Source organism: Streptomyces sp. NBC_00425, from assembly GCF_036030735.1.
Classification (GTDB): domain Bacteria; phylum Actinomycetota; class Actinomycetes; order Streptomycetales; family Streptomycetaceae; genus Streptomyces.
In genome coordinates this window covers 974,595-1,086,512 of the sequence record NZ_CP107928.1, presented here as the reverse complement: position 1 = coordinate 1,086,512, position 111,918 = coordinate 974,595, and the positions used below count along the sequence as shown (strand labels likewise).

The 111,918-nt window shown below is 72.0% G+C and carries 104 protein-coding genes and 3 pseudogenes (2 of these 107 running past the window's edge); 46 read left to right on the top strand and 61 right to left on the bottom strand.

Annotated elements, in window-relative coordinates:
* From OHS82_RS04780 to OHS82_RS04765, 4 genes are all read right to left on the bottom strand, one after another.
* Positions 1-634: the 5' portion of a carbohydrate ABC transporter permease gene (locus OHS82_RS04780; protein ID WP_057576845.1), read on the bottom strand. The gene continues 221 nt to the left of window position 1, outside the view; the window shows 634 of its 855 coding nt (coding positions 1-634); the start codon lies at positions 632-634; its stop codon lies off the left edge, out of view.
* Positions 631-1,584, bottom strand: a complete 954-nt coding sequence (locus OHS82_RS04775; protein ID WP_057576847.1) for a carbohydrate ABC transporter permease — start codon at positions 1,582-1,584, stop codon at positions 631-633. Before OHS82_RS04775 ends, OHS82_RS04780 begins: the two co-directional genes overlap by 4 nt.
* Before the next feature lie 75 nt (positions 1,585-1,659).
* On the bottom strand, positions 1,660-2,973 hold the full coding sequence (locus OHS82_RS04770; RefSeq protein ID WP_328433347.1) for an ABC transporter substrate-binding protein: 1,314 nt from the start codon (positions 2,971-2,973) through the stop codon (positions 1,660-1,662).
* Between the two features lie 115 nt (positions 2,974-3,088).
* Complete coding sequence (locus OHS82_RS04765; protein WP_328433346.1) at positions 3,089-4,159, bottom strand: LacI family DNA-binding transcriptional regulator; 1,071 nt, start codon at positions 4,157-4,159, stop codon at positions 3,089-3,091.
* Between the two features lie 171 nt (positions 4,160-4,330).
* Here OHS82_RS04765 and OHS82_RS04760 point away from each other — a divergent pair, with 171 nt between their 5' ends.
* Complete coding sequence (locus OHS82_RS04760; protein ID WP_328433345.1) at positions 4,331-6,469, top strand: glycoside hydrolase family 36 protein; 2,139 nt, start codon at positions 4,331-4,333, stop codon at positions 6,467-6,469.
* Positions 6,470-6,601: 132 nt separating this feature from the next.
* On the opposite strand, the gene OHS82_RS04755 is transcribed toward OHS82_RS04760, so the two are convergent.
* Positions 6,602-6,964, bottom strand: a complete 363-nt coding sequence (locus OHS82_RS04755; RefSeq protein WP_057576851.1) for a hypothetical protein — start codon at positions 6,962-6,964, stop codon at positions 6,602-6,604.
* 156 nt (positions 6,965-7,120) lie between these two features.
* Between OHS82_RS04755 and OHS82_RS04750 the strand changes: the two genes are divergently transcribed.
* Positions 7,121-7,510, top strand: a complete 390-nt coding sequence (locus OHS82_RS04750) for a hypothetical protein (protein ID WP_057576852.1) — start codon at positions 7,121-7,123, stop codon at positions 7,508-7,510.
* Between the two features lie 2 nt (positions 7,511-7,512).
* Here the strand turns inward: OHS82_RS04750 and meaB are convergent, their stop codons facing one another.
* Genes meaB through OHS82_RS04735 form a run of 3 tightly spaced genes read right to left on the bottom strand, consistent with a single transcriptional unit; the run spans position 7,513 to position 12,514 of the window.
* Positions 7,513-8,523, bottom strand: a complete 1,011-nt coding sequence (meaB, locus tag OHS82_RS04745) for a methylmalonyl Co-A mutase-associated GTPase MeaB (protein ID WP_057576853.1) — start codon at positions 8,521-8,523, stop codon at positions 7,513-7,515.
* Between the two features lie 5 nt (positions 8,524-8,528).
* Positions 8,529-10,703: a methylmalonyl-CoA mutase gene (scpA, locus tag OHS82_RS04740; protein WP_057576855.1), complete on the bottom strand. Its 2,175-nt coding sequence runs from the start codon at positions 10,701-10,703 to the stop codon at positions 8,529-8,531.
* Entirely contained in the window at positions 10,703-12,514 is a 1,812-nt protein-coding gene (locus tag OHS82_RS04735; protein ID WP_057576858.1) for a methylmalonyl-CoA mutase family protein, read from the bottom strand. The genes scpA and OHS82_RS04735 overlap by 1 nt, the downstream gene beginning before the upstream one ends.
* 586 nt (positions 12,515-13,100) lie before the next feature.
* On the opposite strand from OHS82_RS04735, the gene OHS82_RS04730 reads away from it, so the two are divergent.
* The 7 genes from OHS82_RS04730 to OHS82_RS04700 all read left to right on the top strand — a co-directional run bounded on the left by OHS82_RS04730 (position 13,101) and on the right by OHS82_RS04700 (position 22,530).
* Entirely contained in the window at positions 13,101-13,856 is a 756-nt protein-coding gene (locus OHS82_RS04730; protein ID WP_242433035.1) for a hypothetical protein, read from the top strand.
* Between the two features lie 332 nt (positions 13,857-14,188).
* Complete coding sequence (locus tag OHS82_RS04725; RefSeq protein ID WP_057576862.1) at positions 14,189-15,364, top strand: carboxylate-amine ligase; 1,176 nt, start codon at positions 14,189-14,191, stop codon at positions 15,362-15,364.
* Positions 15,365-15,676: 312 nt separating this feature from the next.
* On the top strand, positions 15,677-17,461 hold the full coding sequence (locus OHS82_RS04720; RefSeq protein ID WP_328433344.1) for an N-acetylglutaminylglutamine amidotransferase: 1,785 nt from the start codon (positions 15,677-15,679) through the stop codon (positions 17,459-17,461).
* Positions 17,434-19,782, top strand: coding sequence for a S9 family peptidase (locus OHS82_RS04715; protein ID WP_328433343.1), 2,349 nt, complete (start codon positions 17,434-17,436; stop codon positions 19,780-19,782). Before OHS82_RS04720 ends, OHS82_RS04715 begins: the two co-directional genes overlap by 28 nt.
* A gap of 266 nt (positions 19,783-20,048) precedes the next feature.
* Complete coding sequence (locus OHS82_RS04710; protein WP_057576867.1) at positions 20,049-20,852, top strand: alpha/beta fold hydrolase; 804 nt, start codon at positions 20,049-20,051, stop codon at positions 20,850-20,852.
* Complete coding sequence (locus OHS82_RS04705) at positions 20,852-22,147, top strand: PP2C family protein-serine/threonine phosphatase (protein WP_057576868.1); 1,296 nt, start codon at positions 20,852-20,854, stop codon at positions 22,145-22,147. Before OHS82_RS04710 ends, OHS82_RS04705 begins: the two co-directional genes overlap by 1 nt.
* Positions 22,144-22,530, top strand: coding sequence for an STAS domain-containing protein (locus tag OHS82_RS04700; protein ID WP_057576869.1), 387 nt, complete (start codon positions 22,144-22,146; stop codon positions 22,528-22,530). The genes OHS82_RS04705 and OHS82_RS04700 overlap by 4 nt, the downstream gene beginning before the upstream one ends.
* 81 nt (positions 22,531-22,611) lie before the next feature.
* On the opposite strand, the gene OHS82_RS04695 is transcribed toward OHS82_RS04700, so the two are convergent.
* Positions 22,612-23,352, bottom strand: coding sequence for a MerR family transcriptional regulator (locus OHS82_RS04695; protein ID WP_057576871.1), 741 nt, complete (start codon positions 23,350-23,352; stop codon positions 22,612-22,614).
* 69 nt (positions 23,353-23,421) lie between these two features.
* Here OHS82_RS04695 and OHS82_RS04690 point away from each other — a divergent pair, with 69 nt between their 5' ends.
* Complete coding sequence (locus tag OHS82_RS04690; RefSeq protein ID WP_057576873.1) at positions 23,422-24,624, top strand: erythromycin esterase family protein; 1,203 nt, start codon at positions 23,422-23,424, stop codon at positions 24,622-24,624.
* A gap of 187 nt (positions 24,625-24,811) precedes the next feature.
* Here the strand turns inward: OHS82_RS04690 and OHS82_RS04685 are convergent, their stop codons facing one another.
* The 7 genes from OHS82_RS04685 to OHS82_RS04655 all read right to left on the bottom strand — a co-directional run bounded on the left by OHS82_RS04685 (position 24,812) and on the right by OHS82_RS04655 (position 30,711).
* On the bottom strand, positions 24,812-25,513 hold the full coding sequence (locus OHS82_RS04685) for a GAF and ANTAR domain-containing protein (RefSeq protein ID WP_057576877.1): 702 nt from the start codon (positions 25,511-25,513) through the stop codon (positions 24,812-24,814).
* Positions 25,514-25,673: 160 nt separating this feature from the next.
* Positions 25,674-26,552, bottom strand: coding sequence for a short-chain dehydrogenase/reductase (locus OHS82_RS04680; RefSeq protein WP_328433342.1), 879 nt, complete (start codon positions 26,550-26,552; stop codon positions 25,674-25,676).
* Positions 26,553-26,639: 87 nt separating this feature from the next.
* On the bottom strand, positions 26,640-27,143 hold the full coding sequence (locus OHS82_RS04675) for a hypothetical protein (protein WP_057577013.1): 504 nt from the start codon (positions 27,141-27,143) through the stop codon (positions 26,640-26,642).
* Positions 27,144-27,266: 123 nt separating this feature from the next.
* Positions 27,267-28,898, bottom strand: coding sequence for a phytoene desaturase family protein (locus OHS82_RS04670; protein WP_057576879.1), 1,632 nt, complete (start codon positions 28,896-28,898; stop codon positions 27,267-27,269).
* Positions 28,891-29,394 carry an SRPBCC family protein gene (locus tag OHS82_RS04665; RefSeq protein WP_057576884.1) on the bottom strand — a complete coding sequence of 168 codons (504 nt, stop codon included), beginning with the start codon at positions 29,392-29,394 and terminating at the stop codon, positions 28,891-28,893. The genes OHS82_RS04670 and OHS82_RS04665 overlap by 8 nt, the downstream gene beginning before the upstream one ends.
* A gap of 185 nt (positions 29,395-29,579) precedes the next feature.
* Positions 29,580-30,344: a rhomboid family intramembrane serine protease gene (locus OHS82_RS04660; RefSeq protein ID WP_057576886.1), complete on the bottom strand. Its 765-nt coding sequence runs from the start codon at positions 30,342-30,344 to the stop codon at positions 29,580-29,582.
* 196 nt (positions 30,345-30,540) lie between these two features.
* Entirely contained in the window at positions 30,541-30,711 is a 171-nt protein-coding gene (locus OHS82_RS04655) for a hypothetical protein (RefSeq protein WP_328433341.1), read from the bottom strand.
* A gap of 4 nt (positions 30,712-30,715) precedes the next feature.
* Here OHS82_RS04655 and OHS82_RS04650 point away from each other — a divergent pair, with 4 nt between their 5' ends.
* Both OHS82_RS04650 and OHS82_RS04645 read left to right on the top strand, forming a co-directional pair.
* Positions 30,716-30,946 (top strand): hypothetical protein, encoded by a 231-nt coding sequence (locus tag OHS82_RS04650; RefSeq protein ID WP_057576890.1) that lies wholly within the window; start codon positions 30,716-30,718, stop codon positions 30,944-30,946.
* Positions 30,947-30,955: 9 nt separating this feature from the next.
* A complete protein-coding gene (locus tag OHS82_RS04645; protein ID WP_242433038.1) occupies positions 30,956-31,438 on the top strand; it encodes an IS5 family transposase in 483 nt (160 codons plus the stop codon).
* Between the two features lie 118 nt (positions 31,439-31,556).
* Here the strand turns inward: OHS82_RS04645 and OHS82_RS04640 are convergent, their stop codons facing one another.
* Together OHS82_RS04640 and OHS82_RS04635 are read right to left on the bottom strand one after the other, a co-directional pair.
* Positions 31,557-32,453: an NADP-dependent oxidoreductase gene (locus tag OHS82_RS04640; protein WP_328433340.1), complete on the bottom strand. Its 897-nt coding sequence runs from the start codon at positions 32,451-32,453 to the stop codon at positions 31,557-31,559.
* A gap of 55 nt (positions 32,454-32,508) precedes the next feature.
* Positions 32,509-33,387 carry an NmrA/HSCARG family protein gene (locus OHS82_RS04635; RefSeq protein ID WP_057576894.1) on the bottom strand — a complete coding sequence of 293 codons (879 nt, stop codon included), beginning with the start codon at positions 33,385-33,387 and terminating at the stop codon, positions 32,509-32,511.
* A gap of 207 nt (positions 33,388-33,594) precedes the next feature.
* Between OHS82_RS04635 and OHS82_RS04630 the strand changes: the two genes are divergently transcribed.
* The 3 genes from OHS82_RS04630 to OHS82_RS04620 all read left to right on the top strand — a co-directional run bounded on the left by OHS82_RS04630 (position 33,595) and on the right by OHS82_RS04620 (position 35,294).
* Positions 33,595-34,380 carry an AraC family transcriptional regulator gene (locus tag OHS82_RS04630; RefSeq protein ID WP_057576895.1) on the top strand — a complete coding sequence of 262 codons (786 nt, stop codon included), beginning with the start codon at positions 33,595-33,597 and terminating at the stop codon, positions 34,378-34,380.
* Between the two features lie 76 nt (positions 34,381-34,456).
* Positions 34,457-34,789, top strand: a complete 333-nt coding sequence (locus OHS82_RS04625; protein ID WP_057576897.1) for a hypothetical protein — start codon at positions 34,457-34,459, stop codon at positions 34,787-34,789.
* Positions 34,790-34,868: 79 nt separating this feature from the next.
* Entirely contained in the window at positions 34,869-35,294 is a 426-nt protein-coding gene (locus OHS82_RS04620; protein ID WP_057576899.1) for a DUF6003 family protein, read from the top strand.
* Between the two features lie 36 nt (positions 35,295-35,330).
* Here OHS82_RS04620 and OHS82_RS04615 read toward each other — a convergent pair whose 3' ends face one another.
* Both OHS82_RS04615 and OHS82_RS04610 read right to left on the bottom strand, forming a co-directional pair.
* Positions 35,331-35,756 carry a DUF6233 domain-containing protein gene (locus tag OHS82_RS04615; RefSeq protein WP_057577014.1) on the bottom strand — a complete coding sequence of 142 codons (426 nt, stop codon included), beginning with the start codon at positions 35,754-35,756 and terminating at the stop codon, positions 35,331-35,333.
* An 8-nt stretch (positions 35,757-35,764) separates the two neighbouring features.
* Positions 35,765-35,998 (bottom strand): hypothetical protein, encoded by a 234-nt coding sequence (locus OHS82_RS04610; RefSeq protein ID WP_328433339.1) that lies wholly within the window; start codon positions 35,996-35,998, stop codon positions 35,765-35,767.
* A 205-nt stretch (positions 35,999-36,203) separates the two neighbouring features.
* Between OHS82_RS04610 and OHS82_RS04605 the strand changes: the two genes are divergently transcribed.
* Together OHS82_RS04605 and OHS82_RS04600 are read left to right on the top strand one after the other, a co-directional pair.
* Entirely contained in the window at positions 36,204-36,725 is a 522-nt protein-coding gene (locus OHS82_RS04605) for an AAA family ATPase (RefSeq protein WP_057576900.1), read from the top strand.
* 59 nt (positions 36,726-36,784) lie between these two features.
* On the top strand, positions 36,785-37,465 hold the full coding sequence (locus OHS82_RS04600; RefSeq protein ID WP_328433338.1) for a maltokinase N-terminal cap-like domain-containing protein: 681 nt from the start codon (positions 36,785-36,787) through the stop codon (positions 37,463-37,465).
* A gap of 126 nt (positions 37,466-37,591) precedes the next feature.
* Here the strand turns inward: OHS82_RS04600 and ppk2 are convergent, their stop codons facing one another.
* The 5 genes from ppk2 to OHS82_RS04575 form a co-directional block, all read right to left on the bottom strand.
* Complete coding sequence (ppk2, locus tag OHS82_RS04595; protein ID WP_328436020.1) at positions 37,592-38,410, bottom strand: polyphosphate kinase 2; 819 nt, start codon at positions 38,408-38,410, stop codon at positions 37,592-37,594.
* 157 nt (positions 38,411-38,567) lie between these two features.
* Complete coding sequence (locus tag OHS82_RS04590) at positions 38,568-39,551, bottom strand: aldo/keto reductase (protein ID WP_057576904.1); 984 nt, start codon at positions 39,549-39,551, stop codon at positions 38,568-38,570.
* 168 nt (positions 39,552-39,719) lie between these two features.
* Complete coding sequence (locus OHS82_RS04585) at positions 39,720-39,893, bottom strand: hypothetical protein (RefSeq protein ID WP_199863717.1); 174 nt, start codon at positions 39,891-39,893, stop codon at positions 39,720-39,722.
* 45 nt (positions 39,894-39,938) lie between these two features.
* Positions 39,939-40,295, bottom strand: a complete 357-nt coding sequence (locus tag OHS82_RS04580) for a PRC-barrel domain-containing protein (RefSeq protein ID WP_057576906.1) — start codon at positions 40,293-40,295, stop codon at positions 39,939-39,941.
* 135 nt (positions 40,296-40,430) lie between these two features.
* Positions 40,431-42,416: a SpoIIE family protein phosphatase gene (locus OHS82_RS04575; protein ID WP_057576908.1), complete on the bottom strand. Its 1,986-nt coding sequence runs from the start codon at positions 42,414-42,416 to the stop codon at positions 40,431-40,433.
* A gap of 235 nt (positions 42,417-42,651) precedes the next feature.
* Between OHS82_RS04575 and OHS82_RS04570 the strand changes: the two genes are divergently transcribed.
* The 4 genes from OHS82_RS04570 (at position 42,652) to OHS82_RS04555 (ending at position 46,194) form a co-directional block, all read left to right on the top strand.
* Positions 42,652-43,392, top strand: coding sequence for a hypothetical protein (locus tag OHS82_RS04570; RefSeq protein WP_328433337.1), 741 nt, complete (start codon positions 42,652-42,654; stop codon positions 43,390-43,392).
* A 77-nt stretch (positions 43,393-43,469) separates the two neighbouring features.
* The gene (locus OHS82_RS04565; RefSeq protein ID WP_057576913.1) at positions 43,470-44,576 is read left to right on the top strand and encodes a hypothetical protein; all 1,107 of its coding nucleotides are present in this window, start codon (positions 43,470-43,472) and stop codon (positions 44,574-44,576) included.
* A gap of 102 nt (positions 44,577-44,678) precedes the next feature.
* Positions 44,679-45,179 (top strand): GNAT family N-acetyltransferase, encoded by a 501-nt coding sequence (locus tag OHS82_RS04560; RefSeq protein ID WP_057576915.1) that lies wholly within the window; start codon positions 44,679-44,681, stop codon positions 45,177-45,179.
* Positions 45,180-45,279: 100 nt separating this feature from the next.
* On the top strand, positions 45,280-46,194 hold the full coding sequence (locus tag OHS82_RS04555; protein ID WP_328433336.1) for an amidohydrolase family protein: 915 nt from the start codon (positions 45,280-45,282) through the stop codon (positions 46,192-46,194).
* A 57-nt stretch (positions 46,195-46,251) separates the two neighbouring features.
* Here the strand turns inward: OHS82_RS04555 and OHS82_RS04550 are convergent, their stop codons facing one another.
* The 3 genes from OHS82_RS04550 to mmsA form a co-directional block, all read right to left on the bottom strand.
* Complete coding sequence (locus OHS82_RS04550) at positions 46,252-47,361, bottom strand: substrate-binding domain-containing protein (protein ID WP_057576917.1); 1,110 nt, start codon at positions 47,359-47,361, stop codon at positions 46,252-46,254.
* A gap of 153 nt (positions 47,362-47,514) precedes the next feature.
* The gene (gene mmsB / locus OHS82_RS04545) at positions 47,515-48,855 is read right to left on the bottom strand and encodes a multiple monosaccharide ABC transporter permease (protein WP_328433335.1); all 1,341 of its coding nucleotides are present in this window, start codon (positions 48,853-48,855) and stop codon (positions 47,515-47,517) included.
* Complete coding sequence (gene mmsA / locus OHS82_RS04540; RefSeq protein WP_057576919.1) at positions 48,852-50,402, bottom strand: multiple monosaccharide ABC transporter ATP-binding protein; 1,551 nt, start codon at positions 50,400-50,402, stop codon at positions 48,852-48,854. Before mmsA ends, mmsB begins: the two co-directional genes overlap by 4 nt.
* A gap of 211 nt (positions 50,403-50,613) precedes the next feature.
* On the opposite strand from mmsA, the gene OHS82_RS04535 reads away from it, so the two are divergent.
* The 3 genes from OHS82_RS04535 to OHS82_RS04525 all read left to right on the top strand — a co-directional run bounded on the left by OHS82_RS04535 (position 50,614) and on the right by OHS82_RS04525 (position 56,700).
* On the top strand, positions 50,614-51,879 hold the full coding sequence (locus tag OHS82_RS04535; protein WP_057576922.1) for an ROK family transcriptional regulator: 1,266 nt from the start codon (positions 50,614-50,616) through the stop codon (positions 51,877-51,879).
* Positions 51,880-51,970: 91 nt separating this feature from the next.
* Positions 51,971-53,755, top strand: coding sequence for an RNA ligase family protein (locus OHS82_RS04530; protein WP_328433334.1), 1,785 nt, complete (start codon positions 51,971-51,973; stop codon positions 53,753-53,755).
* Positions 53,755-56,700, top strand: coding sequence for a poly(A) polymerase (locus OHS82_RS04525; protein ID WP_328433333.1), 2,946 nt, complete (start codon positions 53,755-53,757; stop codon positions 56,698-56,700). Before OHS82_RS04530 ends, OHS82_RS04525 begins: the two co-directional genes overlap by 1 nt.
* A gap of 72 nt (positions 56,701-56,772) precedes the next feature.
* On the opposite strand, the gene OHS82_RS04520 is transcribed toward OHS82_RS04525, so the two are convergent.
* Entirely contained in the window at positions 56,773-57,960 is a 1,188-nt protein-coding gene (locus OHS82_RS04520) for a cytochrome P450 (RefSeq protein WP_328433332.1), read from the bottom strand.
* Positions 57,961-58,159: 199 nt separating this feature from the next.
* Here OHS82_RS04520 and OHS82_RS04515 point away from each other — a divergent pair, with 199 nt between their 5' ends.
* Positions 58,160-58,495: a YnfA family protein gene (locus OHS82_RS04515; RefSeq protein ID WP_057576931.1), complete on the top strand. Its 336-nt coding sequence runs from the start codon at positions 58,160-58,162 to the stop codon at positions 58,493-58,495.
* 69 nt (positions 58,496-58,564) lie between these two features.
* Here the strand turns inward: OHS82_RS04515 and OHS82_RS04510 are convergent, their stop codons facing one another.
* The 4 genes from OHS82_RS04510 to OHS82_RS04495 form a co-directional block, all read right to left on the bottom strand.
* A complete protein-coding gene (locus OHS82_RS04510; RefSeq protein WP_057576933.1) occupies positions 58,565-59,587 on the bottom strand; it encodes a LacI family DNA-binding transcriptional regulator in 1,023 nt (340 codons plus the stop codon).
* Positions 59,588-59,661: 74 nt separating this feature from the next.
* A complete protein-coding gene (locus OHS82_RS04505) occupies positions 59,662-60,498 on the bottom strand; it encodes an ATP-binding cassette domain-containing protein (protein ID WP_057576935.1) in 837 nt (278 codons plus the stop codon).
* The gene (locus OHS82_RS04500; protein ID WP_057576937.1) at positions 60,495-61,490 is read right to left on the bottom strand and encodes an ABC transporter permease; all 996 of its coding nucleotides are present in this window, start codon (positions 61,488-61,490) and stop codon (positions 60,495-60,497) included. Before OHS82_RS04500 ends, OHS82_RS04505 begins: the two co-directional genes overlap by 4 nt.
* Positions 61,491-61,643: 153 nt before the next feature.
* The gene (locus OHS82_RS04495; RefSeq protein WP_057576938.1) at positions 61,644-62,660 is read right to left on the bottom strand and encodes a sugar ABC transporter substrate-binding protein; all 1,017 of its coding nucleotides are present in this window, start codon (positions 62,658-62,660) and stop codon (positions 61,644-61,646) included.
* 323 nt (positions 62,661-62,983) lie between these two features.
* Between OHS82_RS04495 and OHS82_RS04490 the strand changes: the two genes are divergently transcribed.
* The 3 genes from OHS82_RS04490 to OHS82_RS04480 all read left to right on the top strand — a co-directional run bounded on the left by OHS82_RS04490 (position 62,984) and on the right by OHS82_RS04480 (position 65,395).
* The gene (locus OHS82_RS04490) at positions 62,984-63,946 is read left to right on the top strand and encodes a carbohydrate kinase family protein (RefSeq protein WP_328433331.1); all 963 of its coding nucleotides are present in this window, start codon (positions 62,984-62,986) and stop codon (positions 63,944-63,946) included.
* A 352-nt stretch (positions 63,947-64,298) separates the two neighbouring features.
* A complete protein-coding gene (locus tag OHS82_RS04485) occupies positions 64,299-64,607 on the top strand; it encodes a putative quinol monooxygenase (RefSeq protein WP_328433330.1) in 309 nt (102 codons plus the stop codon).
* 98 nt (positions 64,608-64,705) lie between these two features.
* The gene (locus tag OHS82_RS04480) at positions 64,706-65,395 is read left to right on the top strand and encodes a hypothetical protein (RefSeq protein ID WP_328433329.1); all 690 of its coding nucleotides are present in this window, start codon (positions 64,706-64,708) and stop codon (positions 65,393-65,395) included.
* Here the strand turns inward: OHS82_RS04480 and OHS82_RS04475 are convergent.
* A complete protein-coding gene (locus OHS82_RS04475; protein ID WP_057576944.1) occupies positions 65,374-66,060 on the bottom strand; it encodes a hypothetical protein in 687 nt (228 codons plus the stop codon). The two genes, OHS82_RS04480 and OHS82_RS04475, sit on opposite strands and share 22 nt — an antisense overlap.
* 133 nt (positions 66,061-66,193) lie before the next feature.
* Here OHS82_RS04475 and OHS82_RS04470 point away from each other — a divergent pair, with 133 nt between their 5' ends.
* The gene (locus OHS82_RS04470; protein ID WP_057576946.1) at positions 66,194-66,628 is read left to right on the top strand and encodes an Hsp20/alpha crystallin family protein; all 435 of its coding nucleotides are present in this window, start codon (positions 66,194-66,196) and stop codon (positions 66,626-66,628) included.
* A 194-nt stretch (positions 66,629-66,822) separates the two neighbouring features.
* Positions 66,823-67,218: a DUF2267 domain-containing protein gene (locus OHS82_RS04465; RefSeq protein WP_266716876.1), complete on the top strand. Its 396-nt coding sequence runs from the start codon at positions 66,823-66,825 to the stop codon at positions 67,216-67,218.
* Between the two features lie 51 nt (positions 67,219-67,269).
* Here the strand turns inward: OHS82_RS04465 and OHS82_RS04460 are convergent, their stop codons facing one another.
* The 4 genes and pseudogenes from OHS82_RS04460 to OHS82_RS04445 all read right to left on the bottom strand — a co-directional run bounded on the left by OHS82_RS04460 (position 67,270) and on the right by OHS82_RS04445 (position 69,687).
* Positions 67,270-67,923, bottom strand: coding sequence for a DUF305 domain-containing protein (locus tag OHS82_RS04460; protein ID WP_328433328.1), 654 nt, complete (start codon positions 67,921-67,923; stop codon positions 67,270-67,272).
* 89 nt (positions 67,924-68,012) lie between these two features.
* On the bottom strand, positions 68,013-68,411 hold the full coding sequence (locus OHS82_RS04455) for a DUF6153 family protein (protein ID WP_057577018.1): 399 nt from the start codon (positions 68,409-68,411) through the stop codon (positions 68,013-68,015).
* A 115-nt stretch (positions 68,412-68,526) separates the two neighbouring features.
* A pseudogene (locus OHS82_RS04450) lies at positions 68,527-69,037 on the bottom strand (spore photoproduct lyase family protein); the annotation flags it as partial.
* Entirely contained in the window at positions 69,037-69,687 is a 651-nt protein-coding gene (locus tag OHS82_RS04445) for a hypothetical protein (RefSeq protein ID WP_328433327.1), read from the bottom strand. The pseudogene OHS82_RS04450 and the gene OHS82_RS04445, both read right to left, overlap by 1 nt.
* Positions 69,688-69,891: 204 nt before the next feature.
* On the opposite strand from OHS82_RS04445, the gene OHS82_RS04440 reads away from it, so the two are divergent.
* Positions 69,892-71,115 (top strand): phospholipase D-like domain-containing protein, encoded by a 1,224-nt coding sequence (locus tag OHS82_RS04440; RefSeq protein WP_328433326.1) that lies wholly within the window; start codon positions 69,892-69,894, stop codon positions 71,113-71,115.
* Between the two features lie 208 nt (positions 71,116-71,323).
* Positions 71,324-72,169 carry an RNA polymerase sigma factor SigF gene (locus tag OHS82_RS04435; RefSeq protein ID WP_328433325.1) on the top strand — a complete coding sequence of 282 codons (846 nt, stop codon included), beginning with the start codon at positions 71,324-71,326 and terminating at the stop codon, positions 72,167-72,169.
* Between the two features lie 52 nt (positions 72,170-72,221).
* Here the strand turns inward: OHS82_RS04435 and OHS82_RS04430 are convergent, their stop codons facing one another.
* The 4 genes from OHS82_RS04430 to OHS82_RS04415 all read right to left on the bottom strand — a co-directional run bounded on the left by OHS82_RS04430 (position 72,222) and on the right by OHS82_RS04415 (position 74,990).
* On the bottom strand, positions 72,222-72,671 hold the full coding sequence (locus OHS82_RS04430) for an ATP-binding protein (protein WP_057576955.1): 450 nt from the start codon (positions 72,669-72,671) through the stop codon (positions 72,222-72,224).
* 162 nt (positions 72,672-72,833) lie between these two features.
* Positions 72,834-73,256 carry an ATP-binding protein gene (locus tag OHS82_RS04425; protein WP_057576957.1) on the bottom strand — a complete coding sequence of 141 codons (423 nt, stop codon included), beginning with the start codon at positions 73,254-73,256 and terminating at the stop codon, positions 72,834-72,836.
* A 132-nt stretch (positions 73,257-73,388) separates the two neighbouring features.
* Positions 73,389-74,312 (bottom strand): GNAT family N-acetyltransferase, encoded by a 924-nt coding sequence (locus OHS82_RS04420; RefSeq protein WP_328433324.1) that lies wholly within the window; start codon positions 74,310-74,312, stop codon positions 73,389-73,391.
* 21 nt (positions 74,313-74,333) lie between these two features.
* The gene (locus OHS82_RS04415) at positions 74,334-74,990 is read right to left on the bottom strand and encodes a TetR/AcrR family transcriptional regulator (RefSeq protein ID WP_057576962.1); all 657 of its coding nucleotides are present in this window, start codon (positions 74,988-74,990) and stop codon (positions 74,334-74,336) included.
* Between the two features lie 69 nt (positions 74,991-75,059).
* Here OHS82_RS04415 and OHS82_RS04410 point away from each other — a divergent pair, with 69 nt between their 5' ends.
* The gene (locus tag OHS82_RS04410) at positions 75,060-75,824 is read left to right on the top strand and encodes an SDR family oxidoreductase (RefSeq protein ID WP_057576964.1); all 765 of its coding nucleotides are present in this window, start codon (positions 75,060-75,062) and stop codon (positions 75,822-75,824) included.
* 74 nt (positions 75,825-75,898) lie between these two features.
* Here the strand turns inward: OHS82_RS04410 and OHS82_RS04405 are convergent, their stop codons facing one another.
* Entirely contained in the window at positions 75,899-77,638 is a 1,740-nt protein-coding gene (locus OHS82_RS04405; RefSeq protein WP_328433323.1) for a SpoIIE family protein phosphatase, read from the bottom strand.
* Between the two features lie 218 nt (positions 77,639-77,856).
* Between OHS82_RS04405 and OHS82_RS04400 the strand changes: the two are divergent.
* Positions 77,857-78,009: pseudogene (locus OHS82_RS04400) on the top strand (helix-turn-helix domain-containing protein); the annotation flags it as partial.
* 90 nt (positions 78,010-78,099) lie between these two features.
* Here the strand turns inward: OHS82_RS04400 and OHS82_RS04395 are convergent.
* A complete protein-coding gene (locus tag OHS82_RS04395; RefSeq protein WP_328433322.1) occupies positions 78,100-79,446 on the bottom strand; it encodes a jacalin-like lectin in 1,347 nt (448 codons plus the stop codon).
* Between the two features lie 368 nt (positions 79,447-79,814).
* On the opposite strand from OHS82_RS04395, the gene OHS82_RS04390 reads away from it, so the two are divergent.
* From OHS82_RS04390 to OHS82_RS04375, 4 genes are all read left to right on the top strand, one after another.
* Positions 79,815-80,441, top strand: coding sequence for a DsbA family protein (locus OHS82_RS04390; protein ID WP_328433321.1), 627 nt, complete (start codon positions 79,815-79,817; stop codon positions 80,439-80,441).
* Between the two features lie 57 nt (positions 80,442-80,498).
* Positions 80,499-81,305: an MBL fold metallo-hydrolase gene (locus tag OHS82_RS04385; RefSeq protein ID WP_328433320.1), complete on the top strand. Its 807-nt coding sequence runs from the start codon at positions 80,499-80,501 to the stop codon at positions 81,303-81,305.
* A gap of 1 nt (position 81,306) precedes the next feature.
* Positions 81,307-81,717 carry a nuclear transport factor 2 family protein gene (locus tag OHS82_RS04380; RefSeq protein WP_057576972.1) on the top strand — a complete coding sequence of 137 codons (411 nt, stop codon included), beginning with the start codon at positions 81,307-81,309 and terminating at the stop codon, positions 81,715-81,717.
* A 194-nt stretch (positions 81,718-81,911) separates the two neighbouring features.
* Positions 81,912-82,574 carry an alpha/beta hydrolase gene (locus OHS82_RS04375; protein WP_328433319.1) on the top strand — a complete coding sequence of 221 codons (663 nt, stop codon included), beginning with the start codon at positions 81,912-81,914 and terminating at the stop codon, positions 82,572-82,574.
* Positions 82,575-82,719: 145 nt separating this feature from the next.
* Here OHS82_RS04375 and OHS82_RS04370 read toward each other — a convergent pair whose 3' ends face one another.
* The gene (locus tag OHS82_RS04370; protein WP_328433318.1) at positions 82,720-84,474 is read right to left on the bottom strand and encodes a cellulase family glycosylhydrolase; all 1,755 of its coding nucleotides are present in this window, start codon (positions 84,472-84,474) and stop codon (positions 82,720-82,722) included.
* Between the two features lie 432 nt (positions 84,475-84,906).
* Complete coding sequence (locus OHS82_RS04365) at positions 84,907-86,544, bottom strand: protein kinase domain-containing protein (protein ID WP_328433317.1); 1,638 nt, start codon at positions 86,542-86,544, stop codon at positions 84,907-84,909.
* Positions 86,545-86,976: 432 nt separating this feature from the next.
* On the opposite strand from OHS82_RS04365, the gene OHS82_RS04360 reads away from it, so the two are divergent.
* The 3 genes from OHS82_RS04360 (at position 86,977) to OHS82_RS04350 (ending at position 89,090) form a co-directional block, all read left to right on the top strand.
* Positions 86,977-87,486, top strand: a complete 510-nt coding sequence (locus tag OHS82_RS04360; RefSeq protein ID WP_057576978.1) for a hypothetical protein — start codon at positions 86,977-86,979, stop codon at positions 87,484-87,486.
* 297 nt (positions 87,487-87,783) lie between these two features.
* Entirely contained in the window at positions 87,784-88,326 is a 543-nt protein-coding gene (locus OHS82_RS04355) for a DUF6882 domain-containing protein (RefSeq protein WP_107105151.1), read from the top strand.
* 119 nt (positions 88,327-88,445) lie between these two features.
* Positions 88,446-89,090 (top strand): hypothetical protein, encoded by a 645-nt coding sequence (locus OHS82_RS04350; protein ID WP_328433316.1) that lies wholly within the window; start codon positions 88,446-88,448, stop codon positions 89,088-89,090.
* A 187-nt stretch (positions 89,091-89,277) separates the two neighbouring features.
* Here the strand turns inward: OHS82_RS04350 and OHS82_RS04345 are convergent, their stop codons facing one another.
* The 4 genes from OHS82_RS04345 to OHS82_RS04330 all read right to left on the bottom strand — a co-directional run bounded on the left by OHS82_RS04345 (position 89,278) and on the right by OHS82_RS04330 (position 92,343).
* Positions 89,278-89,934: a DUF3105 domain-containing protein gene (locus OHS82_RS04345; protein WP_328433315.1), complete on the bottom strand. Its 657-nt coding sequence runs from the start codon at positions 89,932-89,934 to the stop codon at positions 89,278-89,280.
* A gap of 87 nt (positions 89,935-90,021) precedes the next feature.
* Positions 90,022-90,492: a hypothetical protein gene (locus OHS82_RS04340; RefSeq protein WP_328433314.1), complete on the bottom strand. Its 471-nt coding sequence runs from the start codon at positions 90,490-90,492 to the stop codon at positions 90,022-90,024.
* Positions 90,493-90,700: 208 nt separating this feature from the next.
* Entirely contained in the window at positions 90,701-91,543 is an 843-nt protein-coding gene (locus OHS82_RS04335) for a DUF1775 domain-containing protein (protein ID WP_328433313.1), read from the bottom strand.
* Positions 91,540-92,343 carry a hypothetical protein gene (locus tag OHS82_RS04330; RefSeq protein ID WP_328433312.1) on the bottom strand — a complete coding sequence of 268 codons (804 nt, stop codon included), beginning with the start codon at positions 92,341-92,343 and terminating at the stop codon, positions 91,540-91,542. Before OHS82_RS04330 ends, OHS82_RS04335 begins: the two co-directional genes overlap by 4 nt.
* Positions 92,344-92,856: 513 nt before the next feature.
* On the opposite strand from OHS82_RS04330, the gene OHS82_RS04325 reads away from it, so the two are divergent.
* Positions 92,857-93,624 carry an NPP1 family protein gene (locus OHS82_RS04325; protein ID WP_057577027.1) on the top strand — a complete coding sequence of 256 codons (768 nt, stop codon included), beginning with the start codon at positions 92,857-92,859 and terminating at the stop codon, positions 93,622-93,624.
* A gap of 156 nt (positions 93,625-93,780) precedes the next feature.
* On the opposite strand, the gene OHS82_RS04320 is transcribed toward OHS82_RS04325, so the two are convergent.
* Both OHS82_RS04320 and OHS82_RS04315 read right to left on the bottom strand, forming a co-directional pair.
* A complete protein-coding gene (locus OHS82_RS04320; protein ID WP_079041099.1) occupies positions 93,781-94,695 on the bottom strand; it encodes a phosphatase domain-containing protein in 915 nt (304 codons plus the stop codon).
* Positions 94,696-94,697: 2 nt separating this feature from the next.
* On the bottom strand, positions 94,698-95,906 hold the full coding sequence (locus OHS82_RS04315; RefSeq protein WP_328433311.1) for a T4 RnlA family RNA ligase: 1,209 nt from the start codon (positions 95,904-95,906) through the stop codon (positions 94,698-94,700).
* 299 nt (positions 95,907-96,205) lie between these two features.
* Here OHS82_RS04315 and OHS82_RS04310 point away from each other — a divergent pair, with 299 nt between their 5' ends.
* The gene (locus OHS82_RS04310) at positions 96,206-97,369 is read left to right on the top strand and encodes a DNA gyrase subunit B (protein ID WP_328433310.1); all 1,164 of its coding nucleotides are present in this window, start codon (positions 96,206-96,208) and stop codon (positions 97,367-97,369) included.
* Between the two features lie 42 nt (positions 97,370-97,411).
* Here OHS82_RS04310 and OHS82_RS04305 read toward each other — a convergent pair whose 3' ends face one another.
* The 8 genes from OHS82_RS04305 to OHS82_RS04270 form a co-directional block, all read right to left on the bottom strand.
* The gene (locus OHS82_RS04305; protein WP_328433309.1) at positions 97,412-98,380 is read right to left on the bottom strand and encodes a hypothetical protein; all 969 of its coding nucleotides are present in this window, start codon (positions 98,378-98,380) and stop codon (positions 97,412-97,414) included.
* Between the two features lie 269 nt (positions 98,381-98,649).
* A complete protein-coding gene (locus OHS82_RS04300; protein ID WP_328433308.1) occupies positions 98,650-99,744 on the bottom strand; it encodes a zinc-dependent alcohol dehydrogenase in 1,095 nt (364 codons plus the stop codon).
* Between the two features lie 39 nt (positions 99,745-99,783).
* On the bottom strand, positions 99,784-100,680 hold the full coding sequence (locus tag OHS82_RS04295; RefSeq protein WP_328433307.1) for an amidohydrolase family protein: 897 nt from the start codon (positions 100,678-100,680) through the stop codon (positions 99,784-99,786).
* A 36-nt stretch (positions 100,681-100,716) separates the two neighbouring features.
* Positions 100,717-101,064 carry an L-rhamnose mutarotase gene (locus tag OHS82_RS04290; protein ID WP_266716942.1) on the bottom strand — a complete coding sequence of 116 codons (348 nt, stop codon included), beginning with the start codon at positions 101,062-101,064 and terminating at the stop codon, positions 100,717-100,719.
* Positions 101,061-103,073 (bottom strand): hypothetical protein, encoded by a 2,013-nt coding sequence (locus OHS82_RS04285; RefSeq protein WP_057582068.1) that lies wholly within the window; start codon positions 103,071-103,073, stop codon positions 101,061-101,063. The genes OHS82_RS04290 and OHS82_RS04285 overlap by 4 nt, the downstream gene beginning before the upstream one ends.
* A 107-nt stretch (positions 103,074-103,180) precedes the next feature.
* On the bottom strand, positions 103,181-104,092 hold the full coding sequence (locus OHS82_RS04280) for a carbohydrate ABC transporter permease (protein WP_079041484.1): 912 nt from the start codon (positions 104,090-104,092) through the stop codon (positions 103,181-103,183).
* A gap of 58 nt (positions 104,093-104,150) precedes the next feature.
* Positions 104,151-105,065, bottom strand: coding sequence for a carbohydrate ABC transporter permease (locus OHS82_RS04275; protein WP_328433306.1), 915 nt, complete (start codon positions 105,063-105,065; stop codon positions 104,151-104,153).
* The gene (locus OHS82_RS04270; RefSeq protein WP_328433305.1) at positions 105,062-106,426 is read right to left on the bottom strand and encodes an ABC transporter substrate-binding protein; all 1,365 of its coding nucleotides are present in this window, start codon (positions 106,424-106,426) and stop codon (positions 105,062-105,064) included. Before OHS82_RS04270 ends, OHS82_RS04275 begins: the two co-directional genes overlap by 4 nt.
* Positions 106,427-106,801: 375 nt before the next feature.
* On the opposite strand from OHS82_RS04270, the gene OHS82_RS04265 reads away from it, so the two are divergent.
* Positions 106,802-107,599, top strand: coding sequence for a FadR/GntR family transcriptional regulator (locus tag OHS82_RS04265; RefSeq protein ID WP_057582046.1), 798 nt, complete (start codon positions 106,802-106,804; stop codon positions 107,597-107,599).
* 121 nt (positions 107,600-107,720) lie between these two features.
* Here OHS82_RS04265 and OHS82_RS04260 read toward each other — a convergent pair whose 3' ends face one another.
* Positions 107,721-109,352: a glycoside hydrolase family 43 protein gene (locus OHS82_RS04260; protein WP_057582045.1), complete on the bottom strand. Its 1,632-nt coding sequence runs from the start codon at positions 109,350-109,352 to the stop codon at positions 107,721-107,723.
* A 679-nt stretch (positions 109,353-110,031) separates the two neighbouring features.
* On the opposite strand from OHS82_RS04260, the gene OHS82_RS04255 reads away from it, so the two are divergent.
* Both OHS82_RS04255 and OHS82_RS04250 read left to right on the top strand, forming a co-directional pair.
* Positions 110,032-110,952, top strand: coding sequence for an alpha/beta hydrolase family esterase (locus OHS82_RS04255; protein WP_242433317.1), 921 nt, complete (start codon positions 110,032-110,034; stop codon positions 110,950-110,952).
* 183 nt (positions 110,953-111,135) lie between these two features.
* Positions 111,136-111,918: pseudogene (locus tag OHS82_RS04250) on the top strand (arabinofuranosidase catalytic domain-containing protein) (its annotated part continues 255 nt past the right edge of the window); the annotation flags it as partial.

Sequence of the window (111,918 nt, the reverse complement as noted above, 5' to 3'; positions counted from 1 at the left end):
ACAGCATCACCATGATCGTCGCGGTGGCGATGACCGGGCGCAGCAGCGGCAGGATGACCTGGAAGAAGACCCGGGCCGGGCCGGCGCCGTCCATGCGGGCGGCCTCTTCCAGCTCCTCGGGGAGATTGCGGATGAAACCGGTCATGAAGAAGATCGACGTGGAGAGGTACATCCCCGTGTAGACGGCGATCATGCCGAGCTGGGAGCCGGCCAGGCCGAGTTGACGGAGCTCCATGACGATCGTGATGACGGCCGGCGGGAGCAGCAGTCCGCTGATGCTCAGCGCGTACAGCGTGCCGGCCAGACGTCCGGTGCGGCGGGCGAAGACCCAGGCGGCGCCCGCGCCCAGCAGCAGCACTAGGACGACCGAGGGGACGACGACCAGCAGGCTGTTGACGAAACCCTGGACGACCTTGCCCTGGTCGAAGGCCTGGCGATAGTTCTCGCCGGCCTGCACGTGGTGCGGCGGCGAGAGGTTCGGTTTGATCGCCTCGGCCTGGGGCTTGGCCGAGGTCACCGCCACCAGCCAGAGCGGGATGCCGATGGTGACGGCGGCGACGAGGAGGACGGCCGCGGGCTGAACCCAGCGCAGGGGGCTCCGGCGGGCCGGCGCGAACGCGGTGACTGCGGTCACTGGTTGTTCTCCCTTCGGCGCAGGCCGACGATGACGGGCACGGCGAGGACGACGACGATGAGGAAGAGCACCAGGCTCATCGCGGACGCCTGGGCGTAGAGCCCCTGGCCGAAGACGCGGAACATGTAGATGTTGAAGACTTCCGTCTCGCTGCCGGGCCCGCCCGCGGTGGTGGCCTGGACGATGTCGAAGGTGTTCATGGAGCCGATCAGCGCGGTGGTGACGTTGAACGTCACCGCGGGCGCCAGCAGCGGGAAGCGGATCGACCAGAAGGTGCGCCAGGCGCCTGCCCCGTCGATGCGCGCGGCCTCCAGCACGTCGCCGGGCATGCTCTTGAGGCCCGCCAGGTAGATGAGCATGGCCAGGCCCATCCACTTCCAGCCGTGGATCAGCGTCACCACGAGCAGCGTCCAGGTCGTCGAACCCAGCCAGGGCGTGTCCACCGGATGGCCGGCCAGCGACGAGAGCACGCCGTTGAGCGCTCCGTCCTGGGCGAGCAGGGCACGGAAGAGGTAGCCGACGGCCAGGGCGGAGATCAGCACCGGGAGGAAGAAGACGGCGCGGAAGAAGCGGTTGAAGCGGGTGTCGCGCTCCAGCAGCAGGGCGAGGGCGAGGCCGAAGCCGTTCTGGAAGACGGCCACCAGGACCGCGTACTCCACCGTGATGCGGATGTCCCGCGCCAGGGACCCGTCGTGCAGGATGGCGTCGAAGTTCGACAGGCCCACGAACCCGATCTGCGGGTGGAACGCCGACCAGTCGGTGAACGGGTAGACGAAGTTCAGCAGGTTCGGCAGCAGGAAGAACACGCCGAACACGGCCAGCGCCGGCAGCGCGAACCACCACGGCTGGTCGGGCTTCCTGCGAGGGCGCTCCCGTCGGCCCTGCGACGAACGGCCTTCGTCCTTCGCCTGTGGGGTGGCGCTGGCGTCCATGGTGGCGGTGTCCACCATTTTTCTCACCTCCGGTACGGGCCCCGGGCGCGCCGCCGACGGGCGGCCCGGGGACGGGCTGGCGAAGGGCGCCGGTCAGAAGCCGGAGATGCCGCGGGCCTTGAGGACCTGCTGGAACTGGTCCTCGGCGGCCTGGGCGACCTGCTGGGGCGTCTTCTTGCCGTAGATCATGTCGGCGAGGGCCAGGTGCATGTCCGGCGCGGTCAGCGCGTTGACCTGGAAGACGCCCGTCGCGGTGGACAGCGCCTTGGCCTGGGCGATCGCCGTCTGCGGCAGGCCGTCGGGGTTGGGCACGGACGGTTCCACCGAGACCAGCTTGTTGGCCTTGATGTACGCGGGGTAGTTCGGCCCGAGCCAGAAGGACAGGAACTGCCGGGCGGCGTTCTGCCGCTTGGCGTCCCCGGTGTTGAAGGCGACCACGCCGTTGGTCTGGTCGGGCGAGTACTCGGCGTTGGCCTTGCTGTTGGCGATCGGGAACCAGCCCAGCTTCTTGTCCATCTCCGCCGTGGTGGAGGTCGCCTGGATCTCGGACTGCAGCGAGGTGACGTTCAGAGCCATCGCGGCCGTGCCGTCCATGATCGCCTTGCCCTGGTCGACGAACGTGCCCGTCCTGTAGTTCTTCTGGGCCAGCCCGCCGTCGAGGATCTTCGTCTTGTACTTGGTGATCGCGTCGACGATCGTCTTGTTGGTCCAGGACTCCTTGTTCTTGTTCAGGTCGTCCCAGAACGACTGCGGCAGATCCGTCATCTGGGCCTGCACCTGCCACTGCAGGGGCCACTTGTCGCCGCCGACCTCGAAGAACGGGGCCACGCCCGGGACCTTCGCCCTGATCGTCGCCGCGGTGGCGAGCATGTCGTCGTAGCTGGTGGGCATCGCGGTGATGCCGGCCTTCGCGAAGACGTCCTTGTTGTAGTAGACGCCGAGGACGGCCGGGCTCGTGACGATCGCGGCATACCGGTGGCCGTCGACCTGGCCGAGGCTCTGCTCCGTCTTGCCGAGCTTGGAGACCCAGTCCTCCTTGTCCAGCTGCAGCAGGTTCTTCGCCGGCTGGACGAACGGCAGCGTGCTGCCGGTGGGCTGCCAGAACATCAGGTCAGGCTTGTCGCCGGAGGCCAGCTTGGTGGGCACGTTCGACTCGTAGGGGTCGGGGATCACCTGGGTGGTGATCCTGGCGCCGGTGGCCTTCTCGAACGCCTCCATGGCCTGCTTGGGCTGCGCGACGCTGTTCTGCGCCACCCACATGGTCAGCTCGACGCCCTTGAGGCTCGCGGTCGGGTCGACCGACCCCTCGGGGGCGGCCCCGGAGGAGCCGGCGGTGCTGTCGCTGCAGGCCGTCGCGGTCAGTCCGAGGACACAGGCTGCGGCAAGGACGGAGAGGGCTCTTCTCATGGCGTGATCCTTGGTGGTGCGGAAGGGACGGGGTGGGGCGGAGCAAGGCGGAGACGGCTGGTGACGCCGGGCGAAGCGGCTGTCGGGTGCGGCGGGCGCGAACGTCCCGTCCGGCTCAAGCGGTTCTGGGCCCCGAGCTCTCCCGGAGGACGAGGGTGGTCTCGACCGGCGCCGGCGCGGGCGACTGCCGGTCGCTGTCGAGCTGGGCGCGCAGCAGCCCGAAGGCGGCGCGGCCCAGTCCTTGGAAGTCCATGCGGACCGTGGTGAGGGACGGTGTGACGAAAGCGGAGTGCGGGGCGTCGTCGAAGCCGATGACGCTGACGTCCTCCGGAACCCGGCGGCCCGCGTGGTGCAGAGCGCGCAGGACGCCGAGGGCCAGGTCGTCGTTGCCGCACAGGATCGCGGTGACCTCCCGGTTCCGGGCGAGCTTCCGCCCGGCCCGGTATCCGGCCTGGGCGTCCCAGCCCCTGCCGGACGGCGCGGGGGCGGCGACGCCGGCCGCTTGGAGAGCCTGACGCCATCCCTCGGCGCGAGGGCCCGCCGAGCGCCGGTTTCCGGTCGAGGCGGGAATCGCTACGTAGTGCACAGTCGTGTGTCCGAGCGCCAGCAGATGTTCGGTGGCGGCACGGGCCGCGGCGCGGTCGTCCACCCACACCGCCGGGCGGCCCGGCGTCCGGCCCGGCGGCGGCGCCTCGACCACCGCCGCGCAGGGCACGTGCGCCGGCACGCGGTCCAGGGCGGCGGCGCCGAGGCGGTCGTATCCGATCACCACGAGCCCGCCGCCGGTGTCGGCGGCCGCGGCGATCGTCTGGTCCAGATCGTCCTCGGGGGTCAGCAGGCGCACGCCGAGCGTGAAGCCCGCCGCCCGGGACTCCTCCTCCAGGCCTTGCAGGGTGGCTGCGTAGCCGTGCAGGAGGGTGTCCGACGTGAGGACGGTGACCGACCGGGTGACACCTCTGGCCAGGGCGAACGCGGTGGCGTTGCGCCTGAAGCCCAGGGCGTCGATGGCTTCCTGCACGCGCTTGCGCGTCTCGTCCCGCACGCTCGGGTGGCTGTTGATGACCCTCGAGACGGTCTGGTAGGAGACGTCCGCCGCCCGGGCGACGTCGCGAATGCTGGCGGCCTTCTGCTGCCCCGGAGGGCGGTCGACCCGGCCGCCGAAGCTTGTGTGACCGGTCACTGACATGCGAGGATTGTGAGCGGTCACAACGTGGGCGTCAAGAGACTGAAACCAGGGATTTACTCCCCGGTCACCGCGGCCGACGCGGCGGACCCGTCACCCCCCGAGCGTGAACTGCCAGTTCAGCGCCCACGAGAACCACCGCAGGACCGAACCGTCCCGGAAGGGGAAACTGCCTTGACCACTGCCGTCGCGACAGACGAGAGGTCCCGTATCTGGTCCCGTCCGGAACTCGGACTGCACGCCGTGGTGGACGCCGACGGATCGGTGCGACTGGGCAGACCCGACCAGGACCGGGCCTGCCTGGTCCCCCTCGTCGAGGTGACCGCCACCGGCCACGGACGCCGGTGGTCGGGCGAACGCTTCATCGAGACGTCCGTCGGCGAACGCCTGGCCTACCGCGGCCATGAGACGGTCCACGAGGACGGCCGGGAACGCACGACGATCCGGCTGGCGGACCCCGTGACCGGCCTCGCCGCCCATGTCACCCTCGAGGCGGGCGGGGGCGGGGGCGGGGCGGTTCCCGGCACCGGGTTCCTGCGGGCCGGGGTGCGCCTTGTCAATGAGGGCCCCGCGCCGCTCCGGCTGGAGAGCGTGACCACGCTGACCCTCGGCGGCATCGCGGACGCGGACGGATCGCTCGACGGTCTCACCCTGCACTGGGCCGACAACGACTGGCTCGCCGAATGCCGCTGGCGGCAGGCCCCCTACCGCGAGCAGGTCGTTTCGCTGAGCCGGTCCGCCCACGGCCACGAGGGACGCGGCTGCTTCGAGCGGTACTCGCAGGGCAGCTGGTCCACCGGCCGCCACCTCCCCGTAGCGGGAATCACCGACCGGGACGGACGGGCGTGGCTGTGGCAGATCGAGTCCAGCGCGGGCTGGCGCTTCGAGACCGGTGAGCGCGAAGGCTCCGCCTACGTCGCCCTGTTCGGCCCCGACGACGCCCACCACCAGTGGCACCACACCCTCGCGCCCGGCCAGGAGTTCCACACCGTGCCCGCCGTCCTCGTCCGGACGGAGAGCGGCGGGCTGGACGCAGCCTTCGGGATCCTCACGGACCACCGCCGCGGCATACGACGCGACCACCCCGACCACCGCGCGCTCCCGGTGATCTACAACGACTACATGAACACCCTCATGGGCGACCCCACCACCGAGAAGCTGCTCCCGCTGATCGAGGCCGCGGCCGACGCCGGCGCGGAGGTCTTCGTCGTCGACGCCGGCTGGTACGACGACGACGCCCAGGGCTGGTGGGACGCCGTCGGCGCCTGGGAGGCCGCCCCCGACCGCTTCCCCGGCGGCATCGGAGAGGTCCTGGACGCCGTCCGGCAGCGCGGTATGACGCCGGGGCTGTGGCTGGAGCCCGAGGTCGTCGGCGTGCGCAGCCCGCTGGCCCGCACCCTGCCGCCCGAGGCGTTCTTCCGGCGCGGCGGGGTGCGCGTCACCGAACACGGGCGGCACCACCTGGACCTGCGGCACCCCGCCGCCCGCGCCCATCTCGACCGGGTGGTCGACCGGATCGTCGGCGACTGGGGCGTCGGCTACCTGAAGCTCGACTACAACATCAACATCGGCCCCGGCACGGAGGGCGGAACCGACGGTGGCGGCGGCCCCGAGAGCGCGGGCGCCGGACTGCTCGGGCACCACCGCGCCCACCTCGACTGGATGGCCTCGCTGCTCGACCGGCACCCCCGTCTCGTCCTGGAGAACTGCGGATCGGGCGGCCTGCGCATGGACTACGCGCAGTTGGCGGTGACGCAACTGCAGTCCACCAGCGACCAGCAGGACTTCCTGCGCTATCCGCCGATCGCCGCTGCGGCCGCCACCGCCGTCGCACCCGAGCAGGCGGCCATCTGGGCCTACCCCCAGCCGGAGCACAGTCCTGACGAGATCGCCTTCACCCTCACCGGCGCACTCCTCGGCCGGGTCCACCTCTCCGGATTCCTCGACCTCATGGACGACGACCGGTTCGCCCTCGTACGCTCCGCGATCGGCGTGTACAAGGACATCCGGCCGCAGATCGCCGGCGCCCACCCCTTCTGGCCGCTCGGGCTGCCCTCCTGGGAGGACGCCTGGCTCGCGCACGGGCTGCGGGGCCGGGAGTCCACGTTCCTGACGGTGTGGCGCCGGGGCGCCGGCGACGAGCGGCGCGCACTGACCCTGCCCCATCTGCGGGGCGTCCGCCTGACACCGGAGGTGCTGTACCCGGGCTCCTCCGACGCCACCGCCCGATGGGACGCCGACGCGGCCGTCCTCACCGTCCGCCTGCCCCGCCCCGACACCGTCGTGCTGCTGCGATGGGACGCCGCCCGCTGAGGCCGTCCCCCTGGGAGGGGGCGGACGGGCGCCACGCACCTGCCCCCCCGAGGAACGGCCGCAGCGGTGCCGCCGCTCCCGAACCGTGCAGCGGTGACGGCCGCCGAGCGGCGTGGGTGACCTCGTCGAGCGTCAGGACCCGGCGCGCGCCGCGCGGGCCTGACGGAAGTCGAGGTACGACAGCGCCGTCACGAGCAGCGGAACGACGACCCACAGCAGGACGACGCGGAGCCGGCCCTCCGTCAGCGCGGCGACGGCGACGACGGCGACGGCGCTGCCGACGAAGCCGAAGAACTGACGGTAGGAGCGGAACCCGCCCGTCACCGCCGGCTGGGGATCGTCCTCGGCCGACGCGGTGCGCGCGGGGTGGCTGTCCCCGTCACGGCGGGCCTGCCGCCAGGCGAAGAACCAGCGGGCGGCCGCGTAGAGGACGAGCGTGCCCAGGTAGATCCACCACCCGATCGGGTCGTCGGGCAGGGCATGCGCGAGAGTCACCGGTGTCATGAACGCCGCGTGCCCCGCCTGCCGGGGAGCAGACGGTTCCGGTTTCCGGGCGGGCGGGGCCCGGCCGGCGGTCGGCGGCGGTGCCGGGGTCGGCGCCGTGCAGGGTGGGTCGATGGGGCGCGGTTGCGGCTGCTACGTTGCGGACGCATGAGCGACAACGTGTACGTGGGCAACGCCGGCAAGGACGCGGCGCTGGACCACGGCTGGCTGCTGGGCCACTTCAAGGACGCCGACGATCCCCGGCACAGCGCGGACGTGGAGATCAAGTGGGGCGTCCACCCGCAGGGCGACGAGCGGGTGCAGTGGGTGAGCGGTGAAGTGCGCACCGCCCTGCTGGTGCTCATCAGCGGCCGCTTCCGGGTCGAGCTTCCCGGGCGCAGCGTCGTGCTGGCGGAGCAGGGCGACTACATCGTGTGGGGCAAGGGCGTCGACCACTCCTGGTACGCGGAGGAGGAGTCGGTCGTCCTGACGGTTCGCTGGCCGTCGGTCGCGGGCTACAGGGCCACGGCCGACGCCGGCCCGCGGAACCCGGACTGAACTCAGCCGTCGCCCGCCCCGCCGCCCGGGCCGTCCCCGTCCGCGAACGTCGCGAGGATGCGCTCGGCGGCGAGCGTCGCCGTCAGCTCGCCGTCCCTGACCCGCTGTTCGAGGAGCGGGGCGAGGGCGCGTACCGCCGGGTCGGAATGCAGCCGGCCGAGGAGTTCGTCGCGCACCATCGTCCAGGTCCAGTCGACCTGCTGGTCGCGCCGCTTGGCCGCCAGGCGTCCGGTGGAGTCCAGCACCGTGCGGTGCTGTTCCAGGCGCTCCCAGACGGTGTCCAGTCCCGACGACTCCCGGGCGCTGCAGCTCAGCACGGGCGGCGCCCACGCGGCGTCCTTGCCGTGCATCAGCCGCAGCGCGCCCGCCAGCTCGCGGGCGGCGGCACGGGCGTCGCGCTCGTGCGGGCCGTCCGCCTTGTTGACGGCGATGACGTCGGCCAGCTCCAGGACGCCCTTCTTGATGCCCTGCAGCTGGTCGCCGGTGCGGGCGAGGGTGAGCAGCAGGAAGGAGTCGACCATGTTGGCGACCGCGGTCTCGGACTGGCCGACGCCGACCGTCTCGACGAGGACGACGTCGTAGCCGGCCGCCTCCATCACCACGATCGACTCCCGCGTGGCCTTGGCGACGCCGCCGAGGGTGCCCGCGGTGGGGGAGGGGCGGATGAACGCCGCCGGATCCACCGCGAGACGTTCCATACGGGTCTTGTCGCCCAGGATCGAGCCCCCGGTGCGGCTGGACGAGGGGTCGACGGCGAGCACCGCCACCCGGTGGCCCCGCGAGGTCAGCAGCGTGCCGAAGGCGTCGATGAACGTCGACTTGCCCACGCCGGGCACTCCGCTGACGCCGAGCCTGCGCGCCCTGCCGCTGTGCGGGAGCAGCTCGGTCAGCAGCTCCTGCGCCAGCGCCCGGTGCTGGGGCCGGGTGGACTCGACGAGGGTGATGGCGCGCGCGACGATCGCGCGCTTCCCGTCGAGTACACCCTTCACATACGTGTCGAGGTCGATGGCCATGGGCGTCAGAGGCCGTGCCCGAGGTCGTCCGACAGCCGCTTCACGAGGTCGTAGGCGGCGTCGGGGATGACCGTGCCCGGCGGGAAGACGGCGGCCGCGCCCATCTCCAGGAGCGTGGGCACGTCCTGCGGCGGGATGACACCACCGACGACGATCATGATGTCCTCGCGTCCTTCCTCGGCGAGCTGCTCGCGCAGCGCCGGCACCAGGGTGAGGTGTCCGGCGGCCAGCGACGACACCCCGACGATGTGCACGTCGGCCTCGACGGCCTGCCGGGCCACCTCGCCCGGGGTCTGGAACAGCGGGCCGACGTCGACGTCGAAGCCGAGGTCGGCGAAGGCGGTGGCGATCACCTTCTGGCCGCGGTCGTGCCCGTCCTGGCCCATCTTGGCGACCAGGATGCGCGGCCGCCGGCCCTCGGCCTCCTCGAACGCGGACACGAGGCCGCGGGTGCGGTCCACGGACGGCGACTCCCCTGCTTCGTTGCGGTACACGCCGGAGATCGTACGGATCTGGCTCGCGTGCCGGCCGTACACCTTCTCCAGGGCGTCGGAGATCTCGCCGACCGTGGCCTTCGCGCGGGCCGCGTGCACGGCCAGCTCCAGCAGATTGCCCTCGCCCCCGGCGGCCCGGGTCAGCGCGTCCAGAGCGGCCCGGCACGCGACGTCGTCCCGCTCCTCGCGCAGCCGGCGCAGCTTCTCGATCTGCTGCGTGCGCACGGAGGAGTTGTCGACCTTCAGGACGTCGATCTGCTCGTCGCTGTCGACACGGTACTTGTTGACGCCGATCACCGGCTGGCGCCCGGAGTCGATACGGGCCTGGGTGCGGGCGGCGGCCTCCTCGATGCGCAGCTTCGGGATGCCGGCGTCGATCGCCCTGGCCATGCCGCCCGCGGCCTCGACCTCCTCGATGTGCTGCCAGGCCCGGCGCGCGAGGTCGTACGTCAGCCGCTCCACGTAGGCGCTGCCGCCCCACGGGTCGATCACCCGCGTGGTGCCGGACTCCTGCTGGATCAGCAGCTGCGTGTTGCGGGCGATGCGCGCGGAGAAGTCGGTCGGCAGCGCGAGCGCCTCGTCGAGGGCGTTGGTGTGCAGCGACTGCGTGTGGCCCTGGGTCGCGGCCATCGCCTCGACGCAGGTGCGCGTGACGTTGTTGAAGACGTCCTGCGCGGTCAGCGACCAGCCCGAGGTCTGCGAATGGGTGCGCAGCGACAGGGACTTGCTGTTCTGCGGGTCGAACTGCTTCACCAGCTTCGCCCACAGCAGGCGCGCCGCCCGCAGTTTGGCGACCTCCATGAAGAAGTTCATGCCGATCGCCCAGAAGAACGACAGCCGCGGCGCGAACGCGTCGACGTCCAGGCCCGCTTCACGGCCCGCCCGGATGTACTCCACGCCGTCCGCGAGCGTGTACGCCAGCTCCAGGTCGGCCGTCGCGCCCGCTTCCTGGATGTGGTAGCCGGAGATGGAGATGGAGTTGTAGCGGGGCATCCGCTGCGAGGTGTAGGCGAAGATGTCGGAGATGATCCGCATCGACGGCTTCGGCGGATAGATGTAGGTGTTGCGGACCATGAACTCCTTGAGGATGTCGTTCTGGATGGTCCCGGCCAGTTTCTCGGGCGGCACGCCCTGTTCCTCCGCCGCCACGATGTACAGCGCGAGCACGGGCAGCACCGCGCCGTTCATCGTCATCGACACGGTCATCTTGTCCAGCGGGATGCCGTCGAACAGCTGCCGCATGTCGAGAATCGAGTCGATCGCCACACCGGCCATGCCGACGTCGCCCGTCACCCGCGGGTGGTCGCTGTCGTACCCGCGGTGCGTCGGCAGGTCGAAGGCGACCGACAGCCCCTTCTGGCCGGCCGCGAGGTTGCGGCGGTAGAAGGCGTTGGACTCCTCCGCGGTGGAGAAGCCGGCGTACTGACGGATCGTCCACGGCTGGTTGACGTACATCGTCGGGTACGGTCCGCGCAGGTACGGCGCGACGCCCGGGTAGGTGCCCAGGAAGTCCAGGCCCTCCAGGTCCTGTCCGGTGTACAGCGGCTTGACGTTGATGCCCTCGGGGGTCTCCCACAGCAGGTCGTCCCCGCCCGCCGCCCTCTTCACGGCCGTGCGCCACTCGTCGGCGCCGGCGTCGGCGGCCGGGGTCCCCAGTTCGATCCCGGAGAAGTCGGGGATTGCCATCAGGACACAGCTCCCATGCGGTCAAGGGTGGCGGACAGCACGTCGACGGCGTCGCAGCCCGCGAAGACGTACGCGTCGACCCCGGGGTACTGCCCGGGGCGTCCGGCGAGGAACACGTGCGAGGCGCCGGCGGCCCGCAGCCGGGCCGCCTCCGTCTCCGCCTGCTCTTCGTACAGGGCGTCACTCGAGCACAGGCAGACCTCCGTGGCGCCGCTGTCCTCGAACGAGCCCTCGGTGACCGGCTCGACGCCGCCCGCCTGGAACAGGTTCGCGGCGAAGCTCAGCCGGGCGGTGTGCGCGGCGGCCGGACCGAGCGCCGCCAGATAGATCCGCGGCCGGGAGCCGGTCGCCGCGAGGTGGGCGTCCGAGCGCGCCCGCAGCGCCTCGTAGGCCTCGTCGCGGCGCACCCGCGGCAGACCGCCGGAGCGAGGTTCGGGCGCGCTCTCGCGCACCACCGGCTTCTCCGCGAGGAACGGGAACTCGCTGACCCCGGTGATGGGTTCGCGCCTCTCGGCGAGCCGGCCGCTGCGAGCCCGCCAGGTGTCGGCGAGGTCCTTCGCGAGGCGTCCCGAGCGCAGGGCGGCCGTCTGGCCGCCGCTGCGCTCGATCCCCTGGAAGAACTCCCAGCCCGCGTGGGCCAGTTCGTCCGTCAGCCGTTCCACGTACCAGGAGCCGCCCGCCGGGTCGATGACCCGCGACAGGTGCGACTCCTCGATGAGGATCGTGGACGTGTTGCGGGCGATGCGCCGTGCGAACGCGTCGGGCAGGCCGAGCGCGTCGTCGAAGGACAGCACGGTGACGGAGTCCGCTCCGCCCGCCCCCGCGGCGAGCGTGGCGATGGTGGTGCGCAGCATGTTCACCCACGGGTCGCGGCGCGACATCATCACCGGCGAGGTCACCACGTGCTGGATCTGTGCGCCGGCGCCGGCCGCACCGGACACCTCGGCGACCCGGGCCCACAGCCGGCGGGCGGCCCGCAGCTTGGCGATCGTGAGGAACTGGTCGGCGGTCGCCGCGTAGCGGAACTCCAGCTGCCCGCAGGCCTGTTCCACGCTCAGCCCGGCCTCGGTCAGCTCCCGCAGGTAGCCGACGCCGGTGGCCAGCGAGGCGCCCAGTTCCTGAGCGGCGGAACCGCCGGCCTCGTGGTACGGCAGCGCGTCCACGGTCAGCGCCCGCAGCTGCGGATACTCCCGCGCGCACAGCAGTGCGAGCTCGGCCACCGGTGCGAACGCGACCGGCTGCCCGGTGCGGGCCTCGTGACCGAGGGGATCCGCGCCCAGACTGCCGCGCGCAGCCTCCTTCGTGACACCCCGTTCCTCGAACAGCCGCAGCAACTCCCGTGCGGCGGGCTCGACCTGGTCGCCCGCGTCGAGCACGACCGGAGCCAGGTCGAGGAGCACGCCGTCCAGGACCGGGCCGAGGGACGACACCGGGATGCCGCCGTCGCCGGCCACCAGCCACAGGGAGGTGACGCCGTTCTCCAGGTCCGCGAGAACGGCGCGGTTGTCGGCGGCGGTGTGCCGCTGCCGCACGTCCCAACCCCCGACGGCGTTCCCCTCGGGCCGGCTGCCGCGCACGAAGGGCGCGAAACCGGGGTGACCGTGCTCGGGCGCGGCGTCGCGCGCGGTGTAGAGGGGGCGGGTGCGCAACCCGTCCTCGAGAGCGGTGGACAGGGCTTCCTCGGCCTGAGCACCCTCGACATCCTTGCCCGACTTGCGCAGCACGCCCGCGATGAGGCGCTGCCACTGCTCGTGGGTGGCGTCAGGGAACTCGCCGGCCAGCTGGAGCCCGTCGTCAGGCAGGACCGTCATGCTCGGATGCTAGGCCCAAGAGACGAAGGAGCAGCAGAGGGGGTCGCTGTGACCTTTCCCTCGCCACGGCTGTGACCTGCTCCTCTCCACCGGGACTCGATGCCGCGAACAGGCCGCGAACAGGCCCTGACCAGGCGCGACGGCCGAAGCCGGCCGGTGGCGCGGAGACGGTCCGGGGCCCGGGCGGCGGGTCGGCCACCGCGACGCGCCACCGCGGCTTTAGCGGCGGCCCACCGCCACACTGGCGGAGCCGCCCCTTCCGCCCCTCGGCGGCGTTCGGACCGTTCCCGCGACAGGAGGGCTTCTTGCCCCCGGCCGCCACCGCGCGACGCCTGTGTACCGGGTTCCGGTCGCTCAACTCCCGCTGAGGAAAGGCGATCTGGATCGACCGGAGAATCCGTCACCGCACCCGACGAGCCACCACCGGCACAGGTCGCCCGTTCGGCACGGAAACCCCTGTTCGCCGCCCCGCCTCCCCGAGCGCCGGACGTGCCCAGCACACTCGCTCGTGCACGCCCGAACGCACGCGTGCACGGTCGACAGCCCGCGGCTCACCACCCCCTTCGCCGGAAGAGAGGCACTCCACGTGACGACCCGAAGGCCGGCCCCGCCCCCGGCTCCCGAGCCCGGGCCTGGTTCCGGCGCCGGGCCCGCGGCGCCGCACCCGTTGCTCGCGTACTTCCTCGACGCCGCCGACGGCTGTTTCCCGCCGGCCGACGGCGCCGTCACGGTGCTGCCCGCACTGCCCGCACCGTCCGGCCCGCTGGAGGCGTCGGTCGCCTTCACCGGTCACGCCGTCGTCGCCACCGCGCTGGCCGCGCCGGCGGTCCACGCCCTGCACCCCGACGGGTTCGGCGGCTCGATGGGTCCGGACTTCCTGCGCGCCCTCGCCGGACCCACGGGCTGGATCGGGTCGGTCGACGCCGTCCTCGTCCGCCGTGGTTCCGGCGGGGTCGCCCGGCTCCAGCCGTTCTCCGGGGCCGACGGCCATCCGCGGGTGCGGTACGCCCGCCGACTGCGCGCCGGCGTCCGGGTCTTCGGCGACGAGCGGGGGCTGGTGACACTGGCGGCGGGAGTCGCCGGCCGGGCGGAACTGAGCATCGAACTGCACGCACCCGACGACAGCGGCCGCCGTGGGCACGGCAGATCGCTGCTCGGCGACGCGCTCACGCTGGTCCAGGAGGGCGAACCGGTCTTCGCCGCCGTCGCCCCGGGCAACGCGCGCTCGCTGCGGGCGTTCCTCGCCGCCGGCTTCACCCCGGTCGGCGCCGAGGTGCTCGTCAGGCCGGACCGGGCCCCGGCGCAGCGGTGCCGCCGCGGCCACGAGTCGCCGCTGCCGTGAGCCCGTGTCACCGTCGTGATGAGCCGGTGAAGCCCCGACGGTGGACTTGTGTGAATTCGGGTACCCGGGGGCGCAGCGCGTTGCGCTGCGTCGTGGCGCGAGGGTGTGGAAGGGGCGCTCGCGGGCCGGAACCGGTTCGGCCAGGGCGGCCTGCGGATTCCCCCTCCTGCGTCACTATGCTCATCTGAGTATAATATGCACCAAATGTGCGCTGCTGGGCTTATGTGCCGGTCTGTGGGGAACTTGGTCTCCGCGATCAGCCGCCGGCAACCACCCGGAGGATCAGCCCTCCGCTTGGGCGTCCGGGCATACCCCGAGGAGTGAACGTGAGTATGCGTATCGGAGTGGAGGAAGAGTTCCACGTCCTGGAGGTGGAGAGCGGGCTCCTGGTGCCACGCGCCGAGGCCGTGCTGGAGCACCTGCCCAAACGGACCTTCACGACCGAGCTGCACCAGTCGACGGTCGAGTCGAACAGCGCGGTGCACACGTCGCTGGACGACCTCTACGCCGATCTCACCGAGACGAGACGGCGACTCGACAAGGAAGCCGCCTCGTCGGGACTGGCGGTGATGGCCGCGGGCACCGCGCCCCTGGCGCCGGCCGCCTCCGCGCACCCCACCGCCGACGCCCGCTATCTGCACATGGCCGAGGAATACCGCAAGATCGCCGACGAGCAGCTCATCTGCGGAGCCCAGGTCCACGTGGACGTGCCCGACCGTGACACGGCCGTACGCGCCATGTGCGTGGTGTCGCCCTGGCTGCCCGTGCTCCTGGCCCTCTCCGCGAGCTCCCCGTTCTGGCACGGCGCCGACACCGGGTACGCGAGCTGGCGCACCCTGGTGTGGCAGCGCTGGCCCACCGCGGGCCCCGCCGGATGCTTCTCCGACGCGGCCGAGTACGACGCCGCGGTGGAGGACTTCGTCCGCGCCGGGATCATCAGCGACACAGGGATGATCTATTACGACGTTCGCCCCTCCTCCCACCTGCGCACGCTCGAACTGCGCGTCTGCGACGCCTGCCCGCGAGCGGAGACCGTCGTGCTCATCGCCGGCCTCTTCCGCGCCCTGGTGACCGAGGCCCGCGAGCGGCTGCGCACGCACGGCGGGCCGGGCTGCACCGGACGGCACGAGTGGCTGCGCGGCGCCACTTGGCGCGCCGCCCGCTCCGGCCTCGAAGGCACGCTCGTGGACCCCGAGACGCACCGGGAGGTGCCGGCCCCGCAGGTCCTGCGCAAGCTGCTCGTCCGGCTCCGTCCCGCGCTTGAGGCCCACGGCGACTGGGACACCGTCCGCTCGCTCGCGCGGGCGGCGCTCGCCGAGGGCAGCGCGGCCCGCCGCATGCGCCGCACGGCACAGGACGAGGACCTGCTGGCCTGCGTCGACATGCTCATCGCCGAGACCCGCGGCGAACGCGCCGGCGGACTGCGCGACGCGTCCCGGCCCTCCGCCGTGGGCGGCTCGCGCTCCTCCGTCCTGCGCCGGGCACTGCCGGAGGCCATCGGCCGCTGACGTGCGCGTGAACGTCATGGACACCGGTTGCTCCGGTCCGGCAGCGCCGTCGGTCGCCTCGCACCGTCGGGCGACGGCCACGCAGGCACGCGACCGAGCCTCATGTGCCGGGGGCGTGCCCGGCGGCGCCTGTTCCGACGATCCGTTGCAGGAAGGCGACCCGTTCCAGAAAGCGGCCCGTTTCGGAAAGCGATCCGTTCAGAAAGGTTTTGTCATGTCCAGCAGCACGGCTGAGGTCGTGATCGGCGAGGGCGGTCCGGTTCTCCGGCACCGGTCCGCGGACGCCGGCGAGCGGAACGGAGGCGGTGCGCCATGTGCGGTCTGAGCGGAGAGATCCGCTTCGACGGACGGCGGCCCGATCTGGCGGCCGTCGGGCGCATGAGCGAGCGGCTAGCCGCCCGCGGACCCGACGGCCAGGGCCTCTGGACACGAGGCGCGGTGGCGCTGGGACACCGGCGCCTGAAGATCATCGACCTGTCGGACCTCGGGGCCCAGCCGATGACGGACGCCCCCGGCGAGCTCACCGGCGTCTTCAACGGCTGCGTGTACAACTACCAGGAGCTGCGCGACGAACTGCGCGGCCTCGGCCACCGCTTCACGTCGACGTCCGACACCGAGGTGGTGCTCAAGGCCTACCGGCAGTGGGGGACCGCCTGCGTCGAGCACTTCCACGGCATGTTCGCCTTCGCCCTCGTCGAGCACCGCACCGGCCGCGTGGTGCTGGCCCGCGACCGGCTCGGCATCAAGCCCCTCTACCTGTCCCGGACGCCCGGTCGGCTGCGCTTCGCCTCGTCGCTGCCCGCCCTCCTCGCCGCCGGGGACGTGGACACCTCGCTCGACCCGACGGCCGTCCACCAGTACCTCAGCTGGCACGCCACGGTGGCGGCGCCCCGCACCGTCCTGAACGGCGTGCGCAAGCTTCCCCCGGCCACCGTGCGGGTCGTCGAGCCGGACGGCACGCACCGCGACCACCGCTACTGGCAGCCGTCCTACACGCGCCGGCCCGAGTACGCCGGCATGGGCGCGAACGAGTGGCGCGACGCGGTGCTGGAGGCGCTGCGCACCGCCGTGCGACGCCGCATGGTGTCCGACGTCCAGGTCGGCGTGCTGCTCTCCGGCGGCCTCGACTCCAGCCTCATCGTCGCCCTGCTGGCCGACGAGGGGCAGCGGGACCTGATGACGTTCAGCGTCGGCTTCGAGGCGGAGGGCGGTGAGGAGGGCGACGAGTTCCGGTACTCGGATCTGGTGTCCCGGGAGTTCGCCACCGACCACCGCCGTCTGATGGTGCCGTCCGACCGGGTGTCCACGGCCCTGGACGGCGCGATCGCCGCCATGAGCGAGCCCATGGTCAGCCACGACGTGGTCGCCTTCTACCTGCTGTCCGAGCAGGTGTCGAAGGAGGTGAAGGTCGTGCAGAGCGGGCAGGGCGCCGACGAGGTGTTCGCCGGCTACCACTGGTACCCGCAGCTGGCCGAGGTGGCTCGGGAGGACGAGCCCGAGCAGTACGCGCAGACGTACTTCGACCGGCCGCACGCCGACCTGGCCCGGATCGTCCAGCCGCAGCTGCTGCCGCCCGGCGACGCGTCGGGCGACTTCGTCCGCGAGCACATGGCGGCGCCGGGGGCGCAGAGCGCCCTGGACGCGGCGCTCCGCCTCGACACGCACGTCATGCTCGTCGACGACCCCGTCAAGCGGGTCGACAACATGACGATGGCCTGGGGCCTGGAGGCCCGGGTGCCGTTCCTCGACCACGAGCTCGTGGAGCTGGCCGCGGCCTGCCCGCCGGAGCTCAAACTCGCCGACGGCGGGAAGGGCGTCCTGAAGGAGGCGGGCCGCAAGCTCCTGCCGCGCGAGGTCGTCGACCGTCCCAAGGGCTACTTCCCCGTGCCGGCGATCCGCCATATGGCGGGTCCCGTCCTGCAGCGTGTGCAGGAGGCGCTGAAGGCGCCCGAGGCGACGGAGCGAGGCCTGTTCCGGGAGTCGTACGTGGCCGAGCTCCTCGCGGCGCCCGACGAGTGCCGGACCAGGCGCGGAGCGAACGCCCTGTGGCAGGTAGCTTTGCTGGAGATATGGCTGCAGACGCACGGAATCACGTGACGGACGGCGACCGGGACGGGCGGCCCGCGAACGGCCCGGCGCCCGCCCTGCGACGGGCCGACGCCCGCCTCGCGACGTTGGGCGCGGACGCCCTTCCCGCGGACACCCGTTCCACGGACGGGGACGCGCCCGGCGCGGTGTGCGAGGCGGCCCCGGCCATGGTGCTGCTGCCCGAGGCGGCCGGACCGCGCGAGGCCGTGAGCCGGCTGCGCGCGCACGGCTGCTGGTACCCCTCCGGGGGCGCGGACGGCGCCGAGGTGGCCTTCATCTGCGACCGCGGCGGGGTGCCCCAGCTCTGGGCCGGGCCCGTGAACAGCGCCGACGTCCGGCTGTTGGACTCCTCGCCCGATCCGGTCACCGAGGTGTCCTGGTCGCCGGACGGCCGCTGGATCGCGTACACCACCGCGCCGGGCGGCGGAGAGCACTCCCGGGTGCTGTGCGTGCGCCCCGACGGCACCGGCCGGCGCGTGCTGGCCGGCGCCGATCCGGGCAGCACCGCCTATCTGGGCTGCTGGTCGCACGACGGCTCCTGTCTCGCCGTCACCGTCACCGCGCCGTCCGCCCGCGGCCCCGGCGACGTCGCCCGGGGCCGCGCCCCGACGGACCGCGGCCCGGCCGACAGCCCTCTGGACGGCGCCCTCCCGCCCGCCGGCTGGGCCGACCGCGGCGGACACGCCACGCTCCTCGGAGCCTCCTCGTACGACGCCGCGACCTGGAACGGCCCGGCGACCGGCACGGCGACGGCGACCGGGACGGCGAGCAGCCGGCCGGCCGACGTCACCGCGCCGCCGGCGGCGACCGTGCGCCCCGACGGAGGCCTGTCGGTCTACCTGATCGACCCCGACGGGCTGGCGTCGCCCGCCCTGCTGACCACGGAGACCCACGCGGCCACCCTGCGGGCGTGCGACCTCAGCCGGGACGGCTCGCTCGTGCTGCTGCGCCGGGGACCGCGCGGCCGGCGGGAGGCCGTCGTGCGGCGGACGGACGACGCGAGCGCCACCTTCGCCCTGCCGGTCGCCGACGGGGACCCGTGGATCGGCAGGTTCTCACCCGACGCCCGGACCCTGTGGCTGCGCAGCAACGCGGACCGGGAGTACGCGGCGCTCCTCGCCGTGGTCCTCGACGCGCAGGGCCGGCCCGACGCGGCGTCCTACGACCCCCTCGAAGCGCCGCACCACACGTCCGTCGTCGCGGAACGCGAGGGCTGCGACCTCGAGCTGCTGGCGATGGCCCACGACGGCCGCACCGCCGCCCTGGCCTGGAACACCCGGGGGGCGAGCGAACTCCAACTGGTCGAGACCTTCCCCGCCTTCTGGGGCGTCCCCACACGGCAGGCTCCCGACACCACAGGGCCGGCCCGGCCCATCCCCCTGCCCCACGAGGTCGTCACCCGCGTCACGGCGGCCGGCGCGGGCCGTCTGCTGCTCGCGCTGTCGGGCTCGCAACGCCGCCCCGGAGTGTGGTGGGCCCACGAGGGCGTCTCCCTGCTGCGCACCCCCTGGTCCTCGAAGGACGAGGACGCCGTCCCGCCGGGCCGCCCGCCCGTGCGCCCCGTCCCGCTGCGGCTGACCGCGCGCGACGGGCTGCCGCTGAGCGGCTGGTACTACCGCGCGCCGGGCCGCCCCCCGAGCGTGCCCGCGCCCTGTGTGATCCACCTGCACGGCGGCCCCGAGGAACAGGAACGCCCGATCTTCCACCCGCTCTACCACGAACTGACCGGGCGCGGCCTGGACGTCTTCGCCCCGGACGTGCGCGGATCCTCCGGCCACGGCCGCTCGTTCGTCGACGCCGACCTCGGCGCCGGCCGCTTCGCGGCGCTGGACGACGTCGCCGACTGCGCGGCCCACGTTGCCACGACGGGGCTCGCCGACCCGACACGACTGGCCGTCATGGGCCGCTCCTACGGCGGCTACCTGACGTTCGCCTCCCTGGTGTGGCACCCCGAGCTGTTCCGCACCGGAGTGGCCGTCTGCGGCATGTCGGACTTCCTGACCTTCTTCGCCGCGACGGAACCCTGGCTCGCGGAGTCCGCGGCGCACAAGTACGGTCACCCCGACCGTGACCGGGAGCTGCTGCGGTCCCTGTCGCCGATGGCCCGCGTCGACGCGCTGCGCGTCCCGGTGCTCGCCGTCCACGGCGAACACGACACCAACGTGCCGCCGGAGGAGTCCCGCCAGTTCGTGCGGGCCGCCCGGGAACGGGGCCTCGCCGCCGAGCTGCTGACGCTGCGCGACGAGGGCCACGACTTCCTGCGCGCGGACAACCGGCGACTGTTCCGCCGGGCCGCCGGCGACTGGATGGAGCGCCATCTCCTCCTGTGAACGCCGTCCGACGTGTGTGAATGTTCCCCGGATCCGGTGTGCGTAGAGCGGCGGACGCGGGGTAGTCGAAGCGAGTCGGCAGGAAGCGGCGCGATGCCTGGGGAGGTCGAGCGCCGCTTCCTGCCCTTGCCGTCGCGGCGTGGGCCTGCCCCTGCCGCCCTGGGCAGGGGGCCCGCTGCCGTCCTGGGAAGGGGGCCCCTGCCTCCCGCCGGCCGTGCGGGCCGGGGCGTACGGGAGCCGTCGGCGGTGATGGCAGGATGGTTGGTATGGACATTCGTCGCAGGAACAACGTCGTGATCACCGGTCGGCCGGACGGACCGGTGGTCGTCCTGGCTCACGGGTTCGGCTGCGACCAGAACATGTGGCGACTGACGGTCCCCGCCCTCGCCGAGCACTACCGGGTCGTCCTGTTCGACTACGTCGGCTCGGGCCGCTCGGACCTGTCCGCGTGGGACGAGAAGCGGTACTCGACCCTTCAGGGCTACGCACAGGACGTCGTCGACGTCTGCGAGGAGCTGGATCTGCGGGACGCCGCCTTCGTCGGGCACTCGGTCAGCGCGATGGTGGGGGTGCTCGCCGCGCAGGCGGCGCCGGATCGGATCGGATCCCTGGTGATGGTGGCCCCGTCGCCCCGCTACATCGACACCGACGGCTACCGCGGCGGGTTCAGCGCCGAGGACATCGACGAGCTGCTCGCTTCCCTGGAGTCGAACTACCTGGGCTGGTCGGCGACCATGGCCCCGGTCATCATGGGCAACCCGGACCGGCCGGAGCTGGGCGAGGAGCTGACGCACAGCTTCTGCGCCACCGACCCCGACATCGCCCGCGTCTTCGCCCGGACCACGTTCCTGTCCGACTCCCGCGACGACCTCAAGGGCGTGGCGGTGCCGACCCTGGTCCTCGAATGCGTCCAGGACGTCATCGCCCCGCGCGAGGTCGGCGCCTACGTGCACGCCGAGATCCCCGGCTCCACCCTGGTGACGCTGCCGGCCACCGGCCACTGCCCGCAGCTGTCCGCCCCGCAGGCCACCAACGCGGCCGTCCTCGACTTCCTGCGCGGCCTGCGGTGATGTGCCCTGCCGGAGAGAGCCCGGAGCCCTACGGGGCGGACGCCGCGTCGACCGACGCCGCGTTCACCGCGCTGCTCGAGGACAGCGCCGAGGACCTGTACGAGTCGGCGCCCTGCGGATACCTGTCGACGCTGATGGACGGCACCATCGCCAAGATCAACACGACGCTGCTGGGCTGGCTCGGCCTGGAGCGCGCAGCAGTGGTGGGCCGCATGCGGTTCGCCGACCTGCTCACCGTGGGCGGCAAGCTGTACCACGAGACCCACTTCGCGCCGCTGCTGCGGATGAAGGGCGAGATCAGCGGCATCGCGCTGGAGATGAAGAAGGCCGGCGGCGGACGCATACCGGTCCTGGTCTCCTCCGCCGTCAAGCACGGCAGCGAGGGCGAGCCGCTGCTGATCCGCACCACCGTCTTCGACGCCTCCGACCGCCGTTCCTACGAAGAGGAACTCCTGCGCCGCAAGCGGGAGGCCGAGCAGGCGCACCAGCAGGCCGAGGCCGACCGGGCCCGGCTCAAGGAGGCCCTGGCCGCGCTGCAGCAGTCCCTGCTCCCCGCCACGCTGCCCGAGGTGCCGGGCGTGGAGACGGCCGTGTACTACCACACGGCGGCGCCGGACCGGCTCGGCGGCGACTTCTACGACCTCTTCGCCCTGGACGGCGCCCGCTGGGCGTTCTTCCTCGGCGACGTGTGCGGCAAGGGCCCCAAAGCCGCCGCGGTCACCTCGCTGACCCGCTACACCCTGCGCGCGGCGGCCCTGCACGACCCCGACCCCGTCACCGCGCTCACCACCTTGAACACGGTGCTGCACGAGCGCTACACCGGCGGCGACCCGCGCTACTGCACGGCGATCTTCGGCATCCTCACCCGCGACCCGGACACCGGTCACGCCACCGTCAGCCTGGCCTCCGGCGGCCATCCGCCCGCCCTCGTCATCCGCGGCGACGGGAAGACGGACTTCCTGCCCACTCCCGGAGGGCTCCTGGTGGGCGTGCTGCCCCAGGCCACCTTCACGCCCGCCACCACCACGCTCGGCCCCGGCGACACGCTCCTGCTGTACACCGACGGTCTGACCGAGGCGCGCACCGGACCCGACCGCGCCGACCTGTACGGCGACCACGCCCTGCGCGACTTCGTCGCCGCGCACGCCGGCGCGTCACCGCACGGGATCGTCCAGGCCCTGACCGGCCTGCTGGAGGGCCTCGGCGACGGAGTCGACGACGACACCGCGCTGCTCGCCATCGGCGTCCCCGGCGCCGGACCGGCGCTCCTCCCGGCAATGGATCACTCGAGATGAACACAGTGAAGATCGCCGCTCGCGACGCGGCCACCGGACCCGTGATCGAGATCGTCGGCGACCTCGACCACGCCACCGCGCACGAGCTGCGCGACTTCGTCGCCCGCACGGGCCTGCGTCCCGGCCAGCTCATGGTCCTCGACCTGGCGCGACTGGAGTTCTGCGACTCCAGCGGCATCACCGCCCTGATCGCGGCCCGCAACCACGCGGTCGCCGCCGGGGCCGACGTAGCCCTGGCCGCCGTGCCCGCCAACACACTGCGCGTCCTGCGGATCGTCGGACTCGACCAGGTCTTCCCCCTCCACCCCGACGCGCACTCGGCCACCGGCGACCGCCCCACCACCGCGCCGCCCGGACAGCACCCGCGCGGCCGGGGCCGCTGACGACCGCCCTGCGCCACCGGCGTCGGACCCGCGTCGGCTCTCCCCGGGACCGACACGTCGAGTGAGACGTCTCCCGCCGTCTCACTCACGCTCGCGCAGATACGCCTCCAGCTCGGCCGCGCCGTTCAGCAGGGCCCGCCCGCGCGCGGCCAGCCGGCGGCGCCAGTCGCCCAGCGCTCCCTCCAGCGGCTCCAGTCCACCGGCCGCCCGCACCTGGGTGATCAGCGGGGCGATCTGCTCCAACAGGTAGCCGCCCCGCCTGAGTTGGTGCGCAAGTCGCACGTCCCGCACATCGGCCTCGTCGTAGACGCGGTATCCGGTCACCGGGTCGCGCCGCGGACGCACCAGACCGGCGCGCTCCCATGCGCGCAGCGTCGCGGGCCGGATGCCGAGCCGGTCGGCCAGCACTCCGATGAACAGGCCGGCCGCCCGCGGGGGCGCGGCGCCGGGTGCGGTCGCGGACGCCGTGGCGGGCGTCAGGTCGTGCAGGGCGCGTTCCACGGCGTTGAGGGTCCTGCGGTCCTCCAGCAGCCGTGCGTGGCTCTCGTCGACCCAGCGGAAGGCCTCGTCGAGCGCGCCCGCGTTCACGGCCCGCATGATCGCCGTCGCCGTCGGGTGGCCGTGACCGGGCACGAGGGCCAGGAACGCGGCCAGGGCCCGCGCGTGCAACGGCGTGTAGGTGCGGTAGCCGTGAACGGTGCGGTCGGCGGCCGGAAGGATGCCGGCCTCCTCGTAGTTCCTGACGGCCTGCGTGGACAGGCCGTGCCCGCGCGCCAGGTCGATCGGCCTGAGCCGTCCACCGCTTTGAAGGTTTCGTCCCACGACGTCGATGCTATCCGGCGCCGATGCGGGAAAAGCTTCCACCGAAGCTTCAACGATAGCGTTGAAGGCATGGCAACCGACCTCACGGACACCGCCCATGCCGTCGAAGCAGCGGCCGTCATGAAGCTGCTGGCACGGCGGCCCCGACTGCTCGCCCTGGGCGAGCCCACCCACGGCGAGGACACGCTGCTCGACGTGCGCAACGAGCTGTTCCGGCAGCTCGTGGAAGAGGAGGGCTACCGCACGATCGCGATCGAGAGCGACTGTCTGGCGGGCCTCGCCGTGGACGACCACGTCGCCTTCGGCGCGGGAACCCTCGACGACGTCATGGAGCGCGGGTTCAGCCACGGATTCGGCGCCTCAGCCGCCAACCGCGAACTCGTGCGCTGGATGCGCGCCTTCAACGAGGGCCGGCCCGCCGCCGACCGGCTGCGCTTCGCCAGCTTCGACGGCCCGTTGGAGATCACCGGCGGCGCGAGCCCCCGGCAGGCCCTCACCGCGCTGCACGCCCACCTCGCCGCCCGGGTGGACCCGGACCTGCTGCCCTGCACCGCGCAGACGCTGGACCGGCTCCTCGGCGCCGACGACCGGTGGCTCGAACCGGCCGCGATGACGGACCCGTCGCGGTCCGTCGGGCAGTCGCCCGAAGCCGGGGAACTGCGGCTGATCGCCGACGACCTGGTGGCGCTGCTCGACACGCAGACCCCGCACCTGATCGCGACGACCTCGCGCGACGAGCAGGACCGCGCCCGCCTGTACGCACGCACGGCCGTCGGTCTGCTGCGCTACCACCACTGGACGGCCGACACCTCCCCGGGTCGCATGACCCGGCTGGTCGGTCTGCGGGGCCGGATGATGGCCGGCAACCTGCTTGCCCTCGCCGAGCGGGGGCCGGTCCTGGCGCACGCCCACAACGCGCACCTCCAGCGGGAGCAGAGCTCGATGCGGATGGGCGGACGCACGGTGCGGTGGTGGAGCGCCGGCGCGCTCGCCGATGCCCGTCTGGGCGAGGAGTACGCGTTCCTGGCCACCGCCGTCGGCACGATCCAGAGCCGCGGGGTGGCCGCCCCGGCGCCGGACACCGTGGAAGGACTCCTGCACGCGCTCCCGCACGACCGCTGTGTCGTCGACGCCGCCCGTCTCGTCGCCGCACTCGGCGACCCGCGTCCCGCTCCGCGCGTGTCGCCCTGGTTCGGCTACGCGCCGCTCGACCCGGCCCACCTCGTCGACTGCGACGGGATCGTCTACGTCAGGGACCTTCAGGAGGTCTAGCGCACTCGACTCGCGATCCGCGGGCGAAAACGACGGGGGCGACGGGGCGGCGGCCCGGTAATCGCGTGTGAGGGAGCCCGGAGAGGGGACTTGGAGTACAGGCAGGGCCCAGCGGCGTTCCCATGGGGCTGGCTCCGCCCAGGCTTCTTCGGTTCAGACTGCGTGCCGGGGGAGCCGCCCCGAGGGGTCACGAGAGTCCGCCCTTCTCGCAGACCAGGCGCGCGACCTCGCGTAGCTTGACGTTGTTCTCCTGCGAGTAGCGGCGCAGGACGTCGAAGGCCTGCTCTTCGCTGAGGTGGTGGCTCCCCATGAGGATGCCCATGGCCTCGCCGATGGCGTGCCGGGTGGCGACTGCCCGCTCCATCTGGGCGTGGGTCCGGGCGCTGGAGAAGGCGACCGCGGCGTGCGAGGCGAGCAGCCAGCCGGCCAGCTCACTCGCCTCGCCGAACGCGCCCGGCCTGCGCGAGTAGAGGTTCAGGGCGCCGAGATCCTCGTCCTCGGTGAAGAGCAGGAAGCCCATCATGCTGCCGAGGCCGAGCGCGTGGGCCCGGGGGGCGTAGGCGGGCCAGCGCTGACGCTCGACGGTGAGGTCGGCGATGCGGTAGACCCGCTCTCCGGTCCCGGAGCGGGCGGCGTCGAAGCACGGTCCCTCGCCGAGCCGCGCCTGGAGGCGGTCGCTGTCGACGACCAGGCGGTCGGTGGGAGCGAGCGACTCCACCTGCGAGTCCCGCAGCACGAGGATGCCGGCCGCGTCACAGCCGGACACCAGCTCGGTGGCCGATGTGGTGATCCGCTCGAGTGTGGCGCCGACCGAATCCTGCGCGAGGAGATCCCGCGCCATCGACGCCATCTGTTCCGCGAACCGGCGCCAGTCCACGCCGCCCTCCATTCCTCCGCATGCCTGAAGACACCCGTATACCCAGCTTTGCACGCGAGAGGCACCACGGTGAGGGCGACGGACCGCGGCCGTCCGCGCCGGCGACGGGGGAGCGGGACACGGCCTCAGGTCCCGGTCCGGGCGTCTCGTCGGCGTCGTTCGGTCCGCCGCGCTACTCGGTGGCCGTGGCGGCCCGGTCGGCGCGGCCGCCGGCGCCCAGCAGGCCCGTCGGGAGCAATGACTCCTCGGCCTCGAGCCGCGGCAGGGTCCGCCGGGCCGCGCGCAGCACGAGGGGAGGGATCGCGGCCCGGCCCACCTGGGCCAGACGCAGCCACGAGGGGATGTAGACAGCGGTCCGGCGCTGTTCCACGGCACGGACGAGGCGATCCGCGACGGCCTCCGCGGAGTGCAGACGCCGGGCCGGAAACGGCATCTGGGCCCGCAACTCCCGCAGGGCGGCGTACCGGTCGCCGTCACGGATCATGTCGGTGTCGGTCCAGTTGAGGTAGGCGAGGCCCACGGCCACGTCACGGTGCGCGACCTCGGCCCGCAGGGCGTGGGCGAAGGCCTCCACCCCGGATTTCGAGGCGCAGTACGCGCTCATCAGCGGGGCGGCGCCGAGGGACGCCAGCGAGGCGATCTGCAGGTGGTAGCCGGCGGTCAGCATCAGGTCGGGCAGGAACGCCCGGGCCGTCTGAGCGCTGCCGACGAGGTTGACCTCGACCACGCGTCGCCACGTCTCGGCGTCGGAACGGGCGAAGAGCCCGGCTTCGGCGACGCCCGCGTTCGCCACGACCGCCGACGGCGGCCCCAGGCGTCTGCGGACGACGTCGGCGGCGTCGTGGAGGGCCTCGCCGTCGGTGACGTCGACCCGCAGGGCCAGCGTGGTGCCCGGCAGCGCGGCGGCCGTCGCCCGCAGCGCCGCCCCGTCGTGGTCGAGCAGAGCCGGCCGGGCCCCCCGCCGGGCGAGCGCGGCCGCGAGCGCCGCTCCCACGCCGCGTGCCGCTCCGGTGATCACGACGGTGCGGTCCTTGAGTGGGCTGTCGTCCACGGCGGGGTCCCTTCTGGTGCTGCGGCCGGCATCGGGCGGGGGTGCGGCCGGCCGGTAACGGCGCCGGTCGCCCGCGCCGGGCCGGGCTCATCCCGGACGGTCGCCGCCGTCGGCCGGACGGGCGGTGTGGGCGGGGTGGCCGGCGGTGCGGCGCGCCTCCTTCATCTCGGCCTCGTACAGGTGGTCGCGGCCCTGAGCCAGCTGGTTCACGGCCTCGCGCGCGAGGTGGGTGAACGGCTGGTGGTAGGTCGCGTCGTACGCCTCGACGATCTGGAAGGTCCAGTGCCCCGGGATGACGTTGCGGCCCAGGATCTCCGTGCGCACCTTGTCGGCCCACTCGGGGTGCCCTGCCTTGCGCAGCAGGTCGACGGCCTCGTCCAGCTGGAGGTCCGCCGTGCCGGTCAGCTGGTGGAAGCTGTACAGGTGGCCTCGTGCGCGTTCGGTGGTCTCCAGGGCCTTGGACAGCGCCCCGAGCGCCTCGACCGTCTCGTCGCTGACGCCTTCCGGACGTCGGTGGGCGCGGTCGGGGCCGTCCGGCGGAAGGGCGCGATCGCCGGTGCCGGTGCCGGTGCCGTCCTGCGGGATGTCCATCATGATGTCCGTTCCTTGTGTTCCCCCGTAACCCGAACCCGGCATCCGTAACCCGTAACCCGTAACCCGAACCCGGCATCCGTAACCCGTAACCCCTACCCGTATCGGGGCCCGGGCGGGGCGTCACGGCGCGTGCGGTGACTTGCGGCCGGTGCGGTCCCGGCGGGTGAGGACGCGCTGGGCGCGGGTGAGCCCCGAGAGCCGCTGCCGGTGCAGTGCGGCGCGGGCGGCGTTGGCTCCCGGGGCTCCGTGGACGCCGCCGCCCGGGTGCGCGGAGGCCGAGGCGAGGTAGAGCCCCTTGACGGGCGTCTCCGGGCGGCCGGTTCCGGGCACGGGGCGGAAGACGAGCTGCTGGTGCATGGCCGCGGTGCCGCCGTTGATCGCGCCTGCGCGCAGATTGCCGTCCAGCGCCTGGAGCGTGGGCGGGGCCAGGATGCGCCGGGCGCGGACGACGGAGCGGAATCCCGGAGCGAACCGTTCCACCTGGCGTTCGATCCGGTCGGCCATGATCTCCTGCTCGCGGGGACTCCAGGCGCCCGTCAGCCCCTCGTCGCCCGCGTCCGACTTGATCACCTGCGGAAGATGGGTGTACGCCCAGGCGGCCTCGGTGCCCCGCGGCGAGCGTGACGCGTCGGCCGTGGTCATCTGGCCGAACAGGGCGAACGGCCGGTCGGGCACCTGGCCCATGGCGATCTGGGCGGCGAAGCGGGTGAGCTCGTCCACACCGTCGGCCAGATGGACCGTGCCGGCCTGCGCGGCCGACGCGGCCCGCCAGGGCACGGGACCGTCGCACGCCCAGTCCACCTTGAAGGTCGCGAAGTCCCACTCGAAGCGCCTGAGGTCGTCGAGCACCTGGGACGGGAGGTGCTCGGCCTCGACGAGTTCCCCGTACAGCGCCGACGCCGACACGTCCGCGAGGACGGCGCGCCGCGCGCCCACCGTCTCGCCCTCGGCGGTGCGCACACCGACGGCTCGCCCGTCCCGCACGATCACCCGGCGCACGCGCTGCCCGCAGCGCAGGACGCCGCCACGCGACCGCAGCCGGCTCACCAGGGCCTCGGTCAGCGCCCCCGCGCCGCCGACCGGCACGGGAAAGCCGAAGCTCTGCCCGAGCATGGACATCAGCCAGCCGAAGCCCCCGCTCCCCGCGGCCTCCGGAGCGAGGTCGGCGTGCAGCGCGTTCCCGGCCAGCAGCAGCCTGCCGCCCTCACCCCTGAACTCCTCCCTCCCCATGCGGCGCACCGGCAGGACCAGCGTCCGGGCCATCCGCAGGCCGCCGGCCCCCCTGAGCCGCGCGGCGAGTCGGGCGGTGGCGCGCACCGGCGGGAACGGGGTGAACAAGGCGTCCAGGATGTCCGGGGCGAGGCGGTCCCACGTGTCGTGCAGACGCCTCCACGCGTCGCCGTCGCCGGGGTGGAAGGCGTCGAGGGAGTCGGCGGTGGTGTCGAGGTCCCGGGCGAGGACCGCGCACCTGCCGTCGGTGAGGGGATGCGCCAGTACGCGGGGCGCGTGGCTCCAGCGCAGCCCGTGATCGCCGAGGCGCAGCCGGCGCAGCACGGGCGACGCGGCGGCCAGCGGATAGAACGAGCTGAAGAGGTCGTTCACGAACTCCGGGTCGACCTCCCGGTCGTGGCGCACCGCGCCACCGGGCGTCGGCTGCTCCTCCAGGACCTCCACGCTCCAGCCCTCGTCGGCGAGCAGGTTGGCCGCCACCAGCCCGTTGGGGCCGGCGCCGATCACCACCACGTCAGGCATGACCGCCGCCGACGCCGTGCGCTGCCTCCTCGCGCCCTCGCAAGCCCGACGGCCGTTCGGACCGGCCCTGTTCCTCGCACACCCGGGCGAGCCGGGCCAGCATCGCGCGGTGCCGCAGCTGGATCAGTCCTTCGAAACCCACGTTGTGCAGCCGCCCGCTCGCTCCCTGCAGCGGATGTTCGTCGACGATCACCAGGCAGTGCTCACCCCAGGGGCGCAGCTCGATGGCGATCCGCGCCGATCCCAGCATGCCCGCGTGCGCCTCGAGCTCCAGCTCGGAGCCCTCCTCGCAATGCCGGACGACGGTCTCGTCGGTGAGCCGGAGCGGGCCGAAGCGCACCTCGTAACCGATCGCGGAACCGACCTGCGGCCACCGTCCCCGCACGGGTTCGGAGGACGCCGTTCCCACCACCCACTCCGCATAGCGACCGCCGTCGGCGAGGACGGTCCACACGGTCTGCGGACTCACCTTGATCAGACGATGCCGTACCGCCACGCCACACCTCCAGAGCGCCAGGACAGGTCCCCCGCCGAGTGCCCAGCCGGAGGAACCCCAACCGGGGCCCCGGGCGGCGTCACCCGGACGGGTTCCCCGCGAAGCGGGACGCGGCGCCGGTGCGGCAGACCGAGCACGTCATGCGAGCGAAGGCCGGGCGACGGAGTGCGGCCGGCCGGCGCCGGTCAGAGCAGGCCCAGGTCGCCGAGTTCCTTGTGCAGGGCGGCGCGTGGGCTCTCGGCGTCGCTGCGGCCGGCGTCCGACGTGTCGTCGGTCTTCGTGCGGCGGTCGGTTCTCGTGCGGCGTCCCGGGGTGCGGTCGCGGCCACGCGTGCGGTCGCGGTCGCGGAACAGCCATGCGCCCACCAGGCCGCCGACCAGCCCTCCCAGGTGCGCGAGCCAGCTCACCCCGGGCGTGCCGGGGACCGCGACGGTGAGCATGTAGGCGAAGGAGGCCGCCATCACGACGCCGACGAGCGTGTCGAGCAGATGCCGGTCGAAGAGGCCGCGGACGACGACGTAGCCGAAGTATCCGAAGATCAGGCCGCTGGCGCCGACCGTCTCGACGTGTCCGTCCTCGAAGAACCAGACCGCGAGCCCGCTGGTCACCGCCACCAGCAGACTCAGCCCGAGGAAACGCACCACACCCCGGTAGGCGGCGAGGAACCCGAACACGAACAGCGGGCCGGAGTTGCTCTCGATATGCGCCCAACTCCAGTGCAGGAACGGCGCGGTGAGCACGTGCGGGAGGCTGCCGGTCTCGCCGGGCACCAGGCCGTACGCGCGTGCCGTGGCGTAGTCGTCGGCGAAGTTCACGATCTGCGCCAGCCAGACCGACGCCAGGAACCCGAACATCACGAAGAACGCCTTCCGCGCTTCCGCGATCATCTGCTCCGGACTGCCCGGCGTCGTGCCGGACCGCCCCGCCACCTCGGACTGCTCGCCGCCCATGGGCGCCCCCTCCCGTGATGACGTAGATGATGCCGCTCCCTCGCCGCGCACGCCACGCCGGGTCGGGCGTCGGCGTCCGTTCCTGGGGGTGCCCCGAGGCTACGGGGTGGGGCCGGCGCCCGCCGCAACCGGGTGTCGGCCGGAGTGAGTCGGGAGCCCGGTGCCGCATGGCGTCACCCTGCATGGGACTTCTGACTCATCCGTGCACGGCGACGGCGACGTCGGCCGCCGCGCTCGTGCAGGCCGTGACGACCGTGCCGGCTTCGGCGTCCGACCCGTCCGCGGCCGGCCCGTCCGCCACCGCACCGCCCGCGGTCGCACGGACGTCCGCCTCCCGGGCGTCCCCGCCGGATTGCGGCAGGCGCACCCCGGTGCGGTGGGCGTTACGCACGCTGACCGACGACGACCGGCTCGCGGGAGCCGCGGTCGAGGTCACCGACCCGGTCTGCGGCCGCTGGAGCGCCGCGACCGGGACGGCCGATCTCGGCACCGGCCGCCCCTTGAACGCCCGGGACCGGCTCCGCGCCGGCAGCGCCGTCGCGCTCAACCAGGTACCGCCCACCCAGGGCGTGTACCGAAAGTGGATCTCGAGCGTGAGATGATCTTGGTTCGTGGCTCGTGGAGATCTGACGGACGAGCAATGGGCAGTGCTGGAGTCCCTGTTACCGAAGGGCAAGAAGTCCGGCCGACCGCCGATATGGACCAGGCGGCAGCTGATCGACGGCATACGCTTCCGGGTCCGCACCGGCATCCCGTGGCGGGACGTGCCGACGGAGTACGGGCTGTGGGGCCGGGTGTACGACCTGTTCCGCCGATGGCAGCGGGACGGCACTTGGCAGCGGATCGTCACGGATCTGCAGGCCCGGGCCGACGCCAAGGACCTGATCGCCTGGGACATCAACGTCGACTCCACCGTCGTCCGTGCCCACCGGCACGCCGCTGGGGCGCGAAAAAGGGGGGACCTCCAGAAGGAGCCGCCCGGCGGCGTCACCGCCGAGCCGGCCGACCACGGTCTCGGCCGTTCGCGCGGCGGCCTGACCACCAAGCTGCACCTGGCCGTCGAGCAGCGGCAAAAGCCCATGTGCGCCGCATGACGGATGCGTCAACAGCCCAGCTCAGGCCGCCTGTTCGCGGCCTTCCGCAACACGCTTGAGGACGTGTTGCGAAAGCGCCCACGAAGACGCTTCAGGGAAGTGCCTCGATGACGGCCGGCTACGGCCGCAGGAGGAGCTTCCCGGCGGCGTGACCGCTCGCGCTCAGCTCCTGCGCCTTCGCGGCGTCCTCCAGCGGAAGGCTCTGCGCGATGCGCACCGTGAGCTTGCCGTCGGCTGCGAGGCGGGTGTACTCGCCGAGGCGGGAACCGAACGGGGCGGAGCCGGAGAAGGTGACGCCCAGCTCGGCGGCCTTCGGATCGGCGATGGTGATGATCCGGTCGGTGCCGCCGCGCAGGTCGATCGACACCTCCAGGTTGCCCGCCCCCGCGGCGTCGTACACGGCGTCGATGCCCTGCGGTGCGGCCTCGCGGACCCGGTCTGCGAGGCCGGCGCCGTAGGCGACCGGGATCGCGCCCAGCGAGCGCAGGTAGTCGTGGTTGCCGGGGGAGGCGGTGCCGATGACCGTGGCGCCGCGGGTGACCGCGAGCTGAACACCGACGGCGCCGGCCACACCCGCGGCTCCGTGCAGCAGGAGCGTGTCGCCTTCCCCGACGCCGAGGGCGCCGAGCACGCGGACCGAGGTCTCGACGGCGACGGGCAGTGCCGCGGCGAGGTCCCAGTCGAGGTCCGCGGGCTTCGGGCCGAAGTCGACGGCCAGCGCGTGCTCGGCGTACGCGCCGGTGACGGTCCAGCCCAGGACCTCGTCACCCACCGCGACGCCGGTCACGCCTTCGCCGACCTCGTCGACGACGCCAGCCGCCTCCACGCCGGGGATCACCGGGAACGGCGGCGCCATCTGCGGCCTCCACCCGTTGCGGATCTTGTAGTCGAGCGGGTTGACCGCTGCCGCCACGACCTTCAGCCGCACCTGTCCGGGTCCGGCGTGCGGCTCGTCGACCTCTGCGAGGCGGAGGACTTCCGGGCCGCCGAACTCGGTGTAGGTGATCGCCTTCATGTCCTGCTCCAGTGCTCGTCGCTCTAGGTGAAAGATCAACGTTCTAGGTGAAAGATCAGCCTTGGCCTGGACCGGCGGGCGCGGTCCAGCCGGTGGATCGGATCCACTCGGCCAGGTCGAGGGTGGCCGGCTCGATCGCCCGCACCACCGCACGATCCGACGCGTGTTCCGCCGCCTTTGCGAACTGGCGGAACATCGCCCTGTCGAGGTCGCTGGGAAGCACGCTCAACGGGAGGGCCTCGTACCGTGCCGGGAGCCCGGCGCGCGCGCCGAACGCCGCGGCGATCTGGGGGCCCGTCAGCTCGTCGCCGACGAGCTCGACGGCTCCGCCGGGCGCCTCCGCTGTGTCGAGCAGGAGCGCGGCGGCGACCCGGCCGACGTCCCTGACCGAGATCATCTTCAGGGCGACGTCCTCCGGCAGCGGCAGCCTCAGCACGATCTCTCCGTGCTCCAGGCTCGGCGCCATCTCCTCCATGAAGGGGGTCGGGCGAACCATCGCGGCCCTGAGGCCGGACTTCCTCAGGTGCTCCTCGATCGAGTGCTTCGAGTCATGGTGCGGCACACCCCGCTCCCGGTCCGCGCCGAAGACCGAGTTGAACACGACGTGCGGGACGCGTGCCGCGACCGCCGCGTCGACGAGCGCGGTGCCGATGCGGATCTCCGTCTCGACCTCTTCGAGGTTGTTCGCCTCCGGGGTCATGAAGCAGAACGCCTCGACCGCCGTCAGCGCGGCGGCCAGCGACGCCGGGTCGTCGGTCCGGATGGCCGCCAGCTCGACGCCGCGGGCGGCCAGCGCCTGAGCCCGGTCGGACTGCGGGTTGCGGACCAGGGCCCGCACCGTGGCCTTGTGGTCCAGCAGCGCGTCGACCACCGCCCCGCCCTGTTGCCCCGTCGCGCCGAAGACTGCGATCGTGCCGGTCGTCTGTGTGCTCATCGCTGCCACCCTTCACTCAGGGCGTGAGCGAGGTGAGCACGAGTCCGGTGTCGACCTCGGCAGTGGGGGGAGGAGGACGCGGGCGCGGCGTCCTCGAGCTTGATCTGTTGTGGCATGTCTCCACGATGCGTCTGCGGCGCCAGGCGCACCACCGGTATCCCGCCAGGTTCTCCCGATAACCCGCCAGTGTCGGGTAGCCTCAATCGCGTGTCCGACCCCAGCGGCGAGCCGAGCTTCTGCACCGACGATGCGCCGTTGTCGGCGCCGCTGGCCCATGGCGCCGACGTGGCCGCGCACTTCCACGACTACGGCCAGCTCCGCTACGCCGCGCGTGGGGCCCTGGTCACAGCGACCCAGGTGGGCACCTGGGTGGCGCCGGCCAGTCGGATCATGTGGGTGCCGCCCTTCGCGGTGCACAGCAGCAAGGCGTACGGCGAGACGGACATCCGGGTGCTGTCGCTGCCCGTGACGCTGACCGGACAGCTGCCGGCCGAGCCGTCGGTCTTCGTGGCGAGCGCGTTGCTGCGCGAGGCCTATCTGGCGCTGATGAGCGAGGGCGAGCCGCTGGAGAGCCCCCGTGCGCGGCTGCTGATCGACGTCGTACTCGCCGAGCTCGCCCGCGCCGCACAAGAGCCGCTGCGCCTCCCGGAGCCGGTCGACCGGCGCCTCAAGGCGGTCACCGACCTGCTTCACATGGACCCGGCAAGCCCGGCGACCCTGGCCGAGCTGGGCCACCGCACGGGCGCCGGCGAACGCACCCTGAGCCGACTGTTCGGCAGCGAGCTGTCGATGAGCTTCCGCCAGTGGCGCACCCTGCTGCGCATTCAACGGGCGCTGATCGAGCTCAGCGACGGCGCCTCGGTCACCGACACGGCGATCCGGCTGGGCTGGTCGAACCCCAGCAGCTTCATCGACGCCTTCACCGAGCTGATCGGTCAGACACCCGGAGGCTATCGCTCGTCGGCTCGGTCCTCCCGCAGCTCCCATGGGTGAGAGGTTGGCGGGGTAGCCGTGGTTCCTGGCGGAACATCGGTGGCAGCCCAATGGTGTGGGAGCCCACGCTGGAAGGGTGACTCCCTCCGTCATCACCCAGAGCTCCTCGCCGGCATCGGCGGCCTCGGCCGGTGCGACGCTGAGCGACCTCATCGTCCAGTCGCTGACGCGGCACAGCTCGTCGGAGGCGTTCGTCGCGGGCGACCGGCGACTGACCTACGCCCAGGTGCGGGACCTGGTCTCGCAGTGCATGGGTGCGCTCAGCGATCAGCAGCCGATGCGTCCAGGTCCGCGGCCGGCCCGGCTCGCCACAGTGACTCCGGCCCTCGGCGCTCTCTGCGCGGCCCCTCGGCCCCACGGCGGCATCCGGGACGCGCGCGGACGCTCCGGCTCGGTCGGACGACGGTAATCGCGCGGCGGCGGGGTAAAGGGACGTCGACCGGTCGCCCCGACGCGGCCGGCGTCTCCCCGGAGAGAAGGAGTTGAGGATGACCGACGAGGCCTACCTGTTCCTGCCGGACGACGCGGCCGCGGCGCTCGGCGTCGCGCCGTCCGCCGTCGGCGACCTCGCGTGCATGGACACTCCCGCGGTACAGGCGTGGCTGGACGCCCAGGGGGTCTCGGCGACGTCCCCGCGGCTGCGCCTGCTGCCGCCGGAGGAGCGGGCGGCCGTCCCGGAGGGAGCCGAACGGCTGCCGGTCCCGCTGAGCGACGACGAGCTGAGCCGGGTGCGCCACGGGCTGGCGCCGGCGTCGCTCGCGCAGGTGGAGGAGGAGCTCCTCGCCTACCGCGACTGCACGGACGACCGGGACGCTCTGATCGGACGGGCCCTCGCCGCAGGCGTGCCGCCCCACCGCGTCGTGGAACTGACCGGGATGGATCCCGCGGCGGTGACGGCGGCGGGCGGGCGATGACGGGGACGGTCCGGCCGGCCGGCCGGACCGTCGCCTTCACGCCACGTCGATGCCCAATGCCGTGTCCGGGCGGCAGAACCCGCACGGCTCGATGTTCGGGACGGCGAGGGCCGTCCGTGCCTCGTCGGGCCGGATCCGGTGCGAGGCGGCCTCGATCATGGTGCATTCGGCCAGGTGGATCAGGGCGGGCTCGGGCCCGTCGGGGGTGCGCTTCTGCTGCACGACGAACCCCTCGTCCCGCCCGGGCGCCGGGGGAGGGGTGAACCCGGGCAGCGACCCGCCGCCCTTCGCCCGGGGAGCCGTCCGGCGCGGCGGCCGGCGCTCGGAGCGGGCGAGCGCGGCGAGTACGGCGTCCCGCTGGAGCCGGAGATAGACGGCCAGGGTCTCGTGCTCCGCCATCTGCCGCTCCAGATGGGAGAGGATCACCCGCAGCCGGGACGGGTCAGGCGGCAGCTGGGACACGACGCGCCTCACCCCCGTCCGGGGTGACTCCCATGGCCGCTCCCTCCTCCTCGTCCCGCAGCGAAGAGCGCCGCCCGGGCCGCCGCGCTCCGGCCGCCGCCCCAGTACGGGTGGGAGAGCACGTCGCAGGACAACCGGATGAGTCTTCGCCGCAGGGCGCTGCACGGGTGGGCGGCGAGCCGGCGGTAGGTGGTGTGCCAGTCCTCCAGTGCCTCGGTGAGATCGGCGGGGATCGGTCGCATGGCTGAATTCAATCATGTGTTCGATTTTCGAGGCCAGTCGCCAGCCGACGCCCTCGGCTCATGTGCTCGACGATGTGTCCTGGCCGTGTCTACTGGCCGTGCCGCCGGCCCGTGCCGCCGGCCCGTGCCGCCGGCCCGTGCCGCCGGCTGCGCCTCGCGGCGAGGGCGTGCCGTGCCGGTCGCGTCGGCCCTAGGTTCGTGTCCCATGATCGTATGGCTCAACGGAACCCACGGCGCCGGGAAGACGACCACCGGCGCACTCGTTCGGCAGCTGCTCCCCGATTCCCGCGTGCTGGACGCCGAGAAGGTCGGCGAGACGCTCATGGACATCACGCCGGGACTGCCCGGCACGGACAACTTCCAGCACTGGCCGCCGTGGCGGCCTCTCGTCGTCGAGACCGCCCGCCATGTACTCGACTACACCGGCGGCACCCTGGTGATGCCCATGACCGTCCTGGTCGAGCGTTACTGGCGGGAGATCAGCGCGGGCCTCGCCCGGCATGCCATCCCGGTGAGGCACTTCGTCCTCCACGCGGACCAGGACACCCTCCGCGGACGCATCGAGGGGGACACCGTCCTCGGCCCCTCACCGTTCCGACTCAGGTATCTGGAGCCCTACGCCGAAGCGGCCCGCACCTGGCTGCACCGCGAGGCCGAGGTAGTCGACACCACCCACCTCACGCCTGCCGAGGTCGCATTGCGGATCGCGGACGCCGTCAAGAACTGAGCCGCGGGGGATGGGAAGGTGGGGGGCGTCGCATCCGTTCACGGAGGAGAAGCCCCGGCATGGCCGTCATCCACCACACCGTCCTGAAGCCGACCAAGCTGGAACTGCTCACTTCCTGGCTGCCCACCCGGCCGTGGTACGTCGGCGGCGCGGGCCGCCGGCCGGAGCCGGCCAAGGCCGGCGGTTTCCGGCTGGACGACCCGCAGGGCGAGGTCGGGATCGAGTTCATGGTCGTCACCGACACCGCCGGCCCGCGTCCGGCCGCGTACCTGGTCCCGCTCACCTACCGCGGCGCCCCTCTCGAGGGTGCGGAACACGCCCTGGTCGGCACGATGGAGCACGGGGTGCTGGGCAGGCGGTGGGTCTACGACGGCTGTCAGGACCCGGTGCTGGTCGCCCAGTTGCTGGCGCTGATCGAGGGCCGGGTCCAGGCGCAGGCCCAGAGTGCCAGTGACACGCCCGACCGGGAGGTCACCCGCTCCTGCACCGGCGGCGACGCGCCCCTCACCGCGCGCCCAGGCGCCTCCGCCGCAGACGACCGGGACGGCACCGAACTGCCCGCACCGCACGGCATGACGCTCCGCCTGCAGCGGGTGCTGACCCCCGTCCCGGACGACGCGCCTCTCCTCCCGCCCGGTGCGACGGGCCACGTCGCCGGCCCCTGGCTCACGCCCGCCGGGACACGCGAGCGGGGCCTGTTCGCCGTCCTGCGCCCCGACCCTCACGCCCAGGGGCTCTAGTTCGGCGCGTCACCCGTGTCGGCCGCGGCGTCGACGCGGATGCCGCAGGAGGCCCACGCCCTTCCGGCAGCCGCGAGTGACACCACCGCACTCAGGCCTCCGAGGACGGCGCCGGGCGGTCTCCTCTCACTGCTCGCGGGCCACCGCGCTCGCCGCGTGGTCGGCGACATAGGTGCGGAGATCGCGTGGCGGGCGTTGGTAGCCGGTCGAGGCGGGCCGCTCGGGGAGCTCCAGCACGGGCGGCGGCACCTCGTGGTAGGGCACGGACGACAGCAGGTGGGCGATCATGTTCAGCCGGGCGCGGCGCTTGTCGTCGCTCTCGACGACGTACCAGGGCGCCTCGGTGATGTCGGTGTGCACCATCATCTCGTCCTTGGCCCGGGAGTACGCCTCCCAGTGGGTGATCGACTCCAGGTCCATCGGGGAGAGCTTCCAGCGCCGCAGCGGGTCCTCCAGCCGGCGCCGGAAGCGCTCCTGCTGCTCGGTGTCGCTCACCGAGAACCAGTACTTGCGCAGCAGCACGCCGTCCTCGGCCAGCATGCGCTCGAAGATCGGGCACTGGCGGAGGAAGAGCTGGTGCTCCTCCTGCGTGCAGAAGCCCATCACGTGCTCCACGCCGGCGCGGTTGTACCAGGACCGGTCGAACAGCACGATCTCCCCGGCCGCGGGCAGGTGCTCCACATACCGCTGGAAGTACCACTGGGTGCGTTCGCGCTCGGTGGGCTTGGGGAGTGCCGCGATGCGCGCCACGCGCGGGTTGAGGTGCTCGGCGACCCGCTTGATCGTGCCGCCCTTGCCCGCCGCGTCCCGCCCCTCGAAGACGATGACCAGCCGGGTGCCCGACGCCCGCACCCACTCCTGCAGCTTCACCAACTCCGTCTGCAGCCGCAGCAGTTCCTTCTCGTACGCCTTGCGCGGCAGTGCCGCCGTCTTCTTGCCGGACATGCCGCCTCCACCGCCCGTGACCCCTACGCCGACGACCCCGGCGTTCTCACCCTGGCCGCGGTCGAACACCAGGACGCCACCGTACTGACCACCGGCGCGCCGCGCACCCTGGACGCGCACGGCCGGTCCGGCGGCCGGTCGCCGGGCGGCCCGCCCGTCACGCGCCGACCGGCGCCCGTTCGTCGAGGAGCCCCGCCTCGCGCAGGTCGGACCAGAGCCCGTCGGGGATGCGGACGTCGAACCCCGCGGCGTCGAGGCGTACTTCCTCCGGGGAGCGCATGCCGAGCACGATGCCCGCGACCGCCGGGTGCCGCAGCGGGAACGCCATCGCCGCCTGGGGGAGCCGTACGCCGTGCGCCTCGCAGACGTCGGCGAGTTCGCGCGCACGCCGTAGGACGTCCGGCGGGGCGGGCGCGTAGTCGTAGGTCGCTCCCCGCGCGGGCCGGGGCGTGGCGAGCAGCCCGGAGTTGAAGACCGAGGCGGCGAGGACCGACACCCCTCGCTCGGTGCACGCCGGCAGCAGGTCGTCCAGGGCGCTGTGGTCGAGGAGCGTGTACCGCCCGGAGAGCATCACCACGTCGGCGTCGGTCTCCCGCACCAGCTCGGTCAGCATCCCGGGGTCGTACATGCCCGCGCCGACCGCCCCGACCACGCCCTGGGAACGCAGTTCCGCAAGGGCGGGGAAGCCTTCGCGCAGCGCTGTGCCGAAGTGTTCCTCGGCGTCGTGGAGCAGGAGCACGTCGACACGGTCGACGCCCATGCGGGTGAGGGAGTCCTCCACACCGCGCAGCACACCGTCCCGGGAGAAGTCCCACACCCGGCGGTGTGTGGCGGGCACGTGGAACCTCTCGTCGGTGCGGCCCTGCGGATCCTGCGGGACGAGGAGGCGGCCCACCTTGGTGGAGAGGGTGAACGTGTCGCGCGGCATCCCACGGAGGAACTCACCCGTGCGGCGCTCGGATTGGCCGACGCCGTAGTGCGGCGAGGTGTCGAAGTACCGGATGCCGCACTCCCACGCGGCGTTCAGCGTCGCGGTCGCGGTCTCGTCGTCGAGCGGGGCGAAGAGCCCGCCGATCGGTCCGCCGCCGAAGCCCAGCTCCGTGACCTCCACCGCGCTGCGCCCGAGACGGTTGGTCCTCATCAAGCGGTCCTCATCCGGTGTTCCTCCCACTGCGTCCTGCGTCCTGCGTCCTGCGTCCTGCATCCCGCGTCGTGGGTCCCGCGTCTCCGTCGGACGTCGGCCTGCCGATGCCGCGGCGCGCTCCCACCGGCTCGCGCAAGGGAGCGCGGCTGTCAGGGGGTGACGGGGTCAGCGGGCGATGCGGTGCTTTCGTCCGCCGCGGCGGAAGCGGACGGCGGCGTAGGCGAGATCGGCGAGGAGCACGACGACGCCGATGACGAGCAGGTAGAACAACCCGTGGGCCGCGAATCCGATGATGCCCAGGACGAGGGCCACGAGGATCAGGAACAGGAACAGGGTCATCGTCTCTCCCCATGGCGGGCTTCGGCGGCTGCGCGGCTGCGCCTCTCAGCGGCGGGCGAGACGGCGTTCGCCGCCGGCGCCCGGCAGATAGTCCAGTTCGTAGTGGGCGAAGACCTTCGGCTCGTCCGGTGCGAGCAGCTCGCCGTCGACGTCGATCGACGGGGCCTTCTTCACCGCGTTCTTGCCGTAGGCCACTTTCAGGTGGCCGGGGCCGACCGTCGCCCCGGTGAGCGGGACGAACACCAGGCGGCGACGGGTGGGGAGACCGACGGTCACGGTGGCGAAACTGGGCATGTCGGTCCCGGTGTCCACGTACACCGACTCCAGGACGCCGATCCTGTGCCCGTCCGGATCGACCACGTCGTGACCGCGCCAGTCACGGATATCGCTGGCTTCGAACATGAGCAACCTCCGCAGGTGCGGGTACCCGGCTTCGCGCCGTGGATGTCACCGCCGGCCCGGCGGTGGGGGAGAGGTGGCGGGCGGCGGTTGGGGGAGAGGTGGCGGGCGGCGCCGGTCATGGCGAGTCCCGGCCGGTCACTGCGGGCGCGCCATCAGTATCGCGACGTCGTCCTGGGCGGGATGCGGGAGCATCTGCCCGAGGACTCCGTCACAGAGCGCGGGAAGGGGCCGTCCGGGGCGCCGCAGCGCCCGGGCGAGCCGGTCGAGCCCCTGATCGAGGTCGCGGTCCCGGGCTTCGATGAGGCCGTCGGTGTACAGGACGAGCAGACTGCCGGACGGCAGCGGGACCTCTTCGGCCTCGAACTGCTGCCCACCGGTGCCCAGCGGGGTGCCCGGCGACCCGTCGAGGAAGGCGACCGCGCCGTCGCCCGTCACCACGGCCGGCGGTGGATGCCCGGCCCGGGCGACGAGGCATCCGCCGGCGCGGGGGTCGTGGACGGCGTAGACGCAGGTCGCCATCTGGTCGTCGCCCATGTCGGCCACGACGTCGTCCAGCGAGCGGAGCATGCGGGCCGGGTCGACGTCGTGCCGGGCGAGCGTGCGCACCGCCGTGCGGAGCTGACCCATCACCGCCGCGGCATGGATGCCGTGCCCCATGACGTCACCGATGACGAGCCCCGTCCGGCCGTCGGGCAGCGCGATGACGTCGTACCAGTCGCCGCCGACGTCGTGCTCGCTCGCCGGCCGGTACCGTCCCGTGAGTTCGAGGCCGGGGACGACGGGCAGCGCGCTGTTGGTGAGACTGCGCTGCAGGGTCAGGGCCGCCGCCCGCTGCCGGGTGTACATGAGCGCGTTGTCGATGTTGAGGGCGGCGCGCGCCGCCAGTTCGTCGACGAGCACGCAGTCCTGGTCGTCGAAGGGCTCACGGCTGCGCAGCCGCGTCACCACGATCGCACCGAGGACCTTGCCACGGGCGACCAGCGGGATCAGCCGCGCGGACCCGAGGCCCATGAGGTAGGCGCGCAGCTCGTCGGCGCGGGGGTCGGTGACCAGCGCGGGAACGTCGGACCGGTAGAGGTCGGTGGGCCGGCCGTCGGCGATGACCCGCTCGTAGAGGGAGCCGGCGGAGATCCGGGAGGTCATGCCCGCACGGAGCTTCGCGGTCGGGGCGGCGGGATCGGGGAAGAGCGCGGCCATCCGCCGGACCACGCCGCGGGTGACGGCGGTGGACTCGTCGGGTGCCAGGACCTCTTCGAGGAGCTGCACGTCGGCGGAGTCGGCGAGCTGGGGCACCAGCATCTGCACGATCTCCTCGGAGGTCTGCCGCAGGTCCAGGGTGGTGCCGATGCGGGCGCCGACCTCCGCCAGCAGCGCGAAGCGGTGACGGGCGCGTTCGGCGTCGCGTTCCGCCTGCTGGCCCTCGGTGATGTCGATGAGGGAGGCGATCACGCCCAGGGTGCGGCCGCCGCCGTCGAGCAGCGGGGCGTAGGAGCACGACCAGGTGCGTTCGCGGTCGGGGTCCGCGGGCGTCCGCCCGGTGCGGCGGACGTCGACGACGGCCGTGCCCCGCTCCAGGACCTCCCGCATCGTCGCCTCCAGCGCCACGGCGTTGACGCCGGGCACGACCTCGGTCAGCCGTCTGCCGAGGTGCTCGGCGGCGGAGGCGCCGTTCATCCGGGCGAGGGCGTCGTTGACCCGGAGGAAGCGCAGGTCGGCGCCGAGGGTGGCCAGCCCGATGGGTGACTGGCTGAAGAGGCTCTCCAGGGCCGCGAGGGAGTCGCGCATGCGCAGAACCTGGGAGGTCTCGACGGCGATCAGCAGAGCTCCGGGCCGGCCCCGCGCATCGGCGGCCGGGACGATCCACATCTCCATGGTGACCTGGTGGCCGTCGCGGTGGCGCACCGACAGCGTGCCGACCACGGTCTCCCCGCCCTGGACGCGGTGGGTGAGGTGGTCGGCCAGCTCACGGTTGCCCTCGGGCACCAGAAGAGCCGACGCGGGCCGGTCGAGGACGTCCTGCGGGCGGTACCCGAGCAGATCCTGGGCGGCGAGCGACCACTCCACGACGCGGCCGTCCCCGTCCTCCCGCCACAGCGCGATGGGAAGCAGCTCCCGCAGCACGCCCGCGTAACCGACAGCTCCCCGAGGCTGCTCGGGCGCCGCGCGCGCCCGGTGAGGGGCTTCCACCGCGGTACCTCCCCATCGGCGTGGGCGTGGAGCATATGAAAACACCATATCCGGAACATTCGGGGCCGCGATGCTTCGGTCGCGGACGATGGGTAGCAATATCGTCGAACTGACGATATCGTGCCCGGTGTCACCGTCGCCGTCACCGCCGCCCTCCGGGAGGACCACCGTGCCCGCCGTGCTCCGCTCCCCCGCCCGGTCCGAAGGCAGCGGCGGCACCACGACGATCCGGCTGCTCCCGCAGGACCCCGAGTGGCTGTGGGACTTCTTCATGACGCACGACCTGCTGCTCGCGCCCTTTCACGCGGCCTGGGCGGCTCGCAGGCACGGCGTGGGCGAGGACATCGCGCCCGCCTGGCCGCCCGGGCTGGAGAACCTGACCGGGCTGGACGCGCCGGCCTGCCTCGACGCCTGGGCCCGCGTCCACCACGCGCTCCCGCGGGTCCTGCGCGACCGCGCACTCCTGCACCAAGACCGGGCGGCCCCGACTCGCCGCAGCACGCTGCGCGCCCCCGACGGCCGACCCCTCGTCCCGCTCCATGCCGTCACCGTCTCCGAGGACGACCTGCTGTCCCTCCGCCGCGTACGGCGCGCGATACGCGCCGGGGCCAGGGCGATGCCCTCGCTGGTGGTGACGAGGCGCCCCGACGGATCGGCCGACGTCCACGGGATCGCCTCGCCGGGGGACTACCGGGGCACGGTGGACCGGACCGTCGCGGTCCTGTCCCTCACTCCGGACGGCGACACCGACGTCCTCGCCGAGGCCCTCGCGCCGCGAACGGCGACCCCCCGCACCGACCTGTCCGACGAGCAGTACGCGGCCTACCGGCGCTTCGCCGACCGGCTCGCCGCGGCGGCCACGACCGGCGGGTCCGGCGGCGACCGGGCGCTGTTCAGAAGCCGGTACTGACCGGCGTCCGACAGCGTGCCCGGGTCTTCGGGGCGGCCCGTGCCCCGCGCGGTGCTGCTCTCTGAAAGGCTCGGCCCGTGACGTACGTAGTGACCGTGGACACCTGCATCCCGGAGGGCACTCCGGAGATGGACCCGCTGCAACGCGCCGGCGCGGTGGCGCTCATCGAGGACGGATTCGACTCTGTGCGGTCCGTCAGAGGACCGGAGGGGGTGGAAGTCGCCCTGCTCGACACCATCGTGGCCGTCCACCCCGGCGGCGCCCTGCTGAAAGTGATCGTGGACGCTCCGGCCCTGGAGTTCGCCGAGGACACCGTGCAGGCGCTCGTGGACGAGGTGCTGGAGCGTTCCGCGCTGCTGGCCGACTGGACGATCGAGCGCTGCGAGGTCGAGCTGCACCAGGACCTCGCCGAGGAGAGCCTCGACGCGGCGGAGGGCCCCGATGCCCCGCCCGACGACCTGGCCGTCCGCAAGGCCCGGCACACCGCCGGTCCGTCGGGCGGCGGCCCGGCCGAGGGTGACGACGTGAAGGCGCAGGCCGCGGCAGTCCGGGCGCGGATGCTCGGGCTGGCCGAAGCCCTGCGGTCGTTCCCGCCCGCGGCATTCGGAGCGCCCGGAGCGGCCGACGCGGCCCGCCCCGAATACAGGGGAGCAGCCGGACTCGCCGCGGGCGCCCTCGTCCACGCGACCGACATCCTGGTGGACAAGCTCTTCGAGGACCTCCAGGTCCTGACCCAGGAGGACGCGGCCGTCGCCGAGTGCGAAGGCCCGCTGTGGCACCTCGAGCACCTCCCCGACCGTTACGCCCTCCAGTACGACGCCCGCTTCGCGCGCCGCTTCCTGGTGACCGTGATCGCCCTGACCACCCGCTTCACCGACGGCTCCTTCCAGCGGCTCAGCTGTGCGGCCGAGGGACTCGCCCTGCGGCTGCTCCTGAACGAGACGACCACGGTCCTGGAGCGTTACGGGCTCCTGGACGACGACGTGTCCACCGCTCTCGACGCGTTCGCCGACCGTGTGTACGAGGGCACGGACCACCAGTGGCTCTATGACGACGCCCTGGGCGTGAGCGACGGAGCGTCCGCCGGCGCCGGCCCGAGGGCCGCGCCCCTGGCGTTCAGATCGTGGTTCACCCCCTACGACGAGGGCGGGTACGCGCACCCGTCCACGGCGGACGACGTCTGAAGGGGCCCGGCCCGAGGCGGCGGCGCGGCGGACAGGGCGGGTCCGCGACCGGGCCGCGGGGGCCGCGGACGTACCCGGCTGCCGTTGTGTGATGCTGACTCCATGACTGATCGGCGCGAGGTTTCCGTCGTCCGCTGGCCCGGCCGGACCCGTCCCGCGGACGACGGGCCGGCCGCGCTGCTCGCCGCCTACCACCTGCGTACGGAGGCGGAGAAGGGTGCGGCCGTCGCCGGCGTGGACGCGTTGCCCGAGCGCTACCGCAGGGAGATCGCGGACCCGCGGACGGTGTTCGCCGACGATGTCGTGCTCGTGGCGCTGATCGGGGACGCCACGGTGGGCTGCCTGGTGGTGACCGCCCCCGCCGACGGGCGGTCCGAGATCAAGAGACTCTGGACGGACCCGGCGGTCCGGGGCCGGGGCGTCGCGTCCGCCCTGCTCCGTGCGGCGCTCGCGCATGCCGCGGACAACGGCGTGGGCGTCCTGAGGCTGTCGGTGTGGGCTTGGCGGACCGGGGCCGTCGCCCTGTACGAACGGTTCGGCTTCGCCGTCACCGAGTCCTGGGACGAGCGGGACCGGCTGGTGTGCATGCAGCGCGCCGTGTGAGCGGTCCCCGCCTCCGATGCGCCGCAGGTGACGGATGCCTCACGGGTCGCTCGCGCGAAGGAGTGGACCGGCGGCCGCACCCGGGTCGATCGTGGGCGACATGAACGATCATCGAGGTGCCAGGAGTGGCGTGCCGCTCGGCGACGAGGCCGGTGAGATCCGCCGCTTCTGGGGACGGCTCGGCCTGCCCGGGCTGGTCGACGTGCACACGCACTTCATGCCCGAGCGCGTCCTGCGCAAGGTGTGGGACTACTTCGACGGGGTCGGGCCGCTGACGGGCGGGCTCGAATGGCCCATCACCTACCGGCGGGACGAGGAGGAACGGACGGCCCTGCTCCGGCAGTTCGGCGTGCGGGCTTTCACCGCGATGCTCTACCCCCACAAGCCCGGCATGGCCTCGTGGCTGAACGGCTGGGCGGCCGAGTTCGCCCGCCGCACCCCCGACTGTCTGCACACGTCCACGCTCTACCCGGAGCCGGGCGTCGAGGCGTACGTCCGGGTGGCCGTCGAGGCGGGCGCCCGCGTCTTCAAGGCGCACGTGCAGGTCGGAGCGTACGACCCGACGGACGAACTCCTGCGGCCCGTCTGGGCGTTGCTGGCCGAGGCCGGGGTTCCCGTGGTGATCCACTGCGGCTCCGGGCCCGCGCCCGGCAAGCACACCGGACCCGAACCGATCGCGCGGGTGCTGGAGCGGCATCCCCGGCTGCGGCTGATCGTCGCCCACATGGGGATGCCCGAGTACGAGGACTTCCTCGATCTGGCGGAGCGGTACGAGGAGGTGCGGCTCGACACGACGATGACGTTCACCGACTTCGCCGAGGAGCTCAGCCCGTTTCCCCGCCGGGCCCTGCCCCGGCTGGCCGCGCTCGGCGACCGGATCCTGCTCGGCACCGACTTCCCCAGCATCCCGTACCGCTACCTCCACCAGCTGCACGCCCTGGAACGCCTGGATCTCGGCGACGAGTGGCTGCGGGCGGTGTGCCACGACAACGCGGCCCGCCTGTTCACCGTGTGAAAGCCCGTCCGCCCGCCCCGCAGAGCCTTCCGGGGCGGGCGGACGCGGTGGCCGGCGCTACTTGGTGAGCGGCGACAGCTTGGGGTCGCCGGCGTAGGCCTCGGCCGCGTTCTGCTTCGTCACGATCACCGGCGGCAGGAGGTACGACGGGACGACCTTGACGCCGTTGTCGTACGACTTGGTGTCGTTGATGGTCGGCTTGCCGCCCTTCTGCAGGGCCTTGACCATGTCGACGGTCGCCGCGACCAGCTTGCGGGTGTCCTTGTTGATGGTCGAGTACTGCTCACCGGCCATGATCGACTTGACCGACTCGACCTCGGAGTCCTGGCCGGTGACGACGGGGACCGCCTTGCCGGCGCCCTTCACCGAGGTGAGGATCGCGCGGGCGAGGGTGTCGTTGGGGGAGAGGACGCCGTCGAGGGTCTTCTTGCCGCCGTACGCCGAGGTGAGCAGCGAGTCCATGCGCTGCTGCGCGTTCTCCGCCTTCCAGCCCTGGGTCGCGGTCTGCTTGATGTCGGTCTGTCCCGAGCCGACAACGATGTCACCCTTGTCGATCAAGGGCTTGAGCACCTCCATCGCGCCGTCGAAGAACACCTTCGAGTTGTTGTCGTCGGGAGATCCGGAGAACAGCTCGACGGTCCAGGGCCCCTTCGGCTTCTTCGCCTTCATGCCGTCGACGAGCGCCTGGCCCTGGAGCTTGCCGACCTTGAAGTTGTCGAAGGCGATGTAGTAGTCGACGTCGGGGGTGTTGGTGATGAGCCGGTCGTAGGCGATGACGGTGGCGCCCTCCTGCTTGGCCTGCTGCACCTGCGTGGCGAGCTGCGAGGCGTCGGTCGCGCCGATGACGATGACCTTCGCGCCCTTGGTGACCATGGAGGAGATCTGCGCCTGCTGGTCGGCGACGGTGGTCGAGGCGCCCGCGTACTGGACGTCGGCCTTGAAACCGGCGTCCTTGAGGCCGCCCGTGAACAGGTCGCCCGCGAGGACCCAGTTCTCCGAGGTCTTGGCGGGCAGGGCGATGCCGATCAGGGAGTCCTTCGCGAAGCCCTTGCCGTCGGCGCTGTCGCTGCCGGTGGAACCCTCGCGTTCGTTGGAGCAGGCCGTGCCCAGGGTGAGCAGTGCGGCGGCGCCGACGGCGGCGATGCTTCTGATGACGAGTGAGCGCATGGTGGAGTCGAACCCTTCGTGCGGTGCTGTTGGCCGGACCGGTACTGCCGGACGGTTGACGCCTGGTCGTCGGGGTGCCGGCCTGGCGGGGTGGTTGTGCGGGGGATGGGTGTGTGCCGCCGGGCGCGGCCGGGACCGGGCGGACCCTGCGGGTCAGCCCGCGATCTTGGTCTTGCCGGTGTCGGTTCCCGAGTCGGTGTCGGTGTCGCTTCCGGCGGCGGCGTCGGAGGCCCGCGCCGGCGGGACCGTCGCCGCGGCCGGGGAGTCCGGCCGGAAGGGGCGCATCAGGGTTGCGACGATCGAGAAGCGTCCCCGGCTCTTGTTGTAGACGTCGAAGGCGACGGCGAGCAGGAGGACGAGTCCCTTGATGATCTGGACCATGTCGGAGCCCACGCCTTCGAGTTGAAGGCCGTTGTTGAGCAGGGCCATGACCAGACCGCCGACGATCGAGCCGCTGACGGTGCCCAGGCCTCCGGAGACCGCCGCGCCGCCGATGAACACGGCCGCGATGGCGTCCAGCTCCCAGCTCAGGCCGTCCTGCGGTCCGGAGGCCGCGGAGCGGGCCACGAAGATCATGCCGGCGAGGGCGGCCAGCACCGACATGTTCGTCATGACGAGGAAGTTGACCCGCTTGAGCTTCACGCCGGACAGCTCGGCCGCGCGCGCGTTGCCGCCGACGGCGTAGATGTGCCGGCCGCCGATGGTGTTGCGGGTGTAGTGCGAGTAGGCGAGGACCAGGACGATCAGGATGATGCCGGAGATCGGCAGGCTGGTGCCGATCCGGCCGCCGGCGAAGCGCAGCGTCGCGAACACGATGACGCCGATCATCACGGCCAGACGGATGCCGGCGATCCACAGCGGCGCCGGGTCGGCCCCCATCTCACGGCGGGTGCGGCGCGCCGTCCACTCCCGCCACACCACACCTGCGCAGGCGGCGAGACCGAGCAGCAGGGTCAGGTTGTTGTAGCCGGTGTCCGGACCGACCTCGGGCAGGAAGCCCGCGCCGATCCTGCGGAAGCCCACGGGCACCGGAACCGTGTCGGCGTTGCCGATGTACTGGTTGCCGCCGCGGAACAGCAGCATCCCGGCGAGGGTCACGATGAAGGCGGGCACGCCGACGTAGGCGACCCAGAAGCCCTGCCAGGCGCCGATCGCCGCGCCCACGAGCAGGCCGAGCAGTATGCCGACGGGCCACGGCAGGTCGTACTCCTGCATCGCCTTGGCGACGACGATGCCGGTGAACGCGGCGACGGAGCCGACCGACAGGTCGATGTGCCCGGCGACGATCACCATCAGCATGCCGATGGCCAGGATCAGGATGTAGGAGTACTGGCTGACGACCGCGATGAGGTTGCCGGAGGTCAGCGTGAGGCCGTCGGTCCAGATCTGGAACAGCAGGACGATCGCCACCAGGGTGGAGATCATGCCGAACTGGCGGGCGTTGGAGGTCGTGCCCCCGAAGAGATTCTTCTGCAGGTCGGTCATACGGCTCATGGCGTGGCGCTCTTCTTGGTAGCGGTCATCTTCTTCATCAGGAGTTCGGGATCGGCGTCGGCGCGCGCCACATCGCCGGTGACGGCGCCCTCGAACACCGTGTAGACGCGGTCGCACAGACCGATCAGCTCGGGCAGTTCGGAGGAGATGACGACGACCCCTTTGCCCTGGGCGACGAGCCGCTGGATGATCCCGTAGATCTCGAACTTGGCGCCCACGTCGATGCCCCGGGTGGGCTCGTCGAGGATCAGCAGGTCCGGATCGGTGAACATCCACTTCGCCAGCACGACCTTCTGCTGGTTGCCGCCGGAGAGCTTCACGACGCCCTCGTCGACGCCGGGCGTCTTGATCCGCAGACTCCGGCGGTACTCCTCGGCGACGTGGTGCTCGCGCACCCGGTCGATGACACGGCGCCGGGCGATCTTGGACAGTTTGGCCGACACCGTCGACGTCTTGATGTCGTCCAGGAGATTGAGTCCGATCGACTTGCGGTCCTCGCTGACGTAGGCGAGACCGTGCCGGATGGCGTCGGAGACCGTCTTCAGCCGGATCTCCTCGCCGTCCTTGAAGACCCGACCGGACAGCCAGGTGCCGTAGGACCGGCCGAAGAGACTCATCGCGAGTTCGGTGCGACCCGCGCCCATGAGCCCCGCGAACCCGACGATCTCGCCGCGGCGGACGTGGAACGTCGAGCCCTTGCACACCAGCCGGTCGTCCGAACCGGGGTGCCGCACCGTCCAGTCGCGGACCTCGAAGAAGACCTCGCCGATGTCGGGAGTGCGATCGGGGAAGCGGCTGTCGAGCTCTCGCCCGACCATGCCGCGCACGATGCGGTCCTCGTCGACGCCGTCGGCCTTCACGTCGAGGCTCTCGATGGTGCGGCCGTCGCGCAGGATCGTGATGGTGTCGGCGACCGCCTCGATCTCGTTCAGCTTGTGCGAGATGATGATCGAGGTGACGCCCTGCTCGCGGAAGCCGCGCAACAGGTCCAGCAGGTGCCGGGAGTCGTCCTCGTTGAGGGCCGCGGTCGGCTCGTCGAGGATCAGCAGCCTGACGTCCTTCGCGAACGCCTTGGCGATCTCGACGAGTTGCTGCTTGCCGACGCCGATGTCGCCGATCAGGGTGTCGGGGTCCTCGCGGAGCCCGACCTGTTCGAGCAGCTCCAGGGCGCGGCGCCGGGCCGCCTTCCAGTCGATGCCCGCGCGGCGGCGCGGTTCGTTGCCGAGGAAGAGGTTCTCGGTGATCGACATGCCGGGCACCAGGGCCAGTTCCTGGTGAATGATCACGATGCCGGCCTGTTCGCTGGACCGGATGTCGTGGAACCGGACCCGCTCTCCGCGGTAGACGACGTCGCCTGTGTAACTGCCGTGCGGGTGCACACCGCTGAGCACCTTCATGAGCGTGGACTTGCCGGCGCCGTTCTCGCCGCAGATCGCGTGGATCTCACCCTTCCGCACGGCGAGGCTGACATCGGCGAGCGCGGTGACGCCGGGAAAGGTCTTGGTGATCGACCGCATCTCCAGCAGGTTCGGGGCGGTGGGCGTCATGTGCGCTGCTCCCCACCGCGGGGAACGCGTCGCGTTCCCGAGCCTTCGGGCCTGCGGCATTGCTTGGACATCAACTTGCCTCCGATGGCACTGCCCTGTGCCGTCGTGTCCGAGATTTCGTCTGCGGGTCCGGACACTAAATCCATTTGTTTTACTAAGTCAATGGGCCGCGGGAGATAGGTTGGCGGGGGGTTACGAGAGAGGACCGTGCGTGCGGCAGGCAGGAACGAACCTTCCGAAGGTCGGGCGATACAACCGGGCCGTCGTCCTGGACCAGATCCAGCTCGCCGACGGCGTCAGCCGCGTCGAGATCGCCCAGCACACCGGCCTCACCCCGCAGACGGTCTCGGGCATCGTGCGCCGTCTGCTCGACGAGGGCATCGTGCGGGAGGACGGCGCGAGCCGGGTGTCCAGCGGCGGCAAGCCCCGCACCACCCTGCGGATCAACGCCGAGGCGGGCAGCGCGGTCGGCCTGCACTTCGACCCCGTGGAGCTCAGCTGCACCGTGGTCGACCTGCTGGGCCGGCCGCTCGTCGTCAAGAAACGCCCCACGCATCCCGGCATCGAGCCGGCCCAGGTCGTCAAGGACATGGCGGAACTGGTCGCCGACGTGCTGGCCGAGACGGGCGTCGCCCGCGACAGGGTCCTCGGGCTGGGCCTCGCCACTCCCGGCCCGATCGACCTCGGACAGGGGGCCATCGTCGGAGCGCCCCAGCTGGCCCGATGGACCCGGGTGCCGGTGCAGCACATGCTGAGCGAGGCGACCGGCCTGCCGGTCACCCTCGACAACGACGCCACCGCCGCCGCCGTCGGTGAGCGCTGGTCGGGCGCGGGCCGAGGCGTCGCGGACTTCGCCTACTTCTTCTTCGGCACCGGCGTCGGCGGCGGCCTCATCCTCAACCACCAGGTGTACCGGGGCGGTTCACTCAACGCGGGAGAGTTCGGGCACTCCTCGGTGCTGCCCGAGGGACCGGAGTGCTACTGCGGCAACCGGGGGTGCCTGGAGCGGCTCGTCAACCCCACGGCCATCGTCGACGCGGTGCACCGCAGGCTGGCCGCCGGAGCGCACCCGGACAGCGAGCTGGCGCGGATGTTCGCCGACCGTCCCGAGTCGGTCGACCATGCCGCGATCGGGGTGGCCGCGGCGGCGGGCGACCCGGTCGCCGCCGCGGTCATCGACGAGACCGCGGAGCACGTCGCCTCCGTCGCGGTCGACATCGTGAACTTCATCGACGTCGACCTGATCGTTCTCGGCGGTCACGGCATCCAGCACGTCGAGTCGCGCTACGTCGAGGTGGTCGCCGCCGCGCTGGCCGCCCGCCCGCTGTCGCGCCATGTCCGGGTCGTCGAGGTCGAGGCGTCCTGGCTCGGCACGGACGCGGCGGTGGTGGGCAGCGCGGCACTCGTCCTGCACGCCACGTACTCCCCGCAGCTGTCCGCCCTGCTGGGCACGGCGGCGCCCGGCGGAACGCGATGACCCGCAGGCCGCTTCCCTCTGCCGATGGGCCGACGGGGCGTCCGGTAAATCCGATGGAGGGCGGTGTTTCGGCGCTCCTATAGTGGCCCGCATGCGTGCCTCCTACCCTCGAACCCCTCATTTGCCCTGGTCACCTGGCATGTCATCAGACGATGTCCGGGCCGGTGGGCTGAGCGGGCTCGCCGGGCGGGAAGTCGTCGTCACCGAGAAACTCGACGGGGAGAACACGACGCTGTACGCGGACGGGCTGCACGCGCGGTCCGTGGACTCGGCGCACCATCCGTCGAGAACGTGGGTCAAGGCGTTGCAGGGGCGGGTGGGGGCGCGGATCCCGGCGGGCTGGCGGGTGTGCGGGGAGAACATGTACGCGCGGCACTCGATCCCGTACGACGACCTGGAGGGTTACTTCTACGGGTTCTCCGTGTGGGACGAGCACGACCGGTGTCTGGGCTGGGACGAGACCGTGCGGTTCCTGCGCGAGCTGGGCGTGCCGACGCCGCCGGTGCTGTGGCGGGGAGTGTTCGACGAGCGCGCGCTGCGCCGCCTGCGGGTGGAGACCGGGCGGCAGGAGGGATACGTCGTACGCACCGTCGAGGGCTTCGCACGCGACGACTTCGCCGGACGGATCGCCAAGTGGGTACGGCCGGGACACGTCACCACGGACACCCACTGGATGCACGCGGCCGTCGTGGAGAACGGCCTCGGCGCGCGGGCCGCGCTGTGGGCCGTGCGGTCCGGGGCGGACCCGGACGCGAGGGCACTGGCCCGGTACGTGCGAGGGCGGAGCGCCCACGGCGACGCGGACGGCGACCCGGACGCCCGTGCGCACGCAGCCGCAGCCGCTGAGGCGGAGGCGGAGGCGGCCGCCGAGACGAGCGCGCGGCTGGCCGCGCTCGGCCGCGGCGGGGACGCCCTTCTCGCCGGGGTGCTCGCCGCACTGCTGCATCGCACACCGCGGGCGTCGCTGATGCGCAGGGCCGCCGGCCCCCTGGGGGTGCCGCTGGCGAGGCGCGTCGCCGACCTGGTGGGCCTGCACACCGCACTGCAAAGGCCGTACCCCGACGCGGAGCGGCGGGCCGGGCTCGTACGGATGTCGTTCGCGGCCGACCTGGGTGTGCTGCACGCCGTCGCGGCGGCGGCCGCGGGGGACGACCGGACGGCGCGCGAACAGGTGGAGTGGTCGGCGCTGCACGCGGAGGAGGCGGGGCTGCTCGTCGATGCTCCGCTCGCGCCCCTGCAGTCCGGGCTGCGTACGGCGCTGGCGCGGGACGGCATCCGCGGCGAGGCGGCGGACCGCTGCTGGGCGGAGACCCGGGAGACGTACGCTCGGGGGCGGATCCGCACCGTCGAGGAGGCCGTCGCGTCGACCTGGCGCTGGCGGGACGGGGACTTCCCCCGGCTGGTGCACCTCGTGGGCCCGTCCGGCAGCGGCAAGAGCGCCTTCGCGGCGCGGCTCGACGGCGTGTCGGCGCGCGTCGAGCTGGACGCGCTGCGTGCGGCGCGCGGCTCGCGGGCCGATCAGAAGGCCAACGGGGAAGTGCTGCGGGAGGGACTGGACCGCCTGGACGGAGCGCTCGCGGCCGGCGGCACGGTCGTGTGGGACGCGACGTCGCTCAACCCGCAGCAGCGTTCCCTGGTCCAGGCCGTGGCGCGTCGGCGCGACGCGCTGGTCACCCATGTCGTCGTCCTCGCCGACGAGGACGAGCTGGGACGGCGCAACGCCACCCGCGCGCATCCGGTGCCGTCGGACGTGCTGGCGGGGCAACTGCGCCGGTTCGTGCCGCCCTACCCGGGCCAGGCCCACCGCACCTGGTACGTCGGCGCGGACGGGACCGTGCAGGACCGCGACGGCACACTGGAGGGGGAGGACGCCTGATGCGTACCAGCGAGGAGATCTACCACCAGGTGCGCTGGGACGCGCGGTTCGACCCCGCGCGGTTCGTGTTCGGCGTCCACCAGCGGGGCGCCGCGCCCAAGCGCGTGCCGCTGGCGACGTTCGTGCCGGGCGGCGAGATCCCCTGGCACCGGGTGCTGTTCGTCGAGGCGGACGGCGAGATCGTGTGGGACCGCGCCACGGGGGTGGACCGCGTCGACGCCTCCGGCGCCGGCCGGGTCCGCGAGGCACGCCGGCTGCGCGCGCCTTTCTTCACTGCGCGCACGCCGCACGCGTGGGACGCGGCCGCCGGACGGTGGCGCCCCGCGGCGCACGCCCAGGGGGAGCAGGGCCGCGACCGGATCAGGGTGCTGACCTGGAACACGCTCTGGGACCGCTACGACAGCCACCGCATCGACACCGCCCTGCGCCGCCCGCTGCTGCTCGACGCGCTCGAGCGCGCGGACGCCGACGTCATCGCCCTGCAGGAGGTCGAGGCGGGGCTGCTGACCATGCTCCTGGAGGCGTCCTGGGTCCGGGCCCACTACATCCTCGGCGCCGACCCCTACGGCAAGGACGTCGACGACTGCGGTCTGCTGCTGCTCAGCCGGCTCCCGGTGCGGGAGGCCGCCCTGCACGTCCTCGGCCGCCACAAGGCCGTCACCGCCGTCGTCGTGGACACCGCGGCCGGACCGCTGACGGTGGCCGCCACGCATCTGACGAGCGACCACTCCGAGGAGGGGCCCGCCCGGCGCGCCGCCGAACTCACCGGTCTCGCCGAGGGAACGGCGGGTGTGACGGGCGGTCTGGTCCTGGTCGGCGACTTCAACGACGGCGGCCCGGGCCCGGCGCGCACGCTCGGCATGCTCGACGCCTGGACCGAGGCCCACGGCCCGCACGACGACTCGCCCACCTTCGACCCCGTCGACAACCCGCTCGCCGCCGTCTCCTCCCTGTCCGGCCGCGTCTCCCGGCTCGACCGCGTCCTCGTCCGCCCCGCCGGCGGCCCGCGCGTGACCGGGGCGACGCTGCTCGGCACCACGCCCACCCCGGAAGGGCTGTTCGTCTCCGACCACTACGGGGTCGCCGCCGACCTGTACTGCGGCGTCGACCCGCCCGTCGACGTCCTCGACATCGAGCCGACGCCGCGTACGGCACTGGCGTGGGTGCCGCCGCGCGAGCTGTGGCCGGCGATCCAGGACGTGCGCCGGGACCACGACGTGCAGATCCGGCGCTGGCCGCCGCACGTCAACGTGCTGTTCGGGTTCGTCCCCGAGGCCGACTTCGAGCGGGCGGCCCCGCTGCTCGCCGCGGCCGCCGCACAGGTCGAGCCGTTCACGGCACGGCTCGAGGGACTGCACACCTTCGCCCACGGGCGCGACGCCACGGTGTGGCTGGACCCGGCGGCGGACGACGCGACGCCGTGGGCGCAGCTGTGGCAGGCGCTCGTACGGCGATTTCCCCGCTGCCGTGGACGCCACGACGGATTCACCCCGCACCTCAGCCTCGGCCGGACCGGCGATCCGCACGACGTCGCCGCCGACTGCGCGAGGCGACTCTCCCCGATGACCGCCCGCGTCGGCGAACTCGTCCTGCTGTCCCGGCGGGGCGACGAACCGATGCGACCGCGCGCCACGGTCGCCCTCGGCACCGGCGAGGTGCGGTGGCTACCCGAGCCGGACCTCGGCCGGCCCGACCGCGGACGGGAGGACTGGGCCTCGCCCGCGGCCGGCGCGAGCGTCCGGCCGGCTGCGGACGAGCCGGCGGCCGAGCACGTCCTGCGGTGCCTGGCGGACGCGCTCGGTGAGGGCGTCGTCCACCTCGCGGGCTCGCGGCGCATGGGCTGCGCCCTCGCCGGAGCCGACCTGGACATCGTCGCGGCGCTGCCCGGCACCGTGGAACTCGCCGCGGTGCGGGAGCGGGTGGTGGCCGCGCTGCCGCACGCCGCACGGATGCGGGAGGTCGTCGGCGCGCGCGTGCCGGGACTGCGGTTCCACGTCGAAGGGCTGGACGTGGACCTGGTGGTCGTCGCCACGGGAGCGATGCCGGCGGCGGAAGCACTGCCCCGGCGGGCCGAGCTGGGCGAGGCCGCGGCGATCGCGTTGAGCTCGGTGTCCGACGCGGAGGCGGTCCTGGCGGCCGTGGGCGCACACGGCCTGCCGGGTTTCGTGGAGCTGGCCCGGGGCGTCAAGGCGTGGGCGAGGGCCCGCGGACTGGACGGAGCACCGTTCGGCGGCCTGCCCGGCGTGGCGTGGGCGGTGCTCGCGGCGCACACGGTCTGTCGGTCGCCCGGCGTGTCGGACCCTGCTGAGCTGCTGCGACGGTTCTTCGGGACCTGGGCGGCATGGGACTGGCGCGAGCCGGTCGGTCTCACCGGGGACGGGCGCGGAACCGCCAGGACGCACTTGCGCCACGACCCGCCGCAGGCGCACCAGAACCACGCCGCCCTCACCGTGCTGACGCCCGCCGCACCCGTGCGGTCCTGCACCGAACAGGTCGGCCCGCGGGGTCGGGACCTGGTGAGCAGGGAGCTCTACCGGGCCTGGGAGACGGTGGAGGACGCCGCCCGGTCCGGCGCCGATCCATGGCCCGCGCTGCTGTCCCCGCCGCCCCTGCATCGGCGGCACGCGGCTTGGGCCGTGGTGACGGTGCGGGGGCGGCGGACGCGGGACTTCGACGAGCTGAACGGGCGGGTACGAGGACGGCTGCGCGCGCTGCTCACGGCGCTGGAGGAGACGGGGGTGGAGGACGCGCACGCCTGGCCGAGGCAGTTGCCCCCGGCGCCGGCGTCCGCCGGGGAGCCCACGGGCGCGCGCTACGTCATCGGGCTCGGACGCACGCCGCCCGGCGCGGAGCGGCTGGCGGACATGGCCGGCCGGTGGTCCGCCGGCCTGCCGGGCGTGGAGGTGGCGTACGTCGACGCGGGAGCGGTCCCCACGCTGCGCTGAGCCCTGCGGCGTGGGGACCGGCGTACCTCCCGGCCTGCGTGCGGCGGTCTCACCCGCGTGGACGCGGGGTGGTCAGGCGGCCTTCCGTGCGACGAGCCGGACGGGCACCTCGGCGTAGGTGTTCAGGATCGTGTTCTCCGCGATCACCGGGTCGCCGGTGAGCTCGATCCGCTCGACGGAGTCGAGCAGCGCGTGGATCAGGGCGTGCAGTTCCAGGCGGGCGACGCCGTGACCGACGCAGCCGTGCGCGCCGTGGCCGAACGCGAGGTGGTCGCGCGGATTGCGGCGCAGGTCGAACTCGTCCGCGCGCTCCCACTTGCGCTCGTCACGGTTCGCGGAGGCGAACAAGGCCCACACCCGCGCGCCCTGAGGGATCGTCACCCCGCCGAGCTGCGTGTCGCGCGCGGCGACACGGGTGAGGCCCCGCACGGGAGTCTCGAACCGCAGGAGTTCGTTGATCGTCGAGGCCACGAGCCCGGGCTCGGCGCGAAGGGCGGCCCACTGGTCCGGGCGCTCGGCGAAGACGACGAGCAGATGGCCGATCGCGGCCGCCGTGGTCTCCAGCGACGGGCCGATGAAGTCGACGAGAAGGAGCGGGCACTTCTCGTGGGGGATGACACCCAGCTCAGCGGCCTCGAGCATGGCGGCCCCGGGACTCCCGGGCGCGAGTTCGCCGCTCGCCGCGAGCTCGTGGGCGAACGCGAAGAGACGCTGCGTCATCTCCATGTTGTGCGGGGTGCGTTCCGTGACCGGGCCCAGCAGGTCGTTGCCGACCTGGCCCCACTCGTAGAGGTGCTCACGGTTGCGGTCGGGCAGGCCGAGGTAGTCGGGTATGACCAACATGGGCATCGCCTGGGCCAGTTCGGCGACGCCGTCGATCGCGCCCCGGGCGACGACCTCGGCGACCAGGCCGTGTGCCTTGCGGGCCATCTCCTCGCCGCGGCCCTGAACGGAGCCCGGCCGCAGTCCGGCCCCGACGACGGAACGCAGCACGTCGTGCTCCGGCGGATCGCTGACCAGGGTGACGCCCCGCATGATCCGGTTGACGTCGGGATCGAATCCCACGCCCTCGCCGGAAAGGAACGTGTCGTGGTCGGCCAGCGCGGCCTTCACCTCGTCGTACCGCGTGAGCGCGTAGACGTCCGGTTCGTGCAGCCGGACGACTCCGCCCAGCTCCCGTAGCTGCCGGTACTGCTCGTAGCGGATGCTCCGGGCCGAGGACGCGAACATGTCGATCTCTGCGCGGGGTACGACAGCCATGGTTTCTCCTGGAGGCGCGGGGGGAGTGGTTGACGAACTGGCCGCGGGCTAGGGATGGTCGACGACGTTCCTTCCCGGCCTGGCCGAGCCGGACACACCTTCCTGATCTTGCTCGGGCGCAGGCGTCGCAAAACCCGGGGTTCGGTCCCGTCGCGGAAGGGGGCCGGAGCCCGACGGCGGGCTGCGTAGAGTGCCGCCCATGACCGTCGCGCGCTCCCTGGTCCTGTTCCTCGCCGCCGCCCTGCTCGAGATCGGCGGGGCGTGGCTGGTCTGGCAGGGGGTCAGGGAGAACAAGGGATGGATCTGGGCCGGCGCGGGAGTCGTCGCCCTCGGCCTGTACGGGTTCGTCGCCACGTTGCAGCACGACGCCCACTTCGGCCGTGTACTGGCCGCCTACGGTGGCGTCTTCGTCGCCGGGTCGATCGCCTGGGGCATGATCGCCGACGGCTATCGACCCGACCGGTACGACGTCGTCGGCGCCCTCGTCTGCCTGGCCGGCATGGCGGTCCTGATGTACGCGCCGCGCGGCGCCTGACCCGGGCCGCCACGGGTCTCACCGGGTGTCGGCCACCGCGCGGCTTCCTCGCCGCCGGCTGAGCGCCGTCTACGCCGTGGGCGCGCGCTGCTCGCCCGAGCCGCGGACGATCAGCCGGGTGGGGACGGTGATGGTGTGGGCGCGGGTGCGGTCGCTGTCGAGTCGGGTCAGCGCGGTGGTGGCCGCCGCCCTGCCGAGTTCCTCCGCGTCCTGGGCGACCACGGTCAGAGCCGGTTCGAGGGCCTCGGCGAGCGCCACGTCGTCGAAGGCGACCACGGCGACGTCCTTGCGTCTGCTGCGGGCGAGTTCGGCGACTATGCCCAGCGCCATGATGTTGTTGCCGGCGAACAGCGCGGTGGGCGGATCGGCCAGGCCGAGGAGCCGGGCGGTCGCGGCCTCGGCGCCCTGCTGGTCGTGGGCGTTGGTGACCAGCGAGCGATCGTGGGGGATGCCTGCCTCCTCCAGCGCGGAGCGGTACCCGGCCAGACGTTCGCGGCGCGTGTACAGCTTCACGGGCAGGTCGCCGACGAAGCCGATGCGCCGGTGTCCGTGGGCGATGAGGTGGGCGACGCCGTCGTGGGCTCCGGCACGGTTGGAGCTGACGATGCTGTCCGTGGCCAGCCCGACGCCGGGACGGTCGAGGAAGATGACGGGGAGGCCCGCCGTGCGGTGGGGCTTGAGGTGCGAGTGGTCGGCGCCGACGGACGGAACGACCATCAGGATGCTGACCCGGCGGGCCAGGAACTTGTCGGTCAGGGCGCGTTCACGGTCGGGGTCGTCCGCGGAGGAGCCCATGAGCAGGGTCAGTCCGCGGTCGCGGACGGTGTCCTCGATGGCGCGGGCCACCGCGCCGAAGAACGGGTTGGCGAGGTCGGGGATGACCAGGCCGATGGTGGTGTCCGGGCCTCCGACGCGGATGTTGCGGGCCATCAGGTTCGGCTGGAAGCCGAGCCTGGCCACTGCGGCCAGTACCTGTTCCCTGGTCTGCGCGGAGGCGGGCCCGTCCTCGTTGAGGACCCGGGAGACCGTCTTGGCGCTGACGCCGACTTCTCGCGCGACGTCGGCCAGGGTGGGGCGGCGGTTGGCTGCCATGGAGGTAACCGTCTCCTGAGGGCTCTCGGTTCCGGCCGCGGCCTCGGCCGAAACTGCGAGAGCGGGTTGTGCTGTCAGGTGGCCTGGACTCCGGCGGCCTTGGCGGCCTCCGAATCCGCTACGACAGTATCTCCGGCCTCGTCGACGGTGAGTGCGCCGGTCATGATGGCGACGACCTCGGCCATGGAGTAGTCGGAGGGCTTGATCAGGGCGGCGCGCCGGCCGAGTCGGTGGACGTGGATCCGGTCGGCGATCTCGAAGACGTGGGGCATGTTGTGGCTGATGAGGACCACCGGCATGCCCTTGTCGCGGACGCGGCGGATGAGGTCGAGGACCTGGCCGGACTCCTTGACGCCGAGGGCGGCGGTGGGTTCGTCCATGACGACGACCGAGCGGGCCCAGGCGACGGCGCGCGCGACGGCGACGGCCTGGCGCTGTCCGCCGGAGAGGGTCTCCACGGCCTGGGTGAGCGAGCGCAGTCCGATCTTCAGGTCGGCCATGTGCTCGGCCGCCTCCTGGCGCATGCGCTTCTTGTCCAGCATGCGCAGGGCGCTGCCGAGGACACCGGGACGGCGCAGCTCCCGCCCGAGGAACATGTTGGAGGCGATGTCCATGGAGGCTGCCACGGCGAGGTCCTGATAGACCGTCTCGATGCCGTGGGCCTGGGCGCTTTGCGGGCCGGAGAACGTGATGGGGCTGCCGTTCAGCCGGATCTCGCCCGCGTCCGGGACGACCGCGCCGGTGAGGGCCTTGATGAGGCTGGTCTTGCCGGCCCCGTTGTCGCCGATGACGGCGAGGACCTCGCCGGGCAGGAGGTCGAAGTCGGCGCCGTCGATGGCGGTGACCTGGCCGTACCGCTTGACCAGGCCGCGGGCCTGCAGCACGGGCGTGGGGGAGGAGGTGGCGCTCATCGGGCCTTCTTCCGGGAGATCTGGTCGACGGTCACCGCGAGGATCACCAGGACGCCGGTGATCAGGGTCTGGTAGATGGAGGCGACGCCCATCAGCTGCAGTCCGTTGCGGAACACGCCGACGATGAGGACGCCGATGAAGGTGCCCAGCACCGAGCCGCGTCCGCCGAAGAGGCTGGTGCCGCCGAGGACCACGGCGGTGATGCTGTCGAGGTTGTCGGTCTGTCCGGCCTGCGGATCGCCCACCCCGGTGCGGGAGATGAGCAGCAGGGCGGCGATGCCGTACAGCAGTCCGGCCACCGTGTAGATGCCGATGGTCAGGCGCGAGGTGCGGATGCCGTTGAGACGGGCGGCCTCGGCGCTGTTGCCCAGCGCGTACACGTGCCGGCCCCAGCCGGTGCTGCTCAGCGCGTAGGCGAGGAGGAGGAACAGGGCGATGGTGACCAGGGAGCCGTAGGTGATGTCCGTGTGACCGAGGGGGAAGGTCTCACCGAGCGCGGTCAGCGGGCCGGGCAGGCTGGTGACCGTCTGCTCCTCGGAGTAGATGTGGGTGAGCGCGAACGCCACGTTGAGCATGCCGAGGGTGACGATGAACGGCGGCAGCGGGATCTTCTGCACCAGCAGCCCGTTGAGCAGCCCGAAGCCGCCGCAGACGGCCAGGCCCAGAGCGATCGCGACGAGCGGTGGGACGGAGCCCTCGGCGGCCGTCTTGGCGATCACGATGCTGCCGAAGGCCATCACCGCTCCGCACGACAGGTCGATCCCCGCCGTCAGGATGATCAGGGTCTGTCCGATGGCGAGGGTGCCCACGACCATGACCTGCTGCACGATCAGTGAGAAGTTCCCGCCGGTCAGGAACTGGTCGGTCGAGAAGGAGAAGAAGGCGCAGGCCAGGAGGAGGGCTGCCAGGGGTCCGGTGGTCGGCGCCGTGAGCAGTCTGCGGACCGTGGTCGGTGCTTTGAGCTCCGAGTACGGCGTGGTCGTGGCTGTCATGCGAAGTCCTTGTCGGAAGACAGATGTCCTTGTCGGAGGACGGGGGCCAAGGCCCCCGCCGCCGGGACAAGGGGGGCGGTCGTCCCCGTTCGGGGAGGTGGGCCGGCCGCCCCGCTGAAGGGAGTGACGTGTCGTACGGTCCTACAGGGCGGCTCAGCCCCAGCAGTTCTCCAGGCCGTAGGCGGTGTCCTTGGACGCGACCCCGTCCTGTGTCTTGTCGCTGATCAGCGTGACGCCGGTGTCGGTGTAACCGGACGCCTTCTTGCCGTCCTTGGCGTACGTCACGACGGCCTTGACGCCCTCGGCCGCCATCTTCAGCGGGTACTGCTGCGACGTCGCGGCGATCTTGCCGTCCTTGACGGCCTGGGTGCCGGTGCAGCCGCCGTCGACGGAGACGATCAGGACGTCCTTCTCCCGGCCCTTCGCCTTCAGCGCGGTGTACGCGCCCAGCGCCGCCGGCTCGTTGATCGTGTAGACGACGTTGATGTCAGGGCTCTTCTGGAGACAGTTCTCCATCGCGGTCTGGCCCTTGGCCTGGTCGCCGCCGGTGTCCTGGGCGCACAGCACGTCCTTGTCGGTGGCGCCGAAGCCCTTCAGGAAGCCGTCGTGCCGCTGGACTCCCACGGAGACGCCCGGCGCCAGGTCGAGGGTGGCTATCTTCGCGGCCTTGCCCTTCATGGCGGCCTTGGCGTACTCGCCGATCAGCTGGCCGGCCTTCAGGTTGTCGGTGGCGAAGAGGGCGTCGACCGCGCTCTGCGGGTCGGTCGGCGTGTCCAGGGCGATGACCAGAACGCCCTTGGCGCGGGCCTTCGCGATCGCGGGCACGATCGCCTTGGAGTCGCTGGGCGTGATCAGGATGCCCTTGACCCCGGCGGCGACCATGTTCTCGATGGCGGTGACCTGTCCGGCGTTGTCCCCGTCGAACTTGCCCGCAGCGGTGGACAGCTTGGCGCCGTTCTCCTTGGCGGCCTTCTCCGCGCCCTCCTTCATCTTCACGAAGAACGGGTTGGTGTCGGTCTTGGTGATCAGCCCGACCTTGACCTCGCCCGAGCCGGAGCTCGAGGAGCCCGAACCGGAGCCGGACCCGCAGGCCGTCAGGGTGAGGGCCGCGACGCCCGTGGCCGCGGCGACTCTGAGGAGGGAGGAGGACAGGCGAGTGGTGCGAGACATGATCGACTCCTGTGGGATAGCGGGCGGCACCGGGTAGGGATCAGAGCGTGCCGTCCGGGGTGTCATCGTTGACTTATGTCATCGTTGACACTTCCTGGCGAGGATGATGGACTCCGGATCCCGGCAACGTCAATGCCTTCCACCCGTCACAAATCGGCAACGTCCCCAGCCGCCGCCTCCGCGCAGTCGCCCGGTCGCGACGGCGCCGGGTCGCCCCTCCGCCCCGTCCGCCCGAGCAGACCACGGCCGTCCCGAGCCGTTTTCCGTACCGTTCTCCGAGTCGCTTCCGAGCCTTTCCCAGCCTTTCCGAGAGAGAGCAGCCCATGAGCCCGCGTCAGATCACCGTTCTGGGAGAGTGCGTCGCGGACGCCTTCGCGGAACCGGTCAACGCCTCGAACGAACTCGCTCTGCGGGTGCTGCCCGGCGGCGGCCCCGCGAACACGGCGGTGGCGCTGGCCAGGCTCGGCACACCGGCCCGCTTCCTCGCACGGCTGTCGGACGACGTGTTCGGCCGCCTTTTCCGGGCCCGCCTCGAGGCATCTGGCGTCGACCTGTCGTACGCCGTCGCCGCTGCCGAGCCCAGCACGCTGGCGGTGGCGGAGCTGGACGCGACCGGTCAGGCCGCCTACTCGTTCCACGCGCAGAACACGGCCGACTGGCAGTGGACGCCCGGCGAACTGGCGGCGGTGGACCTGTCCGGGGCGGCCTGCGTGCACACCGGGTCGCTGGCGCTGGTCCGCGAACCCGGCGGGGCGGTCGTGGAGGAGTTCCTGGCGGCGGCGGCTCCGCAGGCCACCGTCAGCATCGATCCCAACGTCCGGCCGCTGCTCGTGCGCCCCGAGGTCTACCGTGCCCGGCTGGCGCACTGGTGCTCCCTCGCCGACATCCTGAGGCTGAGCGAGGACGACCTGGCACTGCTGCTGCCGGGCGCCGGGCCGGAGCAGGCCTGCGACACCTGGCACGCCGCGGGGGTGCGGCTCGTGGTGATCACGCTCGGCGCCGACGGCGCGCTGGCCTCGCTCGACGGTGAGCGGCTGCGGGTGCCGGCGGTGACCACCCCTGTCGTCGACACCGTCGGCGCCGGCGACTCCTTCACCGCGGGGCTTCTGCACCACCTCGGCGCCCGCGGACTCCTCGGCGGCCGGCTGGACGGTCTCGGCCTCGACGACGTCGCGGAGGCCTGCCGGTTCGGCGCTCGGGTCGCGGCCCTGACCTGCTCGGTCGCCGGCCCCAATCCACCGTGGCTGGACCAGCTGGCGCAGCTCTCGCCCACCGGTGGAGCCTGAGCCCTCGGGCCGACCCGTCGGGCGCGATCCACGCCGGGCCGTTGACGCGCGGGGCGGACTGCGCCCATCATCGGGCCACTCGATGTCATCGATGACACAGGTCGGCGACGACGTCGAACGGCTGCCGCCCAGACCTCGTCCCCGGTCTCCGGTCTCCCGGTCTCCCGGTCTCCCGGTCTCCCGGTCTCCCGGTCTCCCGGTCTCCGGACTCCGGACTCCGGTCTCCGGTCTCCGTCACCGCTCACGCCCATCACCGCTCCGCACCGACGCGCACGACGACGCGCAGGGCGCCAACTCGCCCCACAGCACCCCACAGCACCGCACCGCCCACGACGGACAAGGACACGAAACCGTGAAGAAGACCCTGCTCGCCGAGTTCACCGCCCGCGAAGGAGCGCAGGACGAGGTCGCCCGCCTGATCGGCGACTACGCCCTCGAGGTGCGCGAGGAAGCGGGAAACGTCGCCTTCGACGTCTACACCAAGGCTGCAGAGCCGCGTGCCTTCTGGATCTTCGAGGTGTACCGGGACGAGGAAGCCTTCCAGGCTCATCTGAACGCCCCGTACGGCGGCCCGTTCAACGCCGCGCTCACCCCGCTGATCGAGGAGGACGCCTCCGTGCTGACCTTCCTCGATCCGCTGTCCGCCGCTCGCAGTGAGTGAGCGGCGGACAAGGCGGGGAGGCCGACCGTCGCGGGCGGGAATCTCCGTTGCCGACGAGCGGCGCCCGCCGCGATCCTCAAGGCCATGAGGTATTCCGTATGCGGCTGAGGCTGCGACAGTTCAGGCCCCGCACGGGCCCGCACGAGCACCGTGTCGTCCAGCCGTGGGAGCCGCTGCGCGGCACCTCGCTGAGCGCACCCGAGCCCATCGGCGCCCTGTTCGGTGACCAGGAAGGGCTCACCCTGCTCTCGGGGCTGTTCTCCTTCGCCGCCTGCTCCCGGCACACGATCGTCCATCTGCCGCTGCGCCGCTCCCCCCAGCCCGACGAGGGTTTCGGCACGCCGGTCGACCTGGTCCTCGTCCATCACACGCTCGGTCTGCGCGCCGCCAAGTGGCCTGCACTGCGGCGCAAGTTGGTGCACGGCACGCCCCTGACCGCCGGCACCGACGAAGGCCGCACCGCCAGGGACGCCGCACGGTGGGCGGAACGCGAGAGGCGGGCCGACTTCCGCGGCCAGGTGCGGCACGCCACCCACGCCGGCACCTTCTTCCTGTTCGGAAACCGGGACGTGTTCGCCGCGGCCGCCGTGGACCTGGCCGAGGCGGCCTGCCGCGGGCCTCGTCACAAGCGCGTCGCTCAAGGCCACCCGGCGCTCATGACGGCGCTGCCCACGCTGGCCCAGCCACCCGGCGGCGGCCATGACGTCGAGGTGCTGGTCCTCTTCAAGCCCGGTCCGCCCCACGCCCACTCCGCACGTCCCGGGAGTCAGCGCCCCGGGGGTGTGTGAGGTCCCCGGCGCTGGTCGCCGCTGTCGCGGCGGAGTCGGTCGGTGTGGCGGGTCATGTCGTCGACGCGCGCGGCGAGTTCGGGGTGGCCCGGGGTCAGATACGAGCGTGCGCCGGTCAAAGGGCCGACGAGGGCGGCCGCGTCGTCCGCGGCGAGGGCGGCGCTGAGCTCGACGAGGGGGGTGCGGGCGGCGGCCGGGAGGTCCCCGAGCGCGGTGATCTGCCCGGCGAGCCGGCGCAGATCGGCTGCGTTGTCACGCGCCCAGGCGGTCACGGTGCGGTCGGCCGCGCGGCGGTCGCGGGTGGCCTGGACGCGTTGTTCGCCCGTCGACCCGGGGTTCCCGGGGCGAACGCGCAGGTAGCGGCGTTCGGCGGCCTGGCGGCTGGCGACGCCGAGGGGGTGGGCGAGGTCGGCCCAGCTGGCACCCGCCTCCCGGGCCTCCTCGATCAGGCCAGGTTCCCATCCGGCGAGCCGGTCGCGCACTTCGCGGAGCAACAGGAGTGCGGCGAGCGCCTGTTCCGAGCTGGGTCCGGCGGACGCGGAACGCCCGTCCGCGGCCGGCCTCCCGGCGGTGCGCAGAGCCTCGTTGATCGTGTCGAGGGCCGCGGCCGCGAGGAAGGAGGTGGGGGTGACGGAGTGGGGGTCGTGGTGATCGTCGGTGGTCATGCCGCCTCCGGTGGATGCCGTCATCGTATGGACGACATCGTGCTTGTCATCGTTTCGATGACATGTTACAACGGTGGCAGGTCACCCCGCATTGGCAGCAAGTGCCTGATCCGAACACTGGAGGTGTTTCCCGATGTTGATGCGCACCGACCCGTTCCGCGAGCTCGACCGACTCACCCAGCAGCTCCTGAACACCACGGGAACGTGGTCGCGGCCGTCGGCGATGCCGATGGACGCCTACCGTGAGGGCGACGAGTACGTGATCGCCCTCGATCTGCCCGGTGTCTCCCCGGACGCGATCGACGTCGACGTCGAGCGGAACATGCTGACCGTCAAGGCCGAGCGGAGGCCCGTCGCCAAGGCGGACGACGTGCAGATGGAGCTCAGCGAGCGGCCTCTGGGAGTCTTCTCCCGACAGCTGGTGCTGGCGGACACCCTCGACACCGAGCGCATCGAGGCGGACTACGACGCAGGTGTGCTGACCCTGCGCATCCCCATCGCCGAGCGCGCCAAGCCCCGCAAGGTGGCCATCGGCCGCGGCTCCGCGCACCGGGAGATCAGCGGCTGAGCCCGCCCCGCCTCCGGTCGGCGTCGGTCCGCGTCGGCCGACAGCGGTGGCCCGGCGGGCGAGCCGTCGGCCACCGCTCCACGATCACCCGATCACTCCGGGGCACTCCGGATCACCCACGATCACTCCAGACGAGAAAGGCATCCGCGTCACCGATGATTTCGCTGCAGGAGCCATGCCGGTCCACCGTGGGCATGACGTTCGAGCAGATGCTGGAAAGAGTGCGGTACGAAGGCGCGTACCCGACCCGCGCCCAGGCCGAGGAGTCCGTGCGCGCCGTGCTGGCCGCTCTCGGACGTCAACTCACGGGCGACGAGCGGGTGGAGCTCGCGGCCAGGCTGCCCCACGAGGCGGCCGTCACCTTCACCTCCGGGATTCCCGCCGCCGAACGCCTCACCGGTTGGGGCTTCGTCAAGGACCTGGCGTCCCGCACCGGCGGCACGGCGGCCACCACCCGCTGGGACACAGGCACCGTCCTTCGGGTCGTCGCCCAGCTCGCCGGCGAGGAACTGCTCGGACGTGTCCTCGACCGGCTCCCCTCCGGCTACGCGCTGCTGTTCGGCCGCGCCGAACTCACCCAGGCGGCCTGAACCGGGGGAGGGGAGGGGCCCACCGGGGCCGGCCCCTCCCCTCCGTCACCGTCAGCGCTTGCCGAGAAGCTTGTTCATCTCGGCGATCTCGGCGGTCTGCGCGGCGACGATGTCACCGGCGAGGGAGGTGGCGGGCGCGTACACGCCCTTGCTCTTCTCGGTGGTGGCCATGTCCACGGCACCCTGGTGATGGTCGACCATCATCGCGAGGAACATGGAGTCGAAGTCCTTGCCGGAAGCCTTCGCGAGGGCGGCCATGTCCGAACCGTCCATCATGCCGGGCATCGCGGAGCCCGAGTGGTCCATTCCGGGCATGGACTCCGCCGTGCTGTCGGACGACTCCGGGACGTCCTCACCCCATGACGTCAGCCAGCCGCTCATGGTCCTGATCTCCGGTTCCTGCGCCTTCTCGATGCGCGAGGCGAGGTCCTCGACCCGGGCGGAAGACGCCCGGCCTGCGGCCAGCCGCGCCATCTCCAGGGCCTGCCGGTGGTGCGGGATCATGCCCTGCGCGAAGGACACGTCCTGGGCGTTGTGGGCGGCGGCGGTGACTCCGGCGCCGGCCGAGGACGACGTGGAGCCGGGAGCGGCCGTGGAGCCGCCGCCGCTGCTGTCGCCGCCGCCGCAGGCGGCGAGGAGGAGCGCGGCGGCCACGGTGGCGGCCGACACGGCGGCGCGCTGGGCCGGGGTACGAGAGTTGCGCATGCTGAAACTCCTGGTGTCGTGCGAAAAGGATCCGGACATGCCGTTGGCACGGAAGGTCGCCGTGCCGGCGACGTGGTGCCGCGTGGTGTCTAGATCCGCAGGAGTTGCAGTTCCGCCAGAGAGGGCGGCGCGCGTGCCTCGTCCGGAGTCCGGCCCGCGCAGGAGCGGAGGGTGTCGGTGCGCACGGGCACGGCCACGGGGTCGGGAACGAGGGCCATGAGGGTCGGGGCGCCGCTCACCGCGGCCGCCACGCAGGTCGGGTCGGCGTGATGGAGGTGCCCCCCGCCGCATCCCCCGTGGTCTCCGGGACAGTGCTCCTGCGCGCTGACCGCGACAGCCCTCGTGTGCTGAGGCCCGGCGTGCTCGTGGACTGCCCCTCCGGGCGCCAGGGCGTGCATGGCCAGCAGGCCCGCCAGCACCCCGAGCACCAGCAACGCCCGCCATCGCCGCACAGGCGTCGGCGCGAGGCGCTGCTCCGGGGTCTTCATCGCGATCATCCTAGGGGAACTCTGTGGCGGGCTCGTCGACGGTGTCGACCGTGGGTACGGTCGTCGGTCTGTCCGCGTTCACCGCAGGCGCGGCCCGGCGCCCGGCACGGGTCGCTCAGAACGCGTGGCGGATGCGCAGCCAGGGAGCTCGGGCGGCCACCAGGGCGCGAACGCGTGCGACGGCCGGCGCCTTGGTGGCGCTCGCGTAGCGCACGTTCAGGGCGCCGTTCTCGGAGCGTTTGGTCTCCTGAAGGTCCGGCCGCCACAGGACGTCCTCGGCGCGAGGGTGCCAGCCGAGGTTGACCTCGTGCAGCTCCCGGTTGTGCGTCAGCATGATGACCTCGGCGGCGGCCTGCCGCTTCACCCGGTCGGGCAGGACGTCGTCCAGGTGCCCGAGAAGTTCCGCCCAGGCATCCTCCCAGCCGGGCCGGACGACGACGGGGGACAGGTTGAAGTGCACCTCGTAACCCGCGTCGACGAAGTCCGCTGCGGCGGCGATGCGCTCGGCGACCGGTGACGTGCGCACGTCCAGCAGTCGGGACTCCTCCGGGGGCATCACCGAGAAGTGGACGCGGGGTCCGGCCCCGCGGGTCCAGTGCCAGCAGGTCGGGGTTGACGAACCGTGTCAGGACGGCCGGCCGTCCCCCGGGGCGAGCCGTACGGTCGTCGTGACCCGGGTGAGTGCGGGCGTGCGCGGCACCGAGCCGAACCCGAACCGCACGGGCGGATCGACCGGTGCGACGCCACCGAGGTCGCCGCCCTCGAAAGACGCCGACACCGTGCGGACCGGCAGCAGGTCACGGGCGCCGTACCACTCCTCGCGGCTGCCGCCGGCGCTGCCGCGGGTGCGCACGCCCGGCATCAGTACCCGGGCTGGGACGTCGGTCAGCGCGCTCCATGCCGGACGGCGGGCGAGCGGCCCCGGCACGGCGCGCAGCAAGAGGCCGAGGAGCCCCCGCCGACCGGTGGTGAAGCGCAGGAGGAGCGGGCCGGCCGCGACGGTCCAGGTGTCGCCGTCGACGCGCACGTCGACCGGCACGACGCACACGGTGTCGAAGACGTAGGTCCCACTGACGAAGTCCGCCGTCTCCCGGGTGGGGGCGAACAACAGCCTCTCCCCGTCGGGACGCTCCACCATCACATCGCTGAACGACCCGAACGGCGACCGTGGCCAGTGACCCAGCACGAGACGTGTCCCCTGGGACGTGCCCAGGCCCGCGATCCAGCCGTCGAAGCGCAACCGCCTGCTCGTCGCCCGACCGCTTCCCGCCGTCATCCCGGTTCTCCCACCTGCGCGGACACACACCCGCAGGACGGGTACCCCGTCGGGCGTCCGCCCACGCGCCGCCGCGGTGGAGGACGACCCGCCCCGGCCGACGGGTGTCGCGGGAACTTCGGGGTACATGCTGCTCGCCGCGTCCCGAGCCGGTCCGGGCAGCGCGGCTTCTGTCTCCCATGGGCGCCGGCCAGGTGATGAGCCATGACCAGTACGCAGGAACGGCCCGAGTCGACGGCCCCCCTCGCCGGCATCCCGGCACGGGGGACCGCGCAGGAGCGCGCCGCACGCATACGCCGTCGACTCGAGCGGCTGATCGGCATCGCGGCGACCGAGGGCAACGCGCTCACAGCGCTGCGCAACGGGGACGAGATCTTCCCGGCGATGCTGGCGGGCATCCGGTCCGCCGAGCACACGGTGGACATGATGACGTTCGTGTACTGGAAGGGGGACATCGCCCGCGAGTTCGCCCGGGCACTGGCCGAGCGGGCGCGGGCCGGTGTGCGGGTACGGCTGCTGCTGGACGGCTTCGGCAGCAGACTGATCGAGAAGGACCTGCTGGCGGAGATGGAACAGGCCGGCGTGCAAGTGGCCTGGTTCCGCAGACCCTTGCTCCTGTCACCGCTGAAGCAGAACCACCGCTGCCACCGCAAGGTTCTCGTCGTCGACGAACAGACGGCCTTCACCAGCGGGGTCGGCATCGCCGAGGAATGGTGCGGGGACGCACGCAACGAGCACGAATGGCGCGACACCCATGTCGAGGTCCGCGGGCCGGCCGTGGACGGCATCGCCGCCGCGTTCGCGCAGAACTGGGCGGAATGCCACGACGAGCTCTTCGACGAGCGCGACCGGTTCGTCCAGCACCGTCCGCAGGGCGACGCGGTGGTGCAGGTGGTGCGCGGCTCGGCCAGCTTCGGCTGGCAGGACATGCAGACGCTGATCCGGGTCATGCTGGAGTCGGCGGAGCACCGCTTCCGCCTGGCCACCGCCTACTTCGCGCCCGACGAGTACTTCGTCGACCTGCTCTGCGCCACCGCGCGGCGGGGCGTCGAGGTGGAGATCCTGCTGCCCGGACCGCACACCGACAAGCGGGTCTGCCAGCTGGCCGGCCAGCACCACTACGAGGCCCTCACCGCGTGCGGGGTCAAGATCTACCAGTACCAGCCGACGATGATGCACGCCAAGGTCATCACCGTGGACGGCGTAGCCTCCCTGGTCGGCTCCACCAATTTCAACCGCCGCTCCCTGGACCACGACGAGGAGATCATGCTCGCCGTGCTGGAAGAGAAGTTCACCGGCACCCTCGACAGCCACTTCGACGAGGATGTGCGGGCCGCCGCGCTGATCCGGGAGGGGCGCTGGAAGCGGCGTTCCGTGCTGCAGCGCGCGCGTGAGGCGGCCGTCGTGCCCATCCGCCGCTTTCTGTGACTCCGTCGCACGTCGCCGTCGCCCTTCGTCCACCTTCCGCCGACAGCCCGACGTCCACGCTCGGAAGGTTCGCGGCCTGTTCTCGAGGTCACCCCACATTTCTCGTGAGCGCAGGCATGGGGGCAGAATAAAGGGGTAGGCGCGGGACGGCACCGGCCGCGTTCGGTCGGCGCCGCGGGAGGCTTCGACGGTGCGGGAGGGACAGGTCATGACGCTCAGGAGCGCGACGGCAACGGACAGGCAGGCCCACGAGCTGCCGGACATCGCCTGCCCTTCGCAGGTGGCGCCGAAGGACGCCCGCGAGCTGTCCAGGGTGTTCTTCGACCAGCTCGCGGTGCTGGAGGAGGGGACGGCGCAGTACCAGTACACGCGGAACACGCTGATCGAGATGAACATGTCGCTGGTGCGGTTCGCGGCCGGCCGGTTCCGCAGTCGTGGGCCGGAGGAGATGGAGGACATCGTCCAGGTCGGCATGATCGGTCTGATCAAGGCGATCGACCGGTTCGAGCTGACGCGTGAGGTGGAGTTCACCTCGTTCGCGGTGCCGTACATCGTGGGTGAGATCAAGCGGTTCTTCCGGGACACCACCTGGGCGGTCCACGTGCCCCGGCGGCTGCAGGAGGCCCGCGTGCAACTCGCCCGTGCCACGGAGGAGCTGCGCAGCCGCCTCGGCCGTACGCCCACCACCAAGGAGCTCGCCGAGCTGATGAGCCTCGGCGAGGACGAGGTGCGCGAGGCCCGCCTCGCCTCCAACGGCTACCACTCCTCCTCCCTGGACGCCGCCGTCAGCGGCAGCGCGGACGGCGAGGCGGCGCTGCAGGACTTCATCGGCGCCGAGGACCAGGCGCTGGAGCTGGTCGAGGACTTCCACGTGCTGGCTCCGCTGATCGCCGAACTCGACGAGCGGGACCGGCAGATCATCCACATGCGGTTCGTGGAGGAGCTCACCCAGGCCCAGGTCGGCGAACGCCTCGGCGTCTCGCAGATGCACGTCTCCCGGCTGTTGTCGCGCACCCTGGCCCGACTGCGGGACGGCATGCTCACCGAACGCTGAGCGCGCCGGGGACGCCGAGAACACGCGGTCGACCACCAAGAGCACGCGGTGACTAGTGGGCGGGTGCGTACAGACGCAGGTGCGCGACGACCCGTTTGCCGGTTTCCTGGACGACGGTCTGCAGCTGGTCGCACAGCCGGGTCACCAGACGCAGGCCGTGTCCGCCGATCCGGCCGGCGTCAGGGGCGCGCAGTTCGGGCGGGCGGGGAGAGGTGTCGCTCACGGTGACCCGCAGCAGGGCGGCGTCCGGTGTCACTTCCAGCGCCAGCCCGCCCGGCCCGGGCGCGTGACGCAGGGCGTTGGTGACCAGTTCGCTCACGATGAGCTGGGCGTCCTGGCTGGGCCGCCGGTCGGGGTGGTGTCCGGCCCGGGCCAGCAGTGTGCGCACCGCCGCACGAGCCTCGGCGATGGACGCACCCGGCGCGTCCCAGGCGGCGCTGAACAGCAGGGGTGCGAGGGGCTTGCGTGCGGGCGATGCCCGATCTTCAAGGGGGGTGGCCATAGAACTCTTCCCGGGGTCGTCCTCGTCGATTCGTCTGGGGTTGTCGTGGTCGTGTGATGCGGATACCCGCTGACCTCCCGTTCATGAGGGGCCCGGCGCCGGAGCCCGGGCGCCTCGTCACGGCAGGCTGCCGGGCGAGGGCGGGGCCTCACGCCACGCCGTTCACCGCGGATCCGGCTGAGGCGGCGGCTGGAAGCAGGCGGTGACCTTCTTGCCGCGGGGGCAGTGGTAGGCCAGCCAGTCGTCGGCGAGAGCGTCGACCAGCAGCAGACCGCGCCCCCCTGGGGCCGCGGTGCCGGGGTCGCGCGGCTCGGGGAGCCGGGGGGAGGAGTCGTGCACGGTCACATGGAGGCACTCCTCGTCCCAGGTGAGGATCAGCTGTGCCGCGCTGTGGGCGTGCACATGAGCGTTGGTGACCAGTTCGGACACGGCCAGCACCACGGAATCCACCAGGTCGGGCGCCGTCCTCGACCAGGCCAGCGACTCCAGGTGCGCTCGCGTCCAGTCCCGGGCGCTCTTCGCCCCGCTGTTCAGCGGCAGCGAACGCGCCCACCCCACGGCCCTCAGCGATGAGTCCTTCGCCACTGTCTCTCCTTGCGCCAACCGAACCGACCGTCGTCGATGTCCCGTCTGCCCAGAAATACCGGACCCAAGGTCGCCGCAGGGGAATGCGCCTCTCACGAGAGCACGCTCATGCGTCTCGCCACGAGAGCACGCTCATGCGTCTCGGGCCGCAGGGCGGGGAACGTCGAGGGAACGGCTTTCCTCCACGACCCGGTAACCGGCGCTCGTGTACAGGCCCATGGCCACGTCGTTGCCGCCCCACACGGTGAACATCAGCGTGCCGTCACCTGCCGCGTGGGCGACCTGTTCGCCTGCCGCCATCGCGGCATGTCCGAACCCCTTGCCGCGGTGCCGCTCATGGACGTGCAGCGAGTAGCCGTAGGTGACGCCCGGAAGGTGCCCGTGCCGAAGCCAGCCGGTGCCGATCCGCTCTCCGGCGGCCTCGAGCACCAGGAACGCGTGGTCGGGCGTCGTCAGGCCCTCGGGAACCAGCTCGGCGAAGTCGTGGTCCGACTTGCGCGCGGCCTCCTCGGGGCCGAGGGCTCCCGAGCGGACGATGTCGGAGACGTAGGCGGCCTTCTCCGACGCGAGCCAGCCGGGATATTCGGCGGGTGTCATCGGCCGCACGGTGACGCCGGCCGGTGATGTCGGCGGGGAGTCGACGCGCCGCGCCCTGAGCTGGCCGCGGACGCGGTAGCCGGCGAACAGGTCGCCGACGGGCTCGGTGAGCCGCACGTCCACCCGGCCGGCGCCGCGCCCCGCGCACCACTCCTCGGCCCACTCCCGGGCGGCCCGCTCGTGCCCCCGGCCCGTGTGGGGGGCGTCGACGTGCAGGTCGCCGATACGGCCCACGCGTGTGTCGTCGCCGTCGGTCACGACCACGGCGACGTATCCCACCCGGGTGCCGGCGTCCGTGATCTCGGCGACCGTCCAGTCACCGGCGTCACCGCGCATGTCCTGCAGCATGCGTTCCGCCGCGGCGGCTCCGAGGCCGGCCGCCGTGTAGGAGGCGCGGCGCCGCCGATCGAAGTCGGTCTGCCATTCCGCATGGTCGTCAAGAGGGCTGAATGCTGTCACGTGATCACCCTAACGGTGCGGTCACCAGGGCGAGTTGCCGCCCGGGGAGGGGTCCCCGGGGGCGAGGACGGCCTCGCCGAAGGCGGCGGTGAGCGCTCTGGCGACGAGCTCGGGCAGCGGGGTACGTGCGTCGTCCTCGGCCCAACGCACCAGGGCGGTGTGCAGAGCGGCGAGACAGGCACTCGCCGCGGCGTGGGCGCGGAACGCCGCGTCGGAATCGGTGGCGTCGTCGGTGAGGGCGTCGACGATGACCTGCTGCAGGGCGTACTGGTTGTCGAGGTGGCGGGCCCGCAGCGCCGGCGTGGAGATCATGAGCCGCAGGCGCGCGAGGAGGAATCGCTCGTCGGCCGTCGGTTCGTTACCCGCCCCGCCGCGGGTCAGGGCCGCGGCCGAGTCGACGAGGGCGTTGCCGATGCGCCGGACCAGGGGCGGCGCGGCGGGCAGGGCGGCGATCCGCTCGGCGACCGACTGCCCGTGGTGATCGAAGATGACGAGATCTTCCTTGGTGGGGAAATGCCGGTAGACGGTCATGGGCGACACGCCTGCGGCCTCGGCGACGTCGGTCACCGTCGTGGCGTCGTATCCACGCTCGGTGAACAGCCTCACCGCGTGGCGCTGGATCGTGCGCTGGGTCTGAACTCGCCGTCGTTCTCGCAGCGTTGAGTGCCGGTCGGACATGTGGTAGACCCTACCGTACTGGTAGTCACTACCAGAATGGTGGTGGCTGACAACCCGGGGGTGTGGAGCATGAGTGATCCGACGGGCCGGACGGCCCTCGTGACGGGGGCGTCACGCGGCATCGGACAGGCGATCGCGGTCCGTCTGGCGGCGCAGGGCGCGACGGTCGCCGTCCACTTCGGTACGGACGCGGAGGGTGCGGCGGCGACGGTGGAGGAGATCGAAGCCGGGGGCGGCGCCGCGTTCGCCGTCGCGGCGCAGCTGGGGACCGACGACGACGTCGAGACCCTCTTCGCCGGGGTCGAGGCCGGTCTGGCCGGACGGCCTCTGGACATCCTGGTCAACAACGCGGCGGCCGCGCCGGCCGGCCCGCTGGGCGTCACGACGCGCCTGGAGTTCGACCGCCTCTTCGCGGTGAACGTGCGCGCGCCCTACTTCGTCGTCCAGCGCGCCCTGCCGTTGCTGCGCGACGGCGGTCGCATCATCAACGTCTCGTCCGTGGCGACCCGGATGGCCACCCCCGCCCAGACGTCCTTCGCCATGACCAAGGGTGCGATCGAGACGATGAGCAGGACCTTGGCCAACGAGCTCGGGGTCCGGGGAATCACGGTGAACGCGGTCGCTCCCGGCGCCACGCGGACCGCGACGAACGGGGCGTCGTTCGAAGCTCCGGGGCTGGCGGAGTTCATCGCCGCGGCGACGGCGCTCGATCGTCTGGGCGGACCCGAGGACGTCGCCGACGTCGTCGTGTTCCTCGCCTCCGACGCGGCGCGCTGGATCACCGGGCAGGTCATCGACGCCAGCGGTGGACTGTTCCTCGGCCCGCGCCCCTGACGCGACGGCACACGGTGACCCCGCACCCCGCACCGCGCCCGCCCGCCCCGCCCCGCCCCGCGCCGGGACGTGCATCAGGTCCGGGCGGGGGCCCGCAGGGCGAGGAGGGCGACGTCGTCGTCGTTGGCCGCGGGGCGGACCCGGCGCAGCAGCTGGTCGGTGAAGGAGGCCAGCGGACGGTGGGCGAGGGCGGCGGCGTGCCGGCGCAGTCGGTGCAGACCCTCGTCCAGCGTGTGACCGGGTTCCTCGATCAGGCCGTCGGTGTACAGGAGCAGGGTCGACCCGGGCGGCAACAGGACGGTGGCGTCGGCACGGGGCCTGCGGGCGCCGGTGCCCAGCAGCATGCCGTGTCCTCCGCTGAGGTATTCGCCCAGGCCGTCGTGGCTGATCAGCAGGGGTGGCGGGTGGCCGGCGTTGGTCCAGGACAGTCGCCAGTTGCCGTCTTCGGCCGGTTCGATCCGGGCGAAGATCAAGGTGGCCATGGCGACGTCGGTGATGTGCATGACCGCCTCGTCGAGGCGCGCGACGATCTGGCTGGGCGGCTCGTGCAGCGCCCACGCGTAGGCGCGCAGCATGTTGCGCACCTGCGCCATGCCGGCCGCGGCCTCCAGGTCGTGGCCGACTACGTCCCCGACGGCCAGCGCGGTGGCGCCGTCGGACAGGGAGAAGGCGTCGTACCAGTCGCCTCCCACCTGCGAGGCGTCGGGCGCGGGCAGGTAGCGGACCGTCATCTGCAGGCCGGGCACGCGCGGCATCTGGGGCAGCAGGTGGTTCTGCATGGTCTCGGCGACCTTGCGCTGGCGCTGGTAGAGGCGCGCGTTGTCCAGGGCGAGGCCGGTTCGGCGGGCGATGTCCTCGAGCAGCGGGAGATCGGTGGTGTGGAAGTCCCCCGGCTGCTTGGCGCGGCCCAGGGTCAGCGCCCCGAGGACCGCGCGGGTGCTGCGGATGGGCGCGATGGCCGCGGAGTGGACGCCGGTGGTCTCGAACAGACGGCGCTGCTCGACCGCGATGCCGGAATCCGGCGGCCCCTGGTAGGTCTGCGGGCCGGCCAGGGTCGAGGCGACCCCGCGCAGCGCCCGGGACAGGGGCATCGGGGACTCCTCGGGGATCGGCGGCATCGGCCCCTGAAGCTCCTCGTGGCGCACCAGCTCGCCGCCGTCGGCCTCGACGACGACGGTGCGCCACACCTCGTCCCGCTCGGTGATGAGGTCGACGATGATCCAGTCGGCAAGGCGCGGCAGCACCAGGGACACGAGCCGGCGCAGTGCCTCCTCGACGTCGAGGGTGGACGTCAGCTGAGTGGTCGTCGCGGCCAGCAGGGCGAGGCGTTCGATCTCGGGCAGCAGCGTGGGGGGCTGCTCGGGCCGGGCGCCGGCCTCCGGCGGATGAGGGGCGTGGAAGAGGACGAGCGTGCTGTTCTCGTGGCCTGCGAGGCCGAACGGGGTTATCAGCCACGAGATGGGCAGCAGGGAGCCGTCCCCGCGTGCGAAGTAGGCCTCCGGGGCCTGCGCGGTGCGACCGGCGTGGAACGCCTGGCGCATGTCGCACTGGCTTCGCGACAGGGGCTGGCCGTGGATGTCCCGGTGCAGCAGATCGTGCGCGTCATGGCCGAGCAGATCCACGGCGGACCGGCCCAGCAGCTGCTCGGCGCGTGCGTTGGCGGCGAGGATGCGGCCCTCCTCGTCCACGACGTAGGCCCCGGTGCCGATGGCCTCGAGCCCCTCGGCCGGCGCGACAGGTGCCGCCGGGGGCGCGACAGGTGCCGCCGGGGCCCCTCTCCCTTGGCTCTCCTGTTGCTCCGGTCCTGCTGCCATGCCCAGATCTCCTCAGCTCAACTGCCGGTACGCCCGCTCGACGGTATCCGCTTCCCGACTGCCCCGGCAGCTCGAAACGAAGCCGGCGCGAGGAGCGGCCCGTCCTCGTCACGTCGGGACATGCCACGGGCCCCGGGACGCCCGACGGCGTTCCCGGAGCCCGGCTCGCAGACGCGCTGTCCCACGAGAGCGCGCGACGGACAGAGGCCGACGATCTGGCCCAACGTCTGCTGGCCCACACCGACGAACCGGTGGCGACGATCGCCCGCCGCCTCGGTTTCCCCGACCCCACCAACTTCGGCAAGTTCTTCACCCGTCACACCGGAGTCACCCCCGGTGCCTTCCGGCAGGCGCACCAGATCCAGCAGTGAGCCGGTCCGTCCGCTGGGGACCGAGACGGCACGCGGCGACCGCTCTGAGGCCGCCGCCGCGTGTTCGGTGCGTCCAAGGTTCGGCTTGGGTCAGCGCTTCGTGTAGATGAAGCCGAGCTTGTCGATCTCGTTCCCGGCGCGGCCGTGGAACCCAGCGAGCTGCCATCCCGACGGCGCGGTGCGCGTCACGCAGTCGGACGTGGTGGACCCGCCGGACAGGCTGCGGCCGAGGTTGGTGGTGAACTTGGCGGAGAAGACGCGCGTGAGGCCGTCCTTCTGGCCCTGGCACAGCTGGGCGGAGGTGACGTACTCACCGCTGCCCATGGTCAGCGTCGACACCGTGCCGCCGGTGCCGCCGTGGGTGAGGACCTTGCCGCCCGCGAGGGTCAGAGCCACGCCGTCGATCCGGGAGCCGCTGCGCAGCGAGATGCTGACGGGGCTTGCGCCGGCCGGTACGGCATCGATGTCGTTGTAGTAGTCGCCGTGCGGTCCGCCGAACTGGTCGCTGAGCTGGTAGGCGGGGTTGCGCGACCAGGAGAAGCCGACGCCGATGGGGTCGTGGTCGGAGAGCATGAGCCCGTCGGCGGTGAGGAACCCCGCGTGCTCGTTGTTGTAGGAGGTGGCGTTGAGCGTGACCAGTGCGCTGCCGCGGTAGAGGACCTTGTCGACGACCTCGCAGGTGTTGGGCACGGTGGGGCCGGTCTGGTCGCAGACCAGGGCGTCGCTGCCCTTGGCGGGCGGGGTGCCGCCACGGACCAGCTTGACCCAGGCGTCGGTGAGTCCGCCCGCGGCGGCGAACTCGGCGATGGTGTCGCCGGAGCGGGTGTAGCGGGTGTTGGTGTCGCCCATGACGACGACGGCGTTGCCGGCGGAGTGGGTCTTGATGAAGGCCGTCAGCTGGGCGAGGTTGTCGGCGCGTGAGGCGAGGTCGCCGTCGTTGGTGCCGGCGTTGGTGTGCAGGTTGTAGAAGTCGACGTAGACGCCCTCGGCGAGCCGCTCCCGTATGAACGTGAAGCCCTTCGGGGTCAGGCAGTCGCCGGAGTCGACCTGGCAGGAGTTCCAGCGCACCCGCTCGAAGTCGTCGGCGTCGTAAGGGAGTTTCGACAGCGTGTTGAGCCCGCTGCCGATGCCGGCGCCGCCGCTGGTGGGGGTGCGGTAGGCGTGCGCGGTGTCGGCGGCGTAGAGGTAGGAGTGGTAGTTGAAGTCCTCCTCGACGTGCACGATGTCGTAGGGCGCGATGCGCTGGCCGATGGCCGTGGTGCTGGTGTCGCGGGGCGTGGAGGCGCTGGACAGGATCGCCGGCAGCCCTGCGACGTTGTAGGTGAGGGTGCTGAACGAGCCGGATGCCGGGTCCGCCGCGGCGGCGGGCGTCGCGGTCGCGACGAATCCGCCGCAGGTGATGGCCGCGGCCGTGATGCAGGTGAGAAGACGGCGCATGAAGGGGAGCTCCTGTGAGTGGGGAGGGGCAGCGGGAACTTACCGCTGGTAACTCACTTCTGTCGTCGCCTCTGTCGAGGGAGATCAAATCTTGACCGCGCGGTCTAGTCCATGGGGCGGGCTACGGCTGGCCGCCTGGTGTCGGACAGGTGAACCTCTCGACTTGCGTCCGAACGGGTGCGTGTTCGGCGGCCGTTTGACCCAACTCCCGTGGTGGAGTCCATGGGCGCCGGTCAAGGGTGAGTGGGTGGCGGACGCGCTCGGCGGGCGGTTCGGGTGATCGCCGGAATATCTGACGCGTCAGGTATTGTTGGTCCGGTGAACCGCTCGCACCGGGCGGGCGCCACACCTTTCTGTCGAGGTCCTCGATGAAGCTGATCTATGTTTTCGACGCCTACTGCGGTTGGTCGCACGGTTTCTCCCCGACGCTGCGCGAAGTGACCTCGCGGCATCCGGAGCTCGCCGTCGACGTCGTCTCCGGAGGCCTGTTCACCGGATCGCGCCGGGTGCCGATCCGCGCGTTCGGATACGTCCAGGGCGCCAACGCCGCGATCGCCGAGCAGACCGGCGCCGAGTTCGGCGAGGCGTACGAGAAGCTGATCGCCGACGGCTCGTTCGTCATGGACTCGGAGGCCGCCGCCCGTGGGCTCGCCGCCCTCAGGCAGGCCGCTCCCGCGCGTGCGGCGGAACTGGCCATGGCGCTGCAGCACGCCTTCTACGTCGACGGCCTCAGCCTCTCCGATCCGGAGACCTACCGGAAGCTCGCCGAGCAGGCCGGCCTGGGTGCGCAGGACGCCGTCTCCGCCTTCGAAGCGCCCGGTACACGGACCGCGGCCGAAGCCGACTTCGCCCGCGCCGCCGGGCTGGGCGTCGACGGATTCCCCACCCTCCTCGCCGTCGACGCCGAGCGCACGACCGTGCTGGCGCGCGGCCGAGCCACCACCGGTGAGGTGGAGCGACGTCTCGCGGCGTTCTCCGCCCCCCGTCCCTCCTGACCGACCCGTCCCCCGACCCCTACCCCGTCCCCGATCACCTCCCTCGAAGGAACCGTCATGAGCACGCTCGACTTCAAGATCCTCGACCTCGACTTCCCGGCCGGCAGCAAGAACAAGACCGCCACCCTCGTCACCGGCGAGAACGAGGCACTGCTGGTCGACGCCGCCTTCACGCGCGCCGACGGGCACCGCCTCGCCGCCGAGATCCTCGACTCCGGCAAGGAGCTGACCACCGTGTTCGTCAGCCACGCCGACCCCGACTTCTACTTCGGCGCAGAGGTCCTCGCCGACGCCTTCCCGGCAGCCACTTTCGTCGCGACCCCGCTCGTCATCGAGCACATCCAGCACTCCTACGAGGGCAAGCTCAAGGCGTGGGCGGCGCTCGGCTCCAACCTGCCCACCCGCCTGGTGGACCTCGAGCCCCTCACCGGGGACATCACCCTGGAAGGCCACACCTTCCAGCTCAAGGGCGGCCCGGCCGCGCTGCCGGACCGCCACTACCTGTGGCAGGCCGAGCACCGCGCCCTGCTCGGCGGCGTCCTGCTCTTCCAGCAGGAGCACGTCTGGGTCGCCGACACCCCCACCCCCGGCGACCGCGCCGCCTGGATCGACGTCCTCGGCGAGATGGCCGCCCTCGACCCGACACTGGTCGTGCCGGGTCACCGACTGCCCGGCACGGCGGCGGACGCGACCGCCATCACCGCCACCCGCGACTACCTGCTCGCCTTCGAGGAGGAGCTCGGCAAGGCCGCCGACGGCGCCGCCCTGACCGAGGCGCTGGTCGAGCGTTACCCGGACAACGGGATGCTGATCGCCGCACAGATCGGCGCGAAGGTCGCCAAGGGCGAAATGAAGTGGGGCTGACATGAGCGAGTTCGCGACCTCCGCCGCCCCCGCAGACGTCGTACGCCGCCAGTACCTGGCCTCCGCGGCCGGTGACCTGGAGGCCCTTCGGGCCACCCTCGCCCCGGACGTCGAGTGGACGGAGATGGCCGGCTTCCCCCTCGCGGGCACCTACCGCACTCCCGACGGCGTCACCGCCAACGTGATGGAACAGCTCGGCAAGGACTGGACGGGCTGGACGGCCCACGACGACACCTACGTCGTCGACGGGGAGAACGTCGTCGTGCTGGCCCGGTACACCGCCCGCAACAACGCCACAGGCAAGGCGATCGACGTCCGGGTGGCGCACCACTTCGTCGTGCGCGGCGGACTCATCGTCCGCTTCGAGCAGTTCGTCGACACCGCGCTCGTCCGCGACGCCATGGCCGGCTGACCCGTCCAGCCGGCCGCACCACCCCATCCGCACCACCCCCGTCCGCATCACCCCCGTCCGCACCACCCCCATCCGCATCACCGCCCGTACGCCGCGGCGCACCGCACCGCGTCGCGTCGCGGCGTACGGGCGGCACCTGAGGACGCACCCATGAACCCGACCGTCGTGCTGGTGCACGGGGCGATGCACACCCCGTGGATCTTCGACCCGCTGCGCGAGCGGCTCACCGCGCGCGCGGCGTCGCCTCCCGCGCCGTACAACTGCCCAGCAGCGATCCCGACAGCGCGGCCGCGCAAGGACTCACCGAGGACGTCGCGGTGGTGCGCGCGGCCGTCGAGGCCGTGGACGGCCGCGTCGTCCTCGCCGCCCACTCCTACGGCGGCGTCCCCGCCACCTGGGCCGCGGCCGAGTCGGACCAGGTGGCCGAACTCGTCCTCCTGGCGGCGTTCGCACTGGAACCCGACATGTCGATGACGCAGTGGATGGGGGGTGACTTCCCGCCCGCCTGGATCCACTCGCCCGACGGTCTGGCCGTGAAGGCGGGGGACGCCGAGGAGTCGATCTTCAGCGGTGTCGACCCGGTCCTTGCCGCGGAGGCCGTCGAGCGGCTCAACTGGCAGGGCATGCGCGCCTTCACGGAGAAGAAGCTTGGCGCCGCCCCGGCCGGCCTCCCCACGACGTACGTCGTGGCGACGCAGGACCCGGCGCTGCCGCCGGCCGTCCAGGAACAATGGGCCGCGCGCGCCGCGCACAGCGTTCGCGTCGCGTCCGGGCACTCCCCGCACCTGTCCCACGCGGGCGAGGTCGCCGACGTCCTCGCCGCGGCGGTCGCGCGCGCCGCGTCCGGCGGCCGTTGACGGTCAGGAGGCCGGACCCGGCGCAGGCGACCGTGCCGAAGCCGAAGGGACGCCGATGCGGACCCCGGCCGCCCGCGCCGGCCCCGGTGACCTCCCGTGCGGGAGAGCCCCGGACGCCGAGGAGGGCGTCCGGGGTGAGGACCGGTCAGGCGACGGTTCCCGTCACCGAACCACCGTTCCTGAGCACGCGGTAGGTCACGGTGGCGCCGCTCCAGAAGTGGAAGACGAGCGTTGCCTGCGCGTTGTCGCGCAGTGCGTTGAGGAAGTCGGGGGTGAGGAGGAGCCGGTTGCCGGAGTAGTCGGGGCTGAAGGACACGTTGAACTCCTGGAACGGAGTCCAGTTCGTCGGGCCGGCGTTGCTGCCGTCGGCGTACCTGGCCTCCATGGTCGCCAGCTGGTCACCCCGGTACTGGGCGGGGACGGCGAGACCGCCGGTGTCGCCGTCGGCGTCGGAGAGCGCCGGCCTGTCGTACGTGGTCACGTGGATCTGCCAGGGCAGTCCCAGGGAGAACCGGGCCTCGACGGTCGAGTTGATCCCGTAGGCCCGGTTGCCGGCCAGGCGGGTCAGCGCTGAGGCGGTCAGCGTCAGCTGGTTCCCGGAGAGGGAGTAGTCCCGGCCCTGGGCCAGCCGCGTGCTGCCCTGCCAAAGACCCTGGAAGACGGTGCCGTTCGGGTTCAGCGTGAGCGACCTCGCCGTGACGGCGCTCGACTTCGCCAGGAAGATCCGGTCCGAGGAGGCGGTTCCGGAGCGGGTGGTCCAGCTGGACCTGATCGCGGCGAACAGCGCGGGGTCGCTCCACCGCTGTGTCGTGCGGTTGAGGTAGGCCCAGGTCCCGGGGTCCCACAGAGCCGTGGTGACCCCGGCGGTGCGGGCCTCGTAGCCGAGTTGCTCGTAGTACTTGAGCGCCTCGCCCCGCTCGATCCGGGAGGGATGGTTGGAGTCGGGGTACGCCAGCAGTCCGTACTCACCGAGGTAGACGGGGATGCCCTTGGAGGTGAAGGTGGAGCGGATCCGGGCGAAGTGGTCGCTCATGTCCTTCTGCGAGGTGGCGTCGAACTGCGTGCCGCCCGCCACGTTCACGCTGAACGGGTAGTAGCCGTAGTAGTGCACGGTGGGCACGAGGTTGGGGTCGTTGAGCGACCGCATCGCGTCGGCCAGGGCGTCCAGGAAGGCCTGGCCGGAATTGGTGTGCAGGGTCGGCAGGACGAGCAGACGGGTCGCGTTGTTGCCGCCGGACCGGCGCACCAGCGCGTGGAACGCGGCGTTCAGCTCGTTGTTGTACTGGATGCCCTGGGCGTCGGTGGTGTTGGTGAACTGCGGTTCGTTGTTGCTCTCGAAGAGCAGGCTCTGCGGGGAGTCCCTGAACTTGGCGGCGATCTGGGTCCAGGTGGCTTTGAAGCGGGCCAGGACGCCGTCATGGTCGGTGGGCATGGCGGCGAGCCACTGCCACGAGTCGTGGTGGACGTTGATCACGACGTAGAGGTTGTCGGCCAGGGCCAGGTCGACCACCTGCTTGACGCGGTTCATCCACGCCGCGTCGATGGCATAGGGGGCGGTGGGGGACTGGTGGTCGGTCCACGTCACGGGAATCCGGACACTGCGGAATCCCTGGGCCTTGACCGTGTCGAACAGGGCTTTGGCGGCCTGCGGGTTGCCCCATGACGTCTCGTCGGGGATGGCGTCCAGGGTGTTGCCCAGGTTCCAGCTGGGCTGCATCGCGGCCACCGTGCTCATGGGGCTCTGCGCCCGGTGCGCGGGTGCCGCGGACTCGTTCTCGTGGGGCGCGGCGAGGGCGTCGGTGCCGGCCAGCCCCATCGCGGCGACCAGCGCCGCCAAGAGGCCGAGCAGACGCCGGGGGCCGCCTCTGCGGCGGCCGGTGGAGTGGTGACTTCCCTTCATCTCTGACCCTTCTTCGTTGCCCGAGCGGGGAGTTCCGCCCGTGGGGGGTGGTGAGGAACAGGTGGTGGAGAGAGGGCGAGCGGTCCGCGGGGGAGAATCGGACTCCGGATCCGCGGTGAGGTGAGGTGAGGTGAGGTGAGGTGAGGTGAGGTGAGGTGTCGAAGCGCTTCACCTGGCGCTGAAGGTTAATGACAGCCTTCTCACAGGGCAAGGGAGCGGAAGCCCTGAAAGCTTGCTCTCCTGCAGTCATTGACAGCCCGGGAAAACAACTGCGTGCGTCGAAGCGCTTCAACTCTCCTGCCTGGCACGTCACTTCACGTCACGGAGATCTGCTGCCCGGGCACGGCACGGCGATCTGCCTTGTGGGTTTCTCCGTGCCTGCCCGCCACTTGCCCGATGACTCCGACTCCCGGCCGTTGCGGCCGGGGCCCGTCAGTCGGTGGTGCGCAGCGCGTTCCAGGTGTCGGGTCGCACGACGCCGTTGGCCTTGAGGCCCCGGTCGCTCTGGAAGGTCTGGACCGCCGCCTTCGTGCCGGCCCCGAACTCACCGTCCGTGTCGGTGCTTCCCTCGCTGTACCCGCGCTTGGACAGCATGCACTGAACCTGCTGTACGCGTTTGCCGGTGTCGCCGAGGCGGGTGCGTGCCTTGCCGGCGTAGTACGTGCACTCGGAGAGCCAGGGCGGCGTGCCGGTCACGGGCGACGGCGCGGCGCTGGACGGCGTGGCGGAGGGGGAAGCGTCCGGTGCGGTGCTGGGAGCCGAGGCGTTGACGGGCCGGCCGGCGGGGGAGGCCGACGGCTCGGCGCCCGGGGAGGTGGTTCCGGTCGTGCCGCCGCGGTTCTCGACGGCGGCGCCGTCCACGTCGGGGCGCGCGTGCGCGCTCGTACCGGGGGAGACGGGCGCCGTGGAGGCGGCGCCGGGTTCGACGCCGACGGCCGCCGTGACGCCCTTTTCCGGGGAGGCGGTGGCGGGGTGGTCCTGACCGGTGAGCAGAAAGGCCGCCGCGCCCACGGCACAGGTCGAGAGGGCCGCGGCGGCGATCAGCAGCGGCTTCCGTCGGTTCCGGGCGGGGGTCTGAGGCGCTCCCGACCGTTGTGCCGGTGTCGCGGCCGGGTCCTTCTCCGCCGACGGTGAGGCAACAGGCGCAGCGCGCGCGACGGGGGGCTGGGGCTCAGGCGTCCGTGCGGCCGGGATCGCCGAGGGGTCACCCGCCGACCGCAGGCGGGGCGTGCCGGTGGCAGGCAGGCGGAGCAGCGTCTCGTACGCCCGCTGCCGGGCCTGGACCTTCGCGTTCAGCGGCTCCGGCCAGTCGGACGGCACGGCGTGGGCCCCGGCCGTGGCGATGAGCTGCTGCGGAGTGGGGCGCTGCGCAGGCTCCTTGGCCAGACAGGCGGTGAGCAGTGCGCCCAACTCCGGGTCAGCCGCGGAGATCTCGCCGATCACCTCGGGGTGGGGTTCCTCGAACGCCACCCGGTGCATCACGTCGACGCCGGTGCCGTCGCCGAACGGGGCCCGGCCCGTGACCGCGTAGGCCAGCGTCCCGGCGAGCGAGAACACGTCCGACGCCGTGTCGGAGCGGCCCTCCCTCAGGTGCTCGGGCGACATGTAGGCCGGTGTGCCCACGCGGTTGCCCGTACCGGTGATGGCACTCGCGTCCGCGGCCTTGGAGATGCCGAAGTCGATCACGTGCGCGCCCCGGACGGACAGCAGCACGTTGGACGGCTTCAGGTCCCGGTGCACGATCCCCTCGACGGCGAGCCCGGCGAGCGCCCTGCCCAGTTCCCCCACCAGACGCCAGACCGCGGCCGTCTCCAGGGTGCCGTCCTCGCGTACGGCCTCCGCCAGGTCGAACCCGGGGAGGTACTCCGTGGCCATCCACAGCAACTCGTCCTCGAAGCCCGTACCGCACAGCCGTGGCGTGTGCGGCGTCCGAAGCCGGGCGTGCACCGACGCCTCCCGTTCGAACCGGCGCCGGAAGCTCGGATCCTCGGCGTACTCGGGCCTGATCACCTTCAGCGCGACCAGTCCGGGGCTCTCGTCCGCGGGGCGGGCCAGGTAGACGCGTCCCATGCCGCCACTGCCTAACAGTGCCACCGGCATATACGGGCCGACGCGCCTGGGGTCGCCGAGCCGCAGTGGTGAGGCACCGGTCTGCCGCAGCGTGGCCGCCGCATCGTCAGCAGGTCCCGGTCGCTGTCCCGACAAGAATTCCCCCGAAGTGACTTTCGATGAACGTTAGTTCGCCCCCATGGAACAAGAGGCTAGCCCAGCCTGCGCGTTCGTTCAGCGAATCGGCCACTTCTGTCACGCCCCACCTTCACGGTCGTGAGGGCTGTGAGGACTCCGAGGTGCGACTCCGAGGTGCGGCTCCGAGGTGCCGCTCCCCGTCGAGTGCGGCTACCGCCCGAGCCGATAATAGCCATGGCTATAGAAGCCATGTACTCTATCCCTCAGGAAGCACTCGTTCCTGACCGGCGACGACAGCACCCAGGGGAGAACACCATGACCACCACTGCGCCCGGCTCCACCGAATCCCGCACCACCGGCCCCGTCGCCGACTCCCGCGCTCTGGGTCTGGCCCACTACGCCGCCCGCGGTGTTCTGGAGCACGTCCTGGCACGCCACGGCATCACGTTCCAGCAGCAGGTCGCGCTGCGTGCCGCCGTCACCGCCGGCGCCCCGCAGAGCCCGGACGATCTCGTCGCCCAGGTACGCGCCTCCCTCAAGGCCGATCCGGCCGGCATCCGCGCCTCTCTCGACGAGTTGCTGGCCCGTCGGCTGCTCGTCGCGGACGGCGCGCACCTGCGTCCCACGGTCGCGGGACGTGACCTTCTCACCGCCGTCGGCGCGGAGACCGCTCCGCTCTCCGCCCGGATCTGGGGCGGGATACCCGCCGATGATCTGGCCGCAGCCGGCCGTGTCCTCACCCTCGTCGCCGAGCGCGCCGACGCACAGCTCGCGGCGTTGAACGCCGAAGGACCGGAGGCCGCGAGCGGGCCGACATCGCGGTGACGCCCCCCGGCCACGTCGCACCCAACATCCACGGTCGGACGCGCATGGACGGTACGTCGGTACGTCGGTGCTTCAGTACCTGGACGAGGACGGGGGCCGAGATCGCCCCCGCCCGAACCGGTGCCGGCCGACGGGGAGTCGTGCGACTTCCTCGACGCCGCTGCCGTGGCCGGACGCCCGACGACGTCGACCGCCCGCGTGACCTGACTCCGTGCGAGCGGCTCAGCCGCCACCGCTGCTGACGTGCGGCGCAGCGCGGCCACCGGCCGGCAGGCGGCATCTGACAGACTTCGCGCCATGGGACTGTTCAACCGTGCGGGAAAGCGGCGGCCACTGACGCAGAGCGGTGATCACGCCGACCTGAGCACGCTGCTGCTGCAGGGCGAGGACATGATCGACCAACTGGCCCGTGCGCACATGTCCTGGGGACTGGGCTCGGCGGACCGCTGGGGCCTCGACCAGAGGACCGGCCTCATCACATGGACCTTTTCCGACAGGACCGCGACGGCCCCGGCGCAGCTCCTCGGCAGCTACAGCCGGTCGTCGGGCTCGTGGCTGTGGGCCTGGGCGAACGAGAGCATCCTGCCCGAGATGAGCCGGGCCGCCCGGAGCGTGCGGGAGTGGGCCGAGGCCCATGGTCACCACGCGCTCACCCAGGCGAAGGCCGACGCGGACGAGCAGGCGGCGGCCACCCTCGCGGCTCTCGCCGTCCGCATCACCGAGGCCACCGGGTTCTACCGGGGCCCCGGAGGCTCCTCCGACGCGATCATCACGTTCGGTCCGGTCACCCTGACCGCAGCGGACGGCACCGAGTCCACCTTCACCGTCGACGTCGCCTGACGACCGGTGCCACTCTTCCGCACCCTGCCGGGTGGTTCCGGCGGACTGCGCCGGGGACGATGAAGCCGAGTGAACAAAAGGCGTGGACATCACGAGAACATGACGAAGGGTCCGACCTGATGAACGACGGTGCGTCCGGCGTGAAGGCAAGACCGCTGCGGGGCCGCGTCGCTTCCGCCGTCGCCGGTCTGACGGTGGCGGTGGTGGCTGCCGCGTCGCTGGTCTCGTGCAGCAGCGGCGACGGTGACGACAGCGGCGCTTCCTTCACTCCGCGTCCCTCCGCTCCCGACACGGCGTCCTTCTCCGGCGCCGCGCCGTCCGCGCTCGGCTCGCTCGGCGCGTCCGTGAAGGAGTCCGTCCGCGCTGCCGCTTCCGCCGCCGCCTCCTCCGCCTCGGCCCGCGCCTCGGAGTTCGAGGCGTCGGTGTCCGCGGAGGTCGCGCGCGCCAACCAGGCCGCGGAGAAGAAGCTGAAGAACGTCGAGGGCCGGGGCAACGCGACTGCGGACGTCTCGATCACCGGAAAGCCACGCGCCGAGACGGGCGGCCTGCTGGCCGTCATCGTGAACATCAAGAACAGCACGGACCGGACGGCGTCCTTCGCGGTCCAGGTCGACTTCCGCGACTCCGACGGCAAGGTCGTCGAGACGCGCTTCGTCGGCGCGGACGACCTCGCGGCCGGCGCCCGGGCCCACCCCCTCGCCATCAGCCGCAAGCCGCCCGAGCCCGCACTGACCGCCGAGGTCGCCAAGGCCGAGCGCTACTGACCACGCCGCGCGGCACCATTGCGCCCGTCACTGTCACCGTCACAGCCCCTGCCGTACGCGCACCGCACCTCCGCCGACGCCGCATCGTGCGGGTGCGCCGCGCTGCGCCGCGCGGAGCGGCCGGGCAGCGCGGCGCACCGTGGGACACCGGACACCGGACACCGGGCGAACCCGGTGACCATGTCGGTCAGGAGGCGGTCAGCCCGCCGGTGCAGGCGGCACCGGGCTCAGGGGTCTGCGCACCCTGGACGTACCTGAGCAGGAACTGTTCGACCCTGCTGTCGGAGGCCTTCTCGACCGTCAGTTGACGGCCCCAGGCGGAAAGGGTGATCGTCCCGGCCTGGGACTTGACGGGGCTCATGAGGGTGTAGGGCGTCCTGTCGACCCGGTCGGCGAGGGTCTTGACGTCGGCGTCGGCGGCCTGTTCGTTGTAGGTGACCCAGACGGCGCCGTGCTCGAGGGAGTGGACGGCGTTCTCGTTCGCTATGGCCTCTGTGTAGACCGTGCCGTCGCAGGTCATCCACGCCTGGTGGTGGTCGCCGCCCACGGGAGGCTGCATCGGGTACGTCACGGCGGTGGAGACGTGGTTGCGCCCGAGCTTCTTGGCGTCCCAGGTCTTCTCGCCGGGCACCGGCTTCTCCGCCGCGGCGGCCTTCTGCTCCTCGCGCTCGTTCGCTTCGTCGATGGCGTACGCACCCCAGCCGACGAGAGCGGCGACGATGACGCCGCTGAGGGTGACGGTGAGGATGCGGTTGCGGCGCTCGCGGGCTCTCTCGGCGCGGCGCATCTCCTCGATGCGGTCCTTGCGGGATGCGGCCGCGGCCTTCTTGCTGGTCTTGCTCATGACAGGGTCGTCCTCGTCTCCGCCGTGCGGCGGTGAGTGCAGGGGAAAGGATGGAGGCCGGTGCGCTCAGGGGCGCGTGGCGTCCGTCTAGATCCGCTGCACCTTGAGGACGTGGAGATCGGGGGCGCTCCGGGAGGGCGGCTGGCCGGTGGCACGGGCGGTGACCGTCCGAGGGACCGGAGCCGGCGAGCACGGCAGGACGACCGGCAACGGCTGGGGCGCCGCGGGGACCAGGGCGGGCCCGCCGTGTGCGGACCGGGCGCAGCACCCGTCGCCGGAGTGGCAGTCGCCCGGATGCGCCGAGGCCACCGAGTGGTGCGCGCCGGCCCGGCCGTCCCCCGGTTGCCGCGCGGCGGCCGAGACGGTGACAGGGGTCGCCGCGGTGACATGGGTCGCGGCGGTCACGAGGGTGACCGCCCGCGGGCCGGCGGTGATGTGGGTCGTGGAACCCAGGCACATGGCCAGGGCGATGAGCAGCATCGCCAGCACGGCGCAGAGCGCGACGGGCGAGGTCGTCGCCTCCGCGTCACAAGGCCTGTGCTGGGTCCGGCTGTTCATCACGGCGATGCTAGCGCTGTGGGCGCGCATACCGATCGCCGGGGCCGGAGGGTGAGGCGCTCGCGGACGACCGGCCGGCCGTGTCGGGGTCGAGGAGAACCCCGGTGGCAGTCCTCGTGCGCGTGCCGTCGCCTCCGATGTGTCACGGGGTGGCGGCGGGGTGAGGTGGTTGGCGGTCAGCGCTCGCCCCGCCGCCGATGATGCCGCGTCAGTTCTCGCCGGAGGACTTGGAGGACTTGGAGGACTCGGAGGACTCGGCGGAGCCGGTGGGCTCGGTGGAGTCGGCGGAGCCGGTGGGCTCGGAGGAACCGGACGAGCCGGAGCCGCGCTTGACCAGCCACCAAGCCCCGCCACCCAGTACGAGGAGGGCGACCAAGATCACGGCGACGAGGGGCCCGGAGGACATGCCGTCGTCCTCGTCGGCGGCCGTGTCGGCGGCGGTCGGCGAGGCGTCCGGCGCGCTCGCCGTGGTGGACGGAGTGGAGGCGGCCGCGCTGGGAGTCGGGCTCGGCGTCGCCGTCGGGCTCGGGGCGACCGGCTTGGCGCCCGGGGCCGCGGCCTTGAGTTTCAGGACCGGCGCGGGCTGCTCGGGCTCCTTGCCGCCGGTGGGCAGCTCGATCCAGCGGGAGACCTCACCGTCGCTGTAGGTCTCGACGGTCTTGAACACGAGCTGCTTCACGTCCGGCAGCTGACGGACCTTGATCTTGTACTCGGCGTCGACACCGGTCTTCAGCGCCGGGCCGGCGAGGGTGTAGCCGTCCGCGGCCGGGGTCAGCTTCCAGCCCTTGGGGCCCTCGGCGAGGGTGATGTCGGCGGGGGCGATCCCCTCGGGCAGGACGACACGCACGTCGGTGAAGCCCGCCGAGTCGGACTCGGCCTCGGAGACGAAGCTCAGGGTGACGTTCTCGGCCAGCGCCTGGGGCTTGTCGGCCTCGACCTCAGCGTGCGCGGCGGCCGGGGCGGCAAGGGCGAGCGTGGCCGTCAACGCGAGGGCGCCGGCGAGGACGAGACGACGGCCCGCACGCGCCGACGGACGGGTGGAGCGGGTCACGGGAGGGACGGCGAGAGGCAGGGGAGGGATGGAGAGAGGCACGGGACGGGTGGAGAGGGACACGGGGAACTCCTGGCTGACAGGGGTGGATGCGGCCCCGCAGTGACCGGGGCCGGTGAAGGGACCGGAGGGCGTCCCCGCCGCGGCGGTCCCCTGCGCACCACCGCGTGCTCCAGCACCTCCTCCCGCGCCTGTGCCGCCGCCTCGAAGAACGCGCCGGACCGCCGACGGGGCCGCCGGACCGCCGGTCGGTCCTGATCGGTGACCGCCCGGGGCCGCATCAGGGCCAGCGCGGATGCGGCGGCCCCGGCGAGGGTGCGGAGCGTGGCGAGCGCGGCCGTCATCCGGGTGTCCGCCCGATGCAGCAGCCAGGCCACCACCAGAGCGGCGGCCGTGTGCACGAGGGTCATCGCCGCTCCGGCGTGATGCCAGGAGTGGCCGTCACCGACGGCGGTCATGTGCCCCGCGTGCGAGGTGTGCCCGGTCGAGGCCATCGGGGCGTCGCCGTCCGCGCAGGACAACGCGAGGTGCAGTACCCCCTGCGTCGCCAGTGTGACCCCGATCGTGGTGACCGGGGCGCAGCGCCGTCGTGCGAGCGGCCAGACAGCCGAGAACTGCGCCACGGTGAGCACGGTCACCAGCCGCCAGGGCACCGTGCCTTCGGCGATCGCGTGATGGCCGAAGGCCGCGAGGACGGTGCCGAGCACGGCGAACAGCCCGGCCCGCGCGCAGGTTTCCGCGCGGCCGGCCCGGTCTGCTCCGGCACGTCTGTGGTCTCCGGTCACCTGTTCAGCCGGCACGGCAGCCCATCATCCTCCTGACGGCCCCGGCGCGTGAGCGCGGTCGCCGCTGCGGGCCCGGGCGCCGTCGCAGACCGGGGCGTCGCGCGCCGCAGCGCATTCTGCGCGCCGACCATGGCCCGCCCCGGGTTCGGGGCGGTCGGTCGTCCGTCGTCGGCGACCCTGCGGCCGGCACGTGCGTTCACCTCGACGTATACGTCGGATCTGGTGGGCCCGTTCACCTGGACATATCCCCTGAGGCGATCCGCGGGGCGATGTGCGCAGGTTCCCGCGGACGGACGCCTGCCGCGGCGGCGTCGCCGAGACCGACGGAGACCGGGGACGGCCGGGAGCGGCCGAAAACGAACAACCCGCCACGGAACGTCCGGTGGGCGTCGATCAGTTCGTCGAACGGCTTCCACGAGTTTCGTGGAAAGCCCTTCCATCGCCCTTTCGGCTTGCCACTCTCTTCCTGCACACCGCGGATGTCATGTCCGCAACCATCGAACCACCGAACCGCCGATGGGACCCTCCATGCCTCGAACCAGCAGGACCTCCCGGCTCGCCAGAACCACGACCGTCGCGGGCAGCGCCCTCGCGCTCACGGTCACCCTGTCGGGCAGCGCCTCCGCAGGCGTGCTGCAGAACCTCCCCGAGAACGCCACCACGTTCCAGACGTACTTCGAGCCCGTGTACGACTACGACACGGACTCGTGCTACCCCGCCGCCGCCATCGACCCGGCCGGCAACCTCAACGGCGGTCTGAAGCCGACCGGTTCCGTCACCGGCCAGTGCCGCGGCGGCCACCTCGACCATGCCAACACCTACTCGCGGGCCAAGTGCAACAACGGCTGGTGCGGGATCATCTACGCCAGCTACTTCGAGAAGGACGAGGCCTCGCCCGGCATCGGCCACCGCCACGACTGGGAGTGCATGGTCGTCTGGGTCGTCCAGGGCGCGGACACACCCTCGTACCTGTCCGCCTCCCGGCACGGCGGGTTCAGCACCCATCCGATCGCCGACGTCCCGATGAGCGGCCGGCGCGTCATGGCCGTCTACCACAAGGACGGCGCCAGCACCCACGCCTTCCGCTTCGCCGAGTGGGGCGAGACGGCCGAGAACGACACCGGCGCCTGGCACCAGGAGAACCTGCTCACCTGGGACAACCTGGCGCCCAACCTGCGCAACGCGCTGAACGGATCCGACTGGGGGAACGCCAACCTCCCCCTCCAGGACTCCAAGTTCAACGACACGCTCAACAAGGCCAAGCCGTCCGGGATCCCCTTCGACCCGTACGCCTGACGCCCACGAGGCGCGGTCCCCACGAACTCCGCACAGCGGAGCCTGCTCACCGGCCGGCCCCCGATGCCCGACGATCAGCCGCCCCCCACACGCAGGGGCGGCTGATCCGAGACGGACGGACGCCATGCGAAACGGACGCCCCGCGCCCGCCGAGGGTCAGAAGCTGCCGTAGTTGACCTGCCAGGTCGGCAGGCCCATCCGGCGCCACACCGCGACGACACGGTCCCGGTCGTCGAGGGAGACCCGCACCGCGAAGCGGTGACGCACATGCCGGTCGAACAGCTCCGCCTTCACCACGTCGTCGCGGCGGCCGTCACCCGCGGCACGCATCCACAGCTCGTCGTACGGCACCTCGTGCGCGCGCAGCCACGACTCCGTCCGCTCGCGGTGCTCCTCACCGCGGCCCGAGAGCAGGACGACGACATCGCCGTCGGCGCCCCGGAAGGAGCGCAGCGCATCGCGTACCGACACGTTGAGCAGGTCCTCCTCGCAGCGGGTGAAGTCGAACGGGCCCCGGGCACCCCGCAGGGCGAGCGTGCCGTCGATGTCGCACATGACGGCCGAGGGGAGGGCCGGGTCCGCGATGTACGGCTCGACGGACGGCTCGTCGTTGAGCCACTCCGCGGTGAGCCGCCAGCCGCCCCGCCTGGCCACGCCGTGCTTGTGGGCCAGGAGGCGGATGATCTCCTCGCCGACCGCTCGCTCCCGCTCGGCGTCGCGCCGGACGCATTCCTCCACCGGCACGTCGGTGAAGTCGTGCACGACGAAGGTGGCCTGTCCCGCCACGGCGGCCTTCAGCCGTTTCGGTATGTGCGGTGTCATGTGCGTGTTGTCCACCACGACGTCGAATCCGCCGTCCACGGCCGCGCGCACCGCCGCGTCCTGGATCGCCAGCACGGTCTGCTCGTGCGCGTGCGACCGGCCGCGCTCGGGTGCCGGGACGTCGAGCATCGCCCGCAGGTCGTCGAGGTTGACACGACGCATCCGGCCCTCGGACTCCGCCTGCATCCTGCGCGCGGCGGTCGTCTTCCCCGAGGCCGGAAGCCCCGTCATGACGTGTACTACGGGCACGGTCAGTTCTCCTCGTCGGTCTTGAACGGGTCGGACGCCTCCGGCCGGACCGAACGGTACGTCACGAACCCGGTCGGGCGCCCGTCCAGGCGCAGGAACATCGCGGGGCGCAGCGCGGCGTCGGGCAGCGCGCTCACGGCGCGGGCGAACGCGCCACGGTCGCCGGCGAGCGGGGCGAGGGACCGGAACGCCTCGTCGATCGCCCGCTCGCGTTCGTCCACCTGCTTCTCGATGCCCGCGATGACACCGCGCACCCAGCCGTCGAACTCGTCGGGCACCTGCTCCAGCAGCGCGTCCAGCGGCCGGCCCCCGGACGCGGCGACGTCCTCGGCCGAGCAGCCGAGCGCCTGGGCCACCTGCTTGGCGGGCAGCCCCGCGAACCGCTGGATGCCGTGACCGCGCCAGACGTCCCGCTCGGTCACGCCGGTGAGGACCTTGTGGAGCCGGACGTACTCGGCCAGCTTGGCCTTGGCCCGCACCCCCGATGCGAAGCGCAGCACGAACCCCTCGGCCTCGGTGCCGGTGGCCGCCCGGCCGCCGGGAAGCCGGTTGCCCTCGGCCAGGGCCAGCAGTTCGTCGAGCGGCATGGCGGGCCACACGGTGACGACCGAACCGATGTCACCCCAGTGGGTCTCGGCCTCGGACAGGGTGACTTCCGTGCCGTCCTTGGCGAACGCGGCCAGCAGCACCAGGTCACGGCGCTCGCCGTAGTCGACGACGATCCGGTTCTGGGGGTACAGGACCTCGGCCAGGTAGGTCACCCCGGGAACCAGGCCGGAGGTGTCCTTCCCGTCGAGCAGACGCTGCGCCCAGGTGGCCTGGGTGCTGATGAACGAGCCCTTGGACGCGACCCGCCACCGCCCGGCGTAGTGGAAGATCACCGCCAGGCTGCCGTCGACCTTCTCGTACACCTCGAACGGCTCGTCCGGGAGTTCGGGAGCGTAGGGCTGACGGGCCTCGTGCTCACCGACGTTGAAGAACTTGGGCAGCGGCAGCGCGACGATCTCACCGGTGACGTCGTCGGCGACAAGGCCCCGGCAGCGTGTCGTCACCCGGTTCCACACCCGTTCGTACTGACAGACCCGCGTGTACGTGTAGATGGACAGCGGCAGTTCCGGGTGCGGCTTGCGTGTGACGTGCCCCGCGTCGAGTGCGGCCGCCAACTCCTGCGGCGGCAGCAGCTCATGAAGAGTCAGGTTGACCTGGCTCATGGTGTTCCTCCCCTTGCCGATGGCTGATTGTCACGCGAGGGGAGGGCCGGTGACCAGCCAATTAGCTCCGGCCGGCCATCGGTGAAATCGGTGCCCTCCGCCTGGCTCGGGAAGGGGGCGCAAGGGCCTCCCACGGGCTCCGGAACAGGCCGCGGGCGCGCTGCGCCCGGTCCGGGGCGGCCACTCCCGCGCAGGGCGCCCACCGGCCGCCTGCGGCTTCATGAAAGTGACTCTGACCTGGTGTTTTACGAGGATTCTCGTAGGCTGGGGCCGTCTGTCGGACAGTCACGGGAGGGGCTTTGACGAGTGCGGAAGACCTGCGGTACGACGCTGCCTGTATTGAGGTGCTCGAGGGTGTCGAAGCCGTGCGGAAGCGACCGGGGATGTGGGTCGGCTCGACCGGCGAACGCGGGCTGTATGAACTGGTGTTCGAGGCGGTGGGCCGGGCGGTGAACGCGGTCCTGGCCGCCGGCGGCCGCGTCGACGTCACCCTCACGTCCGACGGCGGTGTGATCGTGGAGGACGACGGGCCGGGCCTTCCCTTCGACAGCGACGAAAACCGCGAAGTCACGGGCCTGGAAACGATGCTGACCCGTTATCAGGCCGGACGCGAGCCCGCCTGCCGGCACGTCGCGTACGTGGGGCACTTCCACGCGGGCCTGATCGTCGTCAACGCCCTGTCGGGCCGGCTCACGGCCGAGGTGCGGCGGGAGGGTGTGCGCCGGGCCCAGGAGTACGTCCGCGGTGTGGCTCTCGTCCCACCTGCCGCCGTGGGATCCACCACCACGACGGGCACGACCATCGCCTTCTGGCCCGACGCTGAGATCTTCGAGACGACCCGGTACTCGTTCGCCGTCCTGGCGGAGCGCCTGCGGCAAGTGGCCTTCCTCCACCGCGGCGTGGAGCTGTCACTGACCGACCACCGTCCGGACGCAGGAACGCGCGAAGTGCGCTTCCGATTCCCCGAGGGGGTAAGGGACTTCGTGGCCGCCCTCGACGCGGAGACCGGCTGCTCCTGCGCCGAAAACGTCATCGCCTTCGAGCATGAGGATCCCCGGATGGCGGGGACGATGGAGGTGGCCCTGCTGTGGTGCGGCCGCGACGCCCGCCTGCGCGGCTTCGCCAACGGTCGACGCACGTTCGAGGGCGGGACGCACCTTGACGGCTTCCGCGACGGGCTGGCGACGGCGGTCACGGAGTACGGACGCGACCGCGGGCTGCTGACGCCGGCCGCCGTCGACGCCGGAGCCGACGGGATCCTGGAGGGCGTCACGGCCGTTGTCTCGGTGAAGCTCGACCATCCCGAGTTCCTGGGCGCCACCCGTACGCTCCTGGGCGGTGCGGAGGTGCGCGCCTGTCTTCGTGACGCCGTCCGGGAACATGTCGGCGCCTGGCTCGTCGAGCACGCGGAGGACGCCGCGCGGATCGTCGACGGGATCAACCGGCGCGCCGACCGGGACTGAGGAACGGCGGACCGTCCCGTCGGCGTCACCCGGAGCCGGCGCTCACCATCCCGGGCGCTCGCCGTGCTGGCGGAGCACCCACTCGGCCTGAATCCGCCTCTCGTGGGCCTTGCGTTCGTCGAACAGGGTCTTCACGGTGGAGTCGGACCGCGCGAGGTGGTCGAGCGCCTCCTGGCCGAACACGGCCATGGCGCGCACGGCTTCGTCCGGTGTGTAGGGATCGGTGCGTCCGGCCGGGTCCACGGCCGCCCAGTACGCCCTGGCCTGGGCGATCGCCTGTTCACCGCGTGCCGTGGCCCTGGGGAGCTTGGCCTCGGTCGTGTCCGCACGTCCCGCGAGCAGCAGGAGCGCGCCGCCCCAGAACACGGACACGACGAAGCCCATGATTCCCAGGGCCATGAGGTCGTGGTGCTGCGGTTCCCACCACAACGCCGGAAGGGCGGCGAGGAGCAGGATGACGCCACCGGTGACGCGCGGGGTGAGACAGGGCGGAACCTCGACCTCGATGGTCCAGGCGTCGGCGGGGCGCAGGTACCCCTTGGCGACGAGTTCCCGGCGGAGCTCCCCCACGACGCTGTCGCTCGGGAGGAGCAAGGGGGAGTGCGATCCGTCGGACGCCTTGGCGATGATCCGTTGCTCACGGTTCCATGCCTGCTCCATCCTGGCGAGGGCCTGGGGGGACGGGGCACGCCCGCGGGATCTGGACTGACGCACCATCAGGTGGACGGCGTCGAACGGGTTCACGGGCTTGAGAATGCGGTGAAGCAGCATGTCGACGACGAGGGTGTCCCGCGCCCAGCCGTCGTGATAGGCGATCAGGGCCAGCGCGGTCGTGCCGAGCGAGGGCTTTCCGCCCGGGCGCGCGTCCTCGGGCTGCCGTTCGGCCGACAGGTGCCGTTCCACCGCCTCGGCCCTGATCCGTTCGGTTCGTCGCCTGTCGTTCTGTTCGTCTGCTTTGTAGAGGGCGTAGGAAACGCCCCAGACGCTCAACATCACGATCCATGCCCCCATGCGGGCCAGTGTGATCGCGCCGGCCCGCCCGGTGCAATGACTCGGGCAGGACGCCCGGCACCTTGTTGCACCATCAAATCGGTTACGCAGCACGTCTGTTGCCGTCCGACACGGCTGCGGGACGGTGCCTGCCGACCGGCGTCGGCGGCCCCGTCCCGCGGCTTCGCTGTCCATGCGCCTTCGGCCTTCGGCCTTCCGGCGGTCGACCGGAGCCGGATCAGTCCACGTTCACCACCCGCCAGAGCTGGTTGTCGGCGTTCGTGTGGCGTTCATACGGCGGCTCCCCGGGTGGCGTGTGCGTCGGCGTCTGTGCCGGCGTCTGTGTCTGCGTGGGTGGTCCGGGTGGTGCAGTCGACGAGGATCTTCATGACGTCGCCGCCGCCTTCGAGTGCCTCGAACGCGGCGGGTGCTTCGGTGAGGGGCACGATTTTGCTGATGAGGAGGTCGGCGGGGACGGTGCCGTCGGCGACGAGGGCGACGGCCTTCTCGAAGTCGCCGCGGTCGTACAACCGGGCTCCGACGAGGGTGAGTTCGCGCCAGAAGAAGCGGTGGAGGTTGATCTCGCGGGGCTTGGGGTGGATGGCGACCAGGCAGAGGCGGCCGCGTACGCCGAGGACGTCGACGGCGGTGTCGACGCCGGCGGCGGCGCCGGAGACCTCGAAGGCGACGTCCGCGCCGGCGTCCTGGGTCCATGCCCGGACGAGTTCGGGCACGTTCGCGGCGGTGGGGTCCCAGGCGGTGAGTCCGGACTGTTCGGCGAGGGCGCGTCGGTGGGCGCTGAGTTCGATCACGCGGACGTCGGCGCCGGCGGCTCGGGCGACGAGGGCGATGAGGACGCCGACGGGTCCGCCGCCGACGACGACGGTCTTCTCGCCCTCGCGTACCGCGGCGCGGGCGACGTCGTGGACGGCGACGGCGGTGGGTTCGACGAGCGCGGCGTGGTCGAGGGGGAGGGAGTCGGGCAGGCGGACGAGGGTGGTGGCGGGGACGGTCCAGCGTTGTTGCATGGCGCCGGGGGAGTCGATGCCGATGAAGTCGAGGTGCTGGCAGATGTGCTGGTGGCCGGCTCGGCAGGCGGGGCGGGTGTCGTCCCAGCGCAGGGGCATGACGGTGACGGCGTCTCCGGGCTGCCAGTCGTCGACGTCGGGGCCGACGCGGACGATGCGGCCGGACATCTCGTGTCCGAGGACGGCGGGCGTGCGGACCCGGGTGTCCATGTCCCCGTGGAAGATGTGCAGGTCGGTGCCGCAGATCCCGACGAAGGCGGGGGCCAGTTCCACCTCGCCCGGACCCGGCGGGGAGGTCTCGGCGGGCGCGGTGTCCAGGGTGCGGGCGGCGGTGTAGCGGACGGCGAGGGTGGTCATCGAGTACTCCAGGGTTTCCTTCAGCGCGGACGCCGACGGTCAGCGGAAGGCGTTGAGTCGGTAGAAGGCGGTCGCCGTGCCGGCGAGGAGCGCGTCGACCTCACTGCCGGCACAGCCGTCGAGCAGGTCGTCCACGGTGGCCGCCCAGCGGTTCCATCCGCCCGCGAGGTTCGCGACCGGCCAGTCGGAGCCGAACATCAGCCGGTCGGGGCCGAAGGCGGAGAAGAGGGCGTCCCAGACGGGCCGGATGTCGGCGGTGGTCCACGTGGTGTGGTCGGCCTCGGTGATCAGTCCGGACAGCTTGCAGACGACCTGCGGGTGCGTGGCCAGCCGTTGCACGTCGCGCCGCCAGTCCGCCAGTTCACCGCGGGCGATGTTCGGCTTGCCCGCGTGGTTGAGGACTTGGGGTAGGTCGGGGAAGCGTTCCGCCAGGGCTGTCGCCTGATAGAGCTGATGGCTGCGGACCAGGACGTCGTAGGACAGACCGCGACCGTCGACCGCGGCCAACCCCCTTTCCACGTCCGGGCGTTGCAGCCAACCGGGGTCCGTCTCCCCCTGGACGAGATGGCGCAGGGAGCGCAGACGGGAGCCGCCGGGACCGGCGAGCAGCCGGTCCAGATCGTCACCGATCGCCGGCGATGTCAGGTCCGCCCAGCCGACCACGGCTCCCATCAGCGGCTCCTGCTCCGCGAGGGCGAGCAGGTCCTCGGTCTCGTGCACGTCCGGCAGGCACTGCACGACCACCGTGCGGTGCAGTTGACGGCCCGCGATCGGCCGGGTCGCGGTGGCGCGCAGGTCGTCGGGGGTGAAGGTGCGGCTGATCGATGCCAGGGCGGGGTCGTCGAGCCAGGGCTGCGGACGTCGGCCGAGGTCCCACAGGTGGTGGTGGGCGTCGACGAGCGTGGGCGCGGGGGTCGGGGCGGGGTCGGGGATCACGTCGGGTTCCAAGTCGGTCGTCCGGTGCGGACCCTGTCAGGCGGCGGCGTCGTCGCCGGGCGGGTCGAGGTGCCAGATCTCGGTGAGTTCCGTCCACTGACGTGAGCCGCCCCGGTCGGGCCACGGCTCCTGGCAGGGGTCGGTGAGCTTCCACCACTCCTGCGTCTCGGGGTCGGCTTCGAGGGTGGCCATGTCGGCCTCGAAGTCGTCGCCGTGATACTCGAGGTAGGCGAACAGGACGTCGCCGTGGAGGAAGATGCCGAAGTTGCGGATCTGCGCCCGGTGCAGGGCCGCTTCGACGCCGGGCCACACGGCGGAGTGCAGTGCGAGGTACTCCTGGCGGTGCTCGGGCCGGAGTCTGATGGTCTGGGCGATGCGCTTCATGCCGTGCTCTCCTCCGTGCCCGGGCAGGGCTCGTCGGCCGTGGTGTCGAACGGGGTGCGGTAGCTGGGGGTGTGGGTGCGCAGGGCGAGCCGCAGGACGAGCTTGATCCGGGTGGACGCGGGCAGCCGGACGGTCAGGAAGGGGCTGTCGCAGGACAGTTCTTCCTCGGTGACGACGGGCTCGGTGTGGCCGTAGTCGTACATGTCGCCGATCCAGCCGTCGTCCGCGCAGGTGGTGTAACGGACGCCGGTGATGGTGTGCTCGGCGAAGGCGCCGGCCTGGACGATCACCGTGCGGCCGGTCTCGGGGGCGAGGTTGACGAGTTCGACGGTAGTGGCCTCGGGGTCGATGGAGGTGACCAGCGCGGCCACGTCCTGGGGGAGGCCGGCGCGCCGGGCGTCGGCGTCGTGGTAGCGCAGCCGGGCCTGCTGGAGGCCGCCGTTGTAGAGCACCTGGGGGCCGCCCCAGGTGAGCTGGACGAGGGCCTCGGTGGCGACGGGGTTCGACTGCTGCCAGACGTGGATGTCGGCCTCGGGGACGTCCAGGTCGCGGTAGCGGTCGATGCGCCGCAGGCGGTGGCGGATCTGGGCCTGGGCGGTGGCGAGGATGCGCTCGGGGTAGCCGGGGTCGTCGCCGGCGAGGAAGGCGAACCACGCCTTCTCGTGCCCGGACTCCTCCTTGGCGCGGAACGGCCGCAGGGTGCGCCAGTCGATCGCCTCGGCCTCGCGCAGGTCCTCCAGCCGCTCGCGGTCGGCGTCCGAGGCCGAGTGGTGCCACAGGGCCACCGGTACGGGCGGGGTGGTCGGGTTGTAGTCGAACCAGCCGGTGTCGTTGTGCCGGAACGGCACGTGGAGCGTGGGGATGTCGGCGTCCGGGCCGAGTTCGACCGCCCACTTGGCGGGCAGGCTGGAGTCGGATTCGGTGTGGGGCATCACCTTGCCGCGGGCGATGAGCGAGTCGAGCGTGGTGCGGACCACGGACAGGAAGTCGTCGTCCCCGGTGACCGTGGCCGCCGCGAGCGCCGCCACACAGGCCGCGGTTCCGATGCTGTGCCAGCCGTGCGGCCAGGACCAGCCGTAGTGGCCGCCGTACCAGCGGCCTTCAAGGAGGCCGCCGACGACTCCGTCCGGGCTGACGTTGTCGGGGATGACGCCGTCGTTCGCCTCGGTGCGCTCCCGCCACGCGCCGACGTACTCGACGATCCAGTCGCGGTAGCGCTCGTCGCCGGTCAGGATCCAGGCGTTGAGGACCAGACCGGTGGCGCCGAGGTTGAGCGCGGTGTCGCCGACGCCCATCCGGTCGCGCATCTGCGCGCCGAGCCGCGGGTCTGCGGAGAGCGGGTACGGGCCGCCGTCGGCCTCGGGGATCCAGTCGAGCGGGTACCCGTAGGTGTCGGCCTCCTTCTGGAGCCAGGGGTAGACGTCGCCGTCGAACAGGCCCGTGCGGTCGGGGTCGCTGCCGTTGTGCGCGCGAGTGATGATGCGGTGGGCGGGGTCGTAGTTGCCCTTGGCCGGGTCGACGTACAGCTCGGCGAAGCGCAGGGCGCGTTCGGACCAACGGTCGGGAGCGGCCATGCAGAGGAAGTAGAGCAGGAGCAGGCTCTCGCCCTGGTGGAACCAGTCGTAGCCGCGTTCGTACTCGTCGCGCAGCATGTCCAGCTCGGTCAGCTGCCGGGTCACGCCCTCCCAGTGCTTCTCGCTGGCGGGCAGCAGGTCGTCCGCGCCGCCGAGCAGGTACAGCTGGGGCCAGTTGAAGAACACCTCGTAGAAGTCGTCCACACCGTCTCGGGTGGTGAGCCGGCCCGTGTAGTTCAGGCGTCCGTCGGGGCCGGTGAAGTCGCGGGCGAAGCGGCGCCAGGCGTGGTCGAGCAGGTCGAACAACGACCGTTGGGCCAGGGCCCAGCCCGGCGGTTCGAGCACCGGCACCTCGGCCTGGACCTCCGGCGGCGAGGCCGGGCCGACGGCCGGGGCGTCGTCACCCGACGTGCGGTCGGAAGGGCTGAAGGGCATGGCGGGGTTCTCCGATCGGGCTGGCGGCGGGATGCGCACGCCGGGTACGACGGTGGGGCGGACGATCACCGGCCCGGGGCGTCCTGGCCCGGAGCCGTCGAGCGGGTCTATTCCTTGGTGGCTCCGGCGAGCATCCCGCTGACCAGGAAGCGCTGGGCGAACAGGAAGACGACCAGTACCGGTGTGATGGCCAGCAGGGTGGCCAGGGCCAGCTGCGGGCGCTGGATGGCGAGGGTGCCGACGGCCGGGTTGAAGGACGGCACGTTGCTGAGCAGGCTTCCGACGCCCACCTGGATCGGCATCTGGTCGCTCTCGGGGAGCATGACGTACGGCAGGAAGTAGTTCGTCCAGTTGGCGACGAAGCTGAAGAAGCCGACGAGCGCGATGACGGGGGTGGCCAGCGGCAGTGCGATGTGCCGGAAGACGCCGAACTCCGAGCAGCCGTCCATCCGCGCCGCCGCCAGCAGGTCCTTCGGCACGGCGGTGGTGAAGTAGATGTAGGTGAGGTACACGCCGAACGGGTAGAACGAGTACGGCAGGATGATCGACCACATCGTGCCGATCAGGTGCACCGCGTTGATCTCCAGGAACAGCGGCACCACCAGCGTGGCGGTGGGCATGAGCATCACGACGAGCGTCGAGACCAGCAGGGTGTGCCGTCCCCGGAACTCGGTCATCGCCAGGCCGTAGCCCGCAGGTACGGCCACGCAGAGGGTGATGACCAGGGAGATCACCGCGTACAGCGTGGAGTTGCCCAGCCATTGCATGAGGGCGTTGTCCTGGAAGGCGGTGAGTCCGTCCCAGTTGGCCTTGAAGGCGTGCCAGGAGCCGAAGGACAGTGGGTTGCCGTGGACGAGTTGCTGGTCGGTCTTGGTCGACGCGAGGACGAGCCAGAGCACCGGCAGCACGAAGAACACCAGGAAGACGAGCAGTACGGAGCCGGTCAGCAGGCGGGGCACCAGGCGGCGCGGAGGACGGGGACGCCGCGGTTTCGGTGACTGACGGTGGGTTCGGCTCATGACGCTGGATTCCCGTTCCGTGCGTGGCGGTGCGGCGGCCGGTCCGGCGGTGGTGGTCTCAGTCGGCATCGAAGAACCCCGATCGTGCGACGAAGACACCGGCGACCGACACGCTGACGACCAGGAGCTCCACCGAGACCGCGGCGGCGCCGTTGATGTTGTTCATCTGGAAGGCGAAGTCGTAGGTCAGCTGGTTCAGCGAGTAGTCACGTCCCGCGACGCCCGTGCTGGCGAGGGAGAGCAGTTGCGGCTCCACGAAGAGCTGGGCGCCGCCCGCGAAGGCCAGGATCACCATGTAGACGATCCACTTGCGGAGCATGGGGATCTGCACCCGCCAGGCGGTCTGCCAGGCGTTCGCGCCGTCGATGCGCGCGGCTTCCATGACGTCCCTGGGAATGTTGTTGAGGGCGCCGTAGATGACGACGATCCAGCCGCCCGCCCCGGTCCAGAACGCGATGATCGTGAACAGCAGGGGCAGGTTGCCGGGGGCGATGACCTCACCGAAGGTGTGGAAGCCCAGCGTGCCGAGCAGTGAGCTGACGGGGCTGACCGTCGGGTCGAGCATGAACAGCCACACCAGGACACTGGCCGCGCCGGCGAGGGCTCCGGGGATGTAGAAGAGGAACCGCAGGGACTTGCTGACGGCGCCTGACGAGAGACGGTGCATGAGCAGGGCCAGGCCCACCACGAACACCACGAGGGAGGCCAGCCAGAACACCAGGTACAGGGCGACATGACTGACGGCGTCCATGAAGCGGAAGTCCTGCGCCGTGGTGACGAAGTTGTCGAAGCCGCTGAAGGCGCCCCCGGCGTCGGTGAAGGCGAAGTAGACGGCGTACCCGGTCGGCAGGATGCCGAACGCGATCAGCAGGAGCACGTAGGCGGCGACGAAGGCGATGCCGGCCCGGCCCTGCCGGTCGGCGCCGCGTGGGCGCCGGCGGGCAGAGCCGGACGAGGAGCGGCTGAGCGTCACTGGGAGACCTTGTATCCGTTGGACTTGGCGTACTTGACGATGGAGTCCTGCCAGGCCGGCAGCATCGACTCGATGGACTTGCCCTGCGTCAGGCCGGGCTTGACGGTGGCCGCCCAGATCGCCTCCTGGCTGAACTGGCCCGAGCCCCACCCCGGCCAGACCTGGCTCGACGCGTCCTGCAGCGCGCTCAGGTCCCCGGTGAGGTAGCCGACGCCGCCCTGCGCCTTGAGCCACTTCTCGGCGGCAGGCCCGTAGGCCGGATAGCCGGGTGCCTTCTGGGCCTGGTAGGCGTCGTCGGTGGTGACCCACTTCAGGAAGTCGGTGGCCGCCTTGATGTGGGCGGAGTGCTTGGACAGCAGCCACGTGCCGCCGCCGACGTTGCCGGTGGTGGGAGCGGTCTGCCCCTTCCACAGGGGGATGGGAGCCACGCCGATCTGCTGGGCCGGCACCTTGAGGGTGTCCTTGAACACCGCGCCGCCGTACCAGGCCGGGCCGGGCATGAGCAGCACCTTGTCGGCCTGGTTCTTGCCGAAGTCGGTGCTGAAGACGCCGCTGATCGACATCGACTTGTTCTTGATCAGCACGTCGAGGAGCTTGGCCATCTTGGTGCAGGCCTCACTGGTGGTGTTCACCGAGACGGACTTCGGACCGGTGATGTCGTTGGCGCCGCACTGACTCGCCCACAGGTAGATCTCGGGAGTGAACGAGTCGCCCGCGTCACCCACGAGGAAGCCCGGGTGCTCCTTGGCCACCTTCTCGCCGAGCGCCTGGTAGTCCTCCCACGTCGTCGGCACGGTGTAGCCGAACTTCTTCATCAGCGGCGCGTTGTACCAGAGCACCGCCTGGGAGAGGTCGTTGCGCAGGCAGTAGAGGGTGTCGTTCACCTTGCAGACGTCGTTGGCGCCCTTGGCGAACTCCGCGAGGGTGGTCGCGGGTATCAGACCCTTGTCGAGGGGGGCCGCGAAGCCCGCGTCGACCGCCCACGTCACCTCGTTGTTCTGCGAGCTGAAGACGACGTCCGGCCAGCCCTTGCCGGTGCGGTTGAACAACTGCACCTTCGTCTGGAGGTAGTTCGAGCCGTTGGCGTCGCCGTCGTAGCTGACGATGTCCAGCTTCACGTCCGGGTGGAGCTTCTGATACAGCTTCGCCGCGTCCATGCGGGTCGCGTCCACCCAGACGGTCAGCGCGCCGTCCTTCTGCGGCGCCTGGGCGAAGCCGTCCTTGGTGGTCGTGGCGGCGGTGCCGCCGTTGCCACAGGCGGTCACGGTGAGCAGCACCGTGGCCGCGCACCCGGCCAGCAACGCCGAACGCTTGGCGTTGAGCGCTCTTCTCCGGCCGGACGAAGGCTTGTTGACGGTCATGAGTGACTCCACTGGGTGTGCGGGCGCCCCGAACAGGTCGGGGAGGTGGCGCGTGGATGGGCCGACGCCGGGGCCGTCCCGGGCGGGCGTCGGGCACTGAAGGCGGCTGTTCCGCTGCCGACCTGGAAGAAATTAGCCGCCCTATCAAGGGGTCCGTCAAGAGTCCGTGCAAGGTTCCTTTGGTGGATTTGCGGGCGATGGCCTTGAGTGTGAGCGGCTTTCTGAGGAGTATGTCTGATATTTAACTTTTTGCGTGCCGAATTTCCTCTGAAGATCTTCGCCTAAATGAGTACGACTCATTCTTCGTGTGGGGTACGATGGGCTCGGCCTCACAGCGATCAGTCGCTCTGCCGCCGTCACCGGGAGGAAGCACAGATGAACGACACGCCAGCCACGGAAGCGGCCTTGCCGGCGCAGGCCCTCCCCGCCGCCCCCGCAGCGGTGAACGGCTCGGGCGAGCGGCGTGACTACCGTCCCGGTTACGAGGTCGTGGCGGAGCGGCTCCTCGAGTACATCGCCGAGGCGCGACTGGTGGCCGGTGACCGGCTGCCCACGGAGAACGACCTGGCCCAGACGCTCGAGACCAGCAGGGCGGTCGTGCGGGAAGCCGTGAAGATCCTCTCGGCGCTCGGCCGGGTGAGGGCCCACAAGGGGCGAGGCCTGTTCGTCGCCGACGACGAGGGCATGCTCATCACCAGTCGTTGGGGAGGCTTCTTCCGCCCCGTCGACATCGACCACGTCCTGATGCTGTTCGAGTTCCGCAGGGTTCAGGAGATGGCCGCCAGCAGTCTGGCCGCGACCCGGGCCACGCCGTCGGAACTGCGCACCATCGAGATCGCGATGCAGCAGTGCCGGCACGGGTTCACCGAGCGTCAGGTCGACGTTTTCAACCAGGCCGACGACGACTTCCACGCGGCGCTCGCCGCGGCCTCGCACAACGCCTTCCTCGTCAGCGCCGTGCGCGACGCACGGCGACTGCAGCGGCAGTCCAGCGCCATCGGCATCCATGACTCGCTCGGCGAGAACACCCTGTCGGCGGTCGAGGAGCACGAGGCGATCTACCGGGCCATCCGTGACGGCCGGCCCGACGAGGCCGCCGAGGCGACCGCGGCACACCTCGACAGGACTCTCGAGGACTACCGGCGCGAGATCCAGCGCCGCCTGTTCGGATAGGCCCGAGCCCCGACGTCGTGCGAGGGCCGGCGCGAGGGACGGCGTTCCCCGCGCGGCGGGGTGCGGGTGATGGGCGCGCTCGCCGGCGGGCAGGTGAACGGCGCGGGGGAGGCCGAGCGGTTCAGGGAGTGGACAGTTCGAACCGCGTCACGCGGACGGAGCCGCCGAGCGCCTGGGTCGCGTGGTTGAAGAGGGCGAACCGGTAGCCCATGAAGAAGCGCCAGTCGTTGCCCAGGGAGAACGCGGGGCCGAGTCGCGTGAAGGCGACGCCGTCGGCGCTGTAGGAGAAGACGCCGGGCCGGGACGCGCCGGGACGGATGTCGGCGCCGGCCCGCAGCCAGAGGCGGCCGCCGCTCGGCACGCTCGCGCTTGCGCGGACGGTCCCCGTTCCGGTGGTCTTCCAGTTGCCGTCCATGGTCAGCCCGTCGACCATGACCAGCCGGGTGACACCGCCGTCGCGCTGGAGCCCGATCCACGCGGAGGAGTCGCGCAGCAGCGCGAGACCGGCCCGGTCGCCGTCCCGCATCGCCGAGTGCTCGAGCTGGATCGTCGCGGTGGACGTGGGGCCCTGGATGCGGTGAGTGAGCGTGTTGCGGGCGCCGTAGAGGTCGTTGGTGACCGTCGCCGTGCGCAGGGTAAGTCCGTTGCCCGCGGACCACCTGCTGTTGTCCGGGTTGTGGTTCCACTCCCATTTAGGCTTGAGGGCCGTGCCGTCGAAGGTGTCGACGCCGGTGAGGGGAGTGACCTGACGGGGCGGGGCCGGCACGACGGGGCTGGGATACGACGTGCCCCAGGCGCCGTTCACGAGCTGCAGGACGGGCCAGCCGTCCGCGGTCCAGGTGACGGGGGCCAGGGCCGGCATCCTTCCGCCGGGATAGGCGTCGACGAAGGCCATGTAGTACCAGGCCCCGGACTGCGTCCGTACCAGCCCGCCCTGGTGCGGAACGCCTCCGCCCTGCACCGGCCCGGGCAGGTTGAGCAGGACCTGCCGCAGTGTGTAGGGCCCGAAGGGGCCGCTGGTCGACTTCAGGATGTACTGGCCGTTGGCGGGGCGGGTCAGGAAGATGTAGTAGTTCCCGTTGATCTTGTAGAAGCGGGAGCCCTCCAGCGTGCCGATGCTGGACGGCGTGCTGAACACCTGCTGCGACCGCACCTGACTGCGTCCGTCGGGGGACAGCTGGGCCACGCTGATGGCGCTGTTCCCGTACGCGACGTACAGGGTGTCGTCGTCGTCCACCAGCAGCCCTGCGTCGTAGTAGACCTGGCCGAGTGCGGCGTGCCTCTTCCACGGGCCCTCGACGGACGTGGCGGTGTAGACGTAGGTCTGTGCGAAGTCGATCTGGCCGAGCCAGTAGAAGGTGCTGTTGCCGGGACGGTAGGCCAGCGACGACGCCCAGATGCCTCGGACGTAACCTCGGCCGCCGTTCAGGTCGTACTTGGACCCGAAGTCGAGCACGGGCACGGAGTGGCCGGCGATCTCCCAGTTCACGAGGTCGTACGAGCGGAGCACGGGAGCGCCGGGCGAGTAGTGCATCGTCGACGCGGAGCAGTAGTACGTGCCGCCGACGCGGATGATGTCGATGTCGGCGAAGTCCTGCCAGATCACCGGGTTCGTGTACGAGGCCGCCGCCGCGTCCGTCGTTGCTGCTCGTGCCCGGCTCGCCGGGCCGAGGGGCGACAGGGCGCCGGCGGCCATCCCGCCGGTCACCGCCAACGCCGTGCGGCGACTTACCGAATGGTGTGCATGTGTCATGTGGCTCACTGCCCTTCCGGGTGGGCCTGCGGCGTGGTGGGGGTCGGGCCGGCTGTGTGCGAGCTGTGGCGTCGTTCCGTATGTCGAACACTGATTGAATCCATGAACGTCCTCGGATCATAGAAGCCCCTGACGGTGCGTCAATCCCTTTCGCATCATTCGCTGTGAAACTCGAAATATTTCGTTGCGGCTTCGCCCGGTGAGACCGTTCCGGCTCGCGCCGGAGGGGTCACTGACGGCGAACTCCGGCTCTGACGGGGTGTATTGGCTGGAAAGGAGGCGAATCTACAAGCCTTCGACGTCGAATCATGTGGTGTCTCTTGACGATCGCTGCGGGATTCCTATCATCCAGAGGTGTCCGACTCGACGATCCACGTTCGGTATCACGAACGCTTGAGGCGATTCGGTCTCACTCCGACGACCCGGCGCCGCACCCTCGGTCCGGGTCCGGAGGATCACGCGCCGCTGCATTCAGCGTCATCCGTATCCGTAAGGGCAACCGACCTCGCCCCGCAGTCCGGCGCGCCACCGCCGATCCTTTGGCCCCTCGGCCCGTCGACGGCCAGGGTGGTCGTCCCGGGCGGCCCGACGCGAGCGAGGGCGCCGTATCAGTCGACGTGGCCGCCACCGAACACCGCTGACGGCACGTCACCAGTGACAGACCCGCGGAAGGAGTCTCGTGAAACCGAGGCGCAAGGCATGGCCCGCCGCGCTCGCGGCAGTCGTCGCCCTGGTCATGGGTACGACGACGGCGTACGGCAGTTCGTCCGGCGGTCCGGAACCCTCAGCTCCCAGGGCGGCCGCGGCGACAGCCGGCTGCGGCAGGGCCCCCGGGCTGACGAGCGGTACCCACACCGTGCAGAGCGGCGGCAGGAGCCGCAGCTACACCTTGAAGGTTCCGGACAACTACGACCGCAATCGCTCCTACCGTCTGGTCTTCGGGTTCCACTGGCTGGGCGGCAACGCCACCGACGTGGCCACGGGCCGGACGGTGGAGAGGGGCGCGTGGGCCTACTACGGGCTCCAACGACTGGCGAACAACAGCACCATCTTCGTCGCGCCCCAGGGACTCGACAACGGCTGGGGCAACGCGGGCGGTGAGGACGTGGCGTTCGTCGACACCATGCGCACCCAGATCGAGGCCGCTCTGTGCGTCGACACGGCACGGCGCTTCGCCGTCGGCTTCAGCTACGGGGCCGCCATGAGCCATGCCCTCGCGTGCGCCAGGCCGACGGTGTTCCGTGCGGTCGCGGTGCAGTCCGGCGGACAGCTCAGCGGCTGCAGCGGCGGCACCCAGCCGGTCGCGTACCTCGGGGTGCACGGCATCAGGGACAGCGTCCTCGGCGTCTCCGGCGGGCGCGCACTGCGCGACCGGTTCGTCCGCAACAACGGTTGCGCCGCCCAGAACCCGCCCGAACCGGCACAGGGAAGCCGCAGCCACCGGGTCACCGCCTACTCCGGCTGCTCGTCCGGCCATCCGGTCGTATGGGCCGCGTTCGACGAGGGCCACATCGCGGCTCCGCAGGACGGGGCGGGCGGAGACAGCGGCTCCAGGACCTGGGTGCCGGGCGAGATCTGGAAGTTCTTCAGCCAGTTCTAGGACCTTCACGACCTCGCCCGGGGTCGATGCACCGGATCGGCCCGAGCCACGAGGCGAAGGGCCGGACTGCGCGCACCGCACCGGCGCCGAGCGCGGGGCCGCACCTCCCGTCCCGCGCGACACAGACTCCGTCCCCGAACAAGGAGCGCGCACATGACTGACCGTCATCAGTGGCTACGCCGAATGCCGCTCGCCGTGGCGGCGACCGGAGCGGCGGTCGCGTTGAGCGCCGGGCTGCTCACCGGCACGGCCTCGACCGCCCAGGCCGCCGGCACCGGACCCTGCGACATCTACGCCTCCGGCCGCACCCCGTGCGTCGCCGCCCACAGCACGACCCGTGCCCTCTACGGCTCCTACAACGGCCCGCTCTACCAGGTACGCCGAGCCTCCGACAACGCCACACGTGACATCGGCGTCCTCAGCCAGGGCGGGTACGCCAACGCGGTCGCACAGGACTCGTTCTGCGTCGGCACGACGTGCCTCATCACCGTCGTCTACGACCAGTCGGGCAGGGGCAACCGGCTCACCCAGGCCCCTCCCGGCGGATTCCCCGGCCCCGCGCCGGGCGGTTACGACAACCTGGCGAACGCGGCCGCGGCTCCCCTCACGATCGCCGGCCACAAGGCGTACGGGGTGTTCGTCGCCCCCGGCACCGGCTACCGCAACAACAACACCAACGGCGTCGCGAAGGGCGACCAGCCCGAGGGTATGTACGCCGTCCTCAACGGCACCCACTACAACGGCGGTTGCTGCTTCGACTACGGCAACGCCGAGACCAACAGCCGGGACAACGGCAACGGCACCATGGAGACCATCTACTTCGGCAACAACAAGGTCTGGGGCTACGGCGCCGGAAACGGACCCTGGATCATGGCGGACCTCGAGAACGGCCTGTTCTCCGGGGTGAACCGGCGCTTCAACGCCAACGACCCGAGCATCAGTCACCGGTACCTGACCGCCGTCGTC

Excerpts from the sequence above, each read along its gene's own strand:
- OHS82_RS04690 (WP_057576873.1), top strand. The coding sequence starts at position 23,422 with ATGGCAACCGACCTCACGGACACCGCCCATGCCGTCGAAGCAGCGGCC.
- OHS82_RS04705 (WP_057576868.1), top strand. The coding sequence starts at position 20,852 with ATGTGCCCTGCCGGAGAGAGCCCGGAGCCCTACGGGGCGGACGCCGCG.
- OHS82_RS04770 (WP_328433347.1), bottom strand. The coding sequence starts at position 2,973 with ATGAGAAGAGCCCTCTCCGTCCTTGCCGCAGCCTGTGTCCTCGGACTG.
- OHS82_RS04715 (WP_328433343.1), top strand. The coding sequence starts at position 17,434 with ATGGCTGCAGACGCACGGAATCACGTGACGGACGGCGACCGGGACGGG.
- OHS82_RS04515 (WP_057576931.1), top strand. The coding sequence starts at position 58,160 with ATGACCGTCGCGCGCTCCCTGGTCCTGTTCCTCGCCGCCGCCCTGCTC.
- OHS82_RS04590 (WP_057576904.1), bottom strand. The coding sequence starts at position 39,551 with ATGAGGACCAACCGTCTCGGGCGCAGCGCGGTGGAGGTCACGGAGCTG.
- OHS82_RS04280 (WP_079041484.1), bottom strand. The coding sequence starts at position 104,092 with ATGAGCCGAACCCACCGTCAGTCACCGAAACCGCGGCGTCCCCGTCCT.
- OHS82_RS04725 (WP_057576862.1), top strand. The coding sequence starts at position 14,189 with ATGCGTATCGGAGTGGAGGAAGAGTTCCACGTCCTGGAGGTGGAGAGC.
- OHS82_RS04505 (WP_057576935.1), bottom strand. The coding sequence starts at position 60,498 with ATGAGCGCCACCTCCTCCCCCACGCCCGTGCTGCAGGCCCGCGGCCTG.
- OHS82_RS04440 (WP_328433326.1), top strand. The coding sequence starts at position 69,892 with ATGACCAGTACGCAGGAACGGCCCGAGTCGACGGCCCCCCTCGCCGGC.
- OHS82_RS04605 (WP_057576900.1), top strand. The coding sequence starts at position 36,204 with ATGATCGTATGGCTCAACGGAACCCACGGCGCCGGGAAGACGACCACC.
- OHS82_RS04750 (WP_057576852.1), top strand. The coding sequence starts at position 7,121 with ATGAGCGACAACGTGTACGTGGGCAACGCCGGCAAGGACGCGGCGCTG.
- OHS82_RS04355 (WP_107105151.1), top strand. The coding sequence starts at position 87,784 with ATGGGACTGTTCAACCGTGCGGGAAAGCGGCGGCCACTGACGCAGAGC.
- OHS82_RS04460 (WP_328433328.1), bottom strand. The coding sequence starts at position 67,923 with ATGCGCAACTCTCGTACCCCGGCCCAGCGCGCCGCCGTGTCGGCCGCC.
- OHS82_RS04300 (WP_328433308.1), bottom strand. The coding sequence starts at position 99,744 with ATGACCACCCTCGCCGTCCGCTACACCGCCGCCCGCACCCTGGACACC.
- OHS82_RS04500 (WP_057576937.1), bottom strand. The coding sequence starts at position 61,490 with ATGACAGCCACGACCACGCCGTACTCGGAGCTCAAAGCACCGACCACG.
- OHS82_RS04635 (WP_057576894.1), bottom strand. The coding sequence starts at position 33,387 with ATGAGCACACAGACGACCGGCACGATCGCAGTCTTCGGCGCGACGGGG.
- OHS82_RS04370 (WP_328433318.1), bottom strand. The coding sequence starts at position 84,474 with ATGAAGGGAAGTCACCACTCCACCGGCCGCCGCAGAGGCGGCCCCCGG.
- OHS82_RS04470 (WP_057576946.1), top strand. The coding sequence starts at position 66,194 with ATGTTGATGCGCACCGACCCGTTCCGCGAGCTCGACCGACTCACCCAG.
- OHS82_RS04610 (WP_328433339.1), bottom strand. The coding sequence starts at position 35,998 with ATGCGACCGATCCCCGCCGATCTCACCGAGGCACTGGAGGACTGGCAC.
- OHS82_RS04290 (WP_266716942.1), bottom strand. The coding sequence starts at position 101,064 with ATGAAGCGCATCGCCCAGACCATCAGACTCCGGCCCGAGCACCGCCAG.
- OHS82_RS04580 (WP_057576906.1), bottom strand. The coding sequence starts at position 40,295 with ATGTTCGAAGCCAGCGATATCCGTGACTGGCGCGGTCACGACGTGGTC.
- OHS82_RS04600 (WP_328433338.1), top strand. The coding sequence starts at position 36,785 with ATGGCCGTCATCCACCACACCGTCCTGAAGCCGACCAAGCTGGAACTG.
- scpA (WP_057576855.1), bottom strand. The coding sequence starts at position 10,703 with ATGGCAATCCCCGACTTCTCCGGGATCGAACTGGGGACCCCGGCCGCC.
- OHS82_RS04385 (WP_328433320.1), top strand. The coding sequence starts at position 80,499 with ATGAGCACGCTCGACTTCAAGATCCTCGACCTCGACTTCCCGGCCGGC.
- OHS82_RS04490 (WP_328433331.1), top strand. The coding sequence starts at position 62,984 with ATGAGCCCGCGTCAGATCACCGTTCTGGGAGAGTGCGTCGCGGACGCC.
- OHS82_RS04640 (WP_328433340.1), bottom strand. The coding sequence starts at position 32,453 with ATGAAGGCGATCACCTACACCGAGTTCGGCGGCCCGGAAGTCCTCCGC.
- OHS82_RS04465 (WP_266716876.1), top strand. The coding sequence starts at position 66,823 with ATGACGTTCGAGCAGATGCTGGAAAGAGTGCGGTACGAAGGCGCGTAC.
- OHS82_RS04435 (WP_328433325.1), top strand. The coding sequence starts at position 71,324 with ATGACGCTCAGGAGCGCGACGGCAACGGACAGGCAGGCCCACGAGCTG.
- OHS82_RS04495 (WP_057576938.1), bottom strand. The coding sequence starts at position 62,660 with ATGTCTCGCACCACTCGCCTGTCCTCCTCCCTCCTCAGAGTCGCCGCG.
- OHS82_RS04415 (WP_057576962.1), bottom strand. The coding sequence starts at position 74,990 with ATGTCCGACCGGCACTCAACGCTGCGAGAACGACGGCGAGTTCAGACC.
- OHS82_RS04660 (WP_057576886.1), bottom strand. The coding sequence starts at position 30,344 with ATGGGCGGCGAGCAGTCCGAGGTGGCGGGGCGGTCCGGCACGACGCCG.
- OHS82_RS04685 (WP_057576877.1), bottom strand. The coding sequence starts at position 25,513 with ATGGAGGGCGGCGTGGACTGGCGCCGGTTCGCGGAACAGATGGCGTCG.
- OHS82_RS04270 (WP_328433305.1), bottom strand. The coding sequence starts at position 106,426 with ATGACCGTCAACAAGCCTTCGTCCGGCCGGAGAAGAGCGCTCAACGCC.
- OHS82_RS04475 (WP_057576944.1), bottom strand. The coding sequence starts at position 66,060 with ATGACCACCGACGATCACCACGACCCCCACTCCGTCACCCCCACCTCC.
- OHS82_RS04455 (WP_057577018.1), bottom strand. The coding sequence starts at position 68,411 with ATGAAGACCCCGGAGCAGCGCCTCGCGCCGACGCCTGTGCGGCGATGG.
- mmsB (WP_328433335.1), bottom strand. The coding sequence starts at position 48,855 with ATGAGCCGTATGACCGACCTGCAGAAGAATCTCTTCGGGGGCACGACC.
- OHS82_RS04775 (WP_057576847.1), bottom strand. The coding sequence starts at position 1,584 with ATGGTGGACACCGCCACCATGGACGCCAGCGCCACCCCACAGGCGAAG.
- OHS82_RS04555 (WP_328433336.1), top strand. The coding sequence starts at position 45,280 with ATGAACGATCATCGAGGTGCCAGGAGTGGCGTGCCGCTCGGCGACGAG.
- OHS82_RS04285 (WP_057582068.1), bottom strand. The coding sequence starts at position 103,073 with ATGCCCTTCAGCCCTTCCGACCGCACGTCGGGTGACGACGCCCCGGCC.
- OHS82_RS04735 (WP_057576858.1), bottom strand. The coding sequence starts at position 12,514 with ATGACGGTCCTGCCTGACGACGGGCTCCAGCTGGCCGGCGAGTTCCCT.
- OHS82_RS04340 (WP_328433314.1), bottom strand. The coding sequence starts at position 90,492 with ATGAACAGCCGGACCCAGCACAGGCCTTGTGACGCGGAGGCGACGACC.
- OHS82_RS04675 (WP_057577013.1), bottom strand. The coding sequence starts at position 27,143 with ATGGACATCCCGCAGGACGGCACCGGCACCGGCACCGGCGATCGCGCC.
- OHS82_RS04380 (WP_057576972.1), top strand. The coding sequence starts at position 81,307 with ATGAGCGAGTTCGCGACCTCCGCCGCCCCCGCAGACGTCGTACGCCGC.
- OHS82_RS04585 (WP_199863717.1), bottom strand. The coding sequence starts at position 39,893 with ATGACCCTGTTCCTGTTCCTGATCCTCGTGGCCCTCGTCCTGGGCATC.
- OHS82_RS04360 (WP_057576978.1), top strand. The coding sequence starts at position 86,977 with ATGACCACCACTGCGCCCGGCTCCACCGAATCCCGCACCACCGGCCCC.
- OHS82_RS04520 (WP_328433332.1), bottom strand. The coding sequence starts at position 57,960 with ATGGCTGTCGTACCCCGCGCAGAGATCGACATGTTCGCGTCCTCGGCC.
- OHS82_RS04700 (WP_057576869.1), top strand. The coding sequence starts at position 22,144 with ATGAACACAGTGAAGATCGCCGCTCGCGACGCGGCCACCGGACCCGTG.
- OHS82_RS04350 (WP_328433316.1), top strand. The coding sequence starts at position 88,446 with ATGAACGACGGTGCGTCCGGCGTGAAGGCAAGACCGCTGCGGGGCCGC.
- OHS82_RS04365 (WP_328433317.1), bottom strand. The coding sequence starts at position 86,544 with ATGGGACGCGTCTACCTGGCCCGCCCCGCGGACGAGAGCCCCGGACTG.
- OHS82_RS04325 (WP_057577027.1), top strand. The coding sequence starts at position 92,857 with ATGCCTCGAACCAGCAGGACCTCCCGGCTCGCCAGAACCACGACCGTC.
- OHS82_RS04710 (WP_057576867.1), top strand. The coding sequence starts at position 20,049 with ATGGACATTCGTCGCAGGAACAACGTCGTGATCACCGGTCGGCCGGAC.
- OHS82_RS04525 (WP_328433333.1), top strand. The coding sequence starts at position 53,755 with ATGCGTACCAGCGAGGAGATCTACCACCAGGTGCGCTGGGACGCGCGG.
- OHS82_RS04480 (WP_328433329.1), top strand. The coding sequence starts at position 64,706 with ATGCGGCTGAGGCTGCGACAGTTCAGGCCCCGCACGGGCCCGCACGAG.
- OHS82_RS04390 (WP_328433321.1), top strand. The coding sequence starts at position 79,815 with ATGAAGCTGATCTATGTTTTCGACGCCTACTGCGGTTGGTCGCACGGT.
- ppk2 (WP_328436020.1), bottom strand. The coding sequence starts at position 38,410 with ATGTCCGGCAAGAAGACGGCGGCACTGCCGCGCAAGGCGTACGAGAAG.
- OHS82_RS04305 (WP_328433309.1), bottom strand. The coding sequence starts at position 98,380 with ATGGGGGCATGGATCGTGATGTTGAGCGTCTGGGGCGTTTCCTACGCC.
- OHS82_RS04405 (WP_328433323.1), bottom strand. The coding sequence starts at position 77,638 with ATGGCAGCAGGACCGGAGCAACAGGAGAGCCAAGGGAGAGGGGCCCCG.
- OHS82_RS04430 (WP_057576955.1), bottom strand. The coding sequence starts at position 72,671 with ATGGCCACCCCCCTTGAAGATCGGGCATCGCCCGCACGCAAGCCCCTC.
- OHS82_RS04620 (WP_057576899.1), top strand. The coding sequence starts at position 34,869 with ATGACCGACGAGGCCTACCTGTTCCTGCCGGACGACGCGGCCGCGGCG.
- OHS82_RS04670 (WP_057576879.1), bottom strand. The coding sequence starts at position 28,898 with ATGCCTGACGTGGTGGTGATCGGCGCCGGCCCCAACGGGCTGGTGGCG.
- OHS82_RS04510 (WP_057576933.1), bottom strand. The coding sequence starts at position 59,587 with ATGGCAGCCAACCGCCGCCCCACCCTGGCCGACGTCGCGCGAGAAGTC.
- OHS82_RS04445 (WP_328433327.1), bottom strand. The coding sequence starts at position 69,687 with ATGACGGCGGGAAGCGGTCGGGCGACGAGCAGGCGGTTGCGCTTCGAC.
- OHS82_RS04395 (WP_328433322.1), bottom strand. The coding sequence starts at position 79,446 with ATGCGCCGTCTTCTCACCTGCATCACGGCCGCGGCCATCACCTGCGGC.
- OHS82_RS04265 (WP_057582046.1), top strand. The coding sequence starts at position 106,802 with ATGAACGACACGCCAGCCACGGAAGCGGCCTTGCCGGCGCAGGCCCTC.
- OHS82_RS04765 (WP_328433346.1), bottom strand. The coding sequence starts at position 4,159 with ATGTCAGTGACCGGTCACACAAGCTTCGGCGGCCGGGTCGACCGCCCT.
- OHS82_RS04315 (WP_328433311.1), bottom strand. The coding sequence starts at position 95,906 with ATGAGCCAGGTCAACCTGACTCTTCATGAGCTGCTGCCGCCGCAGGAG.
- OHS82_RS04550 (WP_057576917.1), bottom strand. The coding sequence starts at position 47,361 with ATGCGCTCACTCGTCATCAGAAGCATCGCCGCCGTCGGCGCCGCCGCA.
- OHS82_RS04530 (WP_328433334.1), top strand. The coding sequence starts at position 51,971 with ATGCGTGCCTCCTACCCTCGAACCCCTCATTTGCCCTGGTCACCTGGC.
- OHS82_RS04410 (WP_057576964.1), top strand. The coding sequence starts at position 75,060 with ATGAGTGATCCGACGGGCCGGACGGCCCTCGTGACGGGGGCGTCACGC.
- OHS82_RS04720 (WP_328433344.1), top strand. The coding sequence starts at position 15,677 with ATGTGCGGTCTGAGCGGAGAGATCCGCTTCGACGGACGGCGGCCCGAT.
- OHS82_RS04560 (WP_057576915.1), top strand. The coding sequence starts at position 44,679 with ATGACTGATCGGCGCGAGGTTTCCGTCGTCCGCTGGCCCGGCCGGACC.
- meaB (WP_057576853.1), bottom strand. The coding sequence starts at position 8,523 with ATGGCCATCGACCTCGACACGTATGTGAAGGGTGTACTCGACGGGAAG.
- OHS82_RS04260 (WP_057582045.1), bottom strand. The coding sequence starts at position 109,352 with ATGACACATGCACACCATTCGGTAAGTCGCCGCACGGCGTTGGCGGTG.
- OHS82_RS04345 (WP_328433315.1), bottom strand. The coding sequence starts at position 89,934 with ATGAGCAAGACCAGCAAGAAGGCCGCGGCCGCATCCCGCAAGGACCGC.
- mmsA (WP_057576919.1), bottom strand. The coding sequence starts at position 50,402 with ATGACGCCCACCGCCCCGAACCTGCTGGAGATGCGGTCGATCACCAAG.